This is a genomic window from Microbacterium immunditiarum (assembly GCF_013409785.1).
Taxonomy (GTDB): Bacteria; Actinomycetota; Actinomycetes; order Actinomycetales; family Microbacteriaceae; genus Microbacterium; species Microbacterium immunditiarum.
Genome location: NZ_JACCBV010000001.1, coordinates 1 through 115343, shown reverse-complemented (window position 1 = coordinate 115343; position 115343 = coordinate 1). Strand labels below are relative to the sequence as shown.

91 protein-coding genes and 8 pseudogenes (1 of these 99 running past the window's edge) are annotated in these 115343 nt (G+C 66.1%); 63 read left to right on the top strand and 36 right to left on the bottom strand.

The genetic code is table 11. From position 1 onward, the window contains the following. The 5 genes and pseudogenes from BJ991_RS00480 to BJ991_RS00465 form a co-directional block, all read left to right on the top strand. Positions 1–614, top strand: partial view of a zinc-dependent alcohol dehydrogenase gene (locus BJ991_RS00480; RefSeq protein WP_179486513.1) — the 3' portion only. Its footprint begins 409 nt before the window's first position; 614 of the gene's 1023 nt are visible here — the last part of the coding sequence; its start codon lies beyond the left edge, outside the window; the stop codon is at positions 612–614. Next, entirely contained in the window at positions 615–1412 is a 798-nt protein-coding gene (locus tag BJ991_RS00475; RefSeq protein ID WP_179486512.1) for an SDR family oxidoreductase, read from the top strand. Positions 1413–1474: 62 nt separating this feature from the next. Further along, positions 1475–1684: pseudogene (locus BJ991_RS18885) on the top strand (alcohol dehydrogenase catalytic domain-containing protein); the annotation flags it as partial. A gap of 180 nt (positions 1685–1864) precedes the next feature. After that, on the top strand, positions 1865–2404 hold the full coding sequence (locus BJ991_RS18260) for a hypothetical protein (protein WP_246300993.1): 540 nt from the start codon (positions 1865–1867) through the stop codon (positions 2402–2404). Between the two features lie 146 nt (positions 2405–2550). Further along, positions 2551–3240 carry a FadR/GntR family transcriptional regulator gene (locus tag BJ991_RS00465; RefSeq protein WP_343048571.1) on the top strand — a complete coding sequence of 230 codons (690 nt, stop codon included), beginning with the start codon at positions 2551–2553 and terminating at the stop codon, positions 3238–3240. Between the two features lie 50 nt (positions 3241–3290). Here the strand turns inward: BJ991_RS00465 and BJ991_RS00460 are convergent, their stop codons facing one another. Together BJ991_RS00460 and BJ991_RS00455 are read right to left on the bottom strand one after the other, a co-directional pair. Beyond that, entirely contained in the window at positions 3291–6125 is a 2835-nt protein-coding gene (locus BJ991_RS00460) for an FAD-binding and (Fe-S)-binding domain-containing protein (protein WP_179486509.1), read from the bottom strand. A 28-nt stretch (positions 6126–6153) separates the two neighbouring features. Beyond that, positions 6154–7290 (bottom strand): mandelate racemase/muconate lactonizing enzyme family protein, encoded by a 1137-nt coding sequence (locus BJ991_RS00455; protein WP_179486508.1) that lies wholly within the window; start codon positions 7288–7290, stop codon positions 6154–6156. 365 nt (positions 7291–7655) lie between these two features. Here BJ991_RS00455 and BJ991_RS00450 point away from each other — a divergent pair, with 365 nt between their 5' ends. The 7 genes from BJ991_RS00450 to BJ991_RS00420 all read left to right on the top strand — a co-directional run bounded on the left by BJ991_RS00450 (position 7656) and on the right by BJ991_RS00420 (position 16611). Beyond that, complete coding sequence (locus BJ991_RS00450) at positions 7656–8360, top strand: GntR family transcriptional regulator (RefSeq protein ID WP_179486507.1); 705 nt, start codon at positions 7656–7658, stop codon at positions 8358–8360. Positions 8361–8733: 373 nt separating this feature from the next. Next, positions 8734–10050, top strand: a complete 1317-nt coding sequence (locus BJ991_RS00445) for an ABC transporter substrate-binding protein (protein WP_179486506.1) — start codon at positions 8734–8736, stop codon at positions 10048–10050. Positions 10051–10153: 103 nt separating this feature from the next. Next, positions 10154–11128, top strand: coding sequence for an ABC transporter permease subunit (locus BJ991_RS18255; RefSeq protein WP_179486505.1), 975 nt, complete (start codon positions 10154–10156; stop codon positions 11126–11128). After that, positions 11118–11909 carry a carbohydrate ABC transporter permease gene (locus BJ991_RS00435; RefSeq protein ID WP_179486504.1) on the top strand — a complete coding sequence of 264 codons (792 nt, stop codon included), beginning with the start codon at positions 11118–11120 and terminating at the stop codon, positions 11907–11909. The genes BJ991_RS18255 and BJ991_RS00435 overlap by 11 nt, the downstream gene beginning before the upstream one ends. A gap of 262 nt (positions 11910–12171) precedes the next feature. Next, entirely contained in the window at positions 12172–13011 is an 840-nt protein-coding gene (locus BJ991_RS00430; RefSeq protein WP_179486503.1) for a pyruvate, water dikinase regulatory protein, read from the top strand. A 24-nt stretch (positions 13012–13035) separates the two neighbouring features. Next, positions 13036–15480 carry a phosphoenolpyruvate synthase gene (gene ppsA, locus BJ991_RS00425; protein WP_179486502.1) on the top strand — a complete coding sequence of 815 codons (2445 nt, stop codon included), beginning with the start codon at positions 13036–13038 and terminating at the stop codon, positions 15478–15480. Positions 15481–15546: 66 nt separating this feature from the next. Continuing rightward, positions 15547–16611 (top strand): NAD-dependent epimerase/dehydratase family protein, encoded by a 1065-nt coding sequence (locus BJ991_RS00420; RefSeq protein ID WP_246301147.1) that lies wholly within the window; start codon positions 15547–15549, stop codon positions 16609–16611. A 648-nt stretch (positions 16612–17259) separates the two neighbouring features. Here the strand turns inward: BJ991_RS00420 and BJ991_RS00415 are convergent. Further along, positions 17260–18621 (bottom strand): site-specific integrase, encoded by a 1362-nt coding sequence (locus tag BJ991_RS00415; RefSeq protein WP_246300992.1) that lies wholly within the window; start codon positions 18619–18621, stop codon positions 17260–17262. 50 nt (positions 18622–18671) lie between these two features. On the opposite strand from BJ991_RS00415, the gene BJ991_RS00410 reads away from it, so the two are divergent. After that, entirely contained in the window at positions 18672–18890 is a 219-nt protein-coding gene (locus BJ991_RS00410; RefSeq protein ID WP_179486500.1) for a helix-turn-helix domain-containing protein, read from the top strand. Between the two features lie 13 nt (positions 18891–18903). On the opposite strand, the gene BJ991_RS00405 is transcribed toward BJ991_RS00410, so the two are convergent. After that, complete coding sequence (locus BJ991_RS00405; RefSeq protein WP_246300991.1) at positions 18904–19506, bottom strand: hypothetical protein; 603 nt, start codon at positions 19504–19506, stop codon at positions 18904–18906. A 115-nt stretch (positions 19507–19621) separates the two neighbouring features. On the opposite strand from BJ991_RS00405, the gene BJ991_RS00400 reads away from it, so the two are divergent. From BJ991_RS00400 to BJ991_RS00355, 11 genes and pseudogenes are all read left to right on the top strand, one after another. Next, positions 19622–20278 carry a ParA family protein gene (locus tag BJ991_RS00400; protein ID WP_179486499.1) on the top strand — a complete coding sequence of 219 codons (657 nt, stop codon included), beginning with the start codon at positions 19622–19624 and terminating at the stop codon, positions 20276–20278. Positions 20279–20284: 6 nt separating this feature from the next. Then, entirely contained in the window at positions 20285–20755 is a 471-nt protein-coding gene (locus BJ991_RS18150) for a hypothetical protein (RefSeq protein WP_218852827.1), read from the top strand. 248 nt (positions 20756–21003) lie between these two features. Then, positions 21004–21225: a hypothetical protein gene (locus BJ991_RS00390; RefSeq protein WP_179486498.1), complete on the top strand. Its 222-nt coding sequence runs from the start codon at positions 21004–21006 to the stop codon at positions 21223–21225. A gap of 27 nt (positions 21226–21252) precedes the next feature. Next, positions 21253–21567 carry a hypothetical protein gene (locus tag BJ991_RS00385; RefSeq protein WP_179486497.1) on the top strand — a complete coding sequence of 105 codons (315 nt, stop codon included), beginning with the start codon at positions 21253–21255 and terminating at the stop codon, positions 21565–21567. Positions 21568–21982: 415 nt separating this feature from the next. Continuing rightward, positions 21983–23044, top strand: coding sequence for a hypothetical protein (locus tag BJ991_RS00380; protein WP_179486496.1), 1062 nt, complete (start codon positions 21983–21985; stop codon positions 23042–23044). Positions 23045–23186: 142 nt separating this feature from the next. Continuing rightward, positions 23187–23417 carry a hypothetical protein gene (locus tag BJ991_RS00375; protein WP_179486495.1) on the top strand — a complete coding sequence of 77 codons (231 nt, stop codon included), beginning with the start codon at positions 23187–23189 and terminating at the stop codon, positions 23415–23417. A 196-nt stretch (positions 23418–23613) separates the two neighbouring features. Continuing rightward, positions 23614–23898, top strand: coding sequence for a nuclease-related domain-containing protein (locus BJ991_RS00370; protein ID WP_179486494.1), 285 nt, complete (start codon positions 23614–23616; stop codon positions 23896–23898). 100 nt (positions 23899–23998) lie between these two features. Continuing rightward, positions 23999–24568 (top strand): annotated as a pseudogene (locus BJ991_RS18880) (IS110 family transposase); the annotation flags it as partial. Then, positions 24564–24932, top strand: a pseudogene (locus tag BJ991_RS18875) (transposase); the annotation flags it as partial. The pseudogenes BJ991_RS18880 and BJ991_RS18875, both read left to right, overlap by 5 nt. A gap of 218 nt (positions 24933–25150) precedes the next feature. Beyond that, on the top strand, positions 25151–25510 hold the full coding sequence (locus BJ991_RS00360) for a hypothetical protein (RefSeq protein ID WP_179486493.1): 360 nt from the start codon (positions 25151–25153) through the stop codon (positions 25508–25510). 75 nt (positions 25511–25585) lie between these two features. After that, on the top strand, positions 25586–25798 hold the full coding sequence (locus BJ991_RS00355; RefSeq protein ID WP_179486492.1) for a hypothetical protein: 213 nt from the start codon (positions 25586–25588) through the stop codon (positions 25796–25798). 72 nt (positions 25799–25870) lie between these two features. Here BJ991_RS00355 and BJ991_RS00350 read toward each other — a convergent pair whose 3' ends face one another. The 3 genes from BJ991_RS00350 to BJ991_RS00340 form a co-directional block, all read right to left on the bottom strand. After that, entirely contained in the window at positions 25871–26875 is a 1005-nt protein-coding gene (locus BJ991_RS00350; protein ID WP_179486491.1) for a zeta toxin family protein, read from the bottom strand. Further along, positions 26872–27123, bottom strand: coding sequence for a hypothetical protein (locus tag BJ991_RS00345; RefSeq protein ID WP_179486490.1), 252 nt, complete (start codon positions 27121–27123; stop codon positions 26872–26874). Before BJ991_RS00345 ends, BJ991_RS00350 begins: the two co-directional genes overlap by 4 nt. Before the next feature lie 465 nt (positions 27124–27588). After that, entirely contained in the window at positions 27589–28815 is a 1227-nt protein-coding gene (locus tag BJ991_RS00340) for an ROK family transcriptional regulator (RefSeq protein ID WP_179486489.1), read from the bottom strand. A 194-nt stretch (positions 28816–29009) separates the two neighbouring features. Here BJ991_RS00340 and BJ991_RS00335 point away from each other — a divergent pair, with 194 nt between their 5' ends. From BJ991_RS00335 to BJ991_RS00305, 7 genes are all read left to right on the top strand, one after another. Further along, positions 29010–30275 (top strand): ABC transporter substrate-binding protein, encoded by a 1266-nt coding sequence (locus BJ991_RS00335; RefSeq protein ID WP_343048569.1) that lies wholly within the window; start codon positions 29010–29012, stop codon positions 30273–30275. Positions 30276–30313: 38 nt separating this feature from the next. Then, a complete protein-coding gene (locus BJ991_RS00330) occupies positions 30314–31240 on the top strand; it encodes a carbohydrate ABC transporter permease (RefSeq protein ID WP_179486488.1) in 927 nt (308 codons plus the stop codon). Further along, complete coding sequence (locus tag BJ991_RS00325) at positions 31237–32064, top strand: carbohydrate ABC transporter permease (RefSeq protein WP_179486487.1); 828 nt, start codon at positions 31237–31239, stop codon at positions 32062–32064. Before BJ991_RS00330 ends, BJ991_RS00325 begins: the two co-directional genes overlap by 4 nt. A 233-nt stretch (positions 32065–32297) precedes the next feature. After that, positions 32298–35201, top strand: coding sequence for a GH92 family glycosyl hydrolase (locus BJ991_RS00320; protein ID WP_179486486.1), 2904 nt, complete (start codon positions 32298–32300; stop codon positions 35199–35201). Beyond that, positions 35188–38211 carry an alpha-mannosidase gene (locus tag BJ991_RS00315; RefSeq protein WP_179486485.1) on the top strand — a complete coding sequence of 1008 codons (3024 nt, stop codon included), beginning with the start codon at positions 35188–35190 and terminating at the stop codon, positions 38209–38211. The genes BJ991_RS00320 and BJ991_RS00315 overlap by 14 nt, the downstream gene beginning before the upstream one ends. Before the next feature lie 8 nt (positions 38212–38219). Continuing rightward, a complete protein-coding gene (locus BJ991_RS00310; protein WP_179486484.1) occupies positions 38220–40877 on the top strand; it encodes a family 78 glycoside hydrolase catalytic domain in 2658 nt (885 codons plus the stop codon). Positions 40878–40998: 121 nt separating this feature from the next. Further along, the gene (locus tag BJ991_RS00305) at positions 40999–44250 is read left to right on the top strand and encodes an alpha-L-rhamnosidase (RefSeq protein ID WP_179486483.1); all 3252 of its coding nucleotides are present in this window, start codon (positions 40999–41001) and stop codon (positions 44248–44250) included. Between the two features lie 562 nt (positions 44251–44812). On the opposite strand, the gene BJ991_RS00300 is transcribed toward BJ991_RS00305, so the two are convergent. Next, positions 44813–46126 carry a DNA methyltransferase gene (locus tag BJ991_RS00300; protein ID WP_179492332.1) on the bottom strand — a complete coding sequence of 438 codons (1314 nt, stop codon included), beginning with the start codon at positions 46124–46126 and terminating at the stop codon, positions 44813–44815. A gap of 108 nt (positions 46127–46234) precedes the next feature. Here BJ991_RS00300 and BJ991_RS00295 point away from each other — a divergent pair, with 108 nt between their 5' ends. The 3 genes from BJ991_RS00295 (at position 46235) to BJ991_RS00285 (ending at position 50079) form a co-directional block, all read left to right on the top strand. Next, on the top strand, positions 46235–47098 hold the full coding sequence (locus BJ991_RS00295; RefSeq protein WP_179486482.1) for a DNA adenine methylase: 864 nt from the start codon (positions 46235–46237) through the stop codon (positions 47096–47098). Between the two features lie 156 nt (positions 47099–47254). Beyond that, positions 47255–48820 carry an AAA family ATPase gene (locus tag BJ991_RS18735; protein WP_179486481.1) on the top strand — a complete coding sequence of 522 codons (1566 nt, stop codon included), beginning with the start codon at positions 47255–47257 and terminating at the stop codon, positions 48818–48820. Continuing rightward, positions 48820–50079 (top strand): 5-methylcytosine restriction system specificity protein McrC, encoded by a 1260-nt coding sequence (locus BJ991_RS00285; RefSeq protein ID WP_179486480.1) that lies wholly within the window; start codon positions 48820–48822, stop codon positions 50077–50079. Before BJ991_RS18735 ends, BJ991_RS00285 begins: the two co-directional genes overlap by 1 nt. Before the next feature lie 392 nt (positions 50080–50471). On the opposite strand, the gene BJ991_RS00280 is transcribed toward BJ991_RS00285, so the two are convergent. Next, the gene (locus BJ991_RS00280; RefSeq protein ID WP_343048567.1) at positions 50472–51704 is read right to left on the bottom strand and encodes an IS30 family transposase; all 1233 of its coding nucleotides are present in this window, start codon (positions 51702–51704) and stop codon (positions 50472–50474) included. 661 nt (positions 51705–52365) lie between these two features. Here BJ991_RS00280 and istA point away from each other — a divergent pair. The 3 genes from istA (at position 52366) to BJ991_RS00265 (ending at position 55324) form a co-directional block, all read left to right on the top strand. Continuing rightward, the gene (gene istA / locus BJ991_RS00275; RefSeq protein WP_179486479.1) at positions 52366–53568 is read left to right on the top strand and encodes an IS21 family transposase; all 1203 of its coding nucleotides are present in this window, start codon (positions 52366–52368) and stop codon (positions 53566–53568) included. Beyond that, a complete protein-coding gene (istB, locus tag BJ991_RS00270; RefSeq protein WP_179486478.1) occupies positions 53568–54356 on the top strand; it encodes an IS21-like element helper ATPase IstB in 789 nt (262 codons plus the stop codon). Before istA ends, istB begins: the two co-directional genes overlap by 1 nt. A 380-nt stretch (positions 54357–54736) precedes the next feature. Next, a complete protein-coding gene (locus BJ991_RS00265) occupies positions 54737–55324 on the top strand; it encodes a hypothetical protein (RefSeq protein WP_179486477.1) in 588 nt (195 codons plus the stop codon). Between the two features lie 90 nt (positions 55325–55414). Here the strand turns inward: BJ991_RS00265 and BJ991_RS00260 are convergent, their stop codons facing one another. The 4 genes from BJ991_RS00260 to BJ991_RS00245 all read right to left on the bottom strand — a co-directional run bounded on the left by BJ991_RS00260 (position 55415) and on the right by BJ991_RS00245 (position 58231). Beyond that, positions 55415–55642 carry a hypothetical protein gene (locus tag BJ991_RS00260; protein ID WP_179486476.1) on the bottom strand — a complete coding sequence of 76 codons (228 nt, stop codon included), beginning with the start codon at positions 55640–55642 and terminating at the stop codon, positions 55415–55417. 240 nt (positions 55643–55882) lie between these two features. Beyond that, positions 55883–56935, bottom strand: a complete 1053-nt coding sequence (locus tag BJ991_RS00255; RefSeq protein ID WP_179486475.1) for an ImmA/IrrE family metallo-endopeptidase — start codon at positions 56933–56935, stop codon at positions 55883–55885. Between the two features lie 3 nt (positions 56936–56938). Beyond that, positions 56939–57808: a helix-turn-helix domain-containing protein gene (locus BJ991_RS00250; RefSeq protein WP_179486474.1), complete on the bottom strand. Its 870-nt coding sequence runs from the start codon at positions 57806–57808 to the stop codon at positions 56939–56941. A gap of 45 nt (positions 57809–57853) precedes the next feature. Beyond that, complete coding sequence (locus tag BJ991_RS00245) at positions 57854–58231, bottom strand: hypothetical protein (RefSeq protein ID WP_179486473.1); 378 nt, start codon at positions 58229–58231, stop codon at positions 57854–57856. Between the two features lie 459 nt (positions 58232–58690). On the opposite strand from BJ991_RS00245, the gene BJ991_RS00240 reads away from it, so the two are divergent. Next, positions 58691–61723 (top strand): AAA family ATPase, encoded by a 3033-nt coding sequence (locus BJ991_RS00240; protein ID WP_179486472.1) that lies wholly within the window; start codon positions 58691–58693, stop codon positions 61721–61723. A 424-nt stretch (positions 61724–62147) separates the two neighbouring features. Here the strand turns inward: BJ991_RS00240 and BJ991_RS00235 are convergent, their stop codons facing one another. Beyond that, positions 62148–62408 (bottom strand): hypothetical protein, encoded by a 261-nt coding sequence (locus BJ991_RS00235; RefSeq protein ID WP_179486471.1) that lies wholly within the window; start codon positions 62406–62408, stop codon positions 62148–62150. A gap of 116 nt (positions 62409–62524) precedes the next feature. Here BJ991_RS00235 and BJ991_RS00230 point away from each other — a divergent pair, with 116 nt between their 5' ends. Beyond that, positions 62525–62794: a hypothetical protein gene (locus BJ991_RS00230; RefSeq protein ID WP_218852826.1), complete on the top strand. Its 270-nt coding sequence runs from the start codon at positions 62525–62527 to the stop codon at positions 62792–62794. Positions 62795–62896: 102 nt separating this feature from the next. After that, a complete protein-coding gene (locus BJ991_RS00225; protein WP_218852825.1) occupies positions 62897–63352 on the top strand; it encodes a GNAT family N-acetyltransferase in 456 nt (151 codons plus the stop codon). 325 nt (positions 63353–63677) lie between these two features. On the opposite strand, the gene BJ991_RS00220 is transcribed toward BJ991_RS00225, so the two are convergent. From BJ991_RS00220 to BJ991_RS00170, 11 genes are all read right to left on the bottom strand, one after another. Next, complete coding sequence (locus tag BJ991_RS00220) at positions 63678–64124, bottom strand: single-stranded DNA-binding protein (protein WP_179486469.1); 447 nt, start codon at positions 64122–64124, stop codon at positions 63678–63680. Further along, positions 64078–64683, bottom strand: a complete 606-nt coding sequence (locus BJ991_RS00215) for a hypothetical protein (protein ID WP_179486468.1) — start codon at positions 64681–64683, stop codon at positions 64078–64080. Before BJ991_RS00215 ends, BJ991_RS00220 begins: the two co-directional genes overlap by 47 nt. After that, positions 64680–64931 carry a hypothetical protein gene (locus tag BJ991_RS00210; RefSeq protein ID WP_179486467.1) on the bottom strand — a complete coding sequence of 84 codons (252 nt, stop codon included), beginning with the start codon at positions 64929–64931 and terminating at the stop codon, positions 64680–64682. The genes BJ991_RS00215 and BJ991_RS00210 overlap by 4 nt, the downstream gene beginning before the upstream one ends. Positions 64932–65068: 137 nt before the next feature. Next, on the bottom strand, positions 65069–66874 hold the full coding sequence (locus tag BJ991_RS00205; RefSeq protein ID WP_179486466.1) for a type IV secretory system conjugative DNA transfer family protein: 1806 nt from the start codon (positions 66872–66874) through the stop codon (positions 65069–65071). Positions 66875–66882: 8 nt separating this feature from the next. Continuing rightward, positions 66883–68124 (bottom strand): MinD/ParA family ATP-binding protein, encoded by a 1242-nt coding sequence (locus BJ991_RS00200; protein WP_179486465.1) that lies wholly within the window; start codon positions 68122–68124, stop codon positions 66883–66885. Then, positions 68124–69710 (bottom strand): hypothetical protein, encoded by a 1587-nt coding sequence (locus tag BJ991_RS00195; protein ID WP_179486464.1) that lies wholly within the window; start codon positions 69708–69710, stop codon positions 68124–68126. Before BJ991_RS00195 ends, BJ991_RS00200 begins: the two co-directional genes overlap by 1 nt. Beyond that, positions 69710–71200, bottom strand: coding sequence for an SCO6880 family protein (locus BJ991_RS00190; RefSeq protein ID WP_179486463.1), 1491 nt, complete (start codon positions 71198–71200; stop codon positions 69710–69712). Before BJ991_RS00190 ends, BJ991_RS00195 begins: the two co-directional genes overlap by 1 nt. After that, positions 71197–72657 (bottom strand): hypothetical protein, encoded by a 1461-nt coding sequence (locus BJ991_RS00185; RefSeq protein WP_179486462.1) that lies wholly within the window; start codon positions 72655–72657, stop codon positions 71197–71199. The genes BJ991_RS00190 and BJ991_RS00185 overlap by 4 nt, the downstream gene beginning before the upstream one ends. Then, positions 72657–72956, bottom strand: coding sequence for a hypothetical protein (locus tag BJ991_RS00180; RefSeq protein ID WP_179486461.1), 300 nt, complete (start codon positions 72954–72956; stop codon positions 72657–72659). Before BJ991_RS00180 ends, BJ991_RS00185 begins: the two co-directional genes overlap by 1 nt. 22 nt (positions 72957–72978) lie before the next feature. Next, positions 72979–73593, bottom strand: a complete 615-nt coding sequence (locus tag BJ991_RS00175; RefSeq protein ID WP_179486460.1) for a M23 family metallopeptidase — start codon at positions 73591–73593, stop codon at positions 72979–72981. A gap of 1 nt (position 73594) precedes the next feature. Continuing rightward, positions 73595–74332 carry a hypothetical protein gene (locus BJ991_RS00170; protein ID WP_179486459.1) on the bottom strand — a complete coding sequence of 246 codons (738 nt, stop codon included), beginning with the start codon at positions 74330–74332 and terminating at the stop codon, positions 73595–73597. Between the two features lie 347 nt (positions 74333–74679). Here BJ991_RS00170 and BJ991_RS00165 point away from each other — a divergent pair, with 347 nt between their 5' ends. Then, positions 74680–74931, top strand: a complete 252-nt coding sequence (locus BJ991_RS00165) for a helix-turn-helix domain-containing protein (protein ID WP_218852824.1) — start codon at positions 74680–74682, stop codon at positions 74929–74931. 209 nt (positions 74932–75140) lie between these two features. Here BJ991_RS00165 and map read toward each other — a convergent pair whose 3' ends face one another. Beyond that, on the bottom strand, positions 75141–75956 hold the full coding sequence (gene map, locus BJ991_RS00160; protein WP_179486457.1) for a type I methionyl aminopeptidase: 816 nt from the start codon (positions 75954–75956) through the stop codon (positions 75141–75143). Between the two features lie 63 nt (positions 75957–76019). Here map and BJ991_RS00155 point away from each other — a divergent pair, with 63 nt between their 5' ends. Next, positions 76020–76373: a helix-turn-helix transcriptional regulator gene (locus BJ991_RS00155; RefSeq protein ID WP_179492326.1), complete on the top strand. Its 354-nt coding sequence runs from the start codon at positions 76020–76022 to the stop codon at positions 76371–76373. A gap of 147 nt (positions 76374–76520) precedes the next feature. On the opposite strand, the gene BJ991_RS00150 is transcribed toward BJ991_RS00155, so the two are convergent. Next, positions 76521–77555, bottom strand: a complete 1035-nt coding sequence (locus tag BJ991_RS00150) for a LacI family DNA-binding transcriptional regulator (RefSeq protein ID WP_179486456.1) — start codon at positions 77553–77555, stop codon at positions 76521–76523. 432 nt (positions 77556–77987) lie between these two features. On the opposite strand from BJ991_RS00150, the gene BJ991_RS00145 reads away from it, so the two are divergent. From BJ991_RS00145 to BJ991_RS18870, 8 genes and pseudogenes are all read left to right on the top strand, one after another. Continuing rightward, on the top strand, positions 77988–81776 hold the full coding sequence (locus BJ991_RS00145) for a family 78 glycoside hydrolase catalytic domain (protein WP_179486455.1): 3789 nt from the start codon (positions 77988–77990) through the stop codon (positions 81774–81776). A gap of 849 nt (positions 81777–82625) precedes the next feature. After that, positions 82626–82823 (top strand): annotated as a pseudogene (locus BJ991_RS00140) (ferredoxin); the annotation flags it as partial. Continuing rightward, positions 82820–83998 carry an NAD(P)/FAD-dependent oxidoreductase gene (locus BJ991_RS00135; RefSeq protein ID WP_179486453.1) on the top strand — a complete coding sequence of 393 codons (1179 nt, stop codon included), beginning with the start codon at positions 82820–82822 and terminating at the stop codon, positions 83996–83998. The pseudogene BJ991_RS00140 and the gene BJ991_RS00135, both read left to right, overlap by 4 nt. A 14-nt stretch (positions 83999–84012) precedes the next feature. Then, a complete protein-coding gene (locus BJ991_RS00130; protein ID WP_179486452.1) occupies positions 84013–85257 on the top strand; it encodes a cytochrome P450 in 1245 nt (414 codons plus the stop codon). A 26-nt stretch (positions 85258–85283) separates the two neighbouring features. Beyond that, a complete protein-coding gene (locus BJ991_RS00125; RefSeq protein ID WP_179486451.1) occupies positions 85284–86150 on the top strand; it encodes a helix-turn-helix domain-containing protein in 867 nt (288 codons plus the stop codon). A 156-nt stretch (positions 86151–86306) separates the two neighbouring features. Next, on the top strand, positions 86307–87287 hold the full coding sequence (locus tag BJ991_RS00120; protein ID WP_179486450.1) for an aldo/keto reductase: 981 nt from the start codon (positions 86307–86309) through the stop codon (positions 87285–87287). Next, positions 87284–88015, top strand: a complete 732-nt coding sequence (locus BJ991_RS00115; RefSeq protein WP_179486449.1) for a creatininase family protein — start codon at positions 87284–87286, stop codon at positions 88013–88015. Before BJ991_RS00120 ends, BJ991_RS00115 begins: the two co-directional genes overlap by 4 nt. 278 nt (positions 88016–88293) lie before the next feature. Beyond that, a pseudogene (locus BJ991_RS18870) lies at positions 88294–89454 on the top strand (IS30 family transposase); the annotation flags it as partial. Positions 89455–89563: 109 nt separating this feature from the next. On the opposite strand, the gene rhaS reads toward BJ991_RS18870, so the two are convergent. The 4 genes from rhaS to BJ991_RS00090 all read right to left on the bottom strand — a co-directional run bounded on the left by rhaS (position 89564) and on the right by BJ991_RS00090 (position 94282). Then, the gene (rhaS, locus tag BJ991_RS00105; protein WP_179486448.1) at positions 89564–90604 is read right to left on the bottom strand and encodes a rhamnose ABC transporter substrate-binding protein; all 1041 of its coding nucleotides are present in this window, start codon (positions 90602–90604) and stop codon (positions 89564–89566) included. 65 nt (positions 90605–90669) lie between these two features. Then, positions 90670–91734 (bottom strand): ABC transporter permease, encoded by a 1065-nt coding sequence (locus tag BJ991_RS00100; RefSeq protein WP_179492324.1) that lies wholly within the window; start codon positions 91732–91734, stop codon positions 90670–90672. A gap of 2 nt (positions 91735–91736) precedes the next feature. Then, positions 91737–92771: an ABC transporter permease gene (locus BJ991_RS00095; RefSeq protein ID WP_425487514.1), complete on the bottom strand. Its 1035-nt coding sequence runs from the start codon at positions 92769–92771 to the stop codon at positions 91737–91739. Further along, positions 92768–94282: an ATP-binding cassette domain-containing protein gene (locus BJ991_RS00090; RefSeq protein ID WP_179486447.1), complete on the bottom strand. Its 1515-nt coding sequence runs from the start codon at positions 94280–94282 to the stop codon at positions 92768–92770. Before BJ991_RS00090 ends, BJ991_RS00095 begins: the two co-directional genes overlap by 4 nt. Before the next feature lie 459 nt (positions 94283–94741). On the opposite strand from BJ991_RS00090, the gene BJ991_RS00085 reads away from it, so the two are divergent. From BJ991_RS00085 to BJ991_RS00050, 9 genes and pseudogenes are all read left to right on the top strand, one after another. Continuing rightward, positions 94742–95110: an L-rhamnose mutarotase gene (locus BJ991_RS00085; protein ID WP_179486446.1), complete on the top strand. Its 369-nt coding sequence runs from the start codon at positions 94742–94744 to the stop codon at positions 95108–95110. Beyond that, on the top strand, positions 95107–96273 hold the full coding sequence (gene rhaI, locus BJ991_RS00080; protein WP_179486445.1) for an L-rhamnose isomerase: 1167 nt from the start codon (positions 95107–95109) through the stop codon (positions 96271–96273). The genes BJ991_RS00085 and rhaI overlap by 4 nt, the downstream gene beginning before the upstream one ends. Before the next feature lie 104 nt (positions 96274–96377). Then, positions 96378–98414, top strand: a complete 2037-nt coding sequence (locus BJ991_RS00075; RefSeq protein ID WP_179486444.1) for a bifunctional aldolase/short-chain dehydrogenase — start codon at positions 96378–96380, stop codon at positions 98412–98414. Continuing rightward, positions 98411–99838, top strand: a complete 1428-nt coding sequence (locus tag BJ991_RS00070) for a rhamnulokinase (protein WP_179486443.1) — start codon at positions 98411–98413, stop codon at positions 99836–99838. The genes BJ991_RS00075 and BJ991_RS00070 overlap by 4 nt, the downstream gene beginning before the upstream one ends. Positions 99839–99871: 33 nt before the next feature. Further along, complete coding sequence (locus BJ991_RS18540; RefSeq protein WP_281363918.1) at positions 99872–100003, top strand: hypothetical protein; 132 nt, start codon at positions 99872–99874, stop codon at positions 100001–100003. Next, a complete protein-coding gene (locus BJ991_RS00065) occupies positions 100000–100515 on the top strand; it encodes a glycoside hydrolase family 113 (RefSeq protein WP_179486442.1) in 516 nt (171 codons plus the stop codon). The genes BJ991_RS18540 and BJ991_RS00065 overlap by 4 nt, the downstream gene beginning before the upstream one ends. Beyond that, positions 100512–101459 (top strand): N-acetylglucosamine kinase, encoded by a 948-nt coding sequence (locus BJ991_RS00060; RefSeq protein WP_179486441.1) that lies wholly within the window; start codon positions 100512–100514, stop codon positions 101457–101459. Before BJ991_RS00065 ends, BJ991_RS00060 begins: the two co-directional genes overlap by 4 nt. 186 nt (positions 101460–101645) lie before the next feature. Further along, positions 101646–101813: a hypothetical protein gene (locus BJ991_RS00055; protein ID WP_179486440.1), complete on the top strand. Its 168-nt coding sequence runs from the start codon at positions 101646–101648 to the stop codon at positions 101811–101813. Between the two features lie 243 nt (positions 101814–102056). Beyond that, a pseudogene (locus tag BJ991_RS00050) lies at positions 102057–102416 on the top strand (IS1634 family transposase); the annotation flags it as partial. A gap of 147 nt (positions 102417–102563) precedes the next feature. Here BJ991_RS00050 and BJ991_RS00045 read toward each other — a convergent pair. The 5 genes and pseudogenes from BJ991_RS00045 to BJ991_RS00025 all read right to left on the bottom strand — a co-directional run. Further along, positions 102564–102845: a DUF3892 domain-containing protein gene (locus BJ991_RS00045; RefSeq protein ID WP_179486438.1), complete on the bottom strand. Its 282-nt coding sequence runs from the start codon at positions 102843–102845 to the stop codon at positions 102564–102566. Positions 102846–103010: 165 nt separating this feature from the next. Next, positions 103011–105644: a class III lanthionine synthetase LanKC gene (gene lanKC / locus BJ991_RS00040; RefSeq protein ID WP_179486437.1), complete on the bottom strand. Its 2634-nt coding sequence runs from the start codon at positions 105642–105644 to the stop codon at positions 103011–103013. 177 nt (positions 105645–105821) lie between these two features. Next, positions 105822–106502 (bottom strand): response regulator transcription factor, encoded by a 681-nt coding sequence (locus BJ991_RS00035; protein ID WP_179486436.1) that lies wholly within the window; start codon positions 106500–106502, stop codon positions 105822–105824. Between the two features lie 10 nt (positions 106503–106512). Then, complete coding sequence (locus BJ991_RS18235; protein ID WP_246301137.1) at positions 106513–107304, bottom strand: sensor histidine kinase; 792 nt, start codon at positions 107302–107304, stop codon at positions 106513–106515. Positions 107305–107955: 651 nt separating this feature from the next. Then, a pseudogene (locus tag BJ991_RS00025) lies at positions 107956–109109 on the bottom strand (IS3 family transposase); the annotation flags it as partial. 414 nt (positions 109110–109523) lie between these two features. Between BJ991_RS00025 and BJ991_RS00020 the strand changes: the two are divergent. From BJ991_RS00020 to BJ991_RS18730, 4 genes and pseudogenes are all read left to right on the top strand, one after another. Next, a complete protein-coding gene (locus BJ991_RS00020; RefSeq protein WP_179486435.1) occupies positions 109524–110114 on the top strand; it encodes a hypothetical protein in 591 nt (196 codons plus the stop codon). Between the two features lie 232 nt (positions 110115–110346). After that, positions 110347–110724, top strand: coding sequence for a hypothetical protein (locus BJ991_RS00015; protein WP_179486434.1), 378 nt, complete (start codon positions 110347–110349; stop codon positions 110722–110724). A 105-nt stretch (positions 110725–110829) separates the two neighbouring features. Continuing rightward, entirely contained in the window at positions 110830–111255 is a 426-nt protein-coding gene (locus BJ991_RS00010; protein WP_179486433.1) for a hypothetical protein, read from the top strand. A 405-nt stretch (positions 111256–111660) separates the two neighbouring features. After that, a pseudogene (locus tag BJ991_RS18730) lies at positions 111661–115343 on the top strand (GDSL-type esterase/lipase family protein); the annotation flags it as partial.

The following is a 115343-nucleotide window of genomic DNA, read 5'->3' as shown; positions in this document are numbered from 1 at the left end:
TGCCTGTCTGGTACGGGGCCCTTATCGAACCCCTCGCGGTGGGGTATCACGCGATGGTCAGAGCGGCCACCAATCCAAACGATCGAGTACTGATTATCGGCGGAGGCCCGATCGGTCAGGCGGCCGCGATTGCCTGCCGGCGACTTGGCGTGGAACGGGTTGTCGTCAGCGAGCCAGACGAGTTGCGGGGGGCAGTTGTTGAGGCGCTTGGTTTTGTACGCACCACACCAGCAGACCTCAACGAAGCTGTTCGACGCCATCTTGACACCAAGGCGACCGTGGTCATTGACGCGGTCGGTTCAAGTATGACCGTGGCTGCGGCGCTCTCCAATTCACAGCGGGGGGCCAGAATCGTGCTGGTGGGCATGGCAAGCCAGCAACTGACGCTGTGGGCCTACGACATCACAGCTGCCGAGCGCGTGCTCATCGGAGCATACTGCTACAGCCACGAGGATTTTCGATCCACCGCGGCCTGGGCGGCGGACCACCCCGAGACTATGAGTGTCCTCGTGGACTTGCATGAGCCTCTGGCCCGCGGCCCTCACGTCTTCGCGGCACTGCTCAACGGGACGACCAAAGCCAACAAGGTCCTCCTGAGAGATGAGGTGGGATAGGTGCGTGAGCTTGAGGGTCACGTAGTCGTTCTGACCGGTGCGGCGTCTGGAATCGGGGCGGCGTGTGCTCGAGCCTTCGCCGACGCTGGTGCGAGAGTCGCAATCGTTGACATTGACTATGTGGGTGCAGGTCGCGTGAGAGACGAACTCATGGCCGCCGGCACCGATGCAGTTGAGCTCGCAGCGGACCTGCGTGACGACGTGGCCGTTGAGTCTGCCATCTCGGATGTCATTGCTCGATGGGGAAGAATCGACCATCTGGTCAACTGTGCAGTGAACTTCGTGGCAGCGGGCCGCGAAGCGTCGAGGTCTCAGTGGGAGTCTGCCTTGAGCGTGAATGTCGCAGGAGCCGCGCTATTGACCGCCAAGGTATCGGTGCACATGCCACCGGGCTCGACGATAGTAAACGTGTCATCGATTTCCGCGCATGTGGCACAGCCTGACCGATGGACCTACAACGCGTCCAAGGCGGCGATTCTTGCGCTCACTCGTTGTCAGGCGCTCGACTTTCGCGGAGATCGGATCAGAGTGAACGCCGTCAGTCCGGGTTGGATCTGGACCCCGGAAGTCGCGAAGGCCGCAGGTGGTGATCGTGGCGCGTGGGAACCTCTTTGGGGGCGTTTCCATATTCTTGAACGACTTGGAGAGCCACGCGAGGTCGCCGACGCAGTGCTGTACTTGAGTAGTCCGCGTTCGAGCTTCGTTACTGGCACAGAACTGATGGTCGATGGCGGGTACTCGGCGCTCGGCCCCGAGGGTCTAGGCGAGACTACAAAGTTCGCGAGCACAGAGACGTGAGTGCATCGCGGACGACGACCGCGATCATTGTTCGATCACCGGGCGAGCCCGAGCTTGGAACGATGCAACTCTGTGCGTTGGGTCCGCATGACGTGCTCATTCAAACGCTCTACTCAGGCGTGAGCACAGGGACTGATCGTTGGACTATCCACGGCACAATGCCGAGTTCCCCAAGGCCGTTCCAGCCACTTGTCCCGGGATACCAGCGCAGCGGGGTCGTGCTAGCGGTGGGCGAAGCGGTCTCAGACTTCCGACTGGGAGACCATGTCGCGGCGACGTTCTCAACGGGTCTCGGGTCCAGGCGCTCCGGAAGCCACCTCGCCTTGGCTGCGAGTCCCAGCGACGCGGTGTTCCCAGCCCAAGGTGTTGACCCGCGAGCGGCGGCTTTAGTGGTTGTAGCACAAGTGGGATACAACGCCGCAAGACGGCTGACTGTACCGCGTGGATCGCGTGTGGCTGTGATCGGCGATGGTGTCGTGGGCGCCTGCTGTGCGCTAGCGGCGAGCGCTCTCGGCTACGACGTCCTGCTCGTCGGTCGCCATGACCAGAAGCTCCGCGCCGTCCGCGGAATTGCTGCGGTTCAGACCGCGAATAGCGCTGGAGCGACATCTTCGCTGGGGCGGTGGGCACCGGTCGCCATCATCGACACGGTTCAGTCTGCGAACGCCTTCGCTCTATACGCTGATCTTGTTCCGCCGGCTGAGGGTGAGATCGTCTTCAGCGGCTGGATTCCCGCGGGCAGCCAGTGGGGCGTCGACTGGACACACGTTCAGTCGCGAGAGCTTCGGTGTCAGTTTGTGTCCGGCCTGACGCGTGAGCGAATCCTGACCACGCTAGAACTTATGCGATCAGGTCAGCTGCCGATCGAGAAGCTCATCTCGGTGCGCGCATCTGATCAGTTTGAACTGACCATGCGCGAGGTCGCTTCCGCTCAGTTGTCGGCCGTTGCGGTGGTACTGGATTGGCGTTCATTCGCGTCCGCGAGCGACTAGAGAGCGTAGCCGAGTTCGTGGTTCGACCAATGGCGCAACCGCCCGTGACACTGCCAAGTACAGGCTTGGTCCACCCCGGCGCGGTGGGAAAGTGCCAGTCAGTACCATGACGGAGGACGTTTCGGTCATGCAGTGGGGAGGCATCCGTGGCTAGGACTCGGCTCAGCACCGCAATTGTGCACGACTACTTGCGTCTGATCGGGTCTGGTGAACTCCGCCCAGGCGACTTGCTTCCGCCCGAAGCTACCGTCTGCGAGATGTACAGTGTCGGGCGCAGTGTGGTGCGCGAGGCGTTTCAAGCTCTGGACGCGAAGGGCTTCGTCCTCGTGCGCCAGGGTGCCACGACATCGGTAGCTCCGAAGCGCAATTGGCACGTACTTGATCCTGACTTCCTCGAAGTCAACACGGGCGCTGAGTTCTTCGAGCTCCTGCAAGAGACTCGAGACCACATTGAGCCTCAGATCGCCGCACTGGCAGCAGCTCGGGCAACTAAAGAGCAGATAGTCGCGATGGAGGCGATCTTGGAGCGCCAGTCAGCAACTTCGTCGCCTAAAGAGCACGCTGAACTCGACATCGCCTTCCACGAAGCGATCGCTCGAGCGACCGACAACTCTGTGTTGGCCTCGATGCATGACCTGATTACGGGGCTTGGGCATCGGGCGCGAGTTGCCTCAACGGAGGTCGATGGCGCGATGGAGCGGGCTGAGGATTGGCACCGTATCGTTCTTGAGGCGATCAAGAAGGGTGACTCGGAGGGCGCATCGGCGGCAATGTTCCTTCACCTCCGACAGGTCAGGTCTGAACTCGCGAAGGTGAATCTCGCGAACATGCCGTAGGGCATGTATCGGATGAAGCGGCCAGGTGGAGCCCGTTAGGGTCTGAATGCCTACTTCTCGGGCGGCCTAGTTGCCTGTTCCAAGAGCTCAAGTAGGTGGCGGTAGTCGCGGCCAGTGGCCCGTGTCATCCCAATCTCGCAAGTCCGGTTGCATGAGGCGTACGCGGTAGTTCCCTGCGTCGCGCTCAACTCCGATACTTCAGCCGCCTCCGCCGCGGACGCAGCTGAGGTGAGCTCGGGGTGGAGCATGCCGCGGTCGCCCGCAAATCCGCAGCACCCCCAAGCATCGGGGATGGTGACCTCACTTGCCACGGCGTGCGCGATGTTCGACAGCGGTCCGTCCAGCCCCATCTGAAGCGATGAGCACGTAGGGTGCATTACTAGCTTCTCGACTAGCGGCGGCACTGGACCCAAACGCGGAAGCACGTCGCGTGCAACGAACTCCACCGCGTCCTCGACGCGGTACTCCGCGTCTGCAGTCATCAGTGTGCGTTTGAGTCCTTCGGTGCAACTAGAGGCGTCGCACACGATTCGCAGGTAGCCGTCCATGCTCGACTCGCGCATCGCATCCCGCACACGACGAGACATGACAGCGGCTCCATCGGTGTAACCCTTCGACGTCCACGGGGTTCCACAGCATAGCGACTCGATGCCGTCTGGGACGATCACGCTGACGCCTGCCCGTTCGGCGAGTTGGATGAATGCTGAAGTAGCTCCAATCCCGCCTCGGACGGGACCAAACATGCTGTTGACGCATGCAGGGACATATATGGCTATCGGCGTGCTGTTCGCTGAACCCTGTACACCACGTAGTCTGCGCCGGGACGAGCCGCCCGATGGCAAGTCGGACGAGTACTCAGGGAAGTTGTCGGCGCCCAGAATGGACCGGGCGGCGTCCGTCGCGACGTTGAGCAATCGGTTTGGCACCACGCGTGCAGCTGTCAGTGCAGCTGCGCCAGTGCGAGTGGCTGGCGCCCAGGCCGTGGCGGCGGCCTTCCAAACGGCCGCTACCGAAGTTCGTTGGTCTTCGCGGCGGAGGCGTTTGACGAGCTGTCCAGTGTCGATTCCGACAGGGCAGGTCGTCTTGCACATTCCGTCGACCGCACAGGTATCGATGCCGCTGTACCGATAGTCGGTGGACAGTGTCGACGCGAGCGCAGTGTCGCCTGCTAGCCGAGCCTGGGAGATTGCGCGACGTACAACGATCCGTTGGCGGGGCGTGAGTGTGAGGTCCCTGGAGGGACAGACCGGCTCGCAGTAGCCGCACTCGACGCATCGATCTACTTCTTCCTCGATCGGCACGACTGTCTTGATTCCTCGGATGTGAGCTTGCGGATCGTCGCTGATGATGACTCCCGGGTTCAAGACTCCGGCCGGGTCACACAGGCGCTTTAGCTCGCACATCACTTGGTACAGTTCATCTCCGTACTGGCGTCGCACGAACGGCGCCATGGCGCGACCCGTACCGTGCTCCGCCTTGAGGTTGCCACCTGCATCCAGAACCAGATCCACCAAGCCGTCTGTGAATCGATCGAGGCGACCTATCGCTTCATCCCCTTCAAAGCGATCAGCGATCATGAAGTGCAAGTTTCCATCCTTCGCGTGACCGAAGATGACCGAATCGTTGTAGCCATGTTCCCCAAAGAGCACATCTAGACCGCGGCACGCGTCGGCTAGCGAGGAAACTGGAACAACAATGTCCTCAAGCAAAGCCGTAGTCCCGACTGGGCGAGCGCCAGCGACGGAGGCGTAGAGTCCCTTACGGAACCCCCACGCGCGTGCGCGCATTGACGGGTCGGTAGATATGGCCACGGGTGCGAGGGTGTCGAGTTGATTGAAGACCCGCTCGGCATCTGCACTGAGATCGAGTAGGTGGGCCGGATCGGCGGTCCGGTACTCAACGAGTAGCGCTGCTTGCGTTGTCGCCTTGAACCCCACGATCTCGTCCGGAGGCCCGCTAAGCGATTGTCCGACCCGTATGCTTGCCGCATCCATCAGCTCCAAGGTGGCGGCGCCCGTCGAGACGAGCGCTGGAACCGCGCGCGCGGCGTCATCGAGAGAACTGAATACAGCCAGACTCGTTGCTAGGTGGGGCGAGAGCGGGACCGTCCTGAATGTGACCTCTGCAACGAAGGCAAGTGTTCCCTCGCTGCCGATGATCAGGTGCTGAAGCAGATCGGATGGTCCTGCGAAGTCGAGGAAAGCGTTGATGCCATAGCCGATCGTGTTCTTCATGGCGAACTGACGTTCCACAATCGCACGTGAACCCGGGTTCTCTGACACGCGACGTTGGAGACGGAGCAGCCCCTTGGCGAGCCGAGGCTCCTCTGCCCAGAGCTGGTCGTCCGCGTCGGGAGAACTCGTATCAACTACGGTTCCCGATGGAAGCACGAAGACCATCGATTCCAACGTTCGGTACGCATTCTCGACCGTTCCACATGCCATACCGCTCGAGTTGTTGGCGACCACGCCGCCCACCGTGCAGGCTATCTCGCTCGCTGGATCCGGACCGAGGCGATACCCGTAACGAGCGAGCCGAGTGTTGACTTGTCGAACTGTTGCCCCCGGTTGCACTCTGACACGACGGCCATCGTCAAGCACTTCGATGCCACGGAAGCGCTGACGAACATCGACGAGCAAACGATCGGTCGACGCCTGGCCGGACAGGCTTGTTCCACCAGATCGGAATGTCACTGCGTCGCCTGCGATGCTGGCCGCTCTCAACAGGCCAGCCACTTCGGCCGCATCTCTGGCGATGATCACTGCGCTTGGAGTGAAGAGAAAGTGCGATGCGTCCGCGGCGTACGCGGCACGGTCTATGGCACGTGCCTTGACACGTGCGTCTTCGTCAATGGCCACGGCAACGCGCGGATCGAGTGAGCACATTCCAGTTGCAGCCGACCGCGGTCACCCCTCAGCGGTGACCGGCAAAGCTTGAGCTGTATGTACGAAGCGCGGAGTGGCTGGCGTCTACGCCTAGCCCCGAGGAGCTTGGAACGGCCAGCAAACCGTCGTTGTCGAGTTCGAATGGTGACCCCTCAAGGAGGTCGTCGATGTAGGGCGACCCCGTCTTGTACTCCACCAGATCGCTGAGTGGGCTTGCCGCCACGAAGTGAATGTCGGCGGCCAGGCCGAACGCGGTGTTCCAACCATGGGGGATCAGTCGCGCGCCAACGCTCTCGGCGAGCACTGCTATGCGGCGAGCCTCGCTGAAACCGCCAGCCTTGGTGAGATCAGGTTGGACGATGTCGAATGCGCCGGCACTCAGCGCCTTCGCAAACTCCTGTCGCCGCGAGAAGGTCTCGCCGCCAGAAATCGGGACCCGCGATGTCCGACGCAGTTCCACGAAGCCATCGATATCGTCGGGGTGGAGAGGTTCCTCGAACCAGTCGACGCCATACTCGAACAGCATGTCTGCCGTGCGCCGCGCCCACGTACGGTTCCCGCGCCAGAAGGCATCTGAGCCTCCGGCGTCGACTGCAAGAATGCAGTCGACGCCGACGATGCCACGCGCCACTGAGATGTACTCCTCGTCACGTGCAGTACTGACCCTTCCAAAATCCCCCCACCCGATCTTGAACGCGGTGAATCCCCTTGCCCGCAACTGGCTAAGTTCCTCCGCAAGCAGCGGCGGCTCCTGCATGAGGACCGACGCATACGGCCGCACTCGAGTGCGGTACGCACCTCCGAGAAGTCGCCACACTGGCTCGCCGAGTGCTCTACCCAGGAGATCCCAGAGGGCGATGTCGATCCCGCTGATCGCGTGCGTGATTGCCCCACCGCGGCCTTGCCAGAACGTGTTCTCGTGCAGAACCTGGCTAATGCGATCAGCCTCCCTGGCGTCCTCGCCCAGGAGCATCGGCCTGAGCACCTCCAGAGCTGCACGCACGAGATGCTCGCTTGTGAAGGAGCTGCCGTACCCAATCTCCCCTGACTCAGCGGTGATCATGATGACTGTATGCACGACGTCGTTAGGATCCAGCTCGTTGGCCCATCCGCCTTTGGGCGTGGCTCCTCGCAACCCATGCGCCTGGACATCGACGATCTTCATCTACACGCTCTCCTCTAGGCTGGTACAGCGTAGACGGTATACGAAACTCGCGCTAAGCGCCATCATAAGGATTGGCTTGAGCTAGGAATTGGGCTGAGGGGAGATCGAGTTCCCGGCTCAAGTAGCACTCGGTAGACAGTAGACTGCGCTACGCAAGGACGTTGCGAATGAGTTGTGCTGCACGTCCCGTTCGATGCAAGTCGCGCCAGTGCGGGTCTTGAGTGCGGGTGAGGTCTACCCTGATCAAGAGCCGGGCGCGCCGTCGCCGATCGCGCCGACACGAGACGCTCCATGTCCGCGTCGGACTCGACAAATGCCCGAAACCAAATGAGAGTGCCGGGCGGGAGAGAGCAAGGAGTCCAAGCTTGAGCTACCCCGATCGATCAGTTTCGGTGAATCCGCTGAGCGGGCGGCGGACCATCTCCGATGAAGTGCTTTCGGTCCTCCGATGGAGAATAATCACGGGTGAGCTTGCACCGGGGGACCATGTCGCCGAGGAGCGGCTTGCCCGCGAGTTCGGTGTTAGCCGCGTGCCCGTACGAGAAGCTGTTCGAACTCTCCAGAATGAGGGGCTCGTGAGAATCGAGCCTTACCGCGGCGCCCTGGTAGCGGATATCACGCTCGAAGAACTGCGCGATGTCATCCTCCCGCTGAGGAGTCTGCTCGAGAAGCACGTCTTGGCTGACGCGCTCGGTTCGATTCCCCCCAGCCACTTCTATGCACTGGAATCGCTCGTGAACGAAATGGAGGCTCGAATCGATCGCGCCGACGGTCCGGATCTCTTGCGGGCACTGGTCGAACTTGATATGGAGTTCCACTCGATTACCGTGCGGGAGTACGGAGGGTTCCACACTCAGCACCTGTGGGACTCGATCGACGCTCGCATCAAGGCTGGCTTCTACCGTCTGGGTTCTCTCCACGACGACTATCGCGAGATCGTAGACGAACACCGCAGGCTACTGGAGTCGATGCGGTCGCTCGATGTCGACGTGGCCCTCAGGGCAGTCGAGGATCACGCCCTTGCGGAGCCCTTCCGCTTGATCGAGAAGATCTCGCCTCAAGGAGGGTAAGGCGGCCGCCCGGACGGACGGGTCTTGCTTCTTGGTCCACCGATGGCTTGTGCTGGTCCGCGGCTGGACGCACCCGTACTGACGGCGGTGGCCATCGACCCTGGTCGGTTGCCGCGTAGTTCGGGCGAGATTTGCCAGCGCTAAGCACGCCTGCCCGGACGTGAGTTGCAACTGTCTCTGGCCAACAGCGGATGAGCTGGCGAGCGCTCACTGAGCACCGTGGTCGCATTGCGGGGTTGTCGGGAGGGGAAGCTATTGAGCAAGGCTTGCCGCCGGGTCGTAGAGCGTATACAGTGTACGACCAACGCAGCATCAACCTAGCCTGCGCGATCACATCCCGATCTGCATCGCACAATGAGAGGTCCAAGCAACAATGAGGTTCAAGAAAGCAATCATTGGAGTCACCGCAGCGGTGACCCTCGTCCTTGCAGGCTGCTCCGCCGGCGAGAGCGACGATCCCGTCGACGAGGAAGTGACTCTGAGCGTCTGGGGCTGGAACCCTGACGCCACTACCGCACCGAAGTACTTTGATGCCTTCGAGGAGGAGAATCCCAACATCAAGGTCGACTATCGGGTCTTCCCCTACGCCGACTACCTGAATGCCCTGCGACTCGGAGTCACGACTTCCGATGGTCCCGATGTCTTTGGCATCCAAGTCGGTGCGTTCGCCGAGCAGTTTGCACCTCTGGCAGATGACCAAGCGAGTGCTCTCGAAGCTGAGCATGGCGCGGGCTGGAGCGACATGTTCGTCGGGGCTGATCAGTTCAACATTGATGGCGCCCAGATTGCCGTTCCTTGGTTCGACCTTGCGCCGGTTGGCGTGATGTGGGTGAACCAGACGCTTCTTGATTCGCTAGGCCTCGAAGTCCCGAAGACGCTGGATGAGCTGGCTGATCTGTCTGCTGCAGCCAAGGCGGCAGGCGTCACAGGGTTTGCTATGGGAGCCCAGGAGGGCTGGGCAAACCTCGATCTCTTCCAGGTGATTGCGAACCAGATCGAGCCCGGACTCTTCCAGGAGGCGGTGACCGGCGAGGCGCCGTTCGATAGCGAGCAGTTCGTGACAGCCCTCACCGTCTGGGGAGAACTGTTCACCAATGGGGTAATGCCAGAGGGTGCACTCGCGATGCCCATCTACCCGGACGTGAACGACATCTTCAACACGAACCAGGGCGTGACCGCGGGCTTCATCAGGAGCATCCGCGACACGACCTTGCCGCGACTCGAACAGTACGCCGAACAGTATGGTGATCCTTCGCTCGTAGACACGATCTTCATGCCGTACGACTTCCCCGCGTTCGTGGAAGGAGCGGAGCTCGGGTCGCTCATCGGTGGTCCTGACGTCGGATGGGCGATCTCCAAGGAGAGTGAGAAGAAGGATGCAGCCGCGACACTTGTGAACTGGCTTACGAGTTCAGAGACGGCGATGAGCTTGCTGTCCGCTGATCTGCGTTCCGCGTCTTACAAGGAAGCTCCCGGTCCCGATCTCTCCACGGTCGTTACCCCGGAGCAGAAGGCAGCAGTCGAGGATCTTCTCGCTCGAAGCAAGAATCTGGTGGGAGCGCGAGAGGTCTCGAACCCCGAGGTGAAGGACGCTCTCATCGCGGCGCTTGCAGCGGTAGCGGCGGGGACACAGACTCCGCAGGACGCTGCCACCGCGGTCCAGACCGTGATTGATTCGCAGACGAACTAGCAGGCACGCTCTCCGCTGGGGTGCGCTTTCGCCGTGGGTTCGTCCACGGAAGGAGCGGCGCACCCCAGCGGTATGTTCGCGTAGCGCGGGAAGATTGGAATGAGTGATCGAGGACATGCGATCGAAGAACGCCGGAGAGTCAGCCACAGAGACGCTCGTGCTAGCGCCGCGGGCAAGAATGCAGAGCCCGCGCAGGCGACCCTTTCGCGTTGGTGGCGGCGCATTCTGGTACGTGCTCCCGGCGGCGACGCTCATCTTGGTGGTCATCTACCTCGGAGTTGCCTACACCGGTTACGTCAGCGTTCTGGATTGGGATGGGTTGTCTCCCAATCCAGAGTTCGCTGGTATTGACAACTACCTGCGAGCCTTCACCGATCCGGTCTTCTGGGAGTGCTTGGCTCACTCCGCCGTTTACGCGGTCATCGTGATACCGGTGAATATGGCCATCGGGCTGACCATGGCAATACTCCTGACCCAGCGTGTTTTTCTCAGCGGCGTGATCAAGGTGATCATGTTCGTACCCGTCGTGCTCTCATCTGCGGCGATAGCAGTGTCGTTCCGCGAACTGCTTGGCGCCGACGGAATGTTGAACCAGGTGCTGCGAGCGATAGGGCTCGGAGGTCTCGCTCAGCCTTGGCTTGCGCAGACATCGACAGCGCTCTACGCGATAGCACTCATCACGGTATGGGCCACTGCAGGGCTGAACTTCATTCTCTACCAGGCTGCGCTATCGCAGATCGATGAGGATACGATCGAGGCCGCGCAACTCGATGGAGCGGGGAAGTTCCGAATCGTACGTTCCGTGATCTTTCCGCAACTCGCCGGCACTCACGCGACGCTTATCTTGCTCGGAGTGATTGGCGCGCTTCGGATGTTCGACATCGTCTTCCTGACGACTCGCGGGGGCCCAGCGGGAGCTACGGAGTTCCTCGCGACGTACATATACCGTCAGACGATCGACGTGTTCAATGCTGGCTACGCATCCGCGCTGTCGATTCTTCTCTTGCTCATCGCGCTTGTTCTGACCGTTGTTCAACTTCAGATGTCACGTAGAAGGAGCGAGACCGTTGCTTGGTAAGCCCACGCGAATCGGGAGGGTTATCACCTACGTCGTCGCCTACGTCATCGCAGGCATGTTCGCAATCCCGCTTGTCTCAGTGCTGGCCCAGTCGGGTGCCGGTCAAGGATTCATCACAAACTACGCTGACGTCCTCACAAAGACGCCGTTCATGCGCTTTCTAGTGAACAGCACGATAATCTCTGCCGGCACAATTGTCGTGGTATTTGTGACCACAATGCTATCGGCGTACGCGTTTAGCAAACTCCGGTTTCGCGGCTCAACCGGACTGTACCGAATGTTCTTGGTTGGGTTGATGCTGCCGTCTATGGCGCTCATAGTCCCGATCTTCATTATCGTGACTCGCGTCGGGCTCTATAACACACATATCGCCGTTGTAATACCTCTATCTGTCTCTATCTTGCCATTCACGATCTTGCTCGCAAGAACTTTCATGGACGATATCCCGAATGAGCTTCTGGAAGCTGCCCGGATTGACGGTGCGAGTACAATCCGCGCTCTCTACTATGTAGTCTTGCCGCTCTCAAAGCCGATCAGCGCAGTTGTTATCGTGTGGACCTTTCTTCAGTCCTGGAACGAGTTCTTCCTGCCATTGCTTCTACTTTCCGACCCTGACATGCAGGTAATCACACAGGTGCCTTTGTACTTTGTTAGTGACTTCAATAGTGACACCTCAAAGGTCTTCGCGTCGCTGGTGTTGATTTCTTTGCCGGTTGTGATCGCATACCTGTGCTTTCAACGCCTCTTTGAGCGGGGGCTCATTGCAGGCGCCGTCAAGTAGTGCCGGGGAAGTCATGCGCCTATCATGTTGCTCGCCTTCGTTGGAAGGTTGGCTGGACGTGCCGCAAGCTGAGTCCGCCACACAGCTGGGAGGCGACATTGCGGCGGATGCTGTGTTGGTAGACGAGCGAGGGAAGCCCAGAGAACGGCAATCCGTCATAGGTTCGACTTCTAGCGCCGACTGGGCGCGCAGTCCGATGAGCGATCAGCCGTCGCGGGAGGCTATGCACAGTCGATCCCTCGTCCTTCAAGCAACGTGACTCATGTGCAGCACTGAGCCAAACCTCTGTGCCACGCAGCTACGAGCCGTGTTCTTCGTGTCGGACAGCACGGGCATCACCGCCGAGACGCTCGGCAGCGCGTTGCTCGCCAACTTCCCGGGCGTCGGGTTCCGGCGTCACACGATCCCCTTCGTCGACACCGCCGAAGGGGCCGCGAACGTGGTGCGTGAGATCGCGGCCGCCGACGCCGAAGGGCTCGCGCCGATCGTCTTCACGACGACGAAGGACGCCGTGGTGAGTCGGGTGCTCGCCGAGGCGCCGGCCACCCGCATCGACCTTCTCGGGGGGCACCTCACCGAGCTGGAGGCGACTCTCGGCACGACGGCGTCCGAGCAGCTCGGGCAGTACCACACCGTCGGCGACACCGAGACGTACTTCGCGCGGATGCGCGCGATCGAGTACGCGATCGAGCACGACGACGGGCAGAGCTCGAGAGCGCTCGATCTCGCGGACGTCATCGTCATCGCGCCGTCGCGGTGCGGCAAGACCCCGACGACGATGTACCTCGCGCTGCAGTACGGCCTGCTCGTGGCCAACTACCCGCTGACCGACGACGACTTCCCGACCGACGGCCTGCCGCCCATGGTCGCCCCGTACACGTCCCGCTGCTTCGGGCTGACCACAACGCCGCTGCGGCTGAGCCAGGTGCGCCACGAGCGCCGGCCGGACTCGCGCTACGCGAGCCTCGCGCAGTGCTCGCTCGAGCTGCGCCGTGCCGAGGACCTCTACCGCCGCAATCGCGTGCCGTTCCTCAACTCGTCGACCAAGAGCGTCGAGGAGATCTCGGCCGTGATCCTGCAGACGCTCAAGCTCCGCAACTGAAGACCTCACGAAGGAGAGTGCATCATGACCAACATCCTCTGGTTCGACGAAGTCGGCATGACCGACCTGCCGCAGGTGGGCGGCAAGAACGCCTCGCTCGGCGAGATGGTCTCGCATCTGACGGACCTCGGCGTGCGCGTGCCGGGCGGCTTCGCGACGACCGCCGACGCCTACCGTCGCTTCCTCGCCCACGACGGCCTGGGCGAGCGCATCCAGGCGCTCGTCGACGCGCTCGACATCGACGACGTCACCGAACTGGCACGCGTCGGCGGCGAGATCCGCTCGTGGATCGAGGCGCATCCGCTCCCGGGCGATCTCGAGCGCGACATCCGTGCCGCGTACGACCGGCTCATCGCGCAGGACGCCGATCCGGATGCCGTGACGTGGGCCGTGCGCTCGTCGGCGACCGCGGAAGACCTGCCGGACGCCTCGTTCGCGGGCCAGCAGGAGACGTTCCTCAACGTGGGCGGGGTCGACAACGTGCTCGCGGCGATCCGCAGCGTGTTCGCCTCGCTCTACAACGACCGTGCGATCGCGTACCGCGCCCACCACGGGTTCGACCACGGTGAGGTGGCGCTCTCGGCGGGCGTGCAGCGGATGGTGCGATCGGATGTCGGCGCCTCCGGCGTCATGTTCACCGTCGACACCGAGTCGGGGTTCGATCAGGCCGTGTTCGTCACGAGCGCGTACGGGCTCGGCGAGGCCGTCGTGCAGGGCGCCGTCAATCCCGACGAGTTCTACGTGTCCAAGCCCGCGCTGCGCGCCGGCCGACCCGCCGTGCTCAAGCGCTCGGTCGGCGAGAAGGCCATCGCGATGCGCTACACCGACAGCCTGGCGGCGGGTGCCAGCACGGAGTTCGTCGACGTGCCGCACGACGACCGCATCCGCTTCTCCGTGACCGACGCCGACGTCGAAGAGCTCGCCCGGCACGCCCTCGTCATCGAAGAGCACTATGGCCGGCCCATGGACATCGAGTGGGGCAAGGACGGTGTGGACGGACTCCTCTACATCCTCCAGGCGCGGCCGGAGACGGTCGTCTCGCGGGCGTCGGCGAACGTCATCCGCCGATTCCGCCTGCGCGAGCGCGGCACCGTCGCGATCGCCGGGCGCGCGATCGGGCAGCGCATCGGCGCGGGCCCCGTGCGGGTGCTCACCGACATCGCCCAGATGGACCGGTTCCGGGCCGGCGACGTGCTCGTCGCGGACATGACCGACCCCGACTGGGAGCCGATCATGAAGAAGGCCGCCGCGATCGTCACCAACCGCGGCGGGCGCACGTGCCACGCCGCGATCATCGCGCGCGAGCTCGGCATCCCCGCCGTCGTCGGCGCGGGCGACGCCACCAGGACGCTGCAGGACGGACGGGACGTGACGGTCTCGTGCGCCGAAGGCGACACGGGCTTCGTCTACGACGGCATCCTCGACTTCGTCGAAGAGGAGACCCACCTCGACAAGATGCCGCAATCGCCCGTCAAGATCATGATGAACGTCGGGACTCCCGATCAGGCGTTCTCGTTCTCGCGCCTCCCGCACCGCGGAGTCGGCCTTGCCCGGCTCGAGTTCATCATCAACCGGCAGATCGGCATCCATCCGCGGGCCCTGCTCGACTACGGCTCGGGGGCCCTCCCCGACAAGCTGCGCGACGAGATCGCGGAGCGCATCGCCGCCTACCCGTCAGCCCGCGACTACTACGTGCAGCGGGTGGCCGAGGGTGTCTCGATGATCGCGGCCGCGTTCGCGCCCGAGCCGGTGATCGTGCGGATGAGCGACTTCAAGACGAACGAGTACGCCAACCTCATCGGCGGCGACCTGTACGAGCCGCACGAGGAGAACCCGATGATCGGCTACCGCGGCGCGTCCCGCTACATCTCCACCGACTTCCGCGAGTGCTTCGACATGGAGTGCGAAGCGATCCGGCACGTGCGCGACGACATGGGCTTCACCAACGTGCAGGTCATGGTCCCCTTCGTCCGCACGGTCGGCGAGGGCCACGCCGTCGTCGAGCTGCTCGCCGAGAACGGCCTGCGCCGCGGCGTCAACGACCTCAAGGTCATCATGATGTGCGAAGTGCCCACCAACGCCCTGCTCGCCGACGACTACCTCGAGTTCTTCGACGGGTTCTCGATCGGGTCGAACGACATGACCCAGCTCGCCCTCGGCCTCGACCGCGACTCCGCGCTCGTCGCCGACACGTTCGACGAGCGCGACCCCGCCGTGCTCAAGCTGCTCTCGATGGCGATCGAGGCCTGCCGCGCCCGAGGCAAGTACGTCGGCATCTGCGGCCAGGGCCCGAGCGATCACCCGGACCTCGCCGAGTGGCTCGTCGCACAAGGCATCGAGTCGGTGTCGCTCAACCCCGACACCGTCGTCGAGACGTGGCTGCGGCTCGCACGCACGGCGGCGGAGCCGGCTGCTCTATCGCACTTCGGGCATCCGGCAGCCTCGTCGTTGGGCGTTCGAAGTCGCTAATGATGCTCGCCGATTCGAAGGGGATTTGAACGCGAGCCGCGGCAGCAAGCTCGGAGGGTGCGCAACATGAAGGTGCTAGTTCTAGGTGGCACCCGATTCATCGGTCCGCATCTAGTGCGTGCTCTGGTCAGCCGGGATCACGCTGTCACAGTGTTTCGGCGTGGACACACTCGAGCAGAGCTACCGCGGGCAGTGGAAGCTATCGTTGGGGACCGAGAGCGAGACGTAACCGCTCTCATCGGTCGAGCTTGGGACTCAGCGATTGATCTGTCCGCATACACCGCCGACTGGGTCAGACGGACCGGGCTGATCCTGCATGATCGAGTTGCTCACTACACGTTCGTGTCCTCTAACGCTGTCTACTCTGACCAGAACTTACATAGCTGGACTGTTGAAGGAGACGCGGTCCATGACCCGAGCGTCGAGCAGCTCACCAGGCTTCGCGCATACGGAGCGGGGAAGGTGGCCGCCGAACGAGCGGCCGAGGAACTGTTCCCCGGTCGGCTGCTAACGATCCGCCCGGGCTGGGTGTTCGGTCCAGGGAACACGTTTCCGCCGAGTACATACTTGGCGGCCAGAGCTGCACGTGGTGGCGAGATGCTCGTGGCCGGTGACGAGGGGGCTATCGTCCAGTTCCTTGACGTGCGGGACTTAGCGAGCTGGCTGGTACTGCAGATAGAGGCGTTCGCTACGGGGCTCCACAACCTCGCGGGGCCAGTACCGCAGGCCACTCTTGGAGACGTGGTTGGTGAGCTTTCCAGAGCCTTCGGGACTCGGGTGGAGTGGGTCGGACCCGAGTGGTTCATAGCCCAGCCTGAGCGGCACACCCTCGAGAGTCTCCTCTTCTGGACAGATCAGCGCGACGACACCGCTGAAACTCATCGCGCTGGATTCCTCCACACGATGAGGAATGACATCGGACGTGCTCGACAGGCTGGGCTCGTTACTCGCCCCGGTGCGGAGACACTAATCGACGCGGCACGTTGGCTTGAGCTGGAGCTTGGGGGGGTCGACGGACAGGAGTCCCGGTCGAGGGCTTCGTTGTGGCCGCGATCAACTGAGTGGGAGCACATCCTCGATGTGGAGCAATCGCTCCTGAGTCGACGCGGGAGGCTCAGGTCTCCGAGATGAAGCCACATCGGTGGGGGCGCACCATCGCGACTCAAGGCCGTGCTGAAAGGCTTCGGAGTGCCAGACGATCGCGACGATTGTGAAAGACGCTCCGTGGTCCGCGGGGAGCTCAAGGATTGGCGGCTGGCTGATCGATCTCCTCTGAAGGGGACCTCGATTCCAATCGGCCAGGGCCAACCGACCCATCTGGGCGCTGCCGAGCTCCTTTCACTACGACTCAGAATCGTGAGGTCACCGAGATTCGAAGAAGCATCCGCATCGCTCCGGACCGGGCGCGCGCGGCAGTGACTCGTCAGGCCGTTGAAGACCGTGCCCACGAACTGCCCACAGACGAGTCACATTCAACTCCGATGCAGTGGGCCGAGCAGGCATCTCTGCCTGACTGGATCAGCGTCATATCAAGCATTCCGAGCGAACCGGGACGGGCGAACCCCCCCAATGTCGGGTTCAAATCCCACCGTCACCGCCAAGATCCGGGCCCCGAAAACCGCGTAATTCCGCGAGTTTCGGGGCCTTCGGTCTCTGCCCGATCGGGTCCGTGCGTAAGAATCGCGTAAAACGGGTCTGAAGCACCCCGTTGGGCGATCTCGTCAGTCTCCGCGAACCCCGCGTGCGGCATGCTCGAGATCAGGCGCGAAGTCAGCGTGGTTACTGACTCGGGAGTTCGTCCGGGGCGATGGAAAGCTCCCACACCCGGTACGAAGCCGGAGCGTCGCTGTGATCCGTGGAGCGCGCGGCGCGCACCCACGCGTCTGCCCCGGCACGGTTCTCGCACGCGGCAACCGGGATCGGACCCACCGTCACCACCCACACGATCCTCACGGCGTCCGGCGATGCTGTGATCGCGGCCTGAGCCTTCGGCCCGGCCGACTCTGTCAGAACATAGACATCTTGGCGTGCCCGGCCAAGCGCACCCGCGACGTCGTCGAGGTCCTCGTCGAAGAGATCGGCGTAGATGTCGAGGGTCATCGCTGCTGACGCGTGGCCGAGCATCCGCTGCACGACCTTCACGTTCGCGCCGGCGCTGATGGCGAGACTCGCGGCCGTGTGACGCATGTCGTGAGGAGTGACGCGCTGGAAGAGCGGGTCCTCCTTCATGGCGCGTCTGACTGCCGCCGCGAACCATCCGTCTCGGGAGTTGGGAAGCTTCAGGGGAGCGCCGCCAGTCCCGAACAGGAATGCGTCTGGGGCCTTTCTGACAGCAGAAGCGCGGAGGACATCATCCAAGAACTCCGGGTAGGGCACCGACCGCGAGGCATGCGACTTGGGCGACCCGATGTGAACTGTGCCGTTCACCATCACCGCGTTCTCCTGCACGAAGACGCGTCGCCGCGTCAGGTTGAGGTCACGAACACGAAGGCCGGTCATCTCACCCCAGCGAAGTCCTGTGTAAGCGAGGAAGTACACGACTTCCGGGTACTTCGATGTTGCGGCAAGCCGCTCGACTTGGCCGTGCGTGAGGTAAACGCGTCGCTTCGCTCGCTTCCTCGGCAGGCGCATGCCTCGCACGGAGTTCTCCGCGATCCTTCGATCTCTGACGGCGACGTCGAGGATTGCGGAGAGGATTCCGTGAGATCGAATCACCGTCACGGCGCCGACGTCTGCCGCAAGTTCGGTGACCCAACTGCGTACGTCGCTGTAGCGGACAGCTCCGATCTGAAACGTCGCCCATCGCGGCTCGACATGGTTGCGCCACGCCGACTCGATCGGGTGGAACGAGGACGGCTTCAGGACAGTCGCCTGATCGAGGAGCCAGTCCTGCGCGAGTTCACCAACTGTGATGCGCGCATCGCCGGGATCGATGTATTGGTTGTCGTTGATCGAAACGGTGACGTCGGCGAGGTAGTCCTCGGCCTCGCGCTTCGTGGCGAAACCGCGCTTGCCCGCGTGGGTGCCGTCCGGCTTCTTGTACCGGACCTCATACCTCTTGCCGCTCCGAGTGCGGTATGGCTGAACACTGCCCATCTCGATGACCTCTTGACTGAGTGTATCTATTAGTGCTCTACTCATGTCAAACAAAGCGGGGCTTAGACATGCAGAAAGTGAGTGGAGGGCACGACATGGAACGCGTGGTCACCGGAGCTGGACTGCTACGGCCTGATCAGGTCGCAACGATCCTCGGCGTCTCAGTCAACACACTGGCGATCTGGCGCCACAATCGGCGCGGGCCGAGCTTCCTGAAGTTCGGGCGGCAGGTGCGCTACCCGAGCGATGTCATCGATGAATTCCTCGAGCGCTCGCGCAGGGTCTGCAACCCAGAGATCTCGCGCAAGCGTTGAGGAGTATCGCGATCTACTGGCGCGCTTGCCGCCCTGCGTTGTAGTTCATTCCGACGAGCCGGCCAGCATTCCGAGCCTCGATGATCCACGCCGATGCGGTGCGGTGGGGGATGCCGAGTTCCGTCTGCAATAGTCGGGCCGGCGGTAGCCCGGCCAGCGCCGCGGCGCCGTAGAGCAGCTCCACGACCTCCATTCGCACCTCTGACCCGCCGCGCCGCACGACCTCGGCCGCGATCGCAGGGGGAAGGATGCGGCCCTTCGCTGTCGTGAGGTCAGCGACGCTGACCCAGTCGGCGAGTGGGTCGGCTTCGTCGTCGAGGGTCAGGAAGATGCAGCGGGGCGCGGCATCCTGGACGACCCCCTGCAGGCGCACCTTCGAGACCGTCGGGTAGTTCACCTCGACGTCGTCTCGAACGGCGCGAACCGACACGCGCTTGATCACGTAGCGACCCTCTGTCGCCTTGTACTGAGCCTCGACAGTCGTCTGGACACCGAGGTCGGCGTCCACCGACAAAGCGACGAACGCCGGCACGATCCGCAGCGACGATCCCACCGACAACGTCGCATGCGCAGGCGCGACGGCAGAGCCGTCGGATGTCGTCACGTCAACAGGCATGGCCCCAGTCTGTCTAACCGCGGGCGGCCTTCGCATCTGCCTCTTGCATAGCGTAGCTAATAGTGCTTCACTCATGTCAAACCAGCCCATCCATACACAGATGGAGGCGTGTGACATGAAGACCATCGCGATCGCGAACCAGAAGGGCGGCGTCGGCAAGACGACCGTCACGATGCAGCTCGCGGCGACTCTGTCCCGACGCCACCGGGTGCTCGTGGTCGACGTCGACCCGCAGAGGTCGACGATGTGGTGGGCCGAGAACGCCGTCGAACGTCTGCCGTTCGACTTCGCCGGCAGTCAGCAGCCCGGCGTACTCGCGCGTCTGCACCGCCTGGACATCGACTACGACTTCGTCGTGGTCGACACCCCTGGCAATCTCGAGGCCGCGAGCATCCTCGAGACGGTCCTCGACGCAGCCGACTTCGTGCTCGTGCCGCAGACGCCTGAACCCCTTGCCGTGGATCCGACCGAGCGCACGATCCAACGGCTCATCGAGCCACGCGGACTCCGATACTCCGTGCTGCTGAACCGCATTGATCCCCGCATTCCGAGTCAGCTGAAGTTCTGGACCGAGCGACTCGACACCGATTGGGGTGTGCCGCGGTTCGAGACGCATTGGCGGCAGTACAAGATCCACGCGGAGGCGCCGGTTCTCGGGCAACTGGTCACCAGCATCCCCGATAACCAGCGCAACGCCGGCCTGATCGCCGACGTCACGAGGCTCGGATACGAGATGGTCGAGCAATTCGCGACGGCCGGTGTCGGGATGTGATGACGGATGCCGAAGGTCGACCTCGCGGACAAGCTGAGCGCCGCGCGCGCCCGTGTCGACGCCGAGCTGCCTGAATTCGTCGACGCTGAGGCGCCGATGTTCGCTCGCCTCACCCGCAAAGAGACACGACTGCGCGAGGACCAGTACGCAGAGCTGTCCGCGCTGGCGCGCTCGTTGATGCGCCGCCGGCGCGTGAAGGGCGAGCGCATCACCGAGAACACACTCATCCGCGTCGCGGTCGACCTCCTCCTCGCTCGTCGCGATGAGCTGCGGGGCTCCGACGAGGACGAACTCCGGAAGTCTGTAACTCACGGAGTCGCGGAGTTGCAGACTCCAGTAGCCCAGCAGTCCCGCAGTGACGGACTCCGGCAGTCGGGCACTCCGGTTGTATGTGACTCCGACAGCCCGGCACCGCGGCTGTTCGCACCCTTGGCACTCGCCGGCTCACCAGTACCGACCATCGGGGTCGTCTCGTGAGCGCCGACCTCTCGACGCCGGTTCCTGGCGAGACCCCCGCCGAGGCGGGGGAGCGGATCAGGGCGGCGTGCCCGATCAGAGGTGACAGAGCGACGAATGCCGACTGCAAAGCGCGGCGGGAACTGATCGACAAGACCCTCGGCGCCCGCGGCGTAACGCCCGGGCCGAGCGTTTGGCATACGGCGCAACTGATAGATGGCGCGATCACCGGGGTATGGGCGAACTCGGTCGACGAGGCGGAGATCAGCGTGACCCTGTGGCACGGCCAGCGCTGCCACTGGATCGTCGCCGATGGGCAGAGCGGTGTGTTCACCGAGTACTTCCCACGGGGGAGACGCACGGCCGCGGACGTCGGTCGCACGTTCCCGCTCGGGCCACCGCGGCGGACGCGCGATCAGTTCGCACCCGCGACATCGCTACTCGACGGCATCTGGATCCCGACGTCGCAGTCCGGTCGAGGCCTCGCATGACCACGAAACAGAACGAAGGAGAAAGCAATGACTGACCACACGACACCTGCGAAGCAGGACGATCCCATCGCCGATATGCGGGTCCGGCTCGGTCTCGTGGCGCTGAGCTACTTCCCCGAGATCCACGCGGTCGAGCCGGACTACCGCCTCACGGACGACGTCGCCTGGGTGCTGGAACCGATCGCCGAGTTCATCGCCGAGGAGGGATCGACCCTCGCCGAGCTGGTTGCCCGCACGGTGATCGACCCGACCGCGTATCGCGAAGAACTCATGGATGCTCTGAATGGGCTGCCGATTCCACGAGACGGAGAGCCCGGTGACGGCGCCGGAGCGGTCGGCTGACGATCGTCGCGCCGCTGCAAGTGCGAGGCGGGCGCGCTGGGCCGCCGCCAATCCTGAGAGGGTCCGCGCGAAGGCGCGGCAGTGGCGGGAAGCGAACAAAGAGCATCGCGCCGAGTACCAACGTGTCTGGAAGGACGCGAACAGAGATCGAGTGCGGGCGCAACGTCGTGAGTCCGAGGCTCGGCGGCGCAAGCGTCAACTCGCTCGGGTCGAGCACCGCGCACGGTCACGGGCGCGGTATTGGGCTGATCCGGAGCGCGAGCGGGCACGAAGCCGGGCATACCGCAGAGAGCATCCCGAGCGTGTACGGGAGTATCAGCGACGCTTTCGTGAGAACCATCCCGAGCGTGCTCGTGAGCAAAGCCGTCACGCCTCAAGACGGTGGCGAGATGCGAACGCGGACCGCGAGCGTGAGGTGCAGCGCGAGCGCGCCCGTGAGCGGCGGATACGAAACCCTGATGCGCAAAAGCAGTGGTACGCGCAGAACCTCGAGCGCGAACGTGCCCGGGGACGGGAAGCGAGCAAGCGTCGACAACGTCTGAAGACGCTCGGCCTGCCGCCGCGACGCATCGAGCGCGTTTTCGCGGCAGAGAAGCGGGCAAACGCGACGGCTGCGGACGAGTTCTTCAGCCATAGGCGGGACCGCACTGAGAAGCGGCAACTGAAGCTCGAGCTGCGCAAAGTCCCTCACGCCAGGAGCGGGCATGAGGTGGCGAACATGCGCAGGACGCCACAAGGAAACCTCTCGGCACTGGAGCCCTCGGGAGAGTTGCCCAGGGTGCGAGACCAGTCCGCCGCGGACACCTACTTCGCTCGCCGCCGCTCCCGCGATGAGATCCGGCAGCTTCAGCGCGAGCGGGTCTCCAACATCGACCCGATGCGCGCGTACAAGGCGGCACTGAGCGAGAAGACGCCTGCTGATCTACTCCGGGCGTTCGAGGCTCGATCCGCTCTCGGCCGCCGCCGGGCGGAGTTACGGGCGGCCTTGCCGGCCCTTCGTGAGCGAGTCACAGACGCCCAAATGGAGCGGTTGCACGAAGAGGTCCGTCTGGACGCTGTCGCCGCGCACTCCCACAAGCGGGCACTCGTCGACCACGAGGCGGAAGTGCAGCGGCGCGTGACACTCCTCGCGATCGAGGCGTTCCACGCCTCGCGCCCATACCGATCCAAGACGGCCTTCCGCGATCAGCCGAACGCCCGCGCACACACGGAGCTGGCTCTCGACCAAGTCCGGAGTCCTGACTGGTGGCGCACCGCGAGCCACGAGGACATCGCGACCATCCACCTGCTTGCGCGCGATCCAGCGGCGGCTCCCGAGGAAACCCGCCGAGAGCTCATGCAGAACCTCAATCGAGGCACGGTCGCCAAGTTCGGCATGCCCGCGCGCGAGCTCCTGCGTGGCGACGCCACATCCGCCCCGCACCCGGCTCTCATTCATCAGCAGACACGCGGACCGACAGGTAGTTCGCTTCGATAACCGCGTCAAGGGCGCTTCGCGTTCTCCTGCGGAGAATGGCCCTTCGGGCCACCCTTGACCCGGCTCTCTCCGCTCACCGTTCGGCAAGGAGGCCGAATGGCCAGGGCCATCCGGCACGGATCACACGGAGGGGATCGGGACGATGCAGACGACGACCGTCGAACAACTGGCCGACGAACTCGCGATCGCGAAGCAGGTGTTCGAGACGTGGGCAGTCGAAGTCGCTCGCGACTACCTGGCCGGCAGCCTGCCCGAACTGTGCGACGGCCCCCGCGACGAAGCCGCCGACATGCGCGCGGAAGGCGAACGCCTGCTCAACAAATGGAAGGCCGCGGGCAACGCACTGCTGGAGCACATCCACAGCACTCGGTGACGCGCGCGCTGATACCGTCGGCAGGGTGACGCTTGCACTGGGGCCAGGCGACAAACGGATGCGGTTGCGCTACTCCGGCGCATGCCGACTGTGTGGCAACCCGTTGCCTGCGGGAGCCGACGCCATATACGAACGGGACTCGAGAACCGTGCGCTGCGTCGAGTGCGCGTCGACGGCAGCCGCAGATGATTCTGGCGTGGCCGGCGCATCCGCGCGGCGGGAGCACGCGCGCCGCCAGAGCAATCGCGAGCAGCGGATCCGTGAGGACCATCCGAAGCTGGGCGGACTCATCCTGGCCCTGACCGATGACCCGCAGAGCACCCGGGCGTGGGAACGTGGGGCGATCGGCGAAGAGCTCCTGGCAAAGCGACTCAAAGATCTGCCGCCAAACGTTCGCATATTGCACGACCGCCGCATCCCAGGCGCCCGTGCGAACATCGACAGAGAGCATGGGGACGGGCCAGTTCTAGTGGCGGCCTGACTTCGAATATCACTGACGCGTGCGGCGTGAAGATGGGATCGCTGGTCTCTTGGTTCCCGGTCTGACTCTGAAGGCTCATTGACGCCGTTGGGCTGTCCTTATGTGGATTTGTCGGCCGCTACCGGGGCTGGCGCGCTGTCATCGACGCGACGGCCGTGACTTGATAGGAGCTTGCTGCAACAGGCCCGTCTCTGTGCTGTCCGACCGTCACGCCGACGACTTCACCACCCATCGGATGAAGGACGGTAGGACCAGCATGACAAAGGAACTCGTCTCGCGGATCGTCGTCGGCGGCGTCGACACGCACAAGCTCACTCACCACGCGGCCGTCCTGGACGCCGCATCCGGGAAGCTGCTCTCAGATCAGGAGTTCGTTGCGAACCCCGCCGGGTACGCGGGGATGCTGGCCTGGTTCCTCGAGCACGGGACAATCGGGAAAGTCGGTGTCGAAGGCACCGGGTCATATGGGGCCGGTCTGCAACGTCATCTGCAGGCCAGCGGCGTCGCTGTGATCGAAGTGGCGCGGCAGAACCGGCAGGTACGTAGAGCGCGCGGCAAGTCGGACCCGATCGACGCGATTAACGCGGCGCGCGCCACGCTCAGCGAGGTAGCGACAACGATCCCGAAGGACCGCACCGGATTCGTTGAAGCAATTCGGTTGATCCGTGCGACCCGGCGGAGTGCCGTCAAAGCGCGTCGTTCCACTATCAACCAGATCCACGGCGTCCTCTGGAGCGCCCCCGAACAGTTGCGCGCTCAGCTGGGTGGTTACGATCGCGCGGCGCTGGTGGCTCGATGCGCGCGTCTGCGCATCACGGACGGCAGCGACGACCCGGCCGCCACCGCCCGACGAATGCTGCGTCGCCTCGCCCGAAGCCGCGGGGCAGATCATCGCGACCGCCGGCGAGAACATCGACCGACTCCACTCCGAAGCCGCTCTCGCCCGCATCTGCGGCGTCGCACCCATCCCCGCGAGCTCGGGCAACACCACCAGACACCGACTCCACCGTGGCGGCGACCGCGAAGCGAACTCCGCGATCCACCTGATCGTGATCAACCGCCTCCGATGGCACGCCCCCACGCGCGCTTACATGGCCCGACGCATCACCGACGGCAAGACGAAGAAGGAGATCATCCGCTGCCTCAAACGAGCCGTCGTCCGCGAGCTCTACCGCGCCCTGAAAGCCGACCTTCTGCCCACTTGACAATGCATAGGAGCATCCACATCGTCGTCGCCCCTTCCGGAGTGTGGGTGATCGACGCGAAGCGCTACAAAGGCAAGCGCCCAGCCTTGCACGTGGAGGGCGGAATATTGCGGCCGCGCGTCGAATCGCTCCGGATCGGTGGCCGCGACGGAACGAAGCTCGTCGATGGCGTCCAGTCTCAGGTCGCACGTGTCTCGGCCGTTCTCGCTGGCGTCGACGTGGCAGTTATAGGCGCTCTGTGCTTTCTCGAAGGCGATCGGCCGCTCATCGGTGGCGCATTCACCGTGAATGGGATTGACGTCGTGTGGCCCCGGTTGCTGGTAACGAGGATCAGCGACGCGCCCGACCGTGGTGTTGATGTGGACGCGATCCACACTCTGCTCGCGAGGGCGTTTCCGCCCGCATAGGTGTGTCCCCCCACGAGTGTCCGAGCCCCGGAGGACAGTTGAATGCGAGGCCATCACCACGAGGGGAGGCCCGACATGACGCGCGAAATCATGATCGCGGTGCTCATTGCGGTGTCCGCGGCGGGCGGCATCGGGCTGATCGTCGGCATGCCAGTCGTTGCGATGAGCGCGGCACGCGGGAACGGACGGATGCTGCGGCGCAGCGTCCTGGTCGTCGTGCTGCTCTTCGCGCTCGGAGTGGCGGCATCTGTCGTCCTCGGTGCCGTCACTGGCGACATGTTCAGCTGACATCGCTCCGCGGCTGAGCGATTGCGCGCAATGCCGCATCGGGCACCTTGCGTGCATGCCCGAGCCGCCGCGTCAGCGCGAGATGCCGCGGCCCGACTGCGGCACGGCGATGACCGGCGCCGCAAGGTCAACTGGTTCGAGATCGAGGGATGCCGCGCGCCGCAGCGTTGCGAGCTGTCCGGCCAACGCGGCCTCGGTCGCGGGCCGAGCCTCAGATCCCGCCGGCAGCTGAAGGCGGGGCACGACCTCGTTGAGCGCGACCTCGTGCAGCTCGGTTAGCAGCTCGGCGACCGGCCGCTCGACCTTACCGGCCGACAGAGCGAACGCGGTCATTGCGCGCAGCTCCGACAGCCAGCGCATCGACTCAGCGCCCGACATCGAAACGGAACGCTCGCGGTCGAGGGCTGCGCCGGCACCCTCGAAGCCCGCGTCTCGCTCGGCGTCGAAGGCTGCAGACCCGTCGCGCGCGATGACAGTGAGCCGTCCGACCGACGGCGACTCCTCGAGTTCGGCGACGAGTTCACGCGTTCCATACCATCCGCTGTCGTGGATCGCGAGACTCGTGAACCGTGACGCTCGCCCAGCCTGCGCATCCAGCAGGTAGCGAGATGCCGCCGCTAAGAGACTCTCCGCGCGCGGGGTCGCGACCACGACGACGCGAGTGGTGAATCCGTGCTGCTCGAACAGCTCGGCCGTTCCAAGCGCGACATCCGGCGTGTGGAACGTACCCTCCAGGAGCAACGATCGACCCGTGGTTCGCGCGTGTACGAGGCAGTCGCGGAGCCACCCTGCTGTCGACTCGGCGAGGATCTGCGGGGCTTCGACCGATCGAGATCGTGCCAGTTCGAGGAACTGTGGGTGGAACGGGCGCAGGTCGTCGCCGCTGAGGGGCACCATGTCAGAGGAGTGCTCCGACAGTAGGCGCGACGTCGCACGCGACTTGCCGGCACCAGACTGTCCGCCGAGGAGCAGGAGTGTCGGAGCGTTGGGCTTCGGAACTTCGGGGAACACGATCGGAAGGATCGACTCCTCGAAGATCCGCCGGCGTTCTGCCTCGGAGGGCATCCAGTCGCTCATGTCGAGTTCCCGGAAAGTTCGGCTGCCCTGGCGTCGAGGCAGTCACGGAGCGCGTCGACGGCCGCGCGATCGTACCCATCGACTTGGAACACATCGCGGCGAATTGAGGCAGCTTCGGTGCCCGCGGCTGACTGCTCGATCGCGCCCTCGGCTGCGCGGCGCAGAACGAGTGCCACGACACTGTTCGCCGCCTCACGCATGGCGTCATATGCGACGACATCGTTCGCACGCCAGGCGGACATACTCACTGCACGTCGCCTCCTTAGCACGCAGTCTAGCGATCAGCTCGGAGGGGCATGCGCGTAGCGGTGGAGTAGGGCATAGCCCGGCGCTTCGACTCCTTGTGTAGACGTGGGCGATTTCAGCATCATCGGGAAGCGACAGCTCGAGCTCATGCCCCGGCCGGAGGACCTGCAGAGTGACACTGGGCGTCCTTGTGTCCGGCCATGGCGCAACCCTGCGCGCTCGGACGAGAGGTGCGATTTCGTTGCAGAGTCCAGCCGCGCTTGTCGCCGCGGGGGCATCTGCTGGCTGCTGTGCCTTTGGGCACAGTCGTCGCCGTCGAATGAAGCGGCAAATTCCCTGATGAGGGTATCCCGTGGAGAGGTCGCAGGGTACTCGAACCAAACCAGGCGACGAACGCGTGGGGAACATCGGCAGTCGACGCCAGCCCGGATCAGGTGTCAGGGGACTGTGGACCGACCATCTCCAAGTCACACGAGCAGAAGCGCCGACGCGTGAGGCGAGAGGCTAGCGTCGAGCACCATCGCGGCGCCGCCGCGGGCGGCGGTGAACTCTCCTTCCGTGGCAGCTTGAAGCGTCAGGGGTGAGAGAGGTGCGACCATGCGAGCGCCTATGAGCTCGGGCAGTTGTGGCAGTGCGAGATGGGCGATCCGGTTCCAGGCCGGTCCGCCCATGACCACCGTTTGGACATCCAAGAGATTGACCAGGGCTGCGATGCCTCTGGCGAGGCCACGGGTAATTCCTCTCACGATCTCGACGCACTCGGCATCGCCGGTGTCCGCCCGGTGGCAGATCGACGTGAAGTACGCCTCGGCGGCGGCCACGTCGATCAACGACGGGTCGGCGTCGACCACCCCGCTCTGCGCTGCTCGGGTGACCACAGAAATCGGATCGCACGCTTGGCCGAGCGTGAGCACGCGCCGCCGCCCGCCTTCCTCGAGCGATTCCCCCACGATGAGGTCGCCGATCTCTCCGATGTTGTTATGAGAGCCCCGCAGGATCACTCCGTCCATCACTATCCCGGCCCCGATGCCGGCGCCGACGTAGACGAAGATAAAGCTCGGTCGGTCGGCGTGGGCCCTCGACCAGGCTTCGCCGGTGGCTGCCGCCGTCACATCCTTATCGAGCAACACCCGAAGCCCGGTGGCCTCTCGAACCTTCGAGCGCAACGCGACGCGCTCCCATCCGGGAAGAAGTGGCGGGTTGATCACGGTCCCCGTCGTGATGTCGAGCGGTCCCGGCGCAGCGATGCCCAGACCGAGCACAGCGTCCCGCTCCACGCCAGCATCGACCAGCGACCGGTGAGTGCAGTCTGCGATAAGCCCAACCGCATCGTCAGGAGTGACTGTGTGGGGCAAAGCAGTTGACGACCGATGCAGCAGATCTCCGGACGCATCGAGCACCACGCATGTGAGACGTGCCGGATCGAGATGAACACCGACCGAGACTTGCGTCGCTGCCCGAACGACGAGTGGAATACGAGGCTTCCCACGCCCAGGGGAGAAGATCGGCTCGCGTTCCTCGATGACTTGATCTTCGATCAGTCGGCGGACGATGTTGCTGACTGTTTGCGCCGTCAGGCCCGTCGACTCGACAAGCTCGACGCGGCTGATTCCGAATCGGGACCGCCGGACTGCGTCGAAGACGACCGCTCGGTTGAAGCCACCCAATCGAGTGATGTTCGAGCCCCGGGACATGCCACGCCTTTCTGGCCTCGCCTTATAACGATTCACTCCACCAGTTGCGCCGCGCACACCGGGGGTTGTACTGTCGTCGATGTTCAAATCCATCATAGTGATTTGAACGACCGGCACACAGTGCAAACGTACCAATGGAGGTCGCAATGAGCATGTTTTCGTCCGGTAGGAGGCCCGTCGCAGCACTCGCGTCGGTGGCTTCGGTCGCAACCGTACTGGCACTCGCGGGGTGCTCGAGCACCCCAGATGACGGCACCGTACAGCTGAGTTATCTCATCGATGAAGGAGAGACGGTCTTCGCGCAGGCGAGCTCGCTCGTAGAGGCGTTCGAGGCCGAGAACCCCGATATCCAGATCGAGATCGAGACACGGCCGGGCGGCGGGGAGGGAGACAACCTCATGCGCACGCGGCTTGCCACTGGCGACATCACCGACATCTTCAACTACAACTCCGGATCGCTCCTGCAGGCTCTCAACCCCGCACAGAACATGCTTCCGCTGACTGACGACCCGATGCTCGACTCGGTGAACCCGGCTTTCACTGAAGTCGTGTCGGCCGACGGGCAGATCTTCGGCGTCCCCTTCGGCACTGCGCTGGCTGGCGGCATGTTCTACAACAAGAAGGTGTTCGCCGAACATGGACTCGAGGTGCCGACCACCTGGGACGAGTTCATTGCGAACAACGAGACACTCAAGGCCGCGGGTGAGGTCCCCGTCATCCAGAGCCTTGCCGACTCCACGTCGGCTCAGATGTGGGTGCTCACCGATTTCTTCAACGTGCAGGCGGCCGTACCGGACTTCGCCGAGAAGTACACCAAGAATGAGGCGCACTTCGCCGACACTCCAGCGGCGCTCGCCAGCTTCGAGCACCAGCAGGAGATGTTCGACAAGGGGTACTACAACGCCGACTACGCATCCGCCGAGTATGACGACGCCGTGGAGATGGTGGCCACTGGTGAGGGTGCGCAGTACCCGTCCCTCACGTGGATCGCGACCGTCCTCAGCGAGACCTATCCCGATCAGATGGACGACATCGGCTACTTTCCGATGCCCGGGGCATCCGCTGACAAGAATGGGGCTACCGTCTGGTATCCCTCGGGCGTCTTCATCTCCAAGAAGACCGCGCACCCCGAAGAGGCCAAGAAGTTCCTGGCGTTCGTTGCGAGCACCGAAGCGTGCAACTCGTTCACGAGTGTCGGTGCGATCAACGGCCCGTTCCTGATCGAGGGGTGCGAGCTCGGCGACGATGTACCGCAGCTTGTGACCGAAGCCGCTGCCTTCGTGGACGCCGAGGGCAAGAACGCCCCTGCGCTCGAGTTCGTCTCCCCTGTGAAGGGACCGGCCTTGCCGCAGATCACCGTTGAGCTCGGCATCGGTGCTACCACCGCGGTCGACGCTGCCCGCCGCTACGACGAGGACGTCAAGAAGCAGGCGCAGCAACTCGGGCTCGAGGGCTGGTGATTCGTCCGGTGCCCGGCGCGACTAAGTCGGGGGATTCGATGACGCTGCCCACAGCGGTTTCTCGACCGACGGTCGGCCGGGCGCCGGCACGCCAGGCCTTCCGGCGGTGGCGGTCCAGCCCCTACCCCGTGTGGTTCTACCTTCCGGCGGCCATTCTCTACCTGACATTGTTCATTGCCCCGACGTTCATGTCGTTCTTCTTCAGCCTGACACGCTGGACCCTGTTCGACTGGCAATTCATCGGGCTTGAGAACTTCCGGCAGTTCTTCGCCGAGCCGGGGCTCGTCGCCTCGCTGGGGAACACCTTCCTTTATGCGGGAATCACCGCCGCTGCGAAGGTGGTCATCGGCATGGCCCTCGGTTTGCTGCTGACCTCGGCGGTCATCGGGAGAACGTTGTTGCGCTCGCTCGTCTTCTTTCCGGTACTGGTGAGCACGATCGGCGTGGGAATCACATTCAAGGTGCTTATGCACCCGACCGACGGCCTCATCAACACCACGTTGTCGTTCTTCGGGATCGCCGGACCGGGGTGGCTCACCGACCCGCACCTGGCACTCATCTCAGTCACGATCGTCGACGTCTGGAAGGGAGTCGGCCTGGCCACGGTGATCTATATGGCGGGAATCGTGTCGATTTCGAGCGACTATCGCGACGCCGCGATGGTCGACGGAGCCGGGGCCTGGAACCGCTTCCGGCACATCACGTTGCCGCTGCTTCGGCCGGCCACCTCGACGGTCCTGTTGCTGGCGTTCATCGGTGGACTGCGCTCGTTCGAGCTCATTTGGGCTATGACCGGGGGCGGCCCCGGTTTTGCATCCGACGTCTTGGCCTCGGTCATATACAAGCAGTACCAGGCGGGTTTCTACGGACTGTCCACCGCGGGCAACGTCGTGCTCTTCATCGTCGTGGCCGCCATAGCCTTCCCACTCAATCACTACCTCAACAAGAGAGAGGTCGACAGATGAGGACTGCTCGTCGTGTGGTGCTGTCCGCTACGGCGTTGGTGGTGGCGATCGTTGTCTTCGTTGTTCCGTTCCTGTTCATCCTGCTGACATCGTCGAAAGATCGAGCCGACGCGTCGCGACTGGAATTTGCCTTCCCGGAACAGTTCCAGTTCTTCGAGAACATGATCGCAGTACTGCAGACGCGCGACTGGATGCTGGTGCGGGCGTTCGTGAACAGCACGGTCCTGACTGTCGTCAGTGTGGCCCTCATGGTTGTGTTCGCCGCGATGGTCGGATTCGTGCTGCAGCGCCGGCGTTCGCGGCTGAACGGCCTGATCAACGCGATGGTGATCGCCGGACTCATCATTCCGCCCGCGATCGTACCGACAATCTGGGTCCTGCAGGGACTCGGACTGTACGCCACATTGCCGGGTCTCATCCTCATCGAGGTGGCGTACAGCCTCTCGTTCTGCATTGTCCTGTATCGCGCTTTCATCTCCACCATCCCGAAAGAGCTGGACGAGGCGGCCATCCTTGACGGCGCGACAGGACTGCAGCTGTTCTTCCGCGTGATTCTCCCGCTGCTCAAACCGGTCACGGTCACCGTCATCGTCGTGAACACCGTGGCGGTGTTCAATGACTTCACTAATCCGCTGTACTACTTGCCGGGTGATGCGAACGCGACCGTGCAGTTGACTCTCTACAACTTCCAGAGCGAGTTCAGCACGTCTTGGAACTACCTGTTCATGGATATCCTCCTCATCACGATTCCGCCGCTGATCGTCTTCCTCCTGTTCAACCGCCAGATCGTCGCGGGAATGACGGCCGGAGCCGTGAAGGGATGACGAACGTACAGGCAGTGTTCGGCCCCGGACCCGATACCGCCGTCGCAGCTCTACCCGGTGTGGGATTGCGATGGGCGGAACCCCTGTGCATCCGATTGCCCCGGGGGGACGGGCCCTGGACCGCCGATCTGCCGCTGGACTGGTCCGGGCGCACGATCGAGGATGGCCTGCACCTTAGGTGGCTAGTGTTCCCGGTTGCCGGCGACGGTCCCGCGCGATGGCATGCGACTGCGGTGTCGCTCGACGTCGAGTTCGATGACGGGACGCGCCTCGGCTGCCATGACGTCACGGATCAGTACGGAGGTCGCGTCGACGCCGCAGCCCAGGGCGCGGACCAACGGCTCTGGGTCGACCAATGGAACGCGCGCAGCGTCGATCTCTCCGCGTTGGCGGGCCGGAAGATCCGGTCGGTCCGCGCCGTGGGGCAGTTGTCCGCGCACGCAGAGTTGACCGTGTTCCTGGACGACGTGGCCCTGTCCTCGCCCGCGCCACGCACCGCCAATCGGCTCGATTGGGTATCGACAACGCGTGGCAGCCACTCGTCCCGGGCGTTCTCGCGGGGCAACACCGCGCCGCTCGTCGGCCTGCCGCACGGAGGGGTGTTCGGTTTGCCGATGACCGACGCGGCTTCCCTGTCCTGGCCCTACTCATACGCGGGGCACCGACGCGACGCGCTCAATCGCCCTGTCCTCGAGGCGTTCGCTACGTCCCATCTTCCGAGCCCGTGGATCCCCGATCGCGGCGTCATGCAAGTCATGCCGAGTCTGGAGAGGGAACCGGATTGCGCCCCGTCCGCACGCGGACTGGGCTTCTCTCGCGAGCAGGAACGGGCCCGAGGCCATGTGTACGAGGTCACGCTGGACGGCGGCATCCGTGTCGAGCTCACGGCATCGCAGTTCGCCGTCGCGCTTCGCTTCACCTACCCCGATCGGGGTGGATCCGTCATCGTCGATCACCTCGGGTCGGCGACGCTGTCGACGCTGAGGCACGAGCGCGACGAGCTTGTGATCGAAGGCATGCTCGACGACTGTCCCGGAACGCCGCCGCACGCCGTGCACATCCGGATCGCGGCGGCCGGAGCGCCGCACATCGACGATTCGGTGCGGGGCTTCGTTCCGGTGGCCCCCGGACCTTCAGGCGTCGTAGACGTCATCATCGCCCTGTCAACGATCGACATCTCCCAGGCGCGAGCCAATGCTCGCGCGGCCGGTGGTTTCGACGACGTCAGCGCCCACGCTCGAGCGGAGTGGACGCGAGCGCTGAGCGTCCTGGACGTCGAGGGGTGCAGCGACGACCAGCGGACCGCGCTATTCTCCGGTCTGTACCGCGCGTTCCTCTATCCCAACCGCTTCGGTGAGTTCGCCGACCGCGTCGGGCCGGCGCACCGCAACGTTTACGACCTCGCTCGCGTGGAAGCTGGCGAGCTGACTACCACCCATGGCTTCTGGGACACCTACCGCACCGTGTGGCCGTTGCTGGCGCTGTTTGTTCCCGACGACGCGGGTGCTCTCGCAGACGGCTTCCTCGGCCACGCTCGCACCTACGGATGGACTCCGAGGTGGAGCGCGCCCGGACCCGTCGACTGCATGACGGGGACGTCATTCGACATCGTGCTCGCCGACCTGGACGCGAGAGGTGTCGAGGGGTTCGACCTGTTGGCGGCGTACGACTCGGTTGTCAAGAACGCCACGGTTCCCGCGTCCGACCCGCGCATCGGGCGGGCAGGGCTGACCGATGCCATCTTCCGCGGATGGACAGCCACCGACACCCATGAGGGACTGTCGTGGACGCTCGACAACGCCATCAACGACGCGGCAGCGGCACGGCTCGCCCGTCGCGCCGGGCAGTCGGAGCATCCGGGCGACGACCTCCACGACTTCGCGGCGGAGGCCGAATACTTCGCGCGCCGTGCGCTCGCTTACCGGGCGGTCTTCGACCCGACCACCGCGATGTTCCGTGGTCGAACGGAAGATGGACGCTGGCGCGAGCCGTTCGATCCGGATGAGTGGGGCAACGACTACACCGAGACCAATGCCTGGGGCACGCGCTTCACGGCGCATCACGACGGCGCGGGCCTCGTTGCCCTGTACGGTGGAGAGAAGCGGCTGATCTCCGCCCTGGACACGACATTCGCTCGCGCGGAGACCGCGGCGCCGCATCTGACGGGGCACTACGGCGCGATCATTCACGAGATGTCAGAGGCGCGCGAAGTGCGCCTGGGCATGGTCGCGATGTCGAATCAGCCCGCCCACCACATCCCATTCATGTACATGTTCGCGGGCGAGCACGACACGGCACATCGGATCGTCGGCGACGTCCTCGACCGACTGTTCGTCGGATCCGACCTGGGACAGGGCTACCCCGGTGATGAGGATAACGGAGAAATGTCGGCCTGGTATGTGCTGGCTACACTCGGCCTCTACCCCCTCGTCCCCGGCAGCGGCACGTTCGTGCTGGTGCCGCCGCGTGTGCGCAGAAGCACTCTGCGACCGCTCGGACGTGCGGAGCTCGTGATTGAGATCGTGGCCGGCTCGCCGGGAGACCGGTACATCAGTGCGGTGCGTATCGATGGGCGTGCCTGGGATCGGATTGAGGTGCCCCATGCCGTCCTCGCGCAGGCTGGGCGAATCGAGTTCGAGCTGAGCGATCAGGCTCGAGGATGGGCGCGCGACTCGCGTCCCGAGTCGTTTAGTTCTGTGTCCGGTCACGGCGCGCTCATCGAGGACCTGATCTCAGAGGTCTCCGGAGAACCGCGGGGGGTGGCGTCGCTCGCGGATGACCGAGGGCTGACCTCCGTAGTCCTCGCCGCCGGTGATTGTCTTCGCGCCCGCCTGGTGGCCGCCGTCCCGATCGGCTTGTACACGCTAACCGTCGACGAGCCACAGACGGCCGCCTGGCGTATCGATCTCGTCGGCGCGGACGGCGTCGTCCTGGCGAGCGACACGCGGAGCGCGCGCTTCCGTTGGCATCGTCAGACCAGACCGTTCCGTGTTGGGCCGACGACCGCGCCTGTCTCGCACGTCGAACTGACGTTGCTCTCTTCCGCGTCGCTGCGGCAGTGGGAGGTCTTCGCGCACGAAGCGCCTGCGGCGAGTGACAACTCCGTAAGTACAAAGGACACCGATGCACATCACTGACTCTCTGACCATCGAACGCGCGCAGCGGGTGCTGCGGGAGCGCATCGCCCCGGCGGTGTACTCGCAGACGGCCCCCCTGACTGTCGAAGAACAGCGCCTGTCTGGAGAGCCGATCCCGTTCGACAAGGCGCTCGAGGGGACGTTCCAGCCGCATGCCCCAGGTAGTGCCTGGGGCGCCGCGTGGGGGACTACTTGGTTCCGCATCACCGGCGCGGTGCCAGCCGAATGGTCCGGCCGCACGGTCGAAGCCGTCATCGACCTCGGATTCGACACCCGCATGGCCGGCTTCCAATGCGAGGGGCTTGTGCATCGACCCGACGGCACGGCCGTGAAGGCGCTGAATCCCGATAACCAGTGGGTGCGGATCGCCGATGCGGCGCGGGGCGGCGAGAGCGTCGAGTTGTATATCGAGGCCGCGGCCAACCCCGTCATCCTCGATCGCGACCATCGCTTCGCGCCGACCGACGAGGGCGACGTGCACACGTCGTCGCCTGCGTTGATCTACACCACACGGCGAATCGAGCTCGCGGTGTTCGAGCGCGAAGTGTGGGACCTTCTGCTCGACCTCGAGGTTCTCCTCGAACTCGTGGTCGAGCTGCCGGTCGAGCCGCGGCGGGCGAAGATCCTGCAAGCGCTGGACGATTCCCTCGACGCTTTGCACCTCCAAGACATTCCCGGCACTGCGGCCGCCGCCCGGGCGGCGCTCGGCCCCGTGCTCGCGATGCCCGCGAGCGCCAGCGCCCACGACATCCTGGCGGTCGGGCACTCGCACATCGACAGTGCGTGGCTGTGGCCGCTGCGGGAGACCCGACGCAAAGTGGCACGGACGACGTCCTCGATGCTGTCGTTGCTGGAAACCGACGAGGACTTCGTGTACAGCATGTCGAGCGCGCAGCAATTCGACTGGATCCGCAAGGAGCGCCCCGAACTGTGGGGGCGGATCACACGGGCGGTCGCGGACGGTCGCTTCATCCCGGTCGGCGGAATGTGGGTCGAAAGCGACACCGTCATGCCATCCGGCGAGTCCCTCGCCCGGCAGTTCCTCTACGGCCAGCGGTTCTTCGACCGCGAGTTCGGCGAGCGCTCGCGTGGCGTGTGGCTCCCTGACAGCTTCGGCTATTCACCCGCTCTGCCGCAGTTGATCCGGCGGGCGGGATTCGACTGGTTCTTCACGCAGAAGATCTCGTGGAACCAGACGAACCGCTTCCCGCATCACACGTTCGAATGGGAAGGCATCGACGGGTCGCGTGTGCTCACGCACTTCTCTCCGATGGATACCTACGCTTCCACTCTGGCAGGCGACGAGCTGGCCAAAGCCTCTCGCCAGTTCGCCGAGAGTCGGGTGGCGAACGAATCCATTGCACCTGTCGGCTACGGCGACGGGGGTGGCGGAACAACACGTGAGATGCTGGGGCGCGCGGCACGCCTGTCCGACCTTGAAGGAAGTCCGAGGGTGCGCTGGGCGAGCCCTGACGAGCTGTACGCGAGAGCTGCCGAGGTCGGCACCCTCCCGGTCTGGGTCGGTGAGCTATACCTCGAGATGCACCGCGCGACCCTCACAACACACCACCAGATGAAGTGGGGCAATCGTCGCGCGGAGGAGCGTCTGCTCGAAGCAGAGTTGTGGGCAGCCACGGCTGCGCTGCGCGTCGGCGCCGACTACCCCTACGACGAGCTCGACGAGCTGTGGGAAACGGTCCTTCTGCATCAGTTCCACGACATCCTCCCCGGCACTTCCATCGCCTGGGTTCACCGTGAGGCACGAGAGCGATACGCGGAGGTGTTGGGGCGTGCCGACGCGATCATCGATGAGGCACTCGGCCGGCTGGTTGGGGAGGGCGATCAGCGCATTCAGGTCAACCCGACGCCTTTCGCGATCCATGCAACGCCGCCCGGCGGGGGCGCTGCCGATAGCGCAACCACCGACGCTGCAGCGACGACCCTCGTGCGTCGCGACTCCTCCTTTGTGCTCGATAACGGCGTGATCCGCGTTGTGATCGACCAGTCCGGCCACATTGCATCTGCGGTAGACCTCCGCGCCGGGCGCGACATCATCCCGGCAGGCACCGTCGCTAATCGTCTGCGTCTGTACCAGGACTTCCCCAACAAATGGGACGCCTGGGACATTGACGAGTTCTATCGCAACGCCGAGCACGAGATCGGCGAAGTCGAGCACATCGAGGCGGATGTGACGAATGCGACGGCGGGCGTCTTCGTACGTCGACGCATCTCGGACTCGTCCACCGTGGAGCAGCGGCTGTCGTTGGCGCCTGGAGAGCGTGTGCTGCAGATCGAGCAGACCGTCGAGTGGCACGAGACGGAGAAGCTTCTCAAGATCGCATTCCCGCTCGACATTCACGCGGATTCGAGCGTCGCCGAGACGCAGTTCGGCTACGTGCGTCGCCCCACCCATACGAACACGAGCTGGGATGCGGCGCGGTTCGAGACCTCCATGCATCGCTACGTCCTTATCGAGGAACCCGGGTTCGGCGCCGCGGTGGTGAACGATTCCTCCTACGGGTTCGATGTGACGCGCGAGCCTGGCGAGCACGGATCAGTGTCGTGCCTGCGTATCTCCTTGCTGCGCGCGCCGCGCTATCCCGATCCGCTGACAGACCAGGGCACGCACACCCACCGATTGGGGCTGGTCGTGGGTGCCGACATCGCCGCGGCGACCCGTCACGGGTACTTGATCAACGCGCATGACCGTGTTCGCACCGGGGAGCGCGGATTCGACCCCCTCGTCGAAATCGTGGGCGACGGGCTTGTCGTCTCGAGCGTCAAGCTGGCGGCCGACCGGTCTGGTGCGCTCATAGTACGCGTGTACGAGTCGCTCGGTCGACGCTCGCGCGGCCATCTCCGAGCTCGATTCGCTGTGGCATCGGCGCACGAGGCCTCGCTCATTGAGGACGTGGGTGCACCGGTCGAGCAGGACGAGAGTGGCGTGATTCTCGATCTGGCGCCGTTCGAAGTAAGGACGCTTCGACTGTCGCCGATCGCCGAGATGTAGGTGCACCCGTGGTCACGTTGACAGATCCGCGGGTCGAGAAGAAGGTCCGGCCTGTTGGCGTGGACGTCCGGGCGCCACGTCTGTCGTGGGTGGTCGACAGTGCGGAGCGTGATGTCCGACTCGAGGCCTTCCGCGTGCGTGTCGCAGCCGGCCCTGCTGCGCTGAGCGAAGGTGATCTAGTGTGGGACAGCGGGGTACGCTCGGAGAAGCGCACCTGGGTCGACTACGACGGCGCGGCGCTGGCTTCGGACACCGAGTATCACTGGCAGGTCGACGTGGTGACGTCGTCCGGGGGCGCTTCGGTGTCGTCGCACTGGCGTACGGGGCTCTTCGAGCTGGAGGACTGGAGCGCCAGCTCGTGGATCGGCAACGGCCGGGAGCGCCCGGGCGTCCGGCCGGCTCCGCTGCTGCGTACGGAGTTCACCGCGGAGGAACTTCCGGTGGTCGCCACGATGTTCGTCGCGGCCGCGGGTTACGCCCGAGTCTCGCTGAATGGTCATGAGGTGAACGACCACGTCGTGTCGCCGGGTCCGACGGACTTCGATCACACCGTGCAGTACGTCGCCAGCGATGTCACCGCCCTCCTCCAGCGAGGTGCGAACGCGATCGGGGTCGAACTCGGCCGGGGCTTCTACGGACTTACCGGGGGCAACGTTTGGGGCTGGGAGCGCGCGCCGTGGCATGACGAGCCGACTGTGCGGGCCGTGCTGCGGTTGCACTATGCGACCGGAGTGGTCGAGGTAGGCACGGATGGCACGTGGAGCCGCACGGACGGTCCCACACGGTTCGATGACGTATATGCGGGCGAAATTTTCGACACCAGCCACGCCTTCCCGGGGTATGACACGGCCGGCTTCGACGCGAGTGACTGGGCTCGGGCGCGGGTCGTCGCGGGTCCGCGGGGGAACCTCGTCGCGCAGCGGGATCAGCCGATCCGCGCGGTGGACCGTCTGCGCCCGGCGGAGATCCTGGAACGCGGCCAGGGGGTATTCGTAGTGGGCTTTCCCCGTGTGCTCGCGGGATGGGTGCGGCTGCGGGTGCGCGCCGAGGGCAAGACACGGATCACGGCCAGGTACGCCGAGCGTCTGACGCGCGACGGCTGGGTCGACCAGAGTAATAACGGCGAATTCAAGGCCGGCTTCCAGACCGACGTGCTGTATGTCGATGGTGTCTCGATCGACGTGGAGTGGGAGCCGAGGTTCAGCTACAAGGGCTTCCAGTACGTCGAGATCCGCGGCTGGCCCGGATGTCTGGCGGTGGACGACGTCACCGCTGTCGTGGTCCACAGCGATGCCCCGGAAACGGGAGGATTCTCGAGTTCGGACCCGATGCTGAACCGTGTGCACCGCGCGGTCGTCGACACGATCACGAACAACCTGCACGGCATTCCCACGGATACGCCAATGTTCGAGAAGAACGGGTGGACAGGCGACGCTACCGTCGGGGCCGAGATGATGCTGCTGAACCTCGACGTGCACGAACTGCTCGCCAAGTGGATGGCAGATGTCCACGATGCGCGAGACGCGCAGGGCGCTCCGAAGGTCATCGCGCCGGGCCCCGGCGATTGGGGGCAGTGGGGTGTGGCCACCCCCTGGCACGCGGCGTACATCTTCATTCCGTGGTGGCTGCACGTCTTCTGCGACGACGATCGCACACTCCGCTCCCTTTACGAGGGAATGGCGTCGTATGTGCAGATGGAGTTCGACCGGTCTGCCGAAGGCATCGTCGTGGCACCCCGGCTGGGCGACTGGATGTCGCCCGACGCGGACCCTGACGCGGGCAACCCGCCGGAGGACCTGCGAGTGGCGTCTACCGCGTACCTCGCCGAAATGCTCCGGGTGATGCGGGACGCAGCCGATCACCTGGGTCGCTCGGAGGACGCGCTGCGGTTCGACGGGCTTGCCAGGACCGTCGCGCGGTCTTTCCAGTCGGAGTTCTTCGATCCGGCCGGCGGCATCTGCCGCGGTGTCGGCGACGAGGGGTTCCGGCAGACCCACAACGTGCTCGCGCTCGCCTTCGGTCTCATCGGGGGGGCCGAGGATATCCGTCGCGTGCTCGAGGCGCTGGTCGATGACATCCGCACGCGGGGTAATCGACTCAACACGGGCGTGCTCGGAACGAAGTACCTCCTGCGCGTCCTCACGGACTACGGGCACGCCGATCTTGCAGCCGCGGTTGCGCGGCAGCCGGGGTATCCAGGCTGGGCGTACCTGATCGCCGAGGGTGCGACGACGATGTGGGAGCACTGGTCGAAAGCGGCCCGCTCCAGAGGGCACTACTTTTTGGGGACCATCGACGATTGGTTGTTCCGAGATGTCGCCGGACTTGCCGTCTGCAGGGAGCGGGGCGGTGTCGTGCTCGATGTCGCCCCGCGTGTGACCCGGGTTCTGGAGAGTGCGTCCGCGCACACGGTGACGCCGCTCGGGCTGGCGCAGGTCGGATGGCATCGTGACGCGGACGTCCTCCGTCTCGACATCCGCGTCCCGGTCGGGGCGAGCGCACGGGTGCGCATCCCGGCGACGGATCTCCGCCAAGTGACTGAAGGCGGAGTGCCGGTCAGTCTCGCCGACGGCTGCGTCGGCTTCCACGTCGACCGCGGAGAGGTGATCGGTTTCGTCGCATCCGGTCGATATCACTTCTGCGTCGGCATCCCGGGGGCGTCGTGAACGCCGATCGGAGGCCGAGAGGGCGCCACGGCGTCACCGACGTGCCGATGGCGCACGCAGCGGGGCGTTCTCGCGGCTGGTCGCGACATGGTTCTGCCGCCCATTCAAGCGAAGGAGCTCCATGAACATCGTCGTGGCCGACCTCTCGGTCGAAGGCACGGGCCACCCCCTTGCCATCGATGATCCGCACCCGCAACTCAGCTGGAAACTGTCCGGCGAGGATCGCGGCATTCTGCAGTCGGCCTACCAGATCGTCGCCGCCACAACGCGCGAGCGGCTGGAGGACGTTGTTGTCGATCTTTGGGACAGCGGTCGCGTCGAGTCCTCCGAGTCGGTCAGCGTGGCCTACGAGGGCGAAGTGCCCGGGCCGGGGTCACGCATCTACTGGAAGGTGCGCGTCTGGGCGGGTCCCGGTGAGCCGTCGGCGTGGAGCGATGCCGGCTGGTGGGAGAGGGGCCTCGGCGACGCGTGGGAGGGCGCCTGGATCGGCGGGCCACAACTGCCCGCCGAGACGCTCACGTTCGCAGGGGCGAGATGGATCGGAGCACCTGGCACCGTTGCGGGAAACGACTCGATGCCGGCTGGAGACCAGTGTATTCGGAAGGAGTTCGACGTCCCCGCCGACCGCGAGCTCGAGCGCGCGCGGATGCTCATCACGGTTGACGAGCGCTACGCGCTGTCGCTGAATGGCGACCCAGTCGGCTCGACGCCCGAGGGCGGGGGCTGGCACATAGCCCAGGTCCTGGACCTTACTGACCACATCCGCGCGGGCAAGAATGCCTTGTCGATCCTCGCGACGAACGCCAAACGTTCGCCTGCCGCCGCGATCGGCAAACTTGTGTTGGAATTCTACGACGCAGAGCCGATCGTCGTCGCCACCGACAGCACGTGGGTGTCGGCGGCGACCGCGCAAGCCGGATGGACGGGTGTCGAGTTCGACGACAGTGGCTGGCCGGCGGTGGCCGACCTGGGGTCGTACGGCATCGAGCCGTGGGGTGCGGGCGCCGCACTGCCGGAGTCGAACGCGCCCGCCCCTCTCTTGCGCACCGCGTTCGAGGTGGGAAGCGACCTCGTCCGGGGGCGATTGTATGTCGCGGCCGCGGGATATCAGATCGGAACGATCAACGGAAAGCCGGTGAGCGGTCACGTCTTGGAACCCGCCACCACCGACTACGACGAGAGTGTCATGTACGTGCCGTACGACGTCACTGATCTGCTGGATGCGGGAAGCAACGTGCTGGCCTTCGAGCTCGGTCGTGGCTTCTTCGGTCTGAACACGGCGAACGTATGGAATCTGCACCGCGCGTCGTGGCACGGAGAACCGAGCGTGCGCGCCGACCTCGTGCTGGAGTACGCGGACGGGTCTCGCCAGAAGGTGCTGACCGGTCCCGACTGGCGTGTGTCGGCAGGCCCGACACGAACCGATTCCGTCTACGCGGGCGAGACCTATGACGCCCGCTTCGCGCAGCAGGGGTGGGCGACGAGGGATTTCGACGACTCGCACTGGGCGCTCGCGTCTGTCGTGGACGGCCCGCGGGGCTCGCTCACGCCGCAGCTCGTGCAGCCCATTGAGGTCGTCGAATCCTCTCCCGCGGTGGTGGTGACGGAGTCTCGCCCCGGTGAGTACATCGTCGACTTCGGGCGGACCATGAGCGGATGGGTCGAGATGTCGGGCTCTGGGGACGCGGGCCGTACCGTGCGCATCGAGTACGGGCAGCAGCTACGGCCCGACGGCACCCTCGACCTGGAGCAGGGCTACGTAAAGGGCGGACGATTCCAGCGCGACGAGTACGTGTTCTCCGGCACGCAGACCGAACGTTGGCAACCGCGGTTCAGCCAGAAGAGCTTCCGCTATATCCAAATAGGCGGCCTTGACGCGGCCCCGCCGCTCGAGATGTTCGTCGCGAAGGGCGTGCGCACGGCCGCCGAACAAACCGGCACCTTCACGTCATCCAACCCGCTGTACGGCCGGATCCACGACATCGTCGTGCGCAGCCTCGGTCATCACATGCTAGGGATTCCTGCGGTCGATCCGATGTACGAGAAGATCGGTTGGACTGCGGACGGCCACCTCAACACCCCGGGCTTTGCCCTGAATTTCGATTCGCGAAACTTCCTCGCGAAGTGGCTGGACGATCTCGAGCAGTCGCAGCACCAGGACGGGTCTTTGCAGGTCATCGCGCCGACCGGTGGATGGGGAGATTCGAACGCGCCGGATTGGACGATGGCCTACCCCATCGTCATGTGGGAGTTGTGGGAGCGCTTCGGTGACCGTGCAGCGCTCTCAGACCACATCGAAGGAGTGCTCCGCTATCTCGATTCCGAGCTCGCGAAGCTCGATCAGGAGGGGCTCGCGTCCACGGTGCTCGGTGACTGGCTACCCCCTGGTGACACACCCGCGTCCGAAGATCGGCGACTGCCGGCGAGTGCGTACGTCTACCGCGGCCTACATATCGGCATCGCGGCCGCGCATACGCTCGAACGCACGGCCGACGAGGCGCGGCTTACCGAGGCTGCAGCAACCCTGCGGCATAACTTCAACTCGAAGTTCTTCGACGCTGAAGAGCAGATCTACCGCACGGCGTCCGACTCCGGATATCGGCAGACGAGCAACGCGCTTTCGCTCGCGTTCGGACTCGTGCCCGAGGAGAGCCGGGCCGCCGTGGCCGAGGCGTTAGCTGCGAATGTGCGTGCGAACGACAATCACCTCGACACCGGTACCCTCGGCACCGCGGTCCTCCTGCAGGTGCTGATGGACACCGGCCACGCCGCCGAGGCGCACGCGATCGCCGGGCAGCGCACCTACCCCAGTTGGGGTTACTGGATCGAGAACGGGGCGGACACCCTATGGGAGACGTGGACGCTCACGCACAGCGGGCAGGGCCGCCCGCCGGGTCGTGACCACTACCTCTTCGGGTCGATCGATCCGTGGTTTTACGAGTCACTCGCCGGAATCAAGCCGCTGGAGCCGGGGTACTCGCATACGCTGATCGCGCCGGCCGTGAGCCCTCTGCTCCCCCACGTCGCGGCGACCGTGCACAGCGTCCGCGGAGCGATCTCCGTCGACTGGTCGCTGGATGACGCAGGGTCGGCGGGCATGGTGGTCGTACCAGGCAACGCGACAGCGGAGCTGCACCTTCCCGTCCCGGACGGCTTCGAGGTGACGGAGAACGGGCAGGCGCAGATCGACGGCGTCGAGCAACTCAAGCCTGGCGTCTATCGCCTCGGCTCTGGCTCATACGACCTCGCGGTGCGCCGGATCGGTGGTAACCCGGGAGACGACGAACGGGGAACGGACCCCGGAACCGGTCAGCCGGGGACAGCGGCTCCGATCCTCGTGGATTCCGGCGGCGCGTTGCTAGACGGTATGTAGTCGCGGCCTTTGTGAGGGGCACGCGCCGGGGGCCTCGCTCACAAAGCTCTTGGGTTACCAGGCGGCGGTGGTCCGCCCGCCTATCCCGCATCTGTGGGAGGACCCGTCTTCACAGGGCGTACGAGTGTCGGGGGGATGCACACGGCCGTTCGGTCGCAACAGCGGCGATCGAGGGAGTGACCGGAAAGCTGTTCAGATGAACCGACCGCCGGGAACGACCTGATCCTCTCTTGGGCGCGAGAGCGCCGCGGCGGTAGCCGGTGCGGCAGATGACGCCGATGGTGTCGTCCGGATGGAAGCGGGCCGGAAGAGCCTCGCGACCCGCACCAGCCAGGGTCGAAGCGGGGGTCATCGCCACAACCCGTCGAGGTTCACGCTGACCTCAAAGTGCGCGGAGAGGGCATCGCCTCAGCATGGCGTGCCGAGGTGGCATGCGCGCCAGCGCGACGGCGGCTCTCGCGCGATGGACGAGGAAATGGGAGAGGGGGGCCGCGCGCCGGCACGCAGGCGGCCTTGCGGCGATGGCAGCAACTCATCGAGCCGGCAGCCCAGCCACCGAGATTCAGGCCGAGCGTTTCCGGACGAACGGCAATGGTGCATCGCGAAGCGCCGCGCCCAGGGCACTCGCACGATGAACGCCTGTGAGCGTCCCGAAGCGGGGCGCGACGTGCACGACCTTGAAACTGCCGCCGCCGGTCCAGGACACCTGGCCGGTGATACCGCCCTTGTCCTCGCCGCTGACGACCTGCCGAAGACGGGGGAGGGTGAAGTCGAGCACCGTCTGCGTGTTCCGCTCCACCGTGACCCAGTGTCGCCGCATCTTGTGCGCGGTGGCAGCCGTGGTCCCCGACCCAGCGAACAGGTCGACGACGAGCTCGCCCGGGTTCGAGGCGATGTGGATGATGCGCTCGAGCAGTTCCTCGGGCTTCGGGGTGTCGAAGACAGGGCGACCAGGGAACATCTCGAGCAGGTGCCTCTTGGCGTCGTCGTTGGTTCCGACGTCCGCCGAGCCCCACACCGTGAAGGGCACGAGGCCCCTGAGTTGGTGCGCGAAGAGCTTGATGCGCGGGGCGCCGGCACCGTTCCGAGGGAACCAGATGCGGTCCTCCGCGAGTAGGTCTCGGTAGGTCGCCTCCGTGGCGTACCAGCTGCGGCCTCGCGGGGGTCGGAGGACATCGCCGGTGGGCGTGACGATGTCGTACTGCTGCGCCTTGCGGTAGCCGGGCGCCGTGAACGGGGCATCAGACCACGGTCCGCGCGGGTCGTCGTCGCGGTTGCGAAGCAGCGCCTCGTCCTTCACGAGCAGGTTACGGCTCAGCTTCCACTTCCGCGGGCCGGAGGGGGCGTACACGAGCACGGTGTCGTGGTTGCTGCTGAACGCGGCGCGTGAGTCGCGCGTGGTCCGCTTCTGCCACACGACTGACGCGACGAATGCGCCCTCGCCGAAGACCTCGTCCATTACCACGCGGGCGCGGTGCACCTCGCTGTCGTCGAGATGCAGCCACACGGAGGCGTCCTCGCGCAGGAGTGGCTTAAGGGCCGCGAGCCGGTCGCGCATCATGCTCAGCCACATCGGGGTGGCGAGGGAGTCACCGTACTGGTTGAAGGTCTTCTGCGTGTTGAACGGTGGGTCGATGTAGACGACCCGGATTCCGGCCGCTAGGACCGGTGTCTCGCGCAGCGCCTCGAGTGCATCGAGGCCGTCGCCGACTACGAGCACGTTCGACGTCGGGCCAAGCGTCGAGCCGAACGCTTCGACCTTCAACGGGGCACGGAGGCGCTTGTCGCCGTCCTCGACCCACGTGTAAGAGGTCGCGCCGGAGGCGTGCAGGGGGAGGTTCTTGTTCGGCCAGACCAGCTCGACGCTCCCGCTCACGATGGTCCGCAACTCCTTCGACACCCGCGGCCGCCTCCGATGTCGGTGGCCTGCTCCAGATTAGAGTGGCAAGACCCACTGACATCGCAGGCACTCCGGAGGCCGTTCATGCTGCAGACCGCGCCGCCGAAGGTCACGAAGCCCTTCGTCCGCTGGGCAGGTGGGAAGACCCGCCTGCTCCCGCGCATTCTGCCGCACGTGCCCGACGCGTTCCAGAACTACCACGAGCCGTTCCTCGGTGGCGGCGCGGTTTACTTCGCCGTCGAATCCCGCATCGGCGGCCGAGCGCATCTCGCCGACCTGAACAAGCACCTCGTAAACGCCTGGGTCGCCATGCGCGACGAGCAGGAGGCCCTGCGCCCGCTGCTCGACGCGCATCAGGAGCGCGACTCGAAGGACTACTACTACGAGATGCGGGCCCAGGTCCCGACCGACCCGCTCGAGAGCGCGGCTCGGTTCCTCTATCTCAACGCGACATCCTGGAACCACCTCTGGCGGGAGAACTCCAAGACCGGCGCCATGAACGTGCCGTGGGGCGACCGGCAGTTCAAGGGGTTCACTGAGGACACGTACGCCGGCCTGCGGGCGACACTGAGCCTCGCCGACATCCGGACCGAGGACTTCCGAGTAGCCCTCGACCGTGTGCAGCCCGGGGACTTCGTATACCTCGACCCCCCGTACCTGCCGGTGTTCAGCAAGCCAGACTCCGAGAAGGAGCCGACGGCGAAGTTCAACAAGTACACGGCTAGGACGTTCGAATTGCGGGACCTTGTCGAGCTCGCTGCGGCGTGCGAGGACATGACGCGCCGGGGCATCCGCTGGGTGATGTCGAATCGCGACACGTCTGGTGTGCGGGAGTTGTTCCATTTCGCCGATATCGTGACCTTCAGAACACATCGGTCACTGGCTGCGCAGAGCAAGCGCGAGGTCGAATCGCACCTTTCCCCGGAGGCCATCGTCATCGGAAGGTGAGTTGTGGGGTCTCAGCCGGTCGAAGCAGTCTGGGTATGGAAATACACCCGCTCCAATTTCGGGGCTGCCTACGGTCGCCTCGGGAAGGCGCCGTATTCGCACGACTTCCTTCAGTCCGGTGGTCCGTCCTCCCAATGTGGCGGGCTGCTCTCTCGGGTGTTCGATGTCCCCGCGGTCCCCAACGCATCCCATGACATTACGTACCAGTGGCCCGGTGGCTCCCATCGCGGTTTCGTTTCGTTCTCAAGCGAGCGCTTCCACGTCGGGTGGGGCTATAGCGACGCGCCACTTCCGTGGAAAGTCTCGCTGAATCCCTCCCCAGCAACGGTCGAGACGTTTCCCGGTGACCCGACGAAGGCTGTGTTTGCCGATGCTGAGACCCAGTGGGCGGACTTTGCATCACGAGACCTGGACCCTTACGTCGTCGCCGTCAAGCTCCGCGACGAGAAGGATGTGCTTCATATCCGCGCGTTCCTAGGCAAGCCGCAACCGGGTCTCGAGTGGGCCGCACTCGACCAAACCCCCGCTGTCGTCCAGGAGCGCGCTGCAGCGACCAGAGATAGCGACGCGTGCCGAGCCATCGAAGTATCGGGCGGGGTTGCAGCTGAGCCGGATGTGGCTGCACTCATCGAGCGACTTGTCGAGAATCCCAACATCCTCCTCGTCGGCCCGCCAGGGACGGGCAAGACGGTGCTGCTCGAGAAGCTCACGCATTTCGTGGAGAACGCCGCTGGCGGCCTGCTGTTCGACCCCGACAAGAACCACGACGCGTTCAGTGAAGCGAACACCGGTCTGCCCGGCAAGGCGCGCGTCGTCGTGCTGCACCCCGCCTACACTTACGAGAACCTGGTCGTCGGCTTGCTGCCGCACCCGGCGAAGAACGGCGTTTCGGTGAAGCCCACGCCGGGGCCGCTCGTCAACCTCGCGCAGTACGCTGGCAACCCGGACACCCGCGCGTTGTTGGTCCTCGACGAGTTCAACCGCGGGAACGCCGCTGCGGTCCTCGGCGACACCATCGCGCTACTGGACAAGGACAAGCGCGGGCGCTCCTTCGTGAATCTCCCGTTCGGAGAACTCGGCATCGACGTGCCCGACGAGTTCAAGCACGGGAAGGACGTTCGAGTGCCGGGCGAGTTCACGCTCCCCTCGAACCTCTGGGTCGTCGCGGCAATGAACTCGTCCGACCGCTCGGTCGCGCCGCTCGACGCGGCGCTGCGCCGCCGCTTCTCCATCATCGAGATGCCACCGAACTACGACGTCCTCGCGCAGCAGCTGAACGCAGCTGAGGACCCCGACTTCGCGGCACCACTCGACGAGTGGACGACGGGCACCGTGGCCGCTCTGGCCGTCGAGCTCCTCCGCGCGCTAAACGGGCGTATCGACGCCGTGCTGGGCACCGACTTCCGCCTCGGGCAGTCGAACTTCTGGGGTATCCGCCGCGATACCGTGGAGGACGCCATCCACAGTCTGGCGAGCGCCTTCGACTTCCGCGTTGTCTCGACGCTGCGCCTGGCCATGCAGGACGACGACGGCGCGCTCGCGGCCGTACTGCGGGCCGGCACCGCGGAGACACCAGACACCCGGGCAGACGCGACGGCAACCTGGAAGGCGGGGGATTCGGAGCTCGGCACGTACGCCTCTGCCCGCCTCCACATCCGCGAGCTGTCCACGCTCGGCGCAGCGGACGCCGTCGAGGAGCTCAAGCATCAAGCGAAGCTGTGATGTCCGAGCGGCACTCGTTCCGCGAGTTCGAGCCCCAGGTCGTCGAGCGTCGGCGCCGGGACGAGATGACGTCTGCCGCAGCCGGGCTCGTCGAACAGCTCAGGCCGCGTCTTCGGCAGTTCACCACCGACGGCGACGCAGTCACGTTCATGAACGTCATCGGCTCGTTCACGCTGCCGGGCGGCGACGTCATCGAGGTCGCGCCGAAACTGCGGGTCGACGACTGGACGACCGCCGTCATTCACCTGCTCTCGGACGACACGCGCCTCGCGGTTGCCGGCAGCCAGCGCTCCCGCCCGTCGCAGCGCCGCGATGACCTCTCAGCCGCCCTCGCGCTCGAATACGCCCGCCGCCTCGAACGCGCCATCCGCCGCGAGGGGCCGCTGCAGGTGTACGAGCGCAAGCACCACGTCAGCCGCCGGTGGAGCGGGCGGCTGGACGTCACCCGCTGGATGCGCGGCGTCGTCCTCGACCCGGCGCGATTCCCGATGAGCCGCGACGAGCTGAGCGTCGGCAACGACTTCACGCGCGGGATGAGTGTCGTAGCGGGGTTGCTCAGCCGCTCTGCCGCCGGCGGCGAGCTCGCGTCCCGGTTGCGGCGACTGCAGAGCGCTGTGGTGCCGGGACAAGCGATTCCGTCGTTCGTGAACCCGATGGTCGGGCGGCGGCGCCTGCCGTCGCAGTGGGCGGCGTACGGGCCCGCGTGGGACATCGCTGCGCCGCTGCTGCGGAACCGCTCCGTCGTTGGCGACCCCGGCCACGCAACGGGCCTCGAGGTCGCGGTCGAGCCCTGGCCGCTGCTCGAAACGCTGCTCGAGCGCACGCTGAGGGCCGTCGTTGCGCTCGACCCCGCGCTGCATCTCGCATCGAAGACCACACACCCGCTGCTACGCGACGCCGCGACCGGCAAGGTCGCGCAGGGCGTCGAGCCGGACGGGCTGCTGCGCTGGGCGGACGGGCGGGTCGCGGCGACCTTCGAGGCGAAGTACTCGAGCGCGACCCCGCCCGCGCGAGACCACGTCTTCCAGGCGCTCACGACGGCCGCCGCGCTCGATTCGCCGCTGGCAGTGCTCATGTACCCGGATGACCGACCCGCGACCGCCTTCGATGTGGTCGGCTTCGAAGGACGTCCGGCACGCCTTGCTGTGGCCGGCATGCGGATGTTCTCGTACCGCCGCGGCGTCGGCGACACCGAGCGTGCTGATGAGCTCCGGCACGTGATGCAGGCGGCCTCGCCGGCGGGGGAGTTGCGGCTGTAGTCCGGGCGCCGTGCCTAGGGCGTGTTGATCAAGAGGTCTGGGTTAGTGGTCGGCGAGTCTCGATGATGTGACGCGTAAGGAGATCTCGGATGAGGTTTGGGCTGTTCTGGAGCCGCTGATGCCAGTGCCGGTGGGGCGTTCGCGACCATGGACCAATCATCGTCGACTTGCAACGCTCCGCTCATCGCTGTTCTGGATCAGATCGGACTTGATCCACACGTCCGAGGTTGATAGCCGCGTCTAGATCCGAGAACTGTTGCGATACGCGGTCACCGACGGACCGACGTGACCGCTACGATCGATTCCACTAGATCGCTCGCATAAGTCCCGCGGGAAACCGGTGTCGACGGCGCCCGAACTCTGAACGTTTTCGGCGCCTTGTATTCCAGCAGTCATCGCAACGAGGGATGGTTCTCGGAGGCTAGCAAAGCAGTGAAGAGGTCGTGTGGCGTGCGGTCGCCGAGTGTCATCCGGGGACGTCTGTTGAGTTCGGACTCGACGCGAGCGAGGTCACGTGGGCTGTGCACAGACAGGTCCGTGGATTTCGGGAAGTACTGACGCAACAGGCCGTTGGTGTTCTCGTTGCTGCCGCGTTGCCAGGGGCTCGCGGCGTCGCAGAAGTAGATCCGCGTTCCGGTGTCGGCGGTGACGTCGAGGTGATTGGCCATCTCGGTGCCCTGATCCCAGGTCAGCGTGCGCCGCAACGGTGGCGGTAGTTCGCCGAGCGTGCGGACGAGGGCCGCGTGCATCTCGATCGAGTTGAACGCGGGCAGATGTAGCAGCTTCACGTAGCGGGTCTGTCGTTCCACGAGCGTGCCGATCGCAGATCGATTGTGAGGGCCGACGATGAGGTCCCCCTCCCAGTGGCCGGCCTCCGAGCGGTCGGAGGGATCGAAGCCGCGCTGGTGCACTGACAGCATCGGCTGCGCGAACCGCCTCCCCGCCCGGATCTGCCGGGTGTGACCGCGCCGATGGTCACGCCCGGTCCGTAGCGGTGACGGCGCCGGCTTGCGCAGAATCCCGGCCGATGGACGGTAGATGGCCTGATAGATCGTCTCTGCCGCCACTCGCCGCGCCGGCTCATCGGGGTGTGCGCGTTGCAGGGCGCGGGAGATCTGCTGCGGACTCCACCTCTCCTTGAGTCTGGCGGTCACGTATGAGCGCAGCTCAGGGTCGCTGCTCAGCTTGAACGCTCGGGTTCTCCGCCGCCGCGCTGCGGCGGCCGAGTGCGCGTGAAACGGCCGGTACTGCCCCGATGGATGCAGATTGCGTCGCAGCTCCCGGCTGATCGTGGATGGCGCCCTTCCCAGCACGGTTCCGATCGCGGTCGGACCGAGGCCGCGCGATGCGAGGTCAGCGATCTGCACCCGCTCCTCCTCCGACAGGAACCGGGGCGAGATGACACGGGCGGCAAGCGGCTCGAGCGGGGGCACGACCTTGACGGTGCCATCCTTGCGCCTGACTGTCGTGCCGTTCTTCCAGATGTGCGCCGCGGATCGGCTCACTCCCACCTCGCGGGCGGCGGCGGCCATCGACCAGCCTTCAGCAAGCAGCTCAACGAACCGCTTCCGCGCCAATGACTTCGGCCTACGACCCGGCCCCTTCCGAACACGACGAGACGACATACGAGAACCCCTTCCGGATGGTCCTCGTGCGACGGTCACTAGAAACCACCGCGCCGCTACTGTCCAGTTTTCGAGCGCCGTCGACAACCGGACAGGGGGGCGAGATAACGACTTGGGGCACGTGATGCCGTGGCGCGAAGGGCCGCGGCAAAGTACCGCTGTTACCCGCGGTCGTTCCTGTTTCACGACATGGAGCCGCGGTGTTTACCTGCCCGAAAACCCCCTACCCCTCCCTATATGTGGCTGGCCGCGCGCTGTTCGCCGCGCGTGCCAGGATGCTTGAGCAGCACGCGATCGCGTGGTCGTCGGCGTCCACCCGTGCACGCAGTGCGGCGCTTTCCATCTGACTTCGAATCCGAAGGCGGCCTCGTCTTCGTGGACGCGTCGTGCTCTTGCACTTGCGTGCCAACGAAAGTGCGTCGCAGCGACATGCAATCCGGCGTCCGCCCGGCGCGCCGGACGGAGCGTAGGGCGCGCGAGTCCGATCCGCATACGTGCGCTAGCACAATAAGGGCCACCCTGTGCGTGAGGCAGTCTGCAATCGGGGTGAGGGCGGCACTCGATGGTCGACGCTCGGACCAGGGGTTCCGGTGTCGGCGACGCTCAAGAACCCGGCCAAAACGACGCTTGAAAACTAGGCCACCCAGACCAGATTGGGTGGGTGATCTCCTTGGAAGATTGGGCGTTGATCAGGCGGCTGGTCGCGGACGGGGTTCCGCAGCGCCAAGTCGCGAGGGACCTCGGGATCGCGAGGGACACGGTCGCGGCCGCGGTGCGGTCGGACCGGCCGCCGAAGTATCAGCGAAGGCCGCAGGCGACGTCGTTCTCACCCTTCGAGGCGCGGGTGAGGGCGTTGCTCGCGGAGCATCCGTCGATGCCGGCGACGGTGATCGCAGAACGGGTCGAATGGGCCGGCTCGATCACCTGGTTCCGGGAGAACGTCCGCCGGTTGCGGCCGGAGCACCGCCCGGTTGACCCGGCCGACCGGCTGTCGTGGGCCGCCGGTGACGCGGCGCAGTGCGATCTCTGGTTCCCGCCGCGGAAGATCCCGCTCGAGGACGGTGGCAGTGTGCTGCTGCCGGTGCTGGTGATCGTCGCAGCGCACTCCCGGTTCATCACCGCCAGGATGATCCCGACCCGAAAGACCGAGGACCTGCTGCTCGGCTCGTGGGAGCTGATCCAACAGCTGGGGCGGGTGCCACGCCGGCTGATCTGGGACAACGAACCCGGTATCGGGCAGAAGGGTCGGCTCGCGCAAGGTGTCGCCGCGTTCGCCGGCACCCTCGCCACCAAGGTCGTGCAGCTGCGGCCCTACGACCCCGAATCGAAGGGCATCGTGGAGCGGCGCAACGGCTGGATGGAGAGCTCGTTCATGCCCGGCCGCACCTTCACCTCACCGGCCGACTTCAACACGCAACTGACCGATTGGCTCGAACGCGCGAACGCCCGGGTGGTGCGGACGATCAAGGCCAGGCCGATCGACCTGATCGACCACGACCGGTCTCGGATGCTGCCGCTGCCTCCGGTCCCGCTGCAGCTGGGCTGGCGGGAACGAGTGCGTCTGGGACGGGATTACTACGTGCGTCTGGACACCAGCGACTACTCCGTCGACCCACAAGCGATCGGCCGGATGGTCGACGTCACCGCCGACCTCGACCGGGTCCGAGTGCGGCTGGACGGACGGATCCTCGCCGACCACCGCCGAATCTGGGCCCGCGGCGCCGTCGTCACCGACCCGACCCACCGAGAGACGGCGAAGCTGCTGCGACAACAGTTCCAGCAACCACGACAACCCGTCGTCGACGATCTCACCCGAGATCTCGCCGACTACGACCGCGCGTTCGGAATCAGCGGGGTCGCGTGATGGCCGCGAAGAGCACCGAGTCGGTCAAGCAGATCACCTACCTCGCCGGCGCGCTGAAAGCACCCCGCATCACTGAAGCCGCCGCCCGGATGGCCGACCAGGCCCGCGACGCGGGCTGGTCGTTCGAGGACTACCTCGCCGCCGTCCTAGAGAGGGAGGTGTCAGCGCGGAATGCGTCCGGCGCAGAACTGCGGATCAAGGCGGCCGGGTTCCCGGCACGAAAGACGCTCGAGGACTTCGACTGGGACGCCCAACCCACCGCCCGCCAGCAGGTCGCAGCTCTCGCCTCCGGCGGGTTCCTCCTGGAAGCGCAGAACGTGGTCCTGCTCGGCCCACCGGGAACCGGGAAGACGCACCTCGCGACCGCGCTCGGGATCGTCGCCGCCCGGCACGGTCACCGAGTGCTGTTCGCCACCGCGACCGACTGGGTCACCCGCCTCACCGACGCCCACCGGCAAGGCAGCCTGCCCCGCGAGCTCACCCGCCTGCGCCGCTACGGGCTGATCATCGTCGACGAGGTCGGATACCTCCCGTTCGAACAGGACGCCGCCAACCTGTTCTTCCAGCTCGTCTCGAGCCGCTACGAACACGCCTCGCTGATCCTGACCTCGAACCTGCCGTTTTCCGGCTGGGGCGGGGTGTTCGGCGACCAGGCCGTCGCCGCCGCGATGATCGACCGGATCGTCCACCACGCCGACGTGCTCACCCTCAAAGGCGCCAGCTACCGGCTCCGCGGACGAGGGATCGACAGCCTCCCGAGCATCAAGACGCAGGATCCGGCAGACTGAGCAAACGACAACCAGGTGGCCTAGTTTTCGCCCGTCGTTTTGGCCGGTTCTTGAACCGTCGTCGACATCCGGGGATGGGTGCGCGATTGGGTGCGCTCCCGCGCGGGCTGCCCATTATTGCGAACCTAGCTGACCGGGCCGAAGCCGGCCCCTCTACGTTCATGCCCTGGTCTGAGCCCTGTGCGTTCAGGCAGGGGCCGCGAGGCGGCGTGCCTCTGGAGGGAAGGCCCCAGGACCTGACCGAAGCGCGGGCCTGCCCCGCCAACGTGAAGGTCCGGACAGGCCCAGGGGGCGATGGCCGTTTACGAAATCCTGAAGGCCCTGGTTCGCCGACTGCGTGTCCACTGCGCAGTGTCGGCGTCGATCGCGAAGATGAGGGTATGGGGAAACCATCAGCTCGAATTGAGCAACAGGGGGAGCGACTAAACGAGTTTCGTCGCGCCTTCATCGAGTTGATCAACGCCGCGAAGCCGGTGGGTGGAGAGTGGGACTTGCCGCGTCTGGTGCCGAACGTGTCGAACGACAAGTGGTCGCAACTTCAGCGAGATACGGCGATCGCGGCAGGGGCCGCCCAGGAGGCATACGGCGCCAACGGTGGCGGCACATTCACGATGCGCAACGCGGCGTACATGACGACAGTGAACCCGATTGCAAACTGGCACTACGCACTGGAGCGCCCAGACGAGCTCAAACCGCAGATGGTTGTGTCGGCAGTCGATCTGGCCATCGGGCAGGCGCGCACCCGCCACGAGAACGCTGTCCAGAATGAACGGGGACTCGTGGGTATTATCGCAACGTTCCTCCGCTGGCCGCAGACGCTGCGCGAAGCAGTCGGCCCGAGTTGGACTCAGCGGACCGCGGCGAGCGCTCTGGGCGTCGTGGGACAGGTGATCGTCGGCGCGGTGGCGGCGGCTCTCGGAACGGCGCTGGTGTGGGGCGTGGTCGAGGTCTGGAACACCTGGTTCTGACCCCCGAGCCGACACGGCCGTGTGGGTCCGACACGCGACCTGGGACGTCGGCTGGACCTCCCGAAGGCTCGGGGAGCAGCCGCTTGGCGCTCAGATCGGCGCAGAGCTCGCCTCCTCCGCGTCGTCGACCAAGGTGACGTTCCTGCGGTGGACACGAAGCCCAGCGAAGTTGATCAGCGTGGGCTCCCTGTCCCCAGGCACCGTGAACCTGAACGGACGATATCGGTCGACGTTCGCCTCGAACAGGATCGCGTCATCACCCGTGAGCGTGAATACCCTGCCCGGGATCGTGACGTAAACGACTCGCATGCTGACCATGAGGGACTCCAATCGGTTGTGGGGCCCCGCAGTCTAGGAGTCAGAATCAGCCGCAGGAGCCCCTCAGCCGAGATCTTCTGCAGGACCAGGCTGCGAGCCGCGAACAGGAACGCCCCCAACTGCCTCGTCATCGCCTCGATATCCCGGTGAGGCTGCCGGCGTCGAGGAACGGATGGTTCACCGTGGCAGGCGGTCTTTCGAGCTGATATCAGGAGCCGCGGGCGTGCTGAGCCGCAACGGCTAGGGGCACTCGTGGAGCGCCGGGTCGGCCTGCTCGGCCGGGGTCAGTTCAAGCCAGCACCGGTCGCAGACCGGGCTGGTTTTGGGCTCGCATGCGCACCTCCCGCACTCCGGGCATTTGGGCACCTCGCAGGCCGGGCAAATGGTGACGGCCTCGTTAACGGTGAACACCGTTCCGCATGCCTCGTTGCCGCATTCGGCATCGTCGATACGATCCCAGGTTGGCTTTCGTCCGAACCGCTGAGCGGAGCGGACCACCACGAAGGCATAGCCCCACGTGTCGTCGAGTGCGACCTCGACCTGCAAGTCCTGCTGCGCCCATCCGGACCGCGCTTCGAGGCCACGGTCCAGCGGCCCGATGGCGGATCCACCACGCTCGAATGCGCTTTCGATCATCTTCGCGATGCCCGGCTGAATTCGCCCACGCGCAGGCGCAAAGACCTCATCGCCGGAAGCCCGCGCGAAGGTGACCATGCCGCGGTGATCCGTGACGATGACGGTCGCCTGCTCGCCCTCTGGGGCAATCTCGATTGCGCGCATCGCGACCGCGGCGCGTGAGGCGCGCACCGTTGTGTAGACCTCAGCCAAGGTGCGGGCGGACAGCCAGGTGGCGTCGGCCGGGACCGTGCTCGCCGGGATGAGGACTTCCGCGGCGAACGCGTCCGCGACGCGCTCCTCGAGTTGTGCACCGATTTCGCTTGGAAGGGAGTGCCGGACGTTGGCCCAACCGAGATGCTGCCGTTGAACGTGGTGGCCAAGTTCGTGCAGGATCGTGAAGCGGTCACGTTCGCTCGTGAGGGAAGGGTGGACGAAGATCATCGATTGGCCAGCTGGGACGTGCCGGTAGTAGCCGAAGACGGAGCACCCGTCGCGCGGGCTCATGTCGTATTCGACAGTGATCTCATCGTTGCCGCCGAGCGCGCCTTCGGGGTCTTCCCGCAGCGCCTCAATGTCGAACACGTCGCGACCGGCTTCGAGGGCGATTAGTTCGATCGCGACCTGCCGGTAGTTCCTCATGCGAACGAGGTCCAACAACTCATCTTCGGACGCCACGGGTCACCGATCGCTCTCGTGGAGGACGCGTTGGATGGCGGCAACGAGTCGTGAGTGCGGGTCGCCATCTGATCGTGCGGCGAGGGCGAACTCGCTTCGGACGAGGTTTCGCGCGGCTTCTTCCCCGATCGCTCGCCGTCGCGTGATCTCCACGAGGTCGTTCTTGATGCCGGGCGCGAGCATGGCTACGGCTTCCGCGTCCGGCTGGGAGCGAAGTAGCTGCTCCGTCGGTACACCCAAGGCGTCGACGAGGAGTCGAAGCTCTGCTGGCGTCGGGACTGCCTCGCCGTTGTAGAGGGAAACTGCTGCGGGCACCGACATCGACAGGATCTTTGTCAGGTCGCTGATGCGGATCCCGGTTTCACGGAGGAGGTCTGCGTCGAGCGGAGTGGCGCCGGGTCGAGGAACGGGCCAGACGTTGAGGTTGATTACCTCCCACGCGTCGACCAACTGATCGCTCGCGACCTCGCGCTCCTCCACGCCGATATTTGCCGTCGCGAAGGGGAGCACTGGGTCCGTGCCGTTCTCGAAGGCGTCGGCGAGCAAGTGCATGGTCCGCTCCGACAGGATGGTGCCGAAGCACCGATGGAGCAGGTGGTTGCCGACTCCGGTCTCGCGAGATGGCCACACCGCGACCGCTCCGAGCGGTGACTCTTCGACACGGATCGCGGGTGGAAACGTCGGAGCGTCGGGCAGCGTCACCGGCCAGCCGAGGACGAAGGTCGGCGCGACACCCGATACGACCACGAGGCCCAGCGCCTGCGCATCCCAGGACAGCAGCCACAGGTCGCCGATCTGCGGGTCGCCCGAGATGGTGCCCAGCCACACGTCAGCGGCGACGCCCTGCGGGGCGTCGTCAAGGCTGAGAGACACAGCAACTCCTCGGAGACGGTCGGAAAAGCAAAGTCTGCCAACGTATCATGCGCCGTTCCCCAGCTTCGCCTTGGGCCGGCTCATGTAGTGCCGGAGGACGTCTGCTTTGACGGGGTCCTGGAGTGTGCCGAGATAGGCACAGACATCGTTCCGGCCGGTCCATCGCTTCTTCACAGAGCGGAGGAACCGGTACGACCACCAGCCATCCGCGGTCAGGCCGGTCGCGGGGTCTGCGGGGCTGTGCAGGTCGCGTGTGTGATCGAAAGCGGTCGTCGTTCGCGCCATCGCCTTCCACGCGAGGTCATCGTGCGGCTGTTCGGCCACGCAGACCATCGGTCGAGGACCGGGCTTAGGGTCGCGTTCGAGCGTCGCATCGCGATCGACTCTGTAGACGTCCCCACGCTGCGCCTCAGTCCCCGGCATGGCTGCCATCCTAGTGACGAGCGCGGATACGCCCCGGCCCGGACGCGCGTCGGGTTCCATCGACAGCGTGATCCGTCGCACATGTAGTACGCGTCGTGAGGCGCCGGGATCTCGACTTAGGGCAGGTGCCTGAGGCGGCGACCATGGCTCGGAGTCTCACGGCGCGGAGTGTGAGCTCGGCGCTTCAGCGTGCCGAGGACTTCTGTGCGGGCGCGTACGTATGTCGGTGGGTCATCGCGCCGACTCGGCCACCCCACGGGATCCCGCGTTGGCTTCGAGACTCAATGCCCGCATACCCCGTGCAATGAAGACGCGCGCTTAGGCGCCGCAAACGCGCCCCGAGCGACTCAACCGCAATCCACATGGCTGCCCTCTCAATGAGCACGGACAGAGCAATGCACGCAGGCACTTTCTGTGTAAGCACTCGTAACTTAGACACAAACCTCGTACTCTAGACCCATGCGCGGGGGCCTCGAACGCTGGAAGCGGGGTGTCGAATCGCAGGGGGTTCGGCAGGCGATTGCCTACGCGTTCAAGGGAACCTGCGACTCGCACCTACGGTCCGTCTCGGGTGTCGAAGCGCTCGCCGGGTACAGCGGGCTCGACGGCTCACGGGTCGAGCGGTTCACTGTTGAGGGCGGGGAAGTCGCATCCGATCACCTGAACGAAGGCCAGTTGCGAAGCTGGGTTGATGGCCACGACCCGTTGACGGGCGACCAGCGCGGGCGCGAGCTGACCTCGCCAGATGCCGACCTGATCCTCGACGGCACAATCAACGCACCCAAGTCCTATAGCATCGCGGCGCTAATCCACCCTCAGCTCGCCAAAGAGTTCGAGGCGCTGCAGGACCACCTGCGGGACCGGATCATTCGCCTCTGGCAGCAGGAGCTCAACGCTCGCCGCGGGGCCGGCGGCAGTATCCGTGAGTCCCTCCGCAAGATCGAAGTCGTCGAGCTTCGCCACCGGCGGTCGCGTGCTCTGGACCCGCACATCCACCGGCACCTGTGGCTCAACGTGAAGGTACTCGGCGACGACGGCAAGTGGTCGAACGTTGACTCACGCGTCGCGATGAAGCTGCACACCGTCATCAACGCCGAGGGTGAACTCGCCGCGCGCACCGACCCTGCGTGGATCAATGCGCTCGCCGCCCACGGCTACACGCTCGATGACGACGGCGAGATCGCGCAGCTCGCGCACGCGGTGCGTCCGTTGTCGCGGCGGTCCAACCAGATCGAGGCGAACCGGGCTGTGCTACTCGCGCGGTGGCGCGACGAGCACCCCGGCCAGGATCCCGACCACGACGTGATGCAACAAATCGATCGGATGGCGTGGGCCCAGGGCCGCCCGAACAAGCCCGGCGTCGTCGACGAAGCCGCGTGGGAGCAGCTCATCCGCGACGAGCTCGCCGTGATCGACTCCGACATTTTCCGGCGCCGGCACTCGACCACGGCCCGCGCCGCCGCACTGGACCAGTTTGACCTCAACAATTTGGCGGCACGCGCGGTGGTGGATGCCGACGAACGATCGGCCGCGTGTGGCGGGCGCTTCAGCCGGTTCGACCTGCGCGCCGGCGCCATCCGTGCCCTTGCTGCGACGGGTGTCGTCGCTGACCGCGACGAACTGCAGCCCGTGGTCGATGACATCTTGTCGCGCACGAGCGCGCATGTGGTCAACCTCATCGACGGAGACCGACCGGCCCACGTTAAGGGGTACATGGCTGCGGCAACCGCGCGATTGAAGCTCGAGCTGGCCGCGCGGCTCGAAGCGCTCGCCGAGCTCGGGTGGGTCGCCGATTGGGCGACGATCGTCGCTTTGGCGGCGCGGATGCTGCCTGCCGACATCACGCTCGACGAGGGCCAGGTGCGCGCAGCGTCTGCCATCGCCGGAACCGACCGCCTCGTGTCGGTGACCGGCCCCGCCGGAGCCGGCAAGACCACGATGCTGCGCGTCGCCCGCGCAACGCTGGCGCAGTCGGGCCGGCGGTTGGTCGTGGTGGCGCCGACGAAGAAGGCGGCCTCCGTCGCGGGCCGCGAGATCGGCGCGACGGCGTCGAGCCTGCACGCGCTGCTCGGCGACCACGGGTGGCGGTGGGGTCGCGATGACGCTGGTGCCGAGGTTTGGACGCGGCTTCGCCCGGGCGAAGCAGACCCGCGCACGGGGCTCGTCTACGACGGGCCGCGGCGATTCCCGCTCACACCCGGCGACCGGGTCGTCGTCGACGAGGCCGGCATGGTCGATCTCCACACCGCGAACGCGCTCGCGATCGTCGCATCCGAAACCGGAATCGGCATAGCGATGATCGGCGACCACCTCCAGGCGATGCCCGTCGGACACTCCGGCGCGATGGCCTGCCTGACCCGGCGCGCGACGGCCGTCGTCGAGCTGACCGCAGTGCATCGGTTCCGTGACCCTGAGTACGCGTCACTGACGCTACGGCTACGCGAACCCTCGTCGCGGGAGGCGGCGCTCGCGGTCGCGGCGGAACTCGACGAGCGCGGGCTGATCCACGGCGTGGTCGACACTGCCCAAGCGCGCGACGTGATGGTCGAGGCGTACTTCCGCTGGGCGGACTCCGGCCGGCGGGTCGCGCTGGTCACGAGCACGAACGAAGAAGCGGACGGGATCAACGAAGCCATCCAGCAATCACGCGTCGACCGCGGGCAGCTTTCGCTCGCTCGAATTGCGGTCGGGCAGGGAGAGCAGCGGCTGCTCGAAGGCGATGTCGTTCAGACTCGACGGAACGACCATGTAGCGGATGTCGAGAACCGGGCGCTCTGGACTGTGCGACACATCCGTGACGACGGGCTCGTGCTCGCCAGCGTGACCGACAGCGCCGATCTGCGGTTGGTCGGGCTCGATTACGCGGCCTCGCATGTGCACCTTGCGTATGCATCGACCGTGCACGGCATCCAGGGGGAGACGACCGACGCCTCGGTCGTCGGGCCGGGGGTGGGGGCGTCGGGGCTCTACGTCGGAATGACCCGTGGGCGGCAGCACAACGAGGCGATCGCGATCGCGCGGACGACGGATGCGGCTCGCGAGGCCATCGCGGACAGCATGATGCGCGGGACGCAGGAAGTCACGATCGACGATGCGGTGCGGGCGGCGCGGGAGGAGTTGTGGCGCGCGGCGCGGCCAGCCGCGGTCGGGGCGGCCGACAACGTGGAACTGGCTCTGGCGTCGATGGGCGGTTGGATTCGGTCCGCGGGGGAGGCCCTGCGGGGACTCGATGCCAGCGCGGCGTCAACGGCGGCGAATGCACATGCGCGCAATGCTGAGTCAGCGCCGACTGACGAGGGTCAGCGGGCGCTGCTTGCCGAACGGATCGGCGCGCGAGAGGCCGAGTTCGCCGCGCTAGAGCGCGAGTACGAAGCCCTGCTTGCCGAGGCGGTTGCTCGGGAGCCTGCGGACCGCGGAGTTGCCGGCAGCAGTGACGCCGCAGCACCGCATCCGTCCTTGCTTGGTTCTCGTGCAGGGCGTGGGATCGGGTAGGCCGGCTCGGTCAGTCGACAAGCCCGGAATGGCGTAGCTTTCCACTGCGCCTACCGCCAGTCGAGGCCGATCGACTCGAGGTACGCGCGAGCCATCACGTCATCGAGCGAGTAGCGCTCTCTCACCGTCCCGTGAAGGTCCTCGAAGGTGACGAATCGACCCGCCGGATCCTCGTGAGCCGTGATCGTCTCGAACCCGTTCGTAAGATCGCCGTCCCGCAACACCCAACACCCGCGACACTCGTGCCCGTCATCGAGCTGAAACCCGGTTCGCATCGTCACCGCTCGAAGGACGAGTCGCCGGCAATGGCATGAAGAGATCCCCAGTTCATGCGCTCATGCTAGATCCGGCGAGTGACGAGAGCATGTCGATCGTGGCGTACGTGGCGCTTCGCAGAAAAGGGACCGGTTCAACCTCGCCGCGCTCAGGTGTACGTGTGATGCACGTGCCAGTGGTCGCGCTCGCGGTAGACGTCGAACACGAGCGAGTCGCCGGCGTCGCTCGTGGCTTGGAATCGCCAGCCATACAGTCCGTGATGGGACTCGAGCGGGGCGGACCAGATCGACTCGCGCAGCCGCGTCGGAGTGTCGGTGACGCGCCAGCGATGACCCGCGTAGACCATGCGCGCAGGGATGTCGTCGGCCATCCATATGGTCACTTCGTGTTCGACGTGGCTTACCGTCATGATCCTCAAGAATAGAACACATGTTCGATTCTTGCTAGTCTGAGAGATCGGCCGGGATGAAGGGGGACCCGGTTGTGGGGACGAACAGACGGTACTCGGAGCGGGTCGACCGGCTCATGGACGAACGCATCCTCGAGCGCGTCGCGCGCGACGGCGAGTTGCAGACCCTCAGTCCGCTCGAGCTCCAGTTGAACGAGGCTCCCCTCACGATTGATCCGACGCCTCGACGTCGAGTGAAGGCCTGGGTCCGCTTCGGCTCAACGCCGATTCAGGTCGACGCGCTCGCCGCGAGGTGGACGTCGAACGCAGTGGGCATCGTGTTCGAGGTCAGACGCAGGGAGATGCGCTGCTGGGTCTGGTCAGGTGCGGTTACCGAGATGGAGTAGCTCTGGCGGCTTGTGGCGGCGTCGTCGGCGTGGCTCCACGGTCGGTGAGGGGTGCCAACAAACGAGATCGCACTTCGAAACGCGTGTGGCAGGATCGGCAACGTGACGGTGAGCGTTCAACGACAGTCGGATCCCGAGGGCACGGAACGCGTTCTCCGCTCTCTGCCGGAGTGGTTCGGGATCGAGGACGCCGTTCACAACTACGTGAACATGGCGGCCCGGCTCGAGTCGCACATCGCCTCGCTTGAGGGCGTCACCGTTGGCGTCGCGTTGGTCGAACGTCACTTCGCCCACTCAGCGGAACTCGCACTTATCGCAGTGCACGCCGATCACCGGGCGTCCGGGATCGGACGCCGATTGGTTGAGGCGGTCGAGGATTCTTTGCGGGGCGAGGGTTGCCGGTTCCTAGAGGTCCACACTGTGGGGCCAAGTTACGAGGATGCGGGATACGCCGCGACGCGCGCCTTCTACGACTCGGTCGGATTCACACCCATGCATGAGTTCCACAAACTCGACTGGGACGGCCCAACGCTCATCCTTATCAAGACTCTGAACTGAGTCTGATCTGCGCCTCCACCTGCCTGATGGGCCCCATAGAAGGGTCGCGACGGCTCAGGAGTTCGGAAGTGCCGGACCGTCAAACTCCGGCAGTTGCGGATGCGGTGGCACGAGGTCGATGCGGGTACCGCAGGCGGGGCACTCCCACCCATCCGTGATGTCGCGCATCACGATCCCATCGACGGGGCAACGTGGCTGCTCCGCCTCGACACTCCCCGGATGCATGTTGTGATCCTGTCACGGCCGGCGACCAACCAGCCTGCACAAGCCATGAGAGCGGGACGAGAGTACAGTGACTCCCGTCCCGCTCTCCTGTTGCGATGGGTCAGCGAGCAATCCCGACACCGGTGTTCGAGACCGGTGTCACCACGGGCCCCGAGGCGTCAGCTTCGGGGTTCCGGGCTTTTGGGGCGCGGTCGACGGCGACGCTCGCGAACTTGAGCGAGGCGCCGACGTTGTCCGCGACGACGTCGCGGGTCTCGCGGGTCTGGCCGGACTCCTTGTCGACGTAGGTGCCGAACCGAAGGTCGCCGGCGACGAGCACCGAGTCTCCCTTGCGGAGTGACTCGGCGACGTGACGGGACTGCTGGTTGAAGACCACGACGCGGTGGAACACCGTGCCGGCGTCCTCCCACCGTCCCGTCGTCTCGTTGAGGCGTCGGTCGTTGATCGCGACCGTGAACCGGGCGTACTCGTTGCCCGCTTCACTGGCGCCGTGTTCGGGGTCAGCCGTGAGGTTGCCCTCGATGGTGACCGGGATCCTGGTCGTCATCCTTCTTCCTTTCTCCATGCGCGTGGGTCTCGGCGATCCACGCTTCCCATTCCTGCTCGTCGGTCCGGTTGGACCACGAGCGAGGCTTGCTATCCGTGTGGCCGCTCGCGCAGCCGGCCCCGGCACGGGTGAGTCTCGGCAGCGCGAGCGACAAGTGTTCGTGCCATCCGATCGCGCCGTACCCGCCGTCGCTCGAATCGAAGGAGGCGAGGTGGGCGATATGAAGCGCCGAGAGCTCCTCAACGAGGGCGCCGTGCCGCCACCAGCAGTCGGGGACCACGCTGACGGCGATGTTGTAGCGCACGGTGAACCACTCGACCCAGTCCCGCAGCATCCGCCACTCCGCGGCCGCGTTTTCGTCGCCGAGGCGTCGCCAGTCGACCGCGTGCGCGCCGATGGGTTCTGACGAGCCCGCCCGGCTCCGCGGGTCGAACTGGTTTCGAGCATCACCCCGCCGGTTCGAGCCAGATCGCACAGCAGGGTCGAACTGGCTGGCGGGCAGGAACCCCACCTGTTCGCGCGCCATGAGGGTCTCGATGTCGGGCTTGTCGTCGTTCACGGCGCCTCCCCGATCGTCGCGAGCTTCGCCCGCAGCCGGTGCAACGCGAACAGCGATGCGGCCCGCCGCGTGCGGTGCCGGGAGAGCACCGCGTCGCGGTCGATGAGTCGGTGGAGCAGTTCGTGGCAGTACGGATGCAGCGGCACGAGGTCGCGGTGTGGCTCCCACGCCTGCCACCCAGTGTCCGCGCGGACGACGCCCCGATACGTGAGGTGGTGTAGTTCGAGCTCCGCCGGTGTCGCCCGCATCCCACACGCAGCGCAACCCAGCGGCGTCCCGAACCGCTCCTCGTCGCGGAACCACCGGGCGCGCCGCGCGAACCATACCGGCGAACGAAGGAACTCGATCCGGTAAGCCCGGCTCATTTGCGGCTTGCGGCGATTCGTCATTCGTCGATCACCTCCGCCTCGACGGACTGCGGCGGGGGAGTGGCCGCATCCGTAAAGACCGCGCGCTGCTCTTCTTCAGTCGCGCGCTTGCCGGCCTGCACGGCTCGGGCGTCGCGGCGCTCGTCCCACGCGGTCAGGTCGAGGAGGACGCCCCGCCGATTGCGGTACGCGAGCAGTCCGGTGGTGTGCGGCATCCGCCGAATCTCGTCGACCGACATCAACGGCAGACGCTCGCGATGCTCGCTCGTGGAGTGACCCGCTTCGCGCGTCGACCACGACCGCTGCGTGTGGCGGGTCTGCCGGGTGCCGAGCAGCGCCTCGACGTCGCGCAGGTGATCAACATGAGATGCGCCGCCGAGCAGCACCTTCGCGGTCGCCGCCGCCCAGATCGTGTCGGCCTCGGCGCGCGACCACGCGGTCTCGGCCTGCGACAGCGCCTGCAGCACGACGAACGTGCAGATTCCGCGGCCGCCGCCGTCGGCCATCGTGCGCGGGAGCGACCCCCACCGGAACATGTTCGCGATCTCATCGAGGATCAGCCCGAGCGGGTGCGCGAGCCGCGAGCCGGGGGAGGAAAGCGCGCGGTTGCGGGCGACCTCGACGATGTCGTCGAGGAGGGCTCCGAGGAACCCACCCATCGCCGACGCGCCCGACGCCGACCCGATGAGGTACAGCGTGTTGGCCGCGTCGAGGAACTCGCGGGGGTCGAACACGGGGCCACCCGGCTCGGGCATGAGCGCCTCGCGGATCTTCGGCACAGCGAGTGGCGCGACCGCGTTCTGCACGCCGAACCAGATCGACGACACGATCTTCTCGTCGCCGCTGATCGTGGCCTCGAGGTTGTCGCCCCAACCCGGTGCGCCATCCGAGCGGAGCACGTCGACCGCCTTGCGGGCGAGGACTGGGCTCGTGCCCCACTCGTAGACCTCCTTGATCGAGAGGCCACCGACCGCTGCCGCGTGCAGCAGTCGCCCGAGCACCGTGCCGGCGGCTTGCGCCCACTCGGCGTTGTTGGTCGACGTGCCGATCGCGGTGCCCGTGATGATCGCATCGCCGCGCTGCATCGCGACGAGGGGGTCATCGCATCCGGTCAGCGGGCTGACACGAAGCGGGTGACGGATGCCGGAGAGGCCCTGCGGATCGAACACGTGAACGTCGCCGCGCTGCTGGCGCATACGCATCGTCGCGGTGAGGTTGTCATTCGTGGTCGACGTGGTGATGAGCGGGCCCGACCAGTCGAGGATCGCTGAGATGAGCACGCGGTAGCCCTTGCCCGAGCGCGGCGGACCTTCGAGGGCGACGGAGTCCTCGATCGACACGTAGACGTCCATGCCGCGGGATCGGCCGACCCGCCAGCCGACGTCGGTCGCCTTCGGGTTCGCGATGTCGGGGCGGAGCTGCTTCGCCCGCCGCAGCACGGCCTTCGCCGACAGATGCTGCCGGACTTCGGTCGCATCGGCGAAGCCGAGCCGCATGCGCAGGTCGGCGATGAACGACTGATCCGATCTGCGGTAGGTGCGCAGCGCCCGCACCGCGAGGATCACAAGGCCGGCCACGAGGGCGAGCGCGAGAACGTCGGCGACGCGAATCTGCCACAACGGCAGCGCGCAGCCTGCCGGAGCGGTGTACGCGTCGGGGTCACCGGTGATCGCCACGATCACGCCGGCGAACGGGCTTCCGGGTTGCGGCCGAGCTCCGCAGATGAGCCACGTGACGGCCTCGGCGAGAAGCGAGAAGACGAACGCCACCACGAAACCCGCCGCGATGAGGACAGCGACAGTCTTGCCAAGGGCTTCGTTCATTGCATCCCCTACAGCTCGGCAGCCGCCTCAGCCGCGACGCGAACCCACGCGTCCTGGGTTGCAGGTCGCAGGGCGTCGAACCGGAGTGGTCCAGCCTTCAACGCGTGATCGAACGGGATCGACTCGACCGCGCGAACATCCCCCATGAATCCGTCGGCGATCCGGTTCGCTTCGCGCCGCGAACCTGTCTCGGGCTGGGTGACGACCACAACCGCGTGGTCGGCGAGGTAAGCCGAGCGCTCATCACGGCCGCGCAGTGCGTCGAGCAGGAGGGCCGCGGACTCGGCTGACTCGGGCGCCGGGAGCGTCGGGATCACGAGCTGGTACGAACTGTCGACCATCCGCAGCCACCTCTGCGCGGACTCGTCGTTGCCCGAGTCGAAGACCACGAGCCGGTAGTAGCGGGCGGCGACGCTCATGAGCAGGTCGAACTCGGCCTGCTCGATGCGCTGGTCTGCCGCGAGCAACTCGGGGTTGGAGCGAAGAACGTCGTACCGATCGTGGGGCTGGTGGTGCACGTACCGGGCGATGTCAGAGACACCGGCTTCGGTCGAGAGCAGCGTCGGCGCCGCGGGCAGCAGGTCGCGCAGCGTGGCGTCGTAGAGGCCGGACTCGGTGCGCCAGCCGAGAGTGCCGCGGGTGTCGTTATTGTCCCACGCGAGCACGTTTCCGCCGCCGAAGCGCGCGTAGACCGCCGCGAGCATCGCGGTCGTCATCGTCTTGCCGACGCCGCCCTTGCCGTTGACGACCGCGATCGTGCGGCAGCCCGCCCAGTGTCGAGACACGATCCGTTCGCGCTCGCGGCGTGCCTCGACGTCGGGCGATGCGGCGGCGGTGAGGCCCAAGCGGGCCATGAACCCGCGCCATCCGGTGCGATCGCGTGTAGATGGTGCGGTGATGAACGACGCGCGGGCCGAGGTCTCCGCTTCGGGGGGTTCGGCGGCGTCGGACTCTGGTGCCTCGCGAGGCTCGAGCGGCTCGGTCGCAGCATCCGGTCGCTCACGAGGCACGGCGATCGGCGAAAACTCGCCCTCCACGCTGACGAGCAGCCGGTGCTCTCCGCGGTCGCCCGAGGTGACCAGCTCGATATCCGTGCCTGTGCGCCGTGCCTCCATGGCGGCGCGCTGCATGACGATCGTTCTGATGTCCTCGCCGGCGCGCGCCGCAATCGGCTCGGACGTACCGTCCGCCGAGACAAACGTCGCCGTCGGACCGGTCACAGTCGCGTAGGTGCGCATGATGGTGCTCATCACTGCTCCTTTCCGGATGCGCTGAGCCACCCGGCGACGTCGGTATCGACGGGCTCGGGCCACAGTTCGTCGAGGTCTTCCTGTGTCAGGTAGCTCAACGCCTCGTCGTCAACGCTCGCCGACTCGATGGCCTCGTCGGTGGTGAACAGGTCGTACTCCCACTCGGTCGAGGTGGCGAAGCAGTCCACGACGTACGCGAACTGGCCGACGTACGCGAGGAACACGCCGACCCGCAGCCGACGGGCATCTTCAACGTGGGATGCCGGGACGTTCAGCCGCTCGCGGAGACTTGAGGTCTCCTGGTGGTTGATGCGGAAGATGAACTTGTTCTCGATGTCACCGACGATCGAGTACGCGAGGTTGCGCTCCTTCGAATCGGCATCGCCCACCGCGTCCAGGTCGCCCATCTTGTGCAGGATCACGACGTTGCTGATGCCGTAGTGGCGCGACAGCTTCAGCCACTGCTGGAACATCTGTAGCGACGCGAGCGAGGTCATGTCGCGCCAGCCCTCCTCACGGATGAGGTACCGCGTGCGGCGTGCCGACCGGTCGGAGATCACGGCCTGAATCCATGCCGTCGTGCAGACCTGGGTGAGTTGCGCGACGAGTTCACTGCGCGCGAAGAGCTCCGACGTGTCGACAACCACGATTGGGGCGTCCTTGTCGAAGGCGACGGTCGACTCGTCCTCGAAGAGTCCCGAGAGATCGCCGTCCACGAACCTGCGCAGCACGAACCTCGGTTGCACGGCGCCCTCGGCCAACCGCGCATCCGTCCTCTCCGCCGTGATGTTGCCGAGGTGCTCGTATACGTCGCGCAAAGTGGGACGGTCGGCGGTGATTCGGATGCTGCGTTCCAGCGCCTCGTGGAGTGCGGCGTGCTCGACGGCAGTGAGCCGTGTGTTGCCGAGAGCCATTTCGACGAGCGACACGAGAGTTGTGATCCTGCGCTGGCGGACCATCTTCTCGTGCTGCTCGTCGGACGCATCGGATCTGCGAGGCCCGCGGTCGAGCGGGTTGAGGCGAGCGCCGCTGCCTCCGCCGATGCGAATGACCACCCCGCCGGGGATCGCCTCTGCGACGCGTACCCACTCACCCTTGGGGTCGGACGGCACGACGGCTTGGTGTCCGAACGCCAGGGAGCGGGCCACGAGAGTCTTGACCGCGGCAGACTTGCCCGCGCGGTAAGCACCGAGCACGAGGACGTTCGTCGACAGGGCGCCTCGCTCGGTCGCATCCGTGTAGGCCTCCCACGGTGAGAAGTGCCACAGCGCGTCGGCGTTGAGATCGACGCCGACGATCGGGCCGCGGTGGCCGAGACCGGCGTCGGCGACGAAGGGGTAGACGCCTGCGAGCTGCTGCGAGGTGGCCTGGTTCGCGGGGATGAAGGTCTTTGCGAGGTTCCAGTAACCGTGGTCCGCGAGCCCCGGTCCGAATGGGCCGGGTACGACGGGCTCGGGCAGATTGCGCTCGGGGCGCTTCGATGTGTCGCGCCTGTCGGCGCTGGGTTCGGCCGCGGCCCGCCTCAGCGCACGCAACTCCTTCCGCGAGAGCCCACCCGGCTCGAACACGGCGACACGACGGGTCATCACCGCATCCCCAATCCGAGCGGCAGCGCGTTGATCATCAGTGCCTCCGCCTGCTGGCAGTACAGGATCTGCGGCTCCATCCCTGCTCGCGCGAGCGCGTTCCGCATACCCGCGATCGCCTGGTCGAGGCGTTCCTCGTCGGGTGCTGTGACGGTCAGATAGGCGCCGTACGTGAACTCGCCGTGGCCGGCGACGATCTCCTGCTCCTGCTTGACGAGGGCATCCCAGTCCGCCGCATCCGCTGCCGACCCGTCCGCCCCGCGCTTAGCGCGCATCTTCTCGTTGCCGCGCCAGACCTTCTTGTCGGTCTCAATCCGCTTCATCGCCTTCTTGACGCTCACCGGAGTCAGCACGATCGAGAAGATGTGGGTGATCGCCTCGCCGGTCGACGGCATCCGTGCAAACACAATCGGTTCGACGAACCCGATCGGAGCTGCCGACCGCGGCCACTCGTGGATCCACATCGTGGTGTGCACGCCGGAGTCGGTGAGGACGATGCCGTTACGGCCCCGAGGCTCCTCGAGGTGCATCGGGCCGATCGCGACCGGGTCGACGCCAGCCTGCTCATCCGGGCGGTTCTGCACGTTCGCAGCGAACTCCGGGTCGAACGCGACTCGAGCGAGCGCCGCGATATCGCGCGGGCCGAGCCACCGCCGCACCCGTACGCGCGCCGCTTGCAGCGCGTCGGCGAGGTTGCGCGCCTCGATCTGCGCGAGCGAACGGATCGCATCCTTCCCGCCGCCGAGCGCCTTCAACTGCGCGCCGAGTGCGACCAGATCGAGCGTGAAGGTCAGGTAGTTCCGATGGGCGACCGCGAACCGCTCCGAGCCGTTCATCACCTCGGCGTAGTTCCGTGCGATGGCGGATTCCGCGTCCAGCCCATCGCGGCGGGTGACGGTGTCGAAGTGATCGCGTGCCGCGCGAATCGTGGTCGGCAGCGTGCGCTCTTGTAGGACGACGCGCTTGATGCCCGGGCGCTGCGTGAAGGATGCGAGCACGGACGACCACTGCTGGGCGAGGTCGTACCGCTCGGGGAGGTCCTGCATCAGGAACCCCTGCACCTCGACCTCGGCGGTCACAGAGACCGCGCGGTCATGCGGGTTGTATGCGCACGCGAGGCCATCGGCGTCCCAGAGTTGAACCGACGCTCGCGTGCCCGGGAGGTTGAGCGTGCCGACGATCTGCTTGCGCTCCGGCCGGTACGTGTGCGTCGACGCGCCCATCGCGTGACGAGCCTGCTTCATCAGCCAGAGACCGGTTTGCCGCGGCGCGGACTCGCCGTGCACCGTGACGAGCGCGAATACGCCGATCGGCAGGTATAGCGGTGCGGCGTATAGGAGGCCGGGCGGGCCGAACCGGTTGACGGCGATCAGCACGAGAATCGCGGCGACCGTGATGCAGGCGAGCTGCCAGCCGTCCATCCCCATGACGACTCCCTGGCGGGAGCGGCGGGGCAGGTGCACGGGGCGCGACACATCAGTCGTGGTCATGATGCGGCCCTCTCAGTTCGTGTGGGCTCGGCGGTCTTCGGCGTCGGTGGAGCGGTTGTGGAAGGTGTGGATGCTGGCGAGGGAGTGGAATCGGTGGTTCGTGGCTTGCCGGCGGGAGCCGACGGGCCACGCGCTGGACCGTTCGCCTTGGTGCGCGAGCTGCTGCTCACCGCGGCGGCGCTCGCCTTTCCGCCGCCAGACGGGACGCCGGCGGGCAGTGCCGCAATGCGACTCGGCACTCGCGCGACGGTGCGCGCGGCGTTGGAGGCGGTGCGCGATGCGCCCGACCCCATGCGCGAACCCAGGCCATCCGCCGCGACGCCGCCGACGAAGTTGAACAGTCCGAAGACCGCGACCGGCGCGAACGCGATGAGCACGAGTCCGACGACCAGGGGCCAGGAACGCGGGTCCCAGATCGTGTTGACGCCGGCCAGTCCGTTGATCACCAGCGTCAGGAATCCGATCGTCAGCGGTCCCGTGAGAAGCAGCACAACGACCGCCGAGACGTAGCGCACGACCCACTGCGGTCCGACTGTACGGACGGGGTACAGCATCCATCCGATCGGGCCCACCGCAATGAGAGCAGCAAGCACGATGTTGCGGAACGCGAAGACGAGCATCAGCAGGAGCATCGCGAGCATGAGCAGACCGTGAATGAGGAAGGCGAAGAAGTAGTTCGCCTGCCCGCCCGCCCACATGACGCTCTGCAGCGTTGAGAACAGCCCCGTGGCACCGTCGCGACTGAGGAGGTACCAGGTCATGTCGTCCACGGCGTTGAGCAGGTGCCCGGTTGCCCAGAGCGTGAGCGGTACGGCGGGGATCACGATGAAGCTGCGGATCAGTGCGCCAACGAGTTCCGCGCGATCGCCGGACACGACGGCGGCGGCGATCGCCCAGACCATCGCGCCGAACGTCACGATGAGGATCGCCCACTGCCAGAACGACCATTCGCCGAGCGCCGCTGTCCACAGGAGAGATGACGTGTCGAACCGCATCGTCTCGGCGACGGCGTACATCACGGCGGTCGCGCCCAACGCCATTCCACGACCCGCGTTCTCGAAGGAGGCGCACACGAGATCGCCCAGTTGGCAGCCGTACTGCACGATGAGCGGCCGCCCCCCAGCGGCTTTGACGGCCTCGACGTGCTCCTCGTAGGTCGTGCACAGAGTTGTGCCGGCGCCGTCGATCAAGACCTTGGTGAAGCACTGCTGAGCTTCGATGTCGCTGGCATTCTGCGGCGTGCAGGTGACCTGACGCTCGACCTGGTAGCAGTCGACCGGGTAGGCCGGAGCCGACCAGACCTCTCCCGCTATCGGGGTGGCGGTGTTGGCCGCCGTTCTCAGCGGGACGGACGAGACGACGGATACCGGTTCCGCAGCGAGCGCGGGGGTGACCGCCGCACCGGCGAGGCAGAGCCCCACCAGCACGCCGGTGACCAGCATCCGGATCTTGGACATCAGAACCCGAAATCGAAGTTCACGAACCACTGGAACAGGCCGCTCGCCGCGCCGAGCGTCGCGGCGGCGATGAAGATCCAGAGGATGTTCTCGCCCGCCCATGTCCGGACCCGGTCGGACGCGAGGCCGCGGAATGCGAGCGCAGCTCCGGCGACAATCAGCATGATCAAGACGACGATCAGCGCGCCCGCCAGAATGTACGACGCGACGGACTGGAAGCCCTGGAAGAACGGGGCTGAGAAGTCCGGCTCGACATCGGGGACGTCGACGTCGGCGGGACTCACACTGAGGGATTGCATGACGACTCCTTCTGCTGGGACATCACTTCAGGGGAAGGCCGAGGGCGGCCATGAACGGTTGCGGATCGATGGCGCGGCCGTCTCGGTGCACCTCGAAGTGGAGATGGCATCCGAATGAGCGGCCGGTGTTGCCCTCTGCGCCGATCGGACTGCCGGCGTGGACGAGGTCGCCCACGCTGACGCGGAGGGAATCCCACTGCATGTGGGCGTAGAGCGTGATGAGTCCGCCGCCGTGGTCGACTCGGACAGCGTTGCCGTATCCCTGGTATGAGCCAGCGGTGATGACTCGGCCCGGACCAGCGGAGTGGATGGTGCTACCGCATCCCTGCGCCATGTCGTAGCCCTGGTGATCGATCGAGCAGTAGCTGCACCCGGTGACGGGGTTGTAGCCGAAGCCGCGGCCCTTGGTGTAGTCGCCAGCCAGGGGGTAACCCCAGTCGCCGTTGGCCACGGGCGCGACTGCTGGGTTTTCTATCGCGGCGGTCGTGCCAGCCCCCGCGATCGCAAGCGGAATCGCGACGAGCGGTGCCAGGACGAGGCCACTCGCGAGTGCGACGGCGGCGAGGATCCCGATCGCGATCCGGCGCCCGGTCCTCGTTCTCACGAGGGCTGCGGCGACTGCGACCGGGGCGCCCATGTCAGGGCTCCTGGGGCTCCGAGAAGAATCGAATGACCTTGCAGTCGCCGGCGCGCTGGCCGCTGTCGGGGGTCGGAACCGAGTCGGTGCCGCAGAGCACCTGCACGCTGACCGTCACCTGCTCGTCGTACGAGGTCTCTTCGCCCGAGCTGTCGCTGCGCGTGAAGGTCAGCGTGACGTCGGCTGTGCCGATGTGCATGTCACCCGACTGATCGTCAGGAACCTCCGCGAGCTCGACGTCATCCTCGACTTTCGCTTCCACGCGGCCGTCTTCGCGGGTGAGCGAGTCCCACTCCTGTTCGGGGAGGACGACAGCCTGACGGAGCTCGAGCTGCGATGCCTCCATCGCCTCCTGCTGCTCGTCGGGCGACGTGTAGCGGGTGTCGGGTGTGAACCACGTGTCGAGGAAGCTGAGCCACTCGCCTCGATCGCTCTTGGTGGTGTCGAAGGATGCCGCGGCCGCAAGTGCGGCTCGGACGTAGGTCTCGGCATCCGTCGTGATCGGCTCTGCGACCCAGCCGCGCTCGGACGCGGTCTCGTCGACGAACTCGCCGGTTGGAGTGTCCGTGGGGTCCGCGGTCGGGGTGGTGTCGGTTGGGGTTGTGTCGGTGGGATCCGGGGCAGGGTTGCTCGTGATGAGCGGAACGAGGATGACGGCCGCGATACCGGCGACGAGAACCAGCCCGCCGATGATCGCCCACGTCAGCCCGCGCCGACGTCTGCCTTGGGGTCCCGACATCATGAGCCTTCCCGAATGATCGGGGCGGTGCCCATGTCGTTCCCCAGCAAGAAGGGGCGGTCGCCCTAGCCGCATCGTATGAGCCCACACAACCGGGTAACGCGCGCCGTGTCTAGAGGCCCTTCGACGGACAGGAGGGTGCGCAGGCGAGCTGCCTCCAGGCCTTCTGTCCCACCGATCCCTTGACACGAGGGAAGCGTATAACACTACACTCCAGATGTGAAGCACTTTTAGCTACAGTCCACTGGACCGCCAGTAAGAGGGTGCGAGAGACTGGGCACATGCCTCGCTATGCCCGTCCCGCGAACAGTGATTACGCGGAGGATCCCATCAAGGCTCTCGGGAACATGATGCAGGCGTCGATCATCGGCCACCTGCGTCGTCACCCCGCCCAGACGAGAGCCGAGATCGCCGAGGCGCTCGAGGTGCCGCCCCTCACTGTGTTCAATGGGCTCGAGAAGCTACTCGCCGCCAATCTGATCATCGCCGATCCACCCCGCGACGTCGCAAAGCGGGGGCAACGGGTGCGATACAGCGTGGACGATGCCGCGGTGACCGAGATGGTAATGCGGCTGAATCAGGTGCTGGGGGAGTTCTAGTCGTTTCAGGGCGGCGGTGACACCCGGAATCGTTCCGCGTAGCGGCACACGCGACGGTCACCGGGCTGACGAACGCGCGACCCGGAGACGGCCGGACCATCGACGTCGTGTCCATCTCGGCCCAGCTGAATGAGATCGCCGGGCGAGTAAGGATCGGTCGATTTCAAGTCGGCACGCAACTGCTGCGCTCGACGATCGCGTCGTCCTGGTTAGCCCGATTCGGCGGCCAGCCTCGTCGCCATTTCACCCCGAACGTGTGTCGGCAAGGTCAGGATCTCTGCTCCGGTCGTCGTGATGGCGATCGTGTGTTCGGTGTGTGCGGTGCGAGACCCGGTCGCGCTGCGGAGGGTCCAGCCGTCAGCGTCGGTGACGAGCCTGTCGGTGTCGGCCATGACCCATGGTTCGAGGGCGAGCATGAGTCCTGGGCGCAGTTTGTAGCCGCGGCTGGGACGTCCGCTGTTGGAGATGTGAGGATCCTGATGCATTGTTGACCCGATCCCGTGCCCTCCGAACTCGAGGTTGATCTGGTATCCGGCCGCGGTCAGCACGGTTCCGATGACGTGCGAGATGTCGCCGATGCGGGCGCCCGACTGAGCCGCCGCGATCCCGGCGTGCAGTGCGCGTTCCGTAGCGGTGATCATGGCGGCATCTTCCGCGGCCGCGGCATCTCCGACCGTGAAACTGATTGCGGCGTCAGCGGCGATCCCGCGCAGGGCGACCGCGAGGTCAAGGGTCAGAAGGTCACCGTCCGCGAGGGCGTAGTCGTGGGGCATGCCGTGTAGGACAGCATCGTTGACAGCCGTGCAGATGTAGTGCCCGAACGGCCCGCGTCCGAACGACGGCGCGTAGTCGACGTAGCACGACTTCGCCCCGGCTTCGAGGATCATCTCCTTCGCCCACTGGTCGATCGAGAGAAGGTTCGTGCCGACGACAGTGCGGCGCTTCAGCTCGTGCAGGATATCTGCGACCAATGCGCCCGTGTCGCGCGCCCGTGACAGTTCGTCGGCGTTCAGAATCTCGATCATGCGACAGCACCCATGCCGATAACTATACCAGTCTTATTATACCGGTACTAGAATCGGCGCATGATGGTGCGGTCGCCGAATACGGCGGAGGAGATCGAACGAGGACGACGCCTTGGCGCCGCGTTGCGGAGCGCTCGAGGCGAGCGGTCCATGCTCCGGACCGCGCTCGATGCCGGTGTGTCGCCGGAGACGCTGCGGAAGATCGAGTCGGGCCGCGTGGCCACCCCGGCGTTCCCGACTGTCGCAGCTGTCGCCGACGTCCTCGGGCTGTCCCTCGACGCGCTCTGGGCTGAAGTCTCGACTGCCGAGGGAACCGGCGACCGGTTCCGCGACGCAGCATTGCGGCGTCGCCGCGGAGCCGGTCGAGTTGAGGGATCTCGGAGTCAGGAAACGGTGGTCACAGGGCTGTCGGAGTAGTGTCCTTCCGCCAGCTCCTGGAGGAGCCCTGGCTGGACCGGCTGTCAGTCGAGGAGTTTCCGGGTCAGCGTGCTCGATGACGGATTGTCGGCCTGCACGGGGGCTCCCAGGAAGCCGAAGTGTGCTTCGCCCTGCGCCGGCGGGAAGCTACGGGGATGCCGCCGCGGCGGCATCCCCAACCGTCGACGCGCGCACGACCAACTCGGGCTGGAAGACCACCCGCTCGCACTCGCCACCGCCATCGAGCCTACTTGCCTGCTTGAGCAGCAGCTCCACAGCGGTGTAGCCGATGAGCGCCGCGGGCTGCCGGATCGACGACAGTGGCACCACCGCCGACGACGCCAAGTCGATGTCGTCGTAGCCGATCAGGGCGATATCGTCGGGAACGCGCACCTCGCCTTGCATCATGAGTGCCTGCAACACACCCATGGCGAGCAGGTCGTTGGCGGCGAAGATCGCGTCGGGTCGATCGGCCGCGGCGCGCTCGCGTATCTCGGCACCGGCCTCCCGCCCCGCGAGCGCGCTGAGCGACTCGGTCTCGACGACCTCGACCGTCACGCCCGGCGTTTCGGCGGCAGCACGCCGAGCGCCCTCGAGGCGATCGGTCACCTGGCGGATGGCCATCGGCCCACCGACGAAGGCGATCCGCCGGCGACCGGTCTCCACGAGGTGGCGCACCGCGAGCTCGCCGCCCACGATGTCGTCGACGGCCACAGACGAGAACCTGCGATCGGCGGACTCACGGTCGACCAGCACGACGGGCGTGCCGCGACGCTGCAAGAGCTCGAGCCGTGGCAGATCGTCGATGAGCGGGGTGATGAGCACGCCGTTCACCCTCTGCTCTTCGAACAAGTCGAGGTACGAGCGCTCCCGCTCGGCGTTCTCGTCGCTGTTGCCGAGCAGGATCGTCATGCCGTCTGCGGCCGCACGATCTTCGGCCCCGCGTGCGACATCGGTGAAGAAGGGGTTTCGCACATCCAGCACGATGAGGCCGATCGAACGGCTTCGGCCGGCGCGCAGCTGGCGGGCGGCGTCGTTGCGCACGAAGCCCAGTTCCTCGATGGCAGAGTTGACGCGTTTGACGGTGGCCGGCGCTACCTTGTCGGGTCGGTTGAGCACATTCGAAACCGTGCCCACTGAAACGGATGCCGCGGCCGCGACATCCCGCACGCTGACTGCCATGATCCCCCAGTCTCTGGAATTCTGAGAATAGTCGGTCCGACGAAAAATTGAAACGAAACACTCGGCCTGTTCCTGACCAATCGCCGAGGTCTCATCGTGGCCGCGCTGCGCGCCACCTGGAAGCCGGCAAAGGACGCTGCGGGCGCCCGTTGCCTTCGACGGCCCGGGAGCCTGGCGATCGTCCAGTCCATGTTCTGGGTCCCCGAGGCATATGATTCACTGCCCCGCCCGGCTTTCATTTGATAGTCCGTCGATGCGCCGAATGGGCGTCTCCTCGCCGATGAGGTGGCGCCGCTCGGGTCAGCACGACGTTCGGGCCCGTGTCGGTGACGGAGTTCGCCACGATCAACCGCACCGATTGGGTTTGTGCCTTTCCGTTTTGTGAATCGCTCATGAAACGTTTCAGTTCACCGTCGAGCGAAAGGAAATCAGATGAGCCAGCACGCGATTCGACCCCGTCAACTTGCTCTGGTGGCATTGGCTGCGATGCTCGCAGTAACGATTGCATGGCCAGCAAACATTCCAGCGGCCTCTGCCATCACCGTGCAGGGAGAGCAGTCCCTGCGCACCGAAGTGAACGAGCTCACGGTCGAGCGAGCGACCCAGCCGCTGGCGGTTGACGAGACTCGCCCGATGCTAGCGTGGCAGGTCGCTGCCGAGAAGCGGGGCGTGCTGCAGTCCGCGTACCAAGTGTGGGTCGCCAGCTCACCGTCTCTCCTCAATGCGGGCCGGCCGGATCTGTGGGACAGCGGCAAGGTCGAGTCGGAGGAGTCGACAGGCATTCCCTACACAGGCGGCAAACTTGAGGCCGGTCAGCGCGCCTGGTTCAAGGTCCGCATTTGGGACCAGAGCGGTGGTGTCTCGCCATGGAGCGCGCCGAGCTGGTGGGAGGCCGGCTTGGGAACCGAGGGGTGGCAGGGCGGGTGGATCGCGGGCCCTCCCGCGCCGACCCAGGTGACGCTGGCCGACGCCCAGTGGATCTGGACTAGTGGCACCGTCGCCGGCGCAGGGGTCCCAGCCGGTGATGCGTACTTCCGCCGAGGCTTCAGCCTGCCTGCGGACCGTGAGGTCACCTCGGCGCGGATCGTGGTTACGGCGGACGATCGCTTTGCCCTCCACGTCAACGGAACAGAGGTCGCCGCCACTAGTCCGGGTGCCGACTGGCAGTCGTCCCAGGTCGTGGATATCACCAACCTGGTGAGTAGCGGGGAGAATCAGCTCGCGATTGGAGCGACGAACTCAAGTCCCGGGTTCTCCGGCCTCATCGCCAAACTCGTCGTCGACTTCGCAGTCGGGGAGCCGACAGTAATCGTTACCGATAGTTCGTGGTCTTCGGCTGCAACTCTCGCGACTGGCTGGACCGAGGCGAACTACGACGACAGTGGGTGGAGCGCCGCGGCGGAACTCGGGAGTTACGGCGTGTCTCCTTGGGGCAACGGAGTCTCGCTGCCCGCAGAGAGTTTCGGCTTCGCTGGGTCGCGCTGGATATGGACGCCGGGTTCGACTTCGGGTACCAACGATCTCCCGGCCGGCACCGGATGCTTCCGCAAGACACTCTCACTCCCAGCCGATCGTACGATCACCTCCGCCACGCTCGCCATCGCCGCCGACGACAGCTTCGTGGCCACGGTGAACGGGACGAAGATCGGTGGGACACCGCGCGGTGCGCAATGGGATGCCGGACAGTTCTACGACGTAACCGACGGGCTCGCCGCTGGTCAGAACCTGTTGGCGATCCGAGCGACCAATGCCACCGTGGGATACGCAGGCCTGATAGCCAAGTTGCAGGTCGAGTTCGACGATGGAGAGCCGCTGACCGTGATCACGGACGGTTCGTGGCTCGCCACTGCCGATGACCCGGCCAGCTGCACGTCGTTGGACTTCGACGACAGTGAGTGGTCTCCAGCCAGCGAGCTGGGAACGTACGGCATGGCGCCCTGGGGCAGCAGGGTGCTGCTACCCAAGGAGGAGCCTGCACCGCTACTGCGTACTGATTTCCGGGCCCGGGCCGGTTTGAGCAGTGCCCGGCTCTACGTGGCCGGCGCAGGATTTCAGGTCGCGCACCTCAATGGCGCGCCGGTGAGCGACAACGTAATGGAACCCGCGACGAGTGACTACGACGATCGCATTCTTTACGTTGCCTACGACGTCACAGACCGTGTGAAGGCGGGCGACAACGCGCTCGGCTTCGAGCTGGGGCGCGGCTTCTTCGGCCTCACGACACCCAATGTGTGGAACATGCACACCACCGCACCGTGGCACAATGAGCCCCGCGTGCTGGCCCAGCTGGAACTGACCTACCGGGACGGCTCCACGCAGGTGGTGAAGACCGGACCCGGGTGGAGAACTGTGGCAGGCCCCACCCGGTCGGACTCCGTCTACGCCGGTGAGACCTACGACGCCCGGCTCGAACAGCCGGGGTGGGCCACTGCCGGATTCGACGACGCGGCTTGGACCGCCGCACCCGTCGTCGCGGCGCCGCAAGGGAAGCTTGAGCCGCAAGTGCAGCAACCAATCAAGGTCATGGATTCCATCGACGCCGTTGAGGTAACCGAGCCCACGCCCGGGGTGTACCTGGTCGACTTCGGGCAGACCGTGAGCGGCTGGGTCGAACTCAGGGGCAAAGCGCCGGCCGGCCAGAAGGTCACTATGGCCTACGGTCAGCAGTTGTCCGGAGACGGAAGGATCAACCTCGAGCAGGGGTATGTCTTCGGTGGTCGGTTCCAACGCGACGAATACGTCTTTAGAGGAGAGGGCGAGGAGCGGTGGCAGGCGCGATTCAGCCAAAAGAGCTTCCGCTATGTAGAAGTCGAGGGTCTCGACTCCGCGCCGCCGTTGAATATGTTGGTGGCCAAGGAGGTTCGCACGTCGGCGGACGTGACCGGTAACTTCGAGTCCTCTGAGCCGACTCTCAATCAGATTCACAGCATGGTGGTGCGCAGTCTCGAGCACCACATGCTGGGTATTCCGGCGGTGGACGCGATGTACGAGAAGATCGGCTGGACGGCCGACGGTCACCTGAATACTGCGGGATTCGCGTCCAACTTCGACGCCCACAACTTCCTCGCCAAGTGGCTCGATGACATCGCCGATACGCAGACCCCCGACGGCGGCATTGGTGACATCGCGCCGACCAGCGGATGGAGCACGCCCTCGCAGGCGGTCGAGTGGTCGATGGCCTACCCGATCGTCATGTGGGAGCTCTACACCCGGTACGGAGACCGCCGTGTGCTCGAGGAGCAGTTCGATGGGGTCGCCCGCTATCTCAATTGGGAACTGGACCGAGTCGATGGCGACGGTCTTGCCAAGCGTGGCCGAGGTGACTGGTTGCCGCCGGACAGCGCTGACGAGGACCTCAGACTGCCCGCGTCTGCCTACCTCTACCGCGGCTTGCGGATCGGGGCACAGGCGGCTGAGGCGCTGGGACGCGACGCCGACGCGGAGCGGTTCGCCGACCGGGCGGATCAGCTTCGCACGGACTTCAATGACGCGTTCCTGGACCTGGACGCTGGTCTCTATCGCACGCCATCTGACAATGGCTACCGCCAGACCAGCAACGCTCTGGCGCTGGAATTCGGTCTTGTCCCCGACGACGCCCGCGCCGCCGTGGCGGATGCGCTTGCCCAGGATGTTCGTAGCCGAGCGAACCATCTCAATACGGGAACTCTTGGGACGGCCGTGCTGCTCCCGGCGTTGACACACGGTGGTCATGAGGATTTGGCGCTTGCCGTGGCCAGTCAGCGCACGTACCCGAGCTGGGGCTTCTGGTTGGAGAACGGTGCTGACACGTTGTGGGAGACGTGGACCGTCACCGACCCACGGCAGGGACGGCCGTCGGGGCACGATCACTATCTGTTCGGTTCTGTTGAGCCGTGGTTCTTCGAACAGCTCGCGGGGATCAGGCCCATCGAGCCCGGCTATCGGCGAGTCGTCGTTGAACCGCTGGTCAGCGACGATCTGACGTGGGTGCGGGCGACGGTCGGCACTGTGCGTGGCGACGTGTCGGTCGACTGGGAGCAGAACGCCACGGGATCCAGCGGCACCCTGGTGGTCCCGGGCAACGCCACCGCAGAGCTAAGGATCGCTATCCCCGAAGGGTATGAGCTCACCGAGCGCGGAAAGCCAGTAGGCAAGATCGCTGGCGTCACTCAACTGGCACCGGGCGTCTTCGAGGTGGGCGCGGGCAGCTACTCCTTCGAGGTTGCGCCGTCGCGGCGCTGAAGCTCCCGCGTAGTCCGCTCTTGCTCGACCGGCGCGGCCGCGCCGGTCGAGCAACGCTCATCCAGGTGGCCATTGCAGTCGTTGTCCGGCATGCGTGATCGTGTCGCTAGTGGGGGCTCGATGATGGGCGCGCACCCCGACCTCCGACACAGACCGCCGAACCGATAGGCCTTCCTGGCAGGGAGGTGCCCGGTCAAGAGCGCGCGTGCTCGCTCTTGACCGTCAGCCAGGAGCTTGATGCTCACATGTTGTCAAGCCGAGATCTGGGTGTGCTTCTGCGGATGGTGCCGCGTTCGATGACTGAGCGCTTGCTGATCGCGCAGCCGGTGGTGCCGGCGACGTCAGTGAGGCTGAGTCCGGGACCCCTGCGTGCGGGGCGCAGGTCGCGGGTTCGTGATGCGGTGGAACATCTCGCGAGCGATCGCTCATTGTAGGCAGCAGAGGATGTTCTACTTCGTCTTGCGCTTGGCGGTGCGTCAGGCCGCGTAGGTGCGCGGGTCGCGGTCTGTGGCCAATCGGGCGATCACGATCTTGTGCGGCGCGGAGTTCGCGGCTCTGTCGCCACCACGGCTCAGACGGTGACGCCGCCGTCTTGCGGCTCCACGTTGTCGCTCGCGCAGGCTCCGCGTGAGCCCTCATCGTTGAGCTCCTCGAACGCGCCAGACGATCAGTCGATGCGGTGGCCGGCGTTGCGCGCCACCTGGTCGCAGTACGGACGCTGCGCACGCTCTTGCCCTCACAACCCGAGGAGCCAGTGATCGTCCAGTCCATGTTCTGGGTCCGCGAGGCATGTGATTCAGTGCCCTGCACGGCTTGGATTGACTCCATTGCACCTAGTACAGAGGAGTACCGATGAGCATCCTGGTCCAGGCCGACGCCTGCGTCGGCGCCGGGCAGTGCGCCCTCGTCGCCCCCGACGTGTTCGATCAGGACGACAACGGCATCGTTCTGCTGCTTGAGCCGGACCCGCAGGGCCCGGACCTCGACGCCGCGATCCGCGCCGTGCGCCTGTGCCCGGCCCGCGCGATCGCGCTCGCCAAGCCATGAGGACCCCCGAGCGCGTCGTCATTGTCGGCGCATCGATCGGCGGTCTGACCGTCGCCGAGACCCTGCGCGAGGAGGGCTTCGCCGGCGAGATCACCCTCCTCGGCGACGAGACGCGCCTGCCGTACGCCCGCCCGCCGCTGTCGAAGCAAATCCTCGCGGGCGAGTGGGAACCCGAGCAGGCGGCCATCCGCACGGCCAGCGAGCTCGACCTGCTCGACATCCGCGTGCTCACCGGCCGCCGCGCGACCGGGCTCGACGTCGACGCCCGCATACTCCACACCGCCGACGGCCCGCTTGCGTTCGACGAGCTCGTCATCGCGACCGGCACGCAACCCCGGCCGCACCCCGTGCTGCCCGAGGCATCCACGCTCCGTACCATGGACGACGCCCTTCGCCTGCGCGAGCGCATGGACGCGGCCGGCCGCGTGGCGGTGATCGGCTCCGGCATCCTCGGCTCCGAGATCGCGAGCGCGGCGCGCAAGCGCGATTCGGAAGTGCTGCTAGTCGGCCGCTCGGGCGCGCTCGGCTTCGGCGGGGTCGGCACGCTGCTGAGTGAGGAGCTCTCCCGGTTGCACCTGGCGCACGGCATCGAACTCGCGCTCCGTGCCGAGGTCACTGCCGCCAGGCCCGCCGGCGCCGGTGCTGCCGAACTCACCTTCGACGACGGCTCCACGCGCGCGTTTGACCTCGTCGTCACCATGATCGGCGGAACCCCGTGCACCGAGTGGCTGGTCTCCTCGACGCTCGACCTCGCCAACGGCATCGCCTGCGACCCGTTCGGCGTGGCCGCCCCCGGCATTTCCGCCGTCGGCGACGTCGCCGCGTGGCTCGACCCGATCACAGGCTGCCACCGCCGCGTCGAACACCAGAGCAACGCCATCGAGCAGGCCATCGCCGTCGCCGGCCGCATCGCGCACGGCGCCGAGCGCGCGCAGCCGGTGCCACTGTTCTGGTCCGAGATCCACGGCACCCGCATCCACGCCTACGGCTGGTTCGACCCCGAGCGACCGCTCGCCGAGCTGCCGAAGACCTCTGACTCGACCGGCACCGTCTACAGCAGCCACGATCTCGCCGGCGAACTGCGCGGCATCGTCGGCTGGAACGCTCCGCCCCGCGACTTCCGCACGGCCCGCGCGGCCGTCGTCACCACCCGTCCCCTCGTCCTCCACGCCTGAAAGAGACCAGATCGATGACGATCCCCGCCGAATGCCCGTTCCACTCCCGCTCGCTCCCCGGCGATGGCACACCACTCACGCCGTCCCCGCAGCTCGCCGCCTGGCGCGAGGAGGGCGCTTTCGTGCCGCTCGACTTCCAGGACGGCCACGAGGGTCTCGTCGCCACCCGCTACGAGGCGGCCGTCGCCGTGCTGCAGGATCCGCGCTTCAGCATGCGCCCTTCGCGGATGCCGGTCGGTCCACCTGCGCACGGTGAAGAGGGCAAGGCCGAAAGCGCCGCCGTGCCGCTCGAGGCGCCGGGCGAGTTGGATGCCTCGGGGCAGGCGTCCGACGAGCTGAACCTCCTGAACCTCGACGGCCAGGAGCACGCGAAGCTCCGCCGCGCGGTCACAGCCCGCTTCTCGGTGCGCCAGGCGCGCGCCCGCGAGCCGTGGATCCGCGCCATGGTCGCCGAGCAGATCACGGCGCTCCGCGAGCGTGGCTCGGTCGTCGACCTCCGGCACGACTACGCCATGCCGATCTCGGCGCGCACGCACTGCCACATCATCGGCATCCCCGAGCACCACTACGAACGCTTCGTCTCACTCTTCGTCGAGGAGTCGACGGCGCAGCAGAAGTACGACTTCATCCGCGCCCTCCTCGAGGAGCGCCGGGACTCCCCTGGCGAGGATGTCATCACCGACCTGCTGCAGGACCCCGAGCTCGATCGCGTCGAGATCGAGGCGCTGCTGCGCCTCCTCATGGGGGCCGGCCGCGACTCCGTCGCCTACCTCATCGCGACCGCCTCCGTCGCGTTGCTGACGAACCCCGAGCAGCTCGCGATCCTCCGTGCCGACCCCGCGCAGATCCGCCCCGCCGTCGAGGAGTTCATGCGCGTCGGCGCCATGTTCGTGACGCTCTTCGCCCGCACCGCACTCGAAGATGTCGAGGTCGAGGGCACGCGCATCCCGGCCGGCACCTCGGTGTCGGTCTCGCCGGTCGCGGCGAACCGCGACCCCGGCCACTGGGGCGCGCGCTCCGAGGAGTTCGATGTCACCCGCGATGCGTTCGGCCACCTCGGCTTCGGCTACGGAATCCACGGATGCATCGGCCAGCAGATCGCCCGGGTCGAGATCCGCGAGGCGATCACCGCCCTGCTCGAGTCGTTCCCCGAGCTCGCGCTCGTCGACGCTGAGCAGCTCACCCCACAGCCCTTCGCGCACCCCGTCGCCGTATACGAGGCGGGCACCGTGACGGTTCGACTGGGGGCCGCCGCCTGACGCTCGTGCGACCTACCATGGTCGATGTGACGCTGTTGCACCCCGACGACGACCCCGTGGTCGTCGGGGCGAACTGGTACCGCTTCACCTCGGGCGAGCAGATCGTGAACCCGCACGTGCTGAGCGTCTCGTTCATCTGGATCGTGAGCGGCGGCGGTGAGATCCGCGCCGGCGGGCAGAGCTGGACGGTCGAAGGGCAGCACGTCGTGCGGCTGCCGTGGCACCATCACGTCGAGTACCAGGCCAATCGGCGCGGGCCGTTCCATATTGGCACCCTGCACGTCGTGCCCCGCTACGACCGTTCGGCGCCCGTCATCCCGCGGGTCGCCCATCTCCCGGGCGACCCGCTGCTCGACGACCCGGCGAGGCATGGCGACGCCGCGGCGTTCCGCCCAGGGCTGTCGACCATGCGGAACGCCGCGGCCCGACGCATCACCGAGTTCGGCACCATCGCGATCGAGCGGCTCGGCGAGGGCGCCTTCGATGAAGAGTACTTCCGGGCGCTCGGCCGGCTCATCCTGTTCGAGAACGCCGCCTGGGCCGACAGCCACTCGCAGCAGACCGCGGTGCCCGGCTCGCTCGAGCTCATGATGACGTTCATCCGCCATCACATCGCCGAGCCGCTGACCGTCGCCCGGGTCGCCGAGGCCGCCAGGTGCAGCGAGACGACCGCGCAGCGGTTGTTCACCCGACACACCGGTGAGTCCATGCAGGCGTGGATCCGACACGTCCGCATGCGCGAGGCCGGCAGCCTTCTGCGCACCACCGGCATGAGGGTGAGCGAAGTGGCGCAGCTCGTCGGTTACCCCGACCCGCTCTACTTCTCGCGTGCGTTCCGGCGGGCGTACGGGGTCGCGCCCACCCAGTTCGCCCGCGACACCGTACGGCCGTGATCCTGCGGCGGGCCCTGCTCGTCCAATCCATGTTTCCGCGTTCCGGCGCCCTCCGCCGGGCATCCGGGCTTCGTAGATTCGAGAGCGTCGCGCGCACTTGCGTGCGTCGCCGCGCGCAGTGCGCGCGTCCCCGAGCGTGAAGGAGCGCACCAGCACATGACCGTTCATCGCCGACCGTTCGGTCGCACAGGGTGGGAGATCAGCGAGGTGTCGTTCGGTGCCTGGCAACTCGGCGGGCAGTGGGGGCCCGTCGACGACGACGCCTCCGTCCGCGCCCTGCTCGACGCCTACGAGCGTGGTATCAACTTCGTCGACACCGCAGAGATGTACGGCTCCGGCCATAGCGAGGAGGTGGTCGGCCGCTCGCTGCGCGAGTGGGGCGGCGAGCGCGTCTACGTCGCCACGAAGGTGCAGCCGCCCGAGTGGCCGAACCCCTCGGTCGACGACCCGGACATCGCCGCCGCCTACCGTCCCGAGTACCTTCGCGCCCAGACCGAGCAGTCCCTGCACCGCCTTGGCGTCGAGCGCATAGACCTCTACCAGCTGCACTGCTGGATGCCGCGTGGCATGCAGGAGCTCGGCTGGCTGGAGACCCTTCACGAGCTACGCGCCGAAGGCAAGATCGACCGCATCGGCGTCTCGCTGCGCGACTACCGCGCGGACGAGGGCGTCGCCCTCGCCGAGTCGGGGCTCGTCGACTCGATCCAGGTCATCTACAACCTCTTCGAGCAGCGGCCCGAGCAGGCGCTGCTGCCGGCGGCGGCCGCGTCCGGCACCGCGATTATCGTGCGCGTCGCGCTCGACTCCGGCTCGCTGAGCGGCGCCTGGACGCCGGACAGCTACGCGCAGTGGGCGGATGACTCGGTGCTGAAGACCATGTTCCGCGGCGAGCGATTCGCCGAGACCCTCGAACGGGTCGAGGCGATCAAGACCGTTACGGCGCCGTACTACGACGGCCTCGACGAGGCCGCCGTGCGGTTCGTGCTCGACCGCCGCGAGGTCTCGACCGCGATCGTCGGCATGACTTCGCAGCGGCGCATCGCTCGCAATCTGTCCTTCGCCGACGGGCTCGGTCTCGCCGAGGGGCTGCGCGAGCAGCTCGCCGGTTTCGGGTGGGAGAGGAACTTCTACGTATGAGCACCGCCAGCGCCGTTTCCCCCGCGATCGAGCGGCTGAGCCCCGAGCAGATCGAGGCGCGCCTGGCGCGCGCCTCGGTCGCCTACCTGCCGCTCGGCTCACTCGAGTTCCACGGCCCGCACCTGCCGATCGGCCTCGACGCGCTCACCGCCTACGGCATCTGCCTGCGGGCCGCCGAGCGACATGGCGGCGTCGTGCTCCCCGCGTATTACCAGGCGGTCGGCGGCGAGCACTTGCGTTACCCCTGGACGATCATGAGCGACACCCCGCAGGCGATCGAAGCGCTCCTCGGCGAGAGCCTCGCCCGGCTCTCCGAGCTGGGCGTGCGGCGCGCCGTCATCCTGAGCGGCCACTTCGCCGAGGAGCAGCGCGAGCTGGTCGAGCGGGTGGCCGAGCTCTGGAACGCGACGGATGCCCCGCTGCGCGCCGTCGCCCGGACCCTCGGTCAGGCGTCCACGCCGCCGGTCGCCCCGGACCACGCCGGACGCTTCGAGTCGCTGCTGCTGCACGCTCTCTCGCCCGAGCTGGTGCATGTCGACGCCCTACCCGATCCCGCGGCGCACCCGGCTCCCGCTGGCGAGGACCCCTACGGCCAGGACCGGCACCGCGCCGACCACCCGCTGCACGGCGTGTTCGGCGCAGACCCGCGCCGGCTCGACATGGAGAACGCCGAGCCGCTCCTCTCCCACCTCATCGGCTGGGTCGCGACGCTCGCCGAGCAGGGCTGAGCCGCGCAGCCTTCGCGCGTCCCCGGCGCGCCCCGGCGCCCGCACCCGCGACGCACAAGCGCCCCGGTCGATCCTGGGGTTCTAACGCTGGTCGCAACGCCCCGAGTTTCGGGGGTTGCGACCACCGTGTCGTTTTCGGAGGAGAGGGTGCGTCGGGCGCAGTTTCTGACGTTGTCGGAGTCGGTGGGTAGTGTCACGCTTGCTGCGCGCGAGCTGGGGATCAACCGGCACACGGCTGGGGGTTGGGCGACGGCGTCGGGGTTCCGTTTCGATGGCATGTGCCCGGCGCGGCCGGATCCTGGGTAGGAGTTTGCGCGGTCGGGGACCGAAGGTTCTCGCAGCGGGAGGCCGCGGCTCGGGTCGGACCCATGAGCGGACGGGCGGGACTTGGATCGCGGGGTCAGGCACTCGCGGAATCCGCGGGTCTATCCGGACGGGCGACGTGTCGATTACACGACCGGCCGCACCACGATGGAGACCATGACCATCGCCCCGTCTCACGCCCCGGAGAAGATCAGCACTCGATTGTTGTCGTGGTTGACAGGGAGAAGATTGCCGACCTGCATCGGGCGGGCGATCGGGCGGGAAATGAGTCGGCCGGCGCCGACGATCATGCGCGAGTTGGACGCGCACGTGATCGATGGTCGTTATCTGCCGCATGCCGCGCATCGCGCCTCCGCAGCGGCAGGGGCACGCCCGAAGCTTGCCCAGCCGGGAGCGTTGCGGGATTACGTGGTGGACGGGCTGTCGCGAAGCAGATCCGCAGCCGGATCTGCGAAGACCATCCAGATGATGATGGCGTGAGAGTGAGCCCGGAGACGATCTGTCAGGCCCTCGATTTCCAGGCCCGCGGTGGGCTCCGGCGGGAGGTTGTCCAGGCGTTGCGGACGGGTCGGGCTCGCCGCGTCCCGCACAATTCTCCGGAGCATCGCACGAGCAGTTTGTTGATCCGATCATGATCAGCGATCGGCCGCGGAGATTGAGGACCGCACCGTTCCCGGGCACCGGGGAGGTGATCTGATCTGATCACCGGGGAGAAGAAGCAGACCGGGATCATCACGCTCGGCGAGCGCTCCACCCGATACGTGATGCTCGGACACCTCCCCGGTGACCACTCCGTCCTCGACGTCCCTGATGTTCTGCAGACGATGATCGGGACGCTGCCCGGGCATTTGTGCGGGTCGTTGACCTAGGATCAGGGCGCGGAGATGGCTGAGCACAAAGCCTTCAAGATCGCGACCGGCGTCCCGGTCTACTTCTGCGACCAGACATCACCCTGGCAGCGCGGGTCGAACGAGAACACCAATGGGCTGCTGCGCGTACTTCCGGAAGGGCAGGGACCTGTCGGTCTACGGGCCGGAAGATCTCGAGCACGTCGCCCAACACTCAACGGCCGCCCACGCAAGACGCTCGGCTGGAATACTCCAGCCGAGCGTCTTGCTAGAACTGCTGAGTTCAATCGGTGTTGCGACGATCCCTTGAATCCGCCCCCCAACCGGCGTGCCTCTGCGTGGATGTCGCGGCGCGCAGTGCGGCGTCGCCGACGACTCAGAAGTCGAAGTCGTCGATATTGTCCTTGTCGAACACGTACGGGTCACCGAGCAGCACGGTGGAGTCCGCGCCGACCTCGAACGACCCGAGCTCCCCGGCCTCGAACGTGTCGCCCTCGGCGCCGGTGATCTCACCGGTGATCAGGGCCTGCGCAGCGTACGCGGAGAGGTAGCCGAGGTCCTCGGGGTTCCACAGCGCGAACGCGGTGACGGTGCCGTCCTCGACGTACTCGCGCATCTGGTTCGGCGTGCCGAGACCGGTCAGCGCGACCTTGCCCTTGTATTCCGAGGTGGACAGGTAGCGTGCGGCCGCCGAGATGCCGATCGTGGTCGGCGAGATGATGCCCTTGAGGTTCGGGTGCGACTGCAGCACGGCCGCAGTCTTGTCGAACGAGATCTGCTCGTCGTCGTCACCGTACACGACGTCCACCAGCGTGATGTTCGGGTGCTCCGCGGCGAGCAGCTCCTTCATCGTGTCGATCCAGGTGTTCTGGTTCGTGGCGTTCGCCGTCGAGGAGACGATGGCGATCTCGCCCTCGTCTCCGATTTGCTCAGCGATGAGGTCGACCTGCACCTTGGCGATGCCGTCAGCGGTCGCCTGGTTCACAAACAAGTCGCGGCAGTCGGGGTTCGTGTCGGAGTCGAAAGTGACGACCTTGACACCCGCGTCGCGGGCCTCGTTGAGCGCGTCGCAGATCGCCTTCGGGTCGTTGGCTGAGACGACGAGCGAGCCGACGCCTTGCTGGGTGGCGGTGTTGATGTAGCTCACCTGCGCGTCCGGCCCCGACTCGGCCGGGCCGACCTCGGCGAAGGTGCCGCCGAGCTCCTCGACGGCCGCCTTGCCGCCCATGCTCGAGGTGTCGAAGTAGGGGTTGCCGAGACTCTTCGGGAGGAAGGTGATCGCGAGGTTATCGCTGCTACCGCCGCCCTCGCCCGGGCCGGCGTCCGAGGAGCCGGTGTCGGCGCAGCCGGTGAGGGCGAGCGCGACCGCCACCGCGGCCGCGGCCACGGCGGTCGCACGCTTGTGTGCAAACTTCATTGTTCTTCTATTCCTTTCGTGCTGGCGACCGCGACGGGTGCCGTCGGCCGGGGGACGCAGCGTCGTCAAGATGCTGTGGGCGCTGCGACGGGTGTGGGAGGGCCGGGCCGTCGTCGTCGGGTCCTCTGCAGCCAGGCGAGCAGGCTCCCGCTGACGACCGAGGCCACCAGCAGGGTGCCGGTGATCACGTTGATCACATCGGAGGTGACGTTCGCGAGGCGGAGGGCGCTCGAGAGCACCCCGATCAGGAGCACCGCGGCGACGACGCCGTAAAGTTGGCCGCGTCCGCCGAAGACGGAGACCCCGCCGAGTACGACCGCTGCGATGACCTGAAGCTCGAGGCCGGTGGCGTTGTCGCCGCGGGCGCTGCCAAAGCGCAGCGTATAGAAGACGCCCGCGATTGCCGCGACGAGGCCGGCCGTCATGAAGAGCAGGAACTTCGTGCGCTCCAGGTGCACGCCCGAGAAGCGCGCGGCATCCTTCGACTGCCCGATCGCGTAGATGCCGCGGCCGAAGGGCGTGAAGTGGAGCACCACCACGAAAGCCACGAGCAGGATCAGGAAGGGGATCATGATGTACGGGATCGTGGTGCCGGCGATCTTCGCCTTCGCGAGGGCGGTCCACACCTCGGGGAAGTCGGTGACCGCGGTAGTGCCGAGCAGGCCCACCGCGAGGCCGCGGAAGAGTGCGAGCGTGCCGATCGTGACGGCGAGCGAGGGCAGGCCGACGACGGTCACGAGGAAGCCGTTGAGCGCGCCGCCAACCGCGCCGACGAGGAGCGCGAGCACCGCGGCGAGCTCGAAGGGCAGCCCGGCGTGCACGCCCGCGCCGGTGACGACGCTCGCGAGGCCCACCATGCTGCCGACCGAGAGGTCGATCTCGCCGGTGATCATGACGAGGGTCATCGGCAGCGCTACCAACAGGATCGGCGCGATGTCGAGCAGCAGGTAGTTGAGCGTGATCGGCTGCGCGAAGCCGCGCACCGTGAGCATCGCGTAGGCGACGACGAGGATAAGAAGCGCCACGATCGCCATCTCGCGGGTGAGCAGCACCCGCCGCCAGAGCGGCTTCTCGTAGTCGCGGCTCACACGGTTCGTCGTCGTGGGCGGGGTCGCCGGGATGGATGTCATGGTCATGATTCGTCCCTCGCCTCGATGAGCCGCTGTCTTTGCCGCACCGCGAGGATGCGGTCGAGCACGATGGCACCGATGATGAGCACGCCGACGACGGCGCGCTGCCAGAAGTCGGGGATGCCGAGGATCGGCAGGGCCCGGTTGATAGTCGTGAGCAAAACGGCGCCGATCGCAGCTCCCCAGACCGTGCCGATGCCGCCGGTAATCGCGACGCCGCCGATGACGGCCGCGCCGACGGCGTCGAGCTCCCAGCCGGCGCCGGCCTGCGAACTAACGGTGCCGTATCGCGCGACGTAGAAGACGCCGGCGAGGCCGGCGAGCGCGCCGGACAGGATGAAGGCGGTAAGCACACGACGGGTGACACGCAGGCCGTAGAGCTCTGCCGCGGCCGGGTCGGAGCCGATCGCGTAGTACTCGCGCCCACCGCGCGTGTTGCGCATGTACCAGGCCGCGGCGGAGAGGATGACGAGGGCGACGATCGCGAGGATCGGGATCGTGAGGAACTGCCTGGTGCCGATGGCGAGGAACTCCTTCGGCATGTCCGACGCGTTCACGCGGGTCGATCCGGCCCACATCACGTTGATACCGCGGTAGGCGTACAGCGTGCCAAGCGTGATCACCATGGCGGGCACCCGGGCGAACGCGACGAGAGAGCCGTTGATGAGGCCGAGGAAGGCGCCGAACAGCACGGCGAACAGCACGACGGCGGGGATGGGCAGGCCGGGCACGTCGATGAAGAGGCGCCCCGTGAGGTAGGCCGACAAGCCCATCACCGAGCCGACCGAGAGGTCGACGTTGCGGGTGATAATGACAATCGCCTGCCCGGCGGCGACGAGCACCAGGATCGACGGGGTCAGCAGCAGGTCGCGCCAACCGTCGGCCGAGAACAGAAAGCTCGGGTTCATCGTGGTCGCAGCGACCACGACCAGCACGAGGGCGATCAGGATGCCGAACTCGCGCGCCTTGCCGAGGGCGCCGATGTGCTTGGTGATCCGGGAGACGGGGATCACAGTGGTGGGGGGAGAGGAGGTCACGAGTGCTGCTCCGATGCGTGGGTGGCGGCGAACATCACGTTCTCGCTGGTGGCGTCTGCTCGGTCGATCTCGGCAGTGATGCGCCCCTCGCGCATCACCAGCACGCGGTCGGCCATACCGAGCACCTCGGGCAGCTCGGACGAGATCATGAGGATGCCCATGCCCTCGCCTGCGAGCTGCGACAAGAGTCGGTGGACCTCGGCCTTCGTGCCGACGTCGATGCCTCGCGTCGGCTCGTCGACGATGAGGACGTCGGGCTTCGTGGCGAGCCACTTCGCGAGAACGACCTTCTGCTGGTTGCCGCCGGAGAGGGTCGCCGCGACGGTGTCGAGCGCGTACGACTTCACCTCCAGCCGGCTCGCCCAGACCCGGGCGGCGCGGTTCTCGAGGCCGGTGGTGATGAGCCCGAAGCGCGCCAGCTCGCGGCGGATCGCCATAGTGATGTTGCGGCCGACTCCCGCGTCGATGACGAGCCCCTGCTTGCGGCGGTCCTCGGGCACTAGGGCGAGTCCGGCCCGCATCGCCTCGGTGGGCCGGCCGCGGCGGATGCGGCGGCCCTTGAGTGTGACGGTGCCCTCGCGGTACTGGTCGACGCCGAAGACCGCTCGAGCGACCTCGCTGCGCCCGGCGCCGACGAGGCCCGCGAGCCCGACGATCTCGCCGGCGCGGACGGTGAAGCTGATGTCGTGGAAGACGCCGGGTGTGGTGAGCCCATCGACCTCGAGCAGCGGCTCACCGACGACGGTCTGCTGCTTGGGGAAGAGCTCGGTGACCTCGCGGCCGACCATCTGCCGCACGAGGTCGCCCGGGGTGGTCTCGGCGATCGGTGTCGTAGCGATGTAGGAGCCGTCGCGCATCACGGTGACCGTGTCGCAGAGCGCGAACACCTCGTCGAAGCGGTGGGAGATGAAGATCAGGCCGCGGCCCTCGTCACGCAGGCTCCGGGCTATCGCGAAGAGGCGCTCGGCCTCGACGCCAGACAGGGCCGCGGTGGGCTCGTCCATGATCAGCACCTTCGCGTCGAGCGAGACCGCCTTGGCGATCTCGATGACCTGCTGGTCGGCGATCGACAAGCCCTCGGCGGGGCGGTCGGGGTCGATGGCGACACCGAGCCGGGTGAAGAGGCGCTCGACCTCGCGCCGCATCGCCTTACGGTCGATGCGTCCGAAGCGCCCGGTGAGTTGGCGGCCCATGAAGATGTTCTCGGTGACCGAGAGGTCGGGGAAGAGCGTCGGCTCCTGGTAGATGACCGCGACGCCCGCGGCCTTCGACTGGGCGGTGGAGGTGAAGTCGACGTCCTCGCCGTTGAGTCGGAACTCGCCGGCGTCGCGGCGGTAGAGGCCGGCGACGATCTTCACCAACGTGGACTTGCCGGCGCCGTTCTCGCCGATGAGGGCGTGGATCGAGCCAGCCTGCAACCGCAGGCTGGCGGAGCGCAGCGCCACGACGGCGCTGAACGACTTGACGACCTCCGAGAGCTCGAGGACCACTGGTGCGTCTGTGCTCGGCACGGGGGTTCCTCCTCGTTGAGGGTGCTGGGGATCGGGTATGAATCGATTCAGGTTCGATTCAGGGCAACTGTAGGCATCCGTCGCCCGTCGGTCAAGTCACGGACCGGTTACGCGCTCCGCTGGCGGAACCCCGCGGCGGATCATGGCCCGCACAACCAGCTCGGGCTAGAGGCGCAAACGAGGCCGATGCTCCGGCGCCGGCCAGCGCGGAGCTGACGGGCCGAGCCGTTGCGGACGGAACTGAGTCGATCGACCTCGGCGCGGGTCACGCGGGGCCGGTGCTACCTTGTCGGGACCATTCAGCATGTTCGACACCGTCCGGATCGACGCGGCGGACGGGATCGCTTGACGGATCCTGTGGGCAACAATATGCTTTGAAACGATTCATGGTTGGACCGATTCACATCGACGTCAGATGAGCTGATCGCGACGACCCCGCGAAACCACGAAAGGATTGCCATGCCCCGCATTGCGTTCACGCTGGAGGTGCGCCCCGAGCTGCTCGACGCCTACGTCGAGCGGCACACCCCTGTGTGGAGGGACATGCTGGCCGAGATCACGGCTGCGGGCCGACGGAATTACTCGATCTTCCTCGACCGCGAGCGCAGCACCCTCTTCGGCTACTACGAAACAGACGACGACGAGGCGGCTCGCGCATATCTCGCCGCATCCCCTGTTGCCGCTCGTTGGGAGGCATCCATGGCCGAGTTCTTTGTTGGTTTGGAGGGCCGCGCTGACCAGGCCGCCACGACCCTTACGGAAGTCTTCAATTTGCACGACCAGCTGACGGCATCCGCTGCCACCGATCGGGAAAACTCCGCATCGTGAGCACACTCACTCCCGACATCCTCTCTGTCCTGGAGAAGCAGGCGATCGAACTGCCGAGCTGGGCGTTCGGAAACTCGGGCACTCGCTTCAAGGTGTTCGCGACGCCGGGAACGCCTCGCGACCCGTTCGAGAAGATCGCGGATGCCGCACAGGTGCACCGCTACACGGCTCTCGCGCCGAGCGTCGCGCTGCACATCCCGTGGGACAAGGTCTCGGACTACGCGGAGCTTCGCAAGCACGCGGAAGACCTCGGCGTTGCGCTCGGCACCATCAACTCGAACACGTTCCAGGACGACGACTACAAGTTCGGTGCCCTGACGCACCACGACGAGACGATCCGTCGGAAGGCGATCGATCACCACCTCGAGTGCATCGACATCATGGATGCGACGGGCTCGCGCGACCTGAAGATCTGGCTCGCCGAGGGCTCGAACTACCCGGGTCAGAACGACATGCGCGCCCGCCAGGACCGCCTGCAGGACTCGCTGCAGCAGATCTACGCGCGCCTGACCGGCGAGCAGCGCCTGGTGCTCGAGTACAAGTTCTTCGAGCCGTCGTTCTACCACACCGACGTCCCGGACTGGGGCACGTCGTACGTGCAGGTCGCGGCCCTCGGCGAGCGCGCGATGGTGTGCCTCGACACCGGCCACCACGCGCCGGGCACCAACATCGAGTTCATCGTCATGCAGCTGCTGCGCCTCGGCAAGCTCGGCTCGTTCGACTTCAACTCGCGCTTCTACGCCGACGACGACCTGATCGTGGGTGCGGCCGACCCGTTCCAGCTGTTCCGCATCCTCACCGAGGTGATCCGCGGCGGCGGTCTGAACAGCCCCGACGTGGCGTTCATGCTCGACCAGTGCCACAACATCGAGGACAAGATCCCCGGCCAGATCCGCTCGGTGCTGAACGTGCAGGAGATGACCGCGCGCGCCCTCCTCGTCGACCGCGAGGCGCTCGACGCCGCGCAGACCGCGAACGACGTGCTCGCCGCGAACGCGATCCTGATGGACGCGTTCTACACCGACGTGCGTCCCGCGCTGGCCGAGTGGCGCGAGTCCCGCGGCCTTGCCGCCGACCCGATGGCCGCGTACGCCGCATCCGGATACCGCGAGCAGATCGCCGCCGACCGCGTCGGCGGCACCCAGGCCGGCTGGGGCGCGTGATCGACCACCCGCTTCAGTCGTCACGGATGGCTACCGCTGACGGACCCTGACCCGCCATCTGTGACGACCGAACAGATTCTCACTACGACAGAGGAACCGAAGAGATGACCAACCAGACCGTCAGTGACCTGATCGCCCGGTCGAACCGCCTCGGCGCCGACCCTGCGAACACGAACTACGCGGGCGGCAACACGTCCGCGAAGGGCACTGAGATCGACCCGGTCACGGGTGAGCCGGTGGAGCTGTTGTGGGTGAAGGGCTCGGGCGGCGACCTCGGCACGCTGAAGCCTCAGGGCCTCGCGGTGCTGCGGCTGGATCGTATGCGCGCGCTGGTCGACGTGTACCCGGGCGTGGACCGCGAGGACGAGATGGTCGCCGCGTTCGACTACTGCCTGCACGGCAAGGGCGGTGCCGCGCCGTCGATCGACACCGCCATGCACGGGCTGGTGGATGCGGCGCACGTCGATCACCTGCATCCGGATGCCGGCATCGCGATCGCGACGGCGCTCGACGGCAAGGAGCTCACCGCCAAGATCTTCGACGACAAGGTCGTGTGGGTGCCGTGGCGCCGCCCCGGCTTCCAGCTGGGCCTGGACATCTCGGACATCAAGGCTGCCAACCCGCAGGCGATCGGCACGATCCTCGGCGGCCACGGCATCACCGCGTGGGGCGACACGTCCGAAGAGGCCGAGGCGAACTCGCTGTGGATCATCCAGACGGCGCAGGCCTACATCGACGCCAACGGCAAGGCCGACCCGTTCGGCGGCGTGCGCGCCGGGTTCGAGGGCCTCGCCGAGGCCGAGCGCCGCGCGAAGGCCGCCGCCCTCGCCCCCACGATCCGCGGGCTCGCGTCCACCGACAAGGCGATGGTCGGCCACTTCACCGACTCCGACGTCGTGCTCGACTTCCTCGCCTCCGAGAAGGCTCCGGCGCTCGCCGAGCTCGGCACCAGCTGCCCCGACCACTTCCTGCGGACCAAGGTCAAGCCGATGCTGCTCGACCTTCCGGCCGACGCGTCGGTCGAGGACTCGATCGCGCGCCTGAAGAAGCTGCACGAGGCCTACCGCGCCGACTACCGGGCCTACTACGACGCGCACGCGCTGCCCGAGTCGCCCGCGATGCGCGGCGCCGACCCGCTCATCGTGCTCGTGCCCGGCGTCGGCATGTTCTCGTTCGGCGCGAACAAGCAGACCGCGCGCGTCGCGGGCGAGTTCTACGTCAACGCGATCAACGTGATGCGCGGCGCCGAAGCGCTGTCGACCTACTCGCCGATCTCGGACGCCGAGAAGTTCCGCATCGAGTACTGGGCGCTGGAAGAGGCGAAGCTGCAGCGGATGCCGAAGCCGACCTCGCATCAGGGACGTGTCGCGTTCGTCACCGGCGCCGCCTCCGGCATCGGCAAGGCGATCGCGAGCCGGCTCGCGGCGGAGGGCGCGTGCGTCGTCGTCGCCGATCTCGACCTCGAGAAGGCGCAGGCCGTCGCCGCGGAGCTCGGGAACACGGACGTCGCGATCGGCGTCGCCGCGAACGTCGCCGACGCCGAGGGCGTGCAGGCCGCGATCGACGCGACCGTGCTCGCGTTCGGCGGTGTCGACCTCGTCGTGAACAACGCCGGCCTGTCGCTGTCGAAGCCGCTGCTGGAGACCACCGAGAAGGACTGGGATCTGCAGCACGACGTGATGGCGAAGGGCTCCTTCCTCGTGTCGAAGGCCGCCGCATCCGCTCTCATCGCGCAGGGCATGGGCGGCGACATCATCTACATCTCGTCGAAGAACTCGGTGTTCGCCGGCCCGAACAACATCGCCTACTCGGCGACGAAGGCCGACCAGGCGCACCAGGTGCGCCTCCTCGCGGTCGAGCTCGGCGAGCACGGAGTGCGCGTCAACGGCATCAACCCCGACGGCGTCGTGCGCGGCTCGGGCATCTTCGCCTCGGGCTGGGGCGCCAACCGCGCCGCCACCTACGGCGTCGAGGAGAAGGATCTCGGCCAGTTCTACGCGAACCGCACGATCCTCAAGCGCGAGGTCGTCCCCGAGAACGTCGCCGACGCCGTCTACGTGCTGACCGGGCCCGAGCTCTCGCGCACGACCGGTCTGCACATCCCGGTCGACTCCGGCGTCGCCGCGGCCTTCCTGCGATGAGCCGGGCATTCGCCGCTGTCGATCTGGGCGCCACGAGCGGCCGGGTCATCGTGGGCCGGGTCGCCGACGGGCTGTTGCGGACCACGCATCTCGCGCGCTTCGGCAATGACCCGGTGCGCACCCGTGACGGACTGCACTGGAACGTGCTGGAACTCTACCGGCAGCTGCTGCTCGGTCTCGCGGCCGCTGAGCGGGATGCGCCCGGTGAGATCGCGAGCGTGGGCATCGACTCATGGGCCGTCGACTACGGCCTGATGCGAGGGGGCCGACTGCTCGGGATGCCGTTCCACTACCGCGACGCTCGGAACGAAGCGGGCGTGGCCGCCGTGCATGACATCGTCGGTCCCGCTGACCTGTATCAGCGGAACGGGCTCCAGCACCTCCCGTTCAACACGCTCTTCCAGCTCGCCGCCGAGGGCGATCTGCTCGGCATGGCCGACCGGATGCTGCTCATCCCCGACCTGCTGACCTACTGGCTCACCGGTGCAGAGGTCGCCGAGCGCACCAACGCCTCCACCACAGGGCTGCTCGACCCGGGGACCCGCGAGTGGGACGTGCGCCTTGCGGAGGAGCTCGGCATCCCCAGTCGCATTCTGCCGCCGCTCGTCGACCCGGGAACGACCCTGGGCGCCCTCGATCCCGCCGCGGCGCTGTCCGTAGGGCGGGCACTCGAGGTAGTCGCCGTCGGCTCGCACGACACGGCCTCGGCTGTGGTCGCGATCCCCAATCCGGGCGGCCAGTTCGCTTACATCTCCTGCGGTACGTGGGGCCTGGTGGGACTCGAGCTCGACCGGCCCGTCCTCACAGAGGACGCACGGCTCGCGAACTTCACGAACGAGGGCGGCGTCGACGGTCGCACGCGATTCCTGCACAACGTGATGGGTCTCTGGCTGCTGTCGGAGTCGTTGCGGCACTGGGAGCCGGGCGCGACCGATGCGCAGCGCTCCAGCCTGCTCAGCGAACTGCTCGAGCAGGCCGGCCGAGTCCGCGGACCTGTGCCCGTCTTCGACGCGGACGACTCGGTCTTCCTGCCGCCGGGCGACATCCCGGGTCGCATCCGCGCCTGGTGCCGTCAGCACGAACAGCCTGTGCCGCAAGGGAGGGACGAAATCGTCCGGAGCATCGTGGAGAGCCTGGCCGCGGCATTCGCCACCACCGTCGAGCAGGCCGCTGTGCTCGCCGACGTCGAGATCCACGTCATCCACATCGTGGGCGGCGGGGCCCAGAACACCTTGCTGTGTCAGGCCACCGCGAACCGGACCGGCCTCCCCGTTGTAGCCGGTCCGGTCGAGGCGACCGCGATGGGGAACCTGCTCGTCCAGGCCCGCGCAGCCGGCGAGGTCGCCCCCGACCTGGGGGAGCTTCGCGCCGTCGTCGCACGCTCTGCGCCGGTCGCCCGCTACGCACCCGAGAGGACTGGCTAATGGTCGCTGAAGAACAACTTCGCCGCGCGCGCCGTGACGATCCAGCCGCTCGAGTCGGGGCTCTCCGCCGTCCTCACCAACGAGGGCGCCGACGCGTGGAAGGGCGAGCTCGTCGTGACCCGGCGCGGCTTCGACGGTCGTGCGCTCGCAAACAGCGGATTGTGATCGACATCGGCCCGCGTTCGACGCAGACCATCGAGATCGACACGGATGCCGCGACCGCCGCCGACGCCACGGCCGAGCTGATCACGGCCGCCGCGCCAGGCGCGCGCGGCGCGTGGTTCCTCGCCGAGCCCCGCGACAGCGCCCTGCGCGCAGCCCGGACCACAGTGACGACCGTGGCAGTCGACGGGGGAGTGGACGTGACCGTGACCGCCGAGTCTCTCGTACGCGATATCGCCCTGCTCGTCGACAAGGTGGACCCCGCCTCTCAGGTCCCCAACGACTGGAATCTCATCGGCGCCCCCTCGGGTCATGCGCAGTTCCGCCACTACGAGGAGATGTTCCGGTCCTGCCGCGACCGCGACTGGGTGCGCGGTCTCATGCTGTGGGACTGGCCCGCAGCGCTCTACCCGCCCGAAGCTGCGGCGGAGAACGACGACTACTGCCCCGAAAGAAAGCCCGCCGCCTCCTACATGACGACCCAGTACGCGACCTGGAAGGGCGAAGCACGATGAGCGCCCCCACCGCGACCGGGATTCGGCTTGCCGTCGACGCCGGACAGACCGCAACGAAGGTGCGCGTCGAGCGCGACGGCGACGGTGTGGACCGGCTCTACCCGGGCGTCCGGACGCACGAGCCGCTGCTGCCACAGCTCGCACAGATCGCCCAGGCCCTGCACGAGGAGGTCGACGCGCCACTGGACGTCGTGTCGCTGGGCGTCTCGGGCCTCACCGCTCCCGACGCCGACGCCGCACACCTTCTCGCGATGCTCGGCGCGCTCGGCACCCGACAGGTGCTCCTCGCTCATGACTCCGTCACGTCCTTCCTTGGTTCGCTCGGTGACCGTCGTGGCGCGGTGATCGCCGCCGGCACCGGCGTTGTCACCCTCGGGGTGGGCGCGACCCGGGTCACGCGCGTTGACGGGTGGGGCCATATCATGGGCGACGCCGGAAGCGCATACTGGATCGGACGCGAGGCACTCGAAGCCGCAATGCGCGCCTACGACGGCCGGGAAGGGCCGACTGCGCTCACCGACGTAGTACGCGAGCGCTGGCCGAACATCGAAGACGCCTACATCGACCTGCAGTCCGATCCGGACAGGGTGCGAGTCGTGGCCTCGTTCGCCGAGGCCGTCACAGGTCTGGCTGGAACGGACGCAGCAGCAGCCCAGATCTCGCTTCGCGCCGCCCGTGAGCTGTCGAGGTCTGTGATCGCCGCGCTCGACAACGTTTCCGACCCGTTCCAGCCGGACGCTGATGAATATGTCAGCGCTGTCGGCGGCGTCTTCCGCTCCGACCAGATCAGGACCCGCTTCGAGGAGCTGACTGGCGAGGCGCGACCGCACGTACACATCGAGGACGCACGCGGTACGGGCCTCGACGGCGCCGCCCTTTTGCCGCTTCTGGCGAACGGGCACCCCCTTCAGAGCCACATCTCCGTCGCCGCACTCGACAGCTGATCGTGGTGTCACCTCGGATCCGGCGCCGAGGATCTGCTGGCGGCGACTGCCGCCACGGTCCACAACCAGGAGGTCAACGATGACACGCAGCAATAGGCGGCCGAGCAGACGACTCGGCGCAACCATCATCGCGGCGGTCGTCGCTGCGGGGCTGGTCGGCACCGCAGCGCCGGCCTTACTCGCACCTTGACGACACCCTTCATCACCGCGACAGTGGGCAAGCTGTGGCAGGGCGGCATGCAGTACGAGTTCGCCGGGACAAACCTCTACTACCTCGACTACAAGACCGAGGCGATGGTCGACGCCGTGCTCGATGCTGCTGCGGAGACCGGCTTCGACGTGGTGCGGACGTGAGGGTTCCAAGACTTTCAGAGCCCGGACGGCGCCGGATCGGTGCACCAGAACTTCGAAGGTGTCTGGTACCAGGCCTTGAGTTCCGGCATCCGTCCCTTCACATCCAACGAAAGGACGCTCATGACGACGCAGCTCGTTCCGATCAGCAACGAACCGCGCGATTACGCCGGGGGTATCCCCGGCGGCATCTCGCGCTTGTCCGGTAAGGAGGCCATCGAGCGACCCGAGGCAGAACTGTGGCTGGGCGCCCACGGGTACGTCACCAACCTCAGCATCGCCACCGCCAGTGCAGCGGAAGTCGTGACGGCGTATCACGACCTGTTCCAGGTCGAGGCGACGTTCCGGATGGCCAAGACCGACCTGCGCGCGAGACCGATATTCGCGTCGACCGCGGACTCGATCCACGCGCACCCCACCATCGTGTTCACCGCCCTCGCGATCAGCCGACACCTCTACAAGTCGACCGGCTTCACCGTCCGCCGCATCGTCCGCGCGGTGCGGTCGCTCCGGGACATCACGATCAGCATCGACTGCCACGAGCTCACCGCGCCGACACCACCCCAACGAGAGGCAGCCGAAATCCTCGTCACACTCCACCCATGAGCGTCACGCACTAAATTGACACGATCCCGGTTCGAGGAACTCCCACACTCGTTGGGGTGAGCAGCGCACAATTCGCCCAACGGCGCTGCTGGTTGTTGCTCGCCCTGATTCCGATGACAGCAGGGGTGATGCTTTGAGCTCCTACGGTCAGAAGGTGGGCAAATTGACGAGGTTGTTCGTCCATTTGCCATCTGCGTAGGTCCGCAGGTACTTCCGGCCGCGCACGGGGTCAACGACGCCGACCTGGACTCGGTTCGTGCCGCTGCCCACGACCGCTGCGCCAGGGTTGCTTTCTACCCAAGCGACCAGCGTCGGCTTATCGCTCTCGCCGGTGGTGCCCGTGCCGGTGTTCTTCCATCGGTAGCGGACGATTTCGTCCTCAGTCTTGATGGTGCCGCCGAAGCGGACGTGGGTGATTTCGATTGCCATCTGACTCCCTTTCGATTCGTACATCCGGTGCGATTGGGTGGGTTCTGCATGGGGCGAAGTGCACCTCAAACCTCGCCCCATGCACGGCGTCAGCAGGCGGCGGAGATGGTGCTGATGCAGGCGGCGCTCAGCGTGCTGGCAAACAGCAGGTCCGACTTGTTGTAGTCAGCACGGTCGAGCGACTGCAGGGACAGGAGGTAGCCCAAGATTCTCACCTCCCTCACTGGGTCGGGCCGCGGGTTGCGGCGAGTGATCCTCGACCCCATCGAACGGTGTCAGGTAGGGGACACAGACCGGTTGGTGTGGCAGTCCACTCACGTGGGCGTCGTAGTCGATCAACGTGGTGAGCACTCCGGCGGCCCCGGTTGCCAGGTCGCAGGATGCGCGCAACAGCCCGTTGCCGGCGAAGCGAATCTCGTCTTGTACATACACTGCGTGCAGCTGTAACGCGGAGATGTGATGATGCAGAGCGGCAGAAGTTGCAGGCGTGGCCAACCCGGCCTGCTCGAGCGCAAGGAGAGATTGGATTAGGCCGGCGCGCCCCTGGAAGAGCCCGCTTTGGATGGTGAAGGGCGCGATTGCCGCGCGCGTGATGCCATCGAGGGCTTCGAGATAGCGGCTGTGGCCCGGCAGATGAGTGAGCAGCTGCGTGAGGACGATACCCATTCCTGCGGACCCGTTGCCGAGGTAAGGGAGCAGACGCCATCCCTCGTCGACATGGAGCGCACCGTCTGCCGACTCCTTCAGTGAGCAAAGGTCGAAGTCGATTGCCTCGGTTGCGATGCGGAGGTGCTCGGCGTCGCCGGTGGCCTCGTACAGCCGCATCGCAAACAGGGCGCTACCCGTCGCTCCGTGCAGGAGTCCGCCTCTGCCGGTAGCGACTGTTGACTGCGGCTCCGAGACTCGCCAGCGCTCACGGATACGGGCCGCGATGCCGAGTGCGACATCTCGCAGCCCCGCATGCCTGCCGCCCTCTGCGAGAAGCGTCAGACCCACCCCGGGCTGTCCGCCGTACAGGTCGAAGCCTAGTCGGTCGTGGTTGGCGTCCGACAGCCGGACGAGATGGCGGTCGGCTGCGTCGTGGAGTCCCATGCGGCGGTACGCCCAGACCGCGCCTGCCAAGCCGTCGAGCAGGCCGAGACGTGTGGGGTAGCCGGGGCGAGACGCAGCGTCTTCGAGCCATGCAAGGTGTTGCGGTGCAAGGCGGACCCTCGCGTGGCTCAGCGCGGTGAGCACCCCCAGGGCGCCATGCGCGAGGCTGGTGGACGGCTCCCTGAATTGTGCCGGGTCGCCCGGCCACAGCCGGTCACCTCGCTCAGGTGTGGCATCCGCGAGTAGCGTTCGCGCGATTCTGCTTGGCGTGGCTGGGGCGGTGACTGTCACCGCAGCCGAGGTGTCCCGCCGACGCAGGACTGCGACATGGTCGTCGACCCAACGCTGTCCGAGGTCGAACCGATCTGCTGCTTCGCAGACGAGCTCGCCCACCTTGCGCGCACTGAGGTTCAACAGCGGGATCAGCGGCACGAACATGAACAGCTCGGTGCAGGCGAGGGCATACAGGTCTTGACCGAGCGCGTCCCGTCCATCTGTCGCGACGAACCCTGGAGCGCCGATCACCGCAGACCCACCGTCGTCGACCGGGCGGGACATCTCTAGATCGATCAGAATGACGGTGCCGTCACCTCGCACAAGGATGTTCCCGGGATGAAGGTCGCCGTGCACCCGCCCGGTGTCGTGCAGCGCGGCTACCGCCTGCCGCAACGAAGCAGCAACGGTGAACGCCCACTCCCGGTATGCACGTCGCACGTCGAGCGAGTGTTCGGAGCTGACGAGCGGATTGTGGGCTGCGACCGCGGTGCTCAACGACACCGCGTCGATGCGTTCCATCGCAAGGTATGCGTGATCGTGCGCCATGAACGTGGCTTGAACCGCTGGCACAGGGACTCGGCCCTGCAGAGACTGAAGGAGCGCCTCCTCGTCACGCAGTCGCTCGGCGGCGTCTCTGCCGTCAGGTGTCCACCCGACGTGCGGGCGGGCCTCTTTCAAGATCACTGGTCGACCTTCCAACTCCGCCTCATACACGCCGCCCGCGTTGGAGAATTGCAGCGCGCCCCGAATCCGGGGGAAGCCTTGCGGGGGCGTGGTCCCGAGAGCGTCCAATTCGATCTGGAGAAAGTCTGGAATGCGCACCCATGGTGGGACATGGAACGCGGTTGCTCGCACGTCAGGAACCAGCACTCCCGTGTCCAGATCTCGTACCGCGAGCACGTCGGCACCGTCATGATTCACGAACTGTCGGGTGAAGGCGCCGTAGCGGACGAAGACGGGACCCTGCTTCCAGCGGAGGTCGGTCAGCACATACGGCGAAGCCATGCCAGCCAGGGCGGCGTCCAGTTCGGTGAGATGTGAGTGCAGATCGGCGGGTGAGAGCGGGTAGATGGTGATGAACTTGCCGGTGACATGGCGATCGCCGTCTTTGCTCAGCGTCACTTGCAGGATTCGGCGGTCGCGGAGGAACTTGAATGGGAGCCCGTTGCGGTGGCAGTACAGGGACACTTGCTCGAGGACGACGCCCGCTGTGGCCAGGGTGGCGCCGACGTGAATCTTCCAGCCCTGCTCGGGAAGCGTCGCGTCGGGCGGCATCCAGAACGACCACGTTCCGTCGTCGGCCGGCGACCAGGTCGCCCACGTGGCGGAATCGGAAGGTTCGAACAGCTCATGCGGTGCCTCGCGAGCTCGGCTCGGCTCGTCGTAGAAGAGCGGGTCTGCTACCGCGTAACGCGGGTATGTTGCGTCCACATGTCCCCATCAATGTCGGCGCGGATGGTGCACGACATTGTGTGTCCGGGCGCGGGGCGTGACCGCACGACGTGTAAGTGCTGTTGGAGGCCGCGCGCCGCTGTTTCACGCGGGAGAAGCGGGCGCGCTCGCATCCGAAGGCATCAGCAGCCTCTATTTTCGCGTCTGCAAGTTCACTCAAATGAGTGAATCGGCATCGCGGTCCAGATGGTTGCGGGCGCCCCAAAGCGCGAGTTGGGTGCGGTCTTCCACGCCGACTTTCTTCAACGCGGAATGCAGCTGTGACCGGACAGTGTGGACGGAGACGCTTAGACGTTCGGCGATCTGGTCGTTGCTTGTGGTGCCGCTGGAGAGCACGGAGACGACACGCCGTTCAGCAGTTGACAGTCGAGCGACCACGAGGTGGTCGGTTGCTCCGCGGCGCGCGAATTCTCGGAGGACGGGGGCGGTGACCAGTCCAGAGAGGAGGGCCTCCCCACGTACTGCGGCGCGAATCGCGGTCAGCAGTTGATCGGAGTCGTGGCTCTTGAGCAGGTACCCGATCGCGCCCGCGTCCAGGGCTTCCGTCACGTACGCGTCAATCGCGTAACTGGTCATCACGATGACCGCGATTGGCGGCTCGGTCGATCGGACAAGTTCCCGGGTTGCCTCCACACCACTCAATCCAGGCATTTGCAGGTCCATGAGCACCACGTCGGCACGCTCACGGCGTGCAACCGTGACGGCGTCCGCCCCGTTGGAGACCTCGCCGAGGACTTGTACGCCACCTGCTGATTCCAGCTGCAGGCGCAGTCCTTTGCGAACCGAGCGGTTGTCGTCGGCGATCAGAACGCGGATCGGGGTGGGTCTGGCCGTCATCGTCTTGGTCTCAGTCTCCGTCGGGTTGGGCGACCGGGATGACGAACCTCATCATCCAGCCACCCCCTGGTGTCGGTCCGAACACCAGTGTGCCGCGCAGCAGGTCGATGCGTTCACGGATCCCGCTGAGTCCCCAGCCCAAGTCGAGGCCCCCGATTGGGCCGGTTCCGGCCGGCGATGGACCGTTCCGGATGGTCACCTCGAGACGGTCCACCCGCGCGGCAATATCGATATCGACCTCTGCGCCGGGCGCGTGCTTTGCGGCGTTGGTGATGGCCTCCTGGGCGCACCGATACGCGGTCGCCGAGACGACAGCCGGAAGCTCATCGACACGCCCGGTCGTGGCGAGCCGGATGTGCATCCCCCGCGTCTGCCAGTACTCGACGAGCTCATTGGCCTGTCGCAGGTCCCGGGTCATCTCACGCGGCTCCGTGCCTGCTGCGCGCAGATCAGCGAGAGCACCCGCAAGGCTTGCTGCCGCGAAGCGGCCCTCGTTTCGCACCTCTTCGACCAGGTGCAGCGCTTCTTCCGGCTGCGCGGGGGCGATCGTGAGCGCGGCGTCGGCAAGGGTGATCAGACCCGCCAAGTGCTGTCCAGCCACATCGTGAAGTTCCTGCGCGATCCGGGCCCGCTCCCGCTGCTGCGCTTCTTCGACACGCTGCGTGTGGTAGCGCTTGGCCGTCTCAGCCTCGATGCGCGCGAGGCTCACGCGGCGAGACTGCGTTCCCCACCAAGCGCCGAGCGCAGTGCCGGCGGCCGCTGGCGCGGCGATCCGCACTGCCTCGGCCGTCACGAAGCCCATTGCGGCATTAATTGACATTCCGTACGCCAAAGTCCATAGGAACAGTGCTCCGACGGTGACCACAACGACACCCACCAGCCACAGGATTGAGACGGTGACCGAATTCCGAGTTGCCAGCAGGAACAGCGACAGCGCCATTACGAGGTACATGCCGATCAGCCACGTTGGGACCGCGAGGCCCACAGCCAGACAGATATAGACAGCGGTCGTGATCAGAACCGTCGCCTCGGGCCAGCGACCACTCAACAAGAACGCGCCTGCTTGTACGGCGCACCCGAGGATGAGGATGGAGAGCGTGAGCGGTGGCGGCAACTCGAGGGTCCACTCGGCCTCACCATCGATGAGAAAAGCCACAGGTTGTGCAAGGACCTGGATCACGGTCGTCACGAAGACGGTGAGCGCGAGCACGAGAGCGGAGCGCCGGGTGCCCAAGATCCGATCCGCGTTCACACTAAGCTCGTCAGCTCCGGGCGTGGTCGGCAGTGCGGACGCATCGGCTGTGAACACGCTCACGACCACGACCTTAGTTGGTCGCGGGCGATCGCTATGTGATCGAGTATCCGAGCCGAATTCGAGGCAATCCGCACGATCGCCGTGAAGCTCGGTATCGGTTGGGTCTGCTGTGGGAATAGGTGACAGTTTCGGTTGGGCCGCGAGGGCCAGGGTGTTGGTCATGATGGTCTCGAATTCGACGGGCGTCAAACGGCCGAGGCGAGCCTGTCGGCGCCGGCGGTGATAGGTCCATTCGATCCAGGTGACGATCGCGATCCGCAGCTCCTGTCGCGTTGCCCAGGAGCGGCGGTCGAGGACGTTCTGCTGCAGCAGTGAGAAGAAGCTCTCCATGGCCGCGTTGTCGCCAGCCGCGCCCACTCGCCCCACCGACCCGACCATGCGGTGACATGCCAATTCGCGCACCACCTTCCGGGAACGAAATTGCGAGCCCCTGTCGCTGTGAACCACGCAACCAGCGACGTCGCCGCGCAGCGCGACGGCGTTGCGGATGGCGTTCACGACGAGGCGGGACTTCATGCGCGAGTCGATGGAGTAGCCGACGATCTTGTTCGAGAACACATCCTTGAACGCGCAGAGGTAGAGCTTGCCCTCCGCGATCTTGTGTTCGGTGATGTCCGTCAACCACAACCGGTTCGGGGCGCCGGCGGTGAAGACGCGCTCGACGAGGTCGTCGTGGACGGGCGGGCCTGCCTTCTTACCGTTCTTGCCGCGCTTGCGCCCGAACGTCGACCACCAGCCGTTGTCGCGGCAGATCCGCCACGCCGTCCGATCCGACATGACCTCTCCAGCATCACGAGCCTCGTCGGTCAGGAACCGGTGCCCGAACTCCGGGTCGTCCCGATGCGCGTCAACAACGCGTCCGCGCGGTACACCTCGTCGCGATCCCGATCGGTGATCGGGCGTGTGAGCCAGCGGTAGAACGGCTCGCGAGCTTGAGCACCCGGCACGTCACCGCGACGGGGATCCCGTCGGCGGCGAGCTCGACCACGGGCGGGTACATCATCTTCCCGGCAGATGCGCCCGCGAGAAATACGCCGCCGCGCGAGGGAGGACCTCGTTCTCCTGCTCCAGCAACCGGTTGCGCTTGCGCAGCTCACGCAACTCGGCGTTCTCCGCCGCGGTCGCCCCGGGCCTGGCCCCGGTCTCGACGGCAGCCTGACGCATCCAGTTCTGCAAGCAGGTCTCTCTGATCCCGAAGTCCGCCGCGATCTGACGCAACGGCACCCGGGCTCACGGTTCTCGGCGACGCGGACGACATCGTCACGGAACTCGCGCGGGTAGGGCTTGGGCATGGTACTCATCGCTTCCAGCGAGGCCTCACAGCACCACAGATCAGATGTCACCTGTTCCTACAGCAGACCCATCCTAGGGTCCGGATGCACGGTGGTGAGCGACCAACCGAAGCACCGTGGCATTCAGGTCAGACTCGGGATTCAACGCTCGTGCGGATGCAGTAGTCCTTTTGAGTGAACTTTGGCCCGGAGATCGATGCGTCTAGACACGATCCGAAAATCGGCCTGCCTATCGGCTCCTCGTGTCGCCACCCCCTGGCAACGGTGCAAATCCGTATCGAGGTCGGGCTCCATCTCGCCGCTGGAGCTTGTTCCTTGCGGGTTGGACAACGCAGAAACGGTTGGATCGGGGCTTGCTTACGTCGGCTTGCCCGACCGTAGTATTCCTCCCACCTGATCAAGGAGGAGGGGTCCATGCCCAGAGTCGATCCGTCTGACGTCTCTCGCCGCACGATGCTGCGTGTCGCGGTAGCGGGCGCCGGCATCATTCTGATGCAACCGCTCGGCGCACTATTTGCGACGCGGGCGACCGCCGCCGAACTCACCACGGCACCGCCCAGCACAGCGGAAGACTCCGCGAGCCAGAAAGCCGCTGGATGGTTGTCCAGAGCAACGCTGCCGCCCGGGGCAATCCGTTCCGCATCGAGCCCTTCACCTTATTTCGACATCCAACACACCGAGTGGTGGTGCGCGCCGATGGCGGTTAAGACTGCGTACTGGAGGATCGCGGGGGCGAGTGTCGCCGAGACGGCAAATTGGCTGAACGCCCACCCAACCGCTGACCTGACAGTGCCTGTGCAGCACCCGATCCCAGCCGACGCGGATGTTGACATCGCGTCTGTAGGGAACGTGCCGTTCCAGGGGGCACTGGAAGGTATCGCGTTCACCGTCGCGAAGATGAGCGATGGTGTAGCGGTCCGCGGAGAGTTCGGGGCGATCCCAGAGTCGGCCACGCGCCGGAACTTCAGAGCGGGCACCGGTTTGGGTGGGCCCGGGCAAGGTTAGGCCGTTGAAACGGAGCTCGTCGCCATCGATGCCGCATCGTCGGAGGCGTGTAAACCGAGTCGCCAGGGGCAAGCTCGGTGCATCCGCTGTTGCAGTTGCGCTCTCGCTCGCTGGGTGTGCTGCGCCCGCAGGCGAAGCGGTCGCCACAGGATCCGCTGACATCACGACGAGTACCTCGAGCGCCACCTCGACGACCTTGAGTACGCCGGAGTCACCGACGCCCACTCCATCGATGGTCTCCGAGGACGCACGCGACACCGAGTACCGCGAGCAAGTCGCCGCCTGGACCGCGCCCCTACCTCCCGGCTTCGCTTGGCCGGCGACCCGGACGGGTACGCCTGCCGGCAAGTGGGGACACGGCGGCGACTGGGACGGGTACACGACGGCAGCCGGCATCTACCACTGCATGCTCGTGTACGCAGCCTGGGACGCCTACTTCCTAAACGATGACCCAATCCTCTCCAAGGACTACGCCGCCCGCGCCGACGCGACCCAACCCGATATGCCCTACCCAAACTTGTTGACACGCGACGACGGGACCATCCGCGATCAGGAACTTGCGAGCGAGAGCGGCATCTGCAAGGGCTTCGTCGGCGACCTGCGTGAGTAGAGCACCAACCCAAGAAGGCCTGCCGCCTGAGAAGCGACACGGGGCTTCTTCAATGCCCGTCCTCGGACCCTCGGGGGCGGTTCACCTAAGAGAGGAAACGCGAAGATGGTCACTGTCACCGCAACCGGCTCCCATGGAGGCAGCGCCTCGGGCTCTGTCGAGGGCGTCATCAGCTGGGGCACCTGGCGGGCCATGAAGTGGGGGGTTTGCCAGGTGAAGCTGAACTACTTCACTTGCGACAACTACAAGGACGGTTGCAATACGACCTACCGAAACCTGCCCACCCGGTTCCGCATCGGCCTCCGCAACTCAGGTGGCACCCAAGTCGGGTACGCGGAGTGGAACAAGAACGAGCTGGGCGTTACGAAGAACATCAGCATTCCAACCAATGGGAGCTACGCACTCAACAGCAGGTTCCTCTTCGACAACGGCACGATGTACGGCACAGCGCAGCCCGGCCAGCCCTGCTACGAAACGTACCCCACGGTCAACTTCAGCGTGTCATTGACCTTCGACCCGTACACCGGCTGAACGGTGGCGAAGCGTGCGCCGGCGAGCGATCCCATCAAAGAAGTTACGGACCGGAACAGAGAGTACGTCATTCCGGACGACTCATTCGCCCGGGTCACGAAGCCTGGCTAGACCGTCGGCCCCGCTCTGGTCGTCGTTGGCAGAAGAGGCCGCGGCATCGGAGAGACATCAAGCGTTTGCCCACAAACCGTGCACGGAGCCAGACCTGGCTCGGCACCTGTTCCAGATGGGGAGCAAGATGATCGCAGAAATCACGCTGACGATTGAAGCGTCGCGCGGCGGAGAACTCGCGCTTCATTTCGTGGAGGATCGACAGTGAGCCGAGCGGTAGTCGCGGTGATGAAACATGTTGCGGTCGTCGCAACAGTGGGAATGGTTGTAGTCCTCGGAACTGCGAGTTCAGCGGTGGCTGCGGACTCGCCGCCGTCCGAGGAAGCGAATAAGACCATTCATCAGGCGGCGAGCGGCATTCCTGCCAAGGATCGGAATGCTCTCCTTGGCGCGGACTGGTCGACGTCGGGGGACATCTCGAGGGTTGTGATGGGTGGTCCCGACGGGCTAACTGTGTTGCAGGCGGAGGGTGATTCGGGTTATCAGTGGCATGCGGTGGCTGCGTTACCGATCTACGAGGCGGCCACGAATCTGTGGATCTCGAACAGTTGTGTCACCTCGAGCGGGAAGTACATGGCCGTAGTGTACGGTCCACGCGAGATCACGAACTCGGAGAGAAGGTTCGGGGGCGGGGCCAACGCCGTCATCGTGGAGTTCGCGACGGGCAAGGTCCGCGAGCTTGGCACCGGGTTCTCGATCGCGTACTTCAACCCCGGGTGCGGTGCCGGCGACACAGTCACGTTCACCCGTGTCGATACCAGTGCATCGACCACGCTGTTGGCGGTTGTTGATGCAACCACAGGAGACGTGCGCAATCGTGCCTTGATCGGGGGGCAGGCGACGTCAGCTATCGCGGACGCGGCCGGTACCGTTTACGCCGTGACGGCGAAGGGCATCCTTCGAGCGTCGCCTGATGGAAAGCCATCGGTCTTCGCTTCCACGGCCGGGGCCGCGTATGACTTGTCGATCGATGACCAAGGGAGGCTCGGCTATGTCGCCTCACGTGGTGACGGGCAGGCTGCCGCATATCTCATGCCGACTTCCGGTAAGGCCAAGGCGCGGGAGATCGCGTCAGGTGATGTGGCTCAGCTTGGGCTGCGTCGTTCTCCTCAAGGCGGATTCTTCCTACTCGGCTCCGACCTAAGGACAGACATTTCAACGGCCGACGCGGTCACCGCGCTTCCGGATGCTGGCCCGCGTGACGTGATCTCTGACAAAGGTCGACTGATCGTGAAGTCTGCTGTGCCGGCGGGGCTGGCCACGGCTGTCAATGCGGAGAGCGCTGCGACTCGGACCGCCTGGATCAATGCCAAGGTGCCTGGGACGCACAGAGCGCTGAGCTTCGACGTAGGAGACGTAGCAGCCTCCGTCAAGGCACGATCACACGCCGATGACGATGGATCCGAGATGTTCCAGGGGTCCGCGGATACCTCTAGTTCCGATAGCGCAGTCACGGGTTCGGTCGCGGCTTTGTCGGTCACGGCGTTTCAACCGGCGTCTTCGACGACCCCGACGTCTGCCGCGATGGCATCCGTCGGCGGCGGAATGGTGCCGATGACGGGCGATCCGCACGACCCGGCGGAGTCTGAACGGTACTGTGCGGTTCCTCGAAACGACCCGGGCAACCAGGCATTCCAGCCCAAACCCCGTCAGATCGAGTGGGCAGTCGACCGCGCCGTGAAGGGTCAGCTCACGGAGACTCGTCCCGCCAATTGGCGTGGACAGGGGATGGACGCGTACGTGCCGCAGGTGGAGTTCCCTCTGGTGGCCCCAACCGGTGGCGGGGGTATACCGCCGCAGATCGTGCTCGGTGTGCTGATGCAGGAATCGAACCTGTGGCAGGCGGACAAGTACACGCAGCCCGGCGACACCGGGAACCCGCTCATCGGTGACTTCTATGGCAACCGAGGATCCTCGCTGTGGACGATCGACTACCCAGATGCGGACTGTGGATATGGGGTCGGTCAGATCACCGATGGAATGCGGCTGGCCGGTCACGAGAAACCTGGAGTGACTGCGCTGTCATATCGGAAGCAGCGTGAGATCGCTCTTGACTATGAGGCAAATATCGCGATGGCGGTACGGATGCTCGGGCAGAAGTGGAATGAGCTCGTTGCGGCCGGAATCACGATGAACAACGCTGACTCCTCCCGGATTGAGAACTGGTTTGCCACGGTGTGGGCGTACAACACCGGGCTCCAGCCGAACGGTGAGTACAACCCGACAGGGTGCAGTCCGAGTGACACCTGCACGGGCGAGGACGGCACGTGGGGTCTGGGCTGGGCCAACAACCCGATCAACCCCAACTATCCGGCCTCTCGGGCGCCTTTCCTGCAGGGCAACCACGCCGCCGACGCGGCCACGCCGCAGTACTGGTCATATCCCGAGAAGGTGATGGGGTGGGCCGCATGGGGATCGGCGCTCGTTCAGACGCAGAAGGCGGACGCGTCGACGCGCACGAACCCCGCGATCTACGTGTCGTCCTACAACCTGGCATGGTGGGGAGGCGGTGCGTCCCCGATCCCGGAGACGAACCGGCTGCACGTGGATCCGCCTTTCGGTTCATTCTGCACAACGGCGGACAACTATTGTGATCCGCTGGCGTCATCGCCATGCGCACTCACCAGCCTGCAATGCTGGTGGCATCAACCTGTGACCTGGAAGCCCGACTGTTCGACGTCCTGTGGCTACGGCGCGGAGCGTTTCCCGTGGCCGACGTATAGCACCGAGGCCAGCAGCACTGATCCGAGCCTGGGAGCGCCATCGAACGTGTTGTTGACGAGTTTCCCCGCAAACTGCACGCCGCCGCCAAGTGGTGTGACGGTCGTCGACGACACCACTCAAGAATCTGCACGAAAAGCGGGGGAGTGTACGAGACAGCCGACCTCTGGCTCGTTCCAGTTCACCTTCGCGTCGGCGGACAGCAACGGGAACTATCCGGCGAAGATCGACCTTCATCAAGGTGGTGGCGGCTACAACGCGCATTTCTACTTCGCGCACATGCAACTGGGCTCCGTGCCGAGCGGGAAGATCACCGGCACATGGACGTACGGAAGCTCGTTGACCAACAAGTGGACGCGGGTGTGGGTGCACCTGCCTGATCACGCCGGATGGACTCAGCAGGCCGCATACACGATCGGCCTCGGAGGGTCGAACTCTGAGACCAGATATCTCCCACAACGTCGCTACAGCAATGAGTGGGTGAGCTTGGGAGTGTTCCTGGTGAACGGGACACCAACGGTATCCCTGAGCAACGTCATGACGACCGCGGATGATCCAAACGGCATCGCTGGCATCGAAGACATCGCGTGGGACGCCGTCGGGTTCCAGCCATTAGCAAGCAAGCCGGACGATTTCGTCGTCGCGCTGGGTGACTCGTACACATCCGGCGAGGGCGCCGGCAGCTACGAGCCCTGGAGCGACAACAACGGCAGCTTCGCGGCAGAGCGCAACGCCTGCCACGTCTCCACGAACTCGTGGATTCGCAAGACAGTGCTCCCCGGCGACACGCAGAGCATCGGGACGCGCGCGGACGAGCATGCCGCGAGCCTGGACTTCCACACCGTCGCGTGTGCCGGCGCGCAGACCGAGAACCTGCTGCCGTTCTACACCGTCCCGTCGGGAACCGCACCCGCTAACGGGGAAGGCCAGCGCGGCAGCTCGACCCAATACGGCATGGTCTCGCAACTTGACGCGGGCTACCTGGACGAGAACACGACGCTCGTAACACTCTCGATCGGCGGGAACGACATGCGTTTCCCGCCTGTCGTCCAAGCATGCATCATCGCGTTTTTTGCTGTCTTTGGAGCGGACTGTTCGGACTCCGTCCTGGAGGGCGACACCCTCGGCGCCGAGGATGCCAGCGCTGCCCGCCTGTCTGGCGAGTTCCACACCAGCCTTGGCGTGGTCCTTGCGGAGATACGATCCCGAGCACCGAACGCCAAGATCGTGCTGATGGGATACCCGAAGCTGTTCGA

Bases quoted from the DNA above. Each gene is read 5' to 3' on its own strand.
- BJ991_RS00460 (WP_179486509.1), bottom strand. From the start codon at position 6,125: ATGTGCTCACTCGATCCGCGCGTTGCCGTGGCCATTGACGAAGACGCA.
- BJ991_RS00455 (WP_179486508.1), bottom strand. From the start codon at position 7,290: ATGAAGATCGTCGATGTCCAGGCGCATGGGTTGCGAGGAGCCACGCCC.
- BJ991_RS00445 (WP_179486506.1), top strand. From the start codon at position 8,734: ATGAGGTTCAAGAAAGCAATCATTGGAGTCACCGCAGCGGTGACCCTC.
- BJ991_RS00430 (WP_179486503.1), top strand. From the start codon at position 12,172: ATGTGCAGCACTGAGCCAAACCTCTGTGCCACGCAGCTACGAGCCGTG.
- ppsA (WP_179486502.1), top strand. From the start codon at position 13,036: ATGACCAACATCCTCTGGTTCGACGAAGTCGGCATGACCGACCTGCCG.
- BJ991_RS00420 (WP_246301147.1), top strand. From the start codon at position 15,547: ATGAAGGTGCTAGTTCTAGGTGGCACCCGATTCATCGGTCCGCATCTA.
- BJ991_RS00415 (WP_246300992.1), bottom strand. From the start codon at position 18,621: ATGAGTAGAGCACTAATAGATACACTCAGTCAAGAGGTCATCGAGATG.
- BJ991_RS00410 (WP_179486500.1), top strand. From the start codon at position 18,672: ATGGAACGCGTGGTCACCGGAGCTGGACTGCTACGGCCTGATCAGGTC.
- BJ991_RS00405 (WP_246300991.1), bottom strand. From the start codon at position 19,506: ATGCCTGTTGACGTGACGACATCCGACGGCTCTGCCGTCGCGCCTGCG.
- BJ991_RS00400 (WP_179486499.1), top strand. From the start codon at position 19,622: ATGAAGACCATCGCGATCGCGAACCAGAAGGGCGGCGTCGGCAAGACG.
- BJ991_RS18150 (WP_218852827.1), top strand. From the start codon at position 20,285: ATGCCGAAGGTCGACCTCGCGGACAAGCTGAGCGCCGCGCGCGCCCGT.
- BJ991_RS00385 (WP_179486497.1), top strand. From the start codon at position 21,253: ATGACTGACCACACGACACCTGCGAAGCAGGACGATCCCATCGCCGAT.
- BJ991_RS00375 (WP_179486495.1), top strand. From the start codon at position 23,187: ATGCAGACGACGACCGTCGAACAACTGGCCGACGAACTCGCGATCGCG.
- BJ991_RS00355 (WP_179486492.1), top strand. From the start codon at position 25,586: ATGACGCGCGAAATCATGATCGCGGTGCTCATTGCGGTGTCCGCGGCG.
- BJ991_RS00350 (WP_179486491.1), bottom strand. From the start codon at position 26,875: ATGAGCGACTGGATGCCCTCCGAGGCAGAACGCCGGCGGATCTTCGAG.
- BJ991_RS00340 (WP_179486489.1), bottom strand. From the start codon at position 28,815: ATGTCCCGGGGCTCGAACATCACTCGATTGGGTGGCTTCAACCGAGCG.
- BJ991_RS00330 (WP_179486488.1), top strand. From the start codon at position 30,314: ATGACGCTGCCCACAGCGGTTTCTCGACCGACGGTCGGCCGGGCGCCG.
- BJ991_RS00325 (WP_179486487.1), top strand. From the start codon at position 31,237: ATGAGGACTGCTCGTCGTGTGGTGCTGTCCGCTACGGCGTTGGTGGTG.
- BJ991_RS00315 (WP_179486485.1), top strand. From the start codon at position 35,188: ATGCACATCACTGACTCTCTGACCATCGAACGCGCGCAGCGGGTGCTG.
- BJ991_RS00305 (WP_179486483.1), top strand. From the start codon at position 40,999: ATGAACATCGTCGTGGCCGACCTCTCGGTCGAAGGCACGGGCCACCCC.
- BJ991_RS00295 (WP_179486482.1), top strand. From the start codon at position 46,235: ATGCTGCAGACCGCGCCGCCGAAGGTCACGAAGCCCTTCGTCCGCTGG.
- BJ991_RS00285 (WP_179486480.1), top strand. From the start codon at position 48,820: ATGTCCGAGCGGCACTCGTTCCGCGAGTTCGAGCCCCAGGTCGTCGAG.
- BJ991_RS00280 (WP_343048567.1), bottom strand. From the start codon at position 51,704: ATGTCGTCTCGTCGTGTTCGGAAGGGGCCGGGTCGTAGGCCGAAGTCA.
- istB (WP_179486478.1), top strand. From the start codon at position 53,568: ATGGCCGCGAAGAGCACCGAGTCGGTCAAGCAGATCACCTACCTCGCC.
- BJ991_RS00265 (WP_179486477.1), top strand. From the start codon at position 54,737: ATGGGGAAACCATCAGCTCGAATTGAGCAACAGGGGGAGCGACTAAAC.
- BJ991_RS00260 (WP_179486476.1), bottom strand. From the start codon at position 55,642: ATGGTCAGCATGCGAGTCGTTTACGTCACGATCCCGGGCAGGGTATTC.
- BJ991_RS00245 (WP_179486473.1), bottom strand. From the start codon at position 58,231: ATGCCGGGGACTGAGGCGCAGCGTGGGGACGTCTACAGAGTCGATCGC.
- BJ991_RS00240 (WP_179486472.1), top strand. From the start codon at position 58,691: ATGCGCGGGGGCCTCGAACGCTGGAAGCGGGGTGTCGAATCGCAGGGG.
- BJ991_RS00235 (WP_179486471.1), bottom strand. From the start codon at position 62,408: ATGACGGTAAGCCACGTCGAACACGAAGTGACCATATGGATGGCCGAC.
- BJ991_RS00230 (WP_218852826.1), top strand. From the start codon at position 62,525: ATGGACGAACGCATCCTCGAGCGCGTCGCGCGCGACGGCGAGTTGCAG.
- BJ991_RS00220 (WP_179486469.1), bottom strand. From the start codon at position 64,124: ATGACGACCAGGATCCCGGTCACCATCGAGGGCAACCTCACGGCTGAC.
- BJ991_RS00210 (WP_179486467.1), bottom strand. From the start codon at position 64,931: ATGCGGGCGACACCGGCGGAGCTCGAACTACACCACCTCACGTATCGG.
- BJ991_RS00205 (WP_179486466.1), bottom strand. From the start codon at position 66,874: ATGAACGAAGCCCTTGGCAAGACTGTCGCTGTCCTCATCGCGGCGGGT.
- BJ991_RS00200 (WP_179486465.1), bottom strand. From the start codon at position 68,124: ATGAGCACCATCATGCGCACCTACGCGACTGTGACCGGTCCGACGGCG.
- BJ991_RS00195 (WP_179486464.1), bottom strand. From the start codon at position 69,710: ATGACCCGTCGTGTCGCCGTGTTCGAGCCGGGTGGGCTCTCGCGGAAG.
- BJ991_RS00190 (WP_179486463.1), bottom strand. From the start codon at position 71,200: ATGACCACGACTGATGTGTCGCGCCCCGTGCACCTGCCCCGCCGCTCC.
- BJ991_RS00185 (WP_179486462.1), bottom strand. From the start codon at position 72,657: ATGTCCAAGATCCGGATGCTGGTCACCGGCGTGCTGGTGGGGCTCTGC.
- BJ991_RS00180 (WP_179486461.1), bottom strand. From the start codon at position 72,956: ATGCAATCCCTCAGTGTGAGTCCCGCCGACGTCGACGTCCCCGATGTC.
- BJ991_RS00175 (WP_179486460.1), bottom strand. From the start codon at position 73,593: ATGGGCGCCCCGGTCGCAGTCGCCGCAGCCCTCGTGAGAACGAGGACC.
- BJ991_RS00170 (WP_179486459.1), bottom strand. From the start codon at position 74,332: ATGTCGGGACCCCAAGGCAGACGTCGGCGCGGGCTGACGTGGGCGATC.
- BJ991_RS00165 (WP_218852824.1), top strand. From the start codon at position 74,680: ATGATGCAGGCGTCGATCATCGGCCACCTGCGTCGTCACCCCGCCCAG.
- map (WP_179486457.1), bottom strand. From the start codon at position 75,956: ATGATCGAGATTCTGAACGCCGACGAACTGTCACGGGCGCGCGACACG.
- BJ991_RS00155 (WP_179492326.1), top strand. From the start codon at position 76,020: ATGGTGCGGTCGCCGAATACGGCGGAGGAGATCGAACGAGGACGACGC.
- BJ991_RS00150 (WP_179486456.1), bottom strand. From the start codon at position 77,555: ATGGCAGTCAGCGTGCGGGATGTCGCGGCCGCGGCATCCGTTTCAGTG.
- BJ991_RS00145 (WP_179486455.1), top strand. From the start codon at position 77,988: ATGAGCCAGCACGCGATTCGACCCCGTCAACTTGCTCTGGTGGCATTG.
- BJ991_RS00135 (WP_179486453.1), top strand. From the start codon at position 82,820: ATGAGGACCCCCGAGCGCGTCGTCATTGTCGGCGCATCGATCGGCGGT.
- BJ991_RS00130 (WP_179486452.1), top strand. From the start codon at position 84,013: ATGACGATCCCCGCCGAATGCCCGTTCCACTCCCGCTCGCTCCCCGGC.
- BJ991_RS00120 (WP_179486450.1), top strand. From the start codon at position 86,307: ATGACCGTTCATCGCCGACCGTTCGGTCGCACAGGGTGGGAGATCAGC.
- BJ991_RS00115 (WP_179486449.1), top strand. From the start codon at position 87,284: ATGAGCACCGCCAGCGCCGTTTCCCCCGCGATCGAGCGGCTGAGCCCC.
- rhaS (WP_179486448.1), bottom strand. From the start codon at position 90,604: ATGAAGTTTGCACACAAGCGTGCGACCGCCGTGGCCGCGGCCGCGGTG.
- BJ991_RS00100 (WP_179492324.1), bottom strand. From the start codon at position 91,734: ATGACATCCATCCCGGCGACCCCGCCCACGACGACGAACCGTGTGAGC.
- BJ991_RS00085 (WP_179486446.1), top strand. From the start codon at position 94,742: ATGCCCCGCATTGCGTTCACGCTGGAGGTGCGCCCCGAGCTGCTCGAC.
- BJ991_RS00075 (WP_179486444.1), top strand. From the start codon at position 96,378: ATGACCAACCAGACCGTCAGTGACCTGATCGCCCGGTCGAACCGCCTC.
- BJ991_RS00070 (WP_179486443.1), top strand. From the start codon at position 98,411: ATGAGCCGGGCATTCGCCGCTGTCGATCTGGGCGCCACGAGCGGCCGG.
- BJ991_RS00060 (WP_179486441.1), top strand. From the start codon at position 100,512: ATGAGCGCCCCCACCGCGACCGGGATTCGGCTTGCCGTCGACGCCGGA.
- BJ991_RS00045 (WP_179486438.1), bottom strand. From the start codon at position 102,845: ATGGCAATCGAAATCACCCACGTCCGCTTCGGCGGCACCATCAAGACT.
- BJ991_RS00035 (WP_179486436.1), bottom strand. From the start codon at position 106,502: ATGACGGCCAGACCCACCCCGATCCGCGTTCTGATCGCCGACGACAAC.
- BJ991_RS18235 (WP_246301137.1), bottom strand. From the start codon at position 107,304: ATGGGCTTCGTGACGGCCGAGGCAGTGCGGATCGCCGCGCCAGCGGCC.
- BJ991_RS00020 (WP_179486435.1), top strand. From the start codon at position 109,524: ATGCCCAGAGTCGATCCGTCTGACGTCTCTCGCCGCACGATGCTGCGT.
- BJ991_RS00015 (WP_179486434.1), top strand. From the start codon at position 110,347: ATGGTCTCCGAGGACGCACGCGACACCGAGTACCGCGAGCAAGTCGCC.
- BJ991_RS00010 (WP_179486433.1), top strand. From the start codon at position 110,830: ATGGTCACTGTCACCGCAACCGGCTCCCATGGAGGCAGCGCCTCGGGC.